This window comes from Acinetobacter sp. BWR-L5 (assembly GCF_039655985.1).
Lineage (GTDB): Bacteria > Pseudomonadota > Gammaproteobacteria > Pseudomonadales > Moraxellaceae > Acinetobacter > Acinetobacter johnsonii.
The window spans coordinates 230,686-346,028 of the sequence record NZ_JAGFEV010000003.1 but is presented as its reverse complement, the minus strand read 5'-3'; the positions used below and the strand labels follow the sequence as shown (position 1 = coordinate 346,028).

Genomic DNA, 115,343 nt, shown 5'->3' with positions numbered 1-115,343 from the left:
CCACTCATGAAATTATTGCGCATATGCAACTCATTCAAGAGGCAGATTTAGCTTATCCCATCATTTTATGTGCTCAAGGCCGATTAATGGATGGTATGCACAGAGTGGGAAAAGCAAAGATTTTAGGCAAAGAGTCCATTTCTGCGGTTCAATTTGATACAAATCCGCAACCTGACTTTATCAATGTGCATGAAGATGATCTGATCTATGATGATTAAATCATTCAATCATTTTTTAAATCAAAACTAAACAGATATATAAAGTGCCGATCACAAATTGAGTTTTGTATGATTCTTTATGTAAGATGGCGGATTGAATCGTCAATTTTTTTATTGTTCAATGTTTGAACTAAAACTTAAGTGAACTTAAAAGAAAATATCTATTCAAATTGTGGATATACGAAATCGTAATACCCTGTTTTTATACGTTTCACTATATCAAAAGGGTTCACAACCACCCCTATTTCGGCTTTACGGTTTTCCCCCTCTAACTCTCCAACATAAGTAAATTGATCATCATTGATGTGCCATACATACCAGTTTTGAGATATTTTTATTGTTTCCTCTCCTACTTTCGCACCATAATCTCTTGAATCTCTAAATAGAATTTTAGAAATATCTCCAAGCTCCGTACTCTTGCCAACTTTAGTCCACAGATCCATTTTTACTCCCCATCTCGTCACACAGTGGGCATAAAACTCGACCTCACCATGAACAATATCCGATATGTCAGAGTGAGGTCCACATGGATACTCAGTTTTAAATGCCCTAATCACATCACTATTCAGTTGTGTTTGATCATAAGCAATAAGTTGAAAATATTTCTTCGTGCCATGCTCTAAGTCTACAGAAAAAATATCGCCGATCTTTGTATAAACTCTTGCCATGCTTGAATACCCAAATTCTCAGTTTTTTAATTAAATGAAGATTCTTACTGAAGGCCGTGATATTCGTTCCCCCAATTTCATGTCTTCTATTTTTTCTCACATATCTTAGCCGACTACGAAATGAAGACTGTGCCGTGCTGATTTATAGGTCTTACAATCAATAACAGTAAAACAATTTTTATTATATAAATCTATATCTTATAAAAAATATCAAAAATTAGAATTTTTATAGAACTTCCACTGCGCATGTATCGCTTTTGAGCCAAATTCAAAGCCATGATGGCAACTCACACAAGCATGGCTTTATAAAACTTAGATAAATTCTTCCAACACTGAGTTTAAAAATACATGCCCTTGCTCGGTACATGCTAAACGCGTGACATCATCCACCATTAATTTTCGACTGCGTAGTGAGTCTAATGTTTCAGCCAAACTGTCCAAATTCAAACCTGTACGCTGCGCATAATACTCAGCTGCAACCCCATCATTTAAACGCAAAGCATTCATCATAAATTCAAATGGAAGTTCGTCGGCTTCAATCCGCTTAAACTGCACATGCTCCGCAGGGACTTTAGCCAAATAGTCTTTGGGTAAACGAGTTTTCTGGAACCGATAGACCCCATCTGGCTGGGTAACTTTGGCATGTGCACCTGCCCCTATCGCTAAATAGTCGCCAAACTGCCAATAATTCAAATTATGCGCAGAAGGCTGCTCTTTACGCCATGCCGAAACTTCATAATTGATAAAACCCTGCGCTTTTAAATAAGCTTCACCTTGGGCTTGAATCTCTTCAAGCACATCGTCCACAGGTAAGACAGGCTTGGTTCTAAAGAACACGGTATTCGGTTCAATCGTGAGTTGATACCATGAAATATGCGTTGCACCATTGTCTACGGCCAGCTTTAAATCCAGTAAAGCTTGTTCTAAAGTTTGCTCAGGTAAACCATGCATGAGGTCGACATTAATACGTTTAAAACCTGCATCACGCGCAAGGCCAATTGCAGAAATCGCATCGGCGTTACTGTGAATTCGTCCCAACTTGGTTAAATGTTCAGTATTAAAACTTTGAACCCCGATCGACAAGCGATTGATACCTGCTGCCAAATAATCGGCAAAAGGGTCATGTTCAACTGTTCCAGGATTGGCTTCTAAGGTAATTTCACAATCCGCCTCAAAAGGCAGTAATGCTTTTAACTGAGCAAATAACCATTGATACCCTTGTGCTGAAATTAATGACGGTGTTCCGCCGCCAATAAACACACTATGAATATGACGCCCTTGAGCAAACTCGAGTTGAGTTTTAAAGTCTTCCACCAAAGCATGTAAATATTCTTGCTCTAAATCTAAAGACAGTTTGCCATCTGGCACCGCATGCGAGTTAAAGTCACAATAGGGACACTTACGCACACACCACGGCATGTGAATATATAAAGACAACGGAATATTTGCAGGATGTAAATCAGTCAAGGAAGAGACTCTAAAGCACAGCGGTAATCTTGCATATTTTAACATGACTGCATCAAGACACTTATGAAATCTGTGTCTATTTGGATTAGACTGATAAAAAGACAAGAAGAATGAATGGTTTAAAATGATGAAAATATCGAGCCACTTGCTGTTTATGCTACCACTGGCCTTTGGTATTGGCATTGCTATGACTTTTCAAACGGCGCTGAATACACAGCTCAGAGAATATTTTTACTCTCCACTACAAGCCGCATTGTTATCCTTCTTCATTGGAACCTGCGTTTTAGCACTTTTGGTTGTAGTCCAGCCCGTCGACAAACCACAGTTACATGATTTTTCCAATATTCCTTGGTACTTATGGCTCGGTGGCTGCTTAGGGGTTTATGCCATCAGTATAAGCATCTATACTGCGCCTAAATTAGGCTTTCTCACGTTTTCAGGTTTGGTTATTTTTGGACAAATCCTGACCTCGATGATTTTTGACCACTATGGTCTACTTGGTACCGAAAAAACCCCTGTCAATTGGCAGCGTTTACTTGGTGGCGTCGTAATTTTTATTGGTGTGCTTCTCACTTTACAACGCTGAATTTATTTAGACCAAGCACATGATGAATATGAGTAATTTTTGTGTCGACTACAAATAAAATCACGTCCCATCGTTTCGAATTAAAAAAGTTACTGGTGTTAATGCTACCCATCCTGATCACGCAGTTTTCTCAAGCGGGTCTCGGGTTAATTGATACCATTATGGCGGGGCATTTATCCCCTACCGATTTAGCCTCGATTGCCGTCGGTGTTGGTTTATGGATACCAGTGATGTTGCTGTTCAGCGGCATCATGATTGCGACAACACCGTTGGTGGCAGAAGCCAATGGTGCACGCACCCCTGAAAAAATCGCCACCATTGCTCGTCAGTCCCTGTGGGTCGCCTTTATTTTGGGGAGCATTGCGGGTTTAATTTTACAAAGCATGCCACTCTTACTGCCACTCATGGGTGTACCTGCAAACTTACTACCTAAAGCCAGCCTATTTTTACATGCCATTGGCTTTGGCATGCCTGCGGTGACTATGTATGCGGCACTGCGTGGATATTCTGAGGCACTTGGTCATCCGCGCCCTGTCACTGTGATTAGCTTAGCAGCCTTGGTTCTTTTGGTTCCACTGAACTTTGTCTTTATGTATGGTTTCGGCCCGATTCCAGCACTCGGTTCGGCAGGCTGCGGATTTGCCACTGCTATTTTACAATGGATCATGTTTTTCACCTTGGCCACTTATATTTTTAAAGCCTCGGCATATCAAAAAACTCAAGTGTTTAGCACTTGGGAGAAGATGGATCGCTATTGGATCGAGCGTATTTTAAAACTTGGCCTACCCATTGGCTTAGCTATTTTCTTCGAAGTCAGTATTTTTAGTACCGCTGCGATTATTCTCAGTCCATTGGGTGAAACCATTGTGGCAGCGCATCAAATTGCAATGTCGGTCACCTCTCAGTTGTTTATGATTCCGATGTCCCTTGCCATCGCCTTGACTATTCGTGTCGGGACTTACTATGGTGAAAAAAACTGGATCGCGATGCGCAAGGTACAAAAGCTTGGACTGGCTACAGGCACGGTTTTGGCGCTGATGACCATGCTGCTGATTGCACTGTTTCGTCCTGAAATTGTGGCGATTTATACCTCGGATCACAAAGTATCAGAAGTTGCGATGTATTTACTATTATTTGCACTTGCCTATCAGCTGATGGATGCTTGGCAAATTAGTGCCGCAGGCTGCTTACGCGGCATGCAAGATACCAAAGGCCCGATGTGGATCACAATGGTTGCCTATTGGATCGTGGCTTTCCCAGTCAGTATCTATTTAGCGCGCTACACCAACATAGGTGCAGCAGGTGTTTGGATTGGACTGATTGTCGGTTTAAGCGTGGCGTGTGCCCTGCTCTTGCTCCGTCTTTATAACAACAATAAACGCCTCAGTCAGGACTATCCATAAGTTATGTATTGTGCTGAATAGGAAGGAGCCAGACTCTTCTCCTATTCCAGTTGTTCTACTGTTGTGCCAAAGCGTCTTTCAGACCTTGTGGCACTTCACTCTCATCCTCAACGTCTTTAACCACCACCTGCCCCACGATCACCTCACTGCCATTAAAGGTCATGGTGGGTGAACCATACAGGCTATAACCTTCATTGAGTGCTTTGGTGACACGCGCACAAAAATGCACATCGTCCTTGCCTGTAAAATAACGATAAACTTTCATTTATTTCTTACTCAAAATTTTTCGCACAGTGTAACGCGATTTTTAAATGCAGCGACATCTTGTGTGCAATGCACTCAACTGACCACTATTATTTAAATAGAAACATCAGCTTAACAATTTAAAGTAGGCAGTTTTGCATTTGTCGCCTATGATCAAATCTGAGATGTAATGAAAATTCCCCGAGGAATATCGCATGGCAAATACGACTCGTACGCCCGGTCGTCGCTTTATGAAACTTGCCAGCATGACAGCAAGTATCGCAACCAAAACTGTGACCAATTCAATTAAAAACTTCAATGCCGATGAAGATAAAAAAAATGCGGCGCGCAGTCAGCTTTTTCAGGACATTGGACTTCAAATTGCAGACACCTTAGGTGAAATGAAAGGTGCCGTGATGAAAGTCGGGCAAATTGCATCTCAATACAAAGACATTTTCCCGCCTGAAGTGGCACGTGCGATTAGTAAATTACAACGTCAAGCGCCTGCGATGCCTTTTCAAGAGATCAAAGCTCAAGTTGAAAATGAACTCGGCAAGCCGCTCAATCAAATTTTTACCGCCTTTGATGAACAACCCTTTGCCGCGGCCTCCATTGGCCAAGTGCATAAAGCCACTTTACCGAGTGGTGAGCAAGTTGTGGTTAAAGTTCAATATCCGGGTGTAGAAGAAGCCTGTGAAAGTGACTTAAAACAAGTACGCTTAGCGCTTCGCTTGATGGGTGTGCTCAAAATTGACCGTAAGCTGCAAGATCAACTCTTTAAAGAAATTCAGGACAGTTTAGACAACGAGCTAAACTATCAAATAGAAGCCCAAAACTTAGAGGTCGCAAGAACCTTTCATCAAGCTTTAGACTCTAAAATTATTATTCCTCAAGTCTACAAAGACTATTCAAGCCGTCATATTTTGACCTTAAGCTTGGAGCACGGCGAAAGTATTGAAACTGCCAGTACATGGTCACAAGAGACGCGCAATGAACTGGGGCGTCGTTTATTTCGTGCCATTGGCCGTGAGATTTTCTTCTTAAAGCGCTTCCACTGTGACCCCCATCCGGGCAACTTTGCTTTCCGAGAAGATGGTAGCGTGATCGTATATGACTACGGCGGTGTAAAAACCCTATCGACTGAAATCGTGATGCATTTTAAGCAGCTGATTCAAGCGGCGCGCGACAGTGATATCTTGGCCATGGAACAGCAACTGACTGCTTTGCACTCTATGTCTGAGCAAGGCAAGTTCCCTGCCGAACTGTATGAAGCATGGTTAGAGGTGCTCATGCGTCCACTGACCACTTTGTATGACTTTGCTGAGAACTCAGCGCATCATGATGGTATTGAACTGGTCAAACCATCGCTAAAATACTGGGATGTATTTAAACCCTCACCCGATACACTAATGGTCAATCGCACAGTCTCAGGACATTATTGGAACCTGATTCATCTCAAAGTACACGACAACCTCAATGATCTATTTGAAGAGTTGGTCCCGCCTTCTGCCTAAATAAGAACTGCGGGCACGATAAAATCGCTACAACTCTATAAATCCAGTTACATAAAGTCACTGGGTTTATTTTGACTTCTCAATTGTTATATTATAACATTTCAAAATAATGCATTTAAGGAGAAGTCTATGCGTGCCAATATTCATCCAGAGTATCGTGAAGTCCTGTTCCACGACACCAATGCCGACGCGTTTTTCGTGATCAGCAGTACCTTACAAAGTCATCAAACTCGTGAGTATGAAGGCAAGACTTATCCTTACGTCAGTTTAGATATCTCAAGTGCTTCACATCCGTTTTATACAGGTGAACAACGTCAAACCAGTAATGAAGGTCGTGTTGCAAGCTTCAATAAACGTTTCGCGCGTTTCAAACGCTCACAATAATTTCATTTTTCTTTAAGCTATACGCGTTATAGTAAAGATATCAAGAAGCCTAAGACCTCCTCCAGCTTAGGCTTCTTTTTTATGCGTTCTTTTCTGGTTCCTATTTTGACCAGCTTTTTTCTTAATGTTTAAGCACACTATCCAACAGATAAAATCCGATCCCAAGCACGATGACGCCCACCACTAAACTCGACAGCGCATAGCTCAAAGCCAGCACTGTTTGTCCCTGTCTAAATAACTGAAAAGTTTCGAGGCCAAAACTAGAAAATGTCGTAAAACCACCCAATATGCCCACCATCAAAAATAAACGTGCTTCTTGTTGTAGTACTGGAAACTTCTGGCTAAAAGCAAAGAAAATACCCGCAGCAAAACAACCGATGATGTTGATCCACCATGTCGGCCATGGAAAACTCATACTCGGTTTAAACAACCATAATCCTGCACCGTAGCGTAAACAGGCCCCTATTCCGCCCCCCATTGCCACCAAGATCCAATTCATTGACCTATCCTATTCTTTACAAAATGCGGTATGGATAAGTCCAAAGTTATCCACAGTTCATCAACTATAACGCTATTAAACCTGAATCAATCCTTGCACTTCAAGGTTTTTCAACATCGGTTGTTGATCCTTATATATCTTCTTGTCTCACTCTCAAAAGTGAACTTCAGCATTCAAACTCACACATGCTTTACATTGGATAATGAACTCAGGATCGCCAAATATCTTTACTTCACCCTAGTGCGCACTATGACCAATGCAACATAGATTCACAAAATCACTAACATAGGTTCTTCATGCAAAACAGAAGGTTTTCTCTCAGGCAAAAACTCCCAAACATGCAATTTTTGGGTATGATGTGGACATAAATTTAGTCGGAAATAGACGCATGGCACAAGTACTATTGGCTCAGCTTGCAGCGGGCGAAGCAAAATTTTCAGATGTATTGGCTTTTATTGAAGCAGCCTATACACATACACCAACTGCATTTAAAAATGGTTTGCAGCACAATGCGGCAACTGAAAACCAAGGTAGCGCAAAAGTGTTTTCGTTTGCACAACTTCAAGGTCTCGATCAAACGCAAACTTTAAGCCTATTTGCAGAACACTATGCTTCCGTTTTAGCGACACCTGATGCAACAGATCATCAAAATATTCGTCAGTTCATGTTGAATGGATGGGATGGTATTGAATTTGAGGGTACGGCATTAACTGCAAAATAAAGATAAAAAACCACGTTCAAGTTACTTGAACGTGGTTTTAAACAAATACAATATTAATTTTATTATCAGATATTTATAAACACTATTAACATTGATACACCTATAAGCATCCGCAGATTTGACAAGTAGGTTTCACGTGGGGCAAGACTTCATATGGCTATAATCGCCTAGAAAACATTAAAACAGCACGATGAAGTAACTCAGCGCTACTTCCACATTACCCCTTTACCCGTTCGATCCATTGGATTGAGCTGACCCGAAATACTTCACATGCTCCATCGCCCGTATCGGTCGGAGTTAAGGATGAGGTCCAGACCATATCTTTGTCTTTAATTTCAACCAACTCACCTTTTAAACGAACCAAATCACCACGTTTCACGTGTTTAATTTGTTTAGCAATTTCAGGGTTGGCTGGAATGATGTGCATATTTGACACCATTTGCATGGCTTGCTCGGCAGGCACAGGCAAACGATCAATTTTCCAGTTGAGATAACGGTCGTATTGATTCACGGTAATATGGCGTGCAATTTCAGGTTCAGCAAACAAGCCCCAACTCACGGCGTAGTCAATCGGGGAGAATTTCGCTTGTGCATCATCCGAATACATTTTAGAACCTAAAATTCGAAAATCACCTTTAAACGATTTCAATACCGAAATCGATTGATCTTTAGAGGTCGGCGCTAAACCTTTAGCAATGTTGTAATCCACAGTGGCACTTGCACTGATGGGCAACAGCAAACTGCTGAGTAAACCGAGCAGGATAAATTTAGATTTCATTGCAAACCTCATTCCCATCGACTTAGGAAAATATGAACCAATTTCATCTTAGTCCACTTTCCTGAAAAGAAGCTTATGAACTTAGTAACATTGTGAACGAATTATGCAGTCTACTTTTAGCCACAGCACTTTTCAGTTAGGCTAGAGCTGAAGAACAGAGCCCCAAAAACAATCATGCTTTATAAATACTATCAACAACACATCTTTCCACATGTCCTGAATCAGGTCATGCAAGTACCAAGCTTAATGGACAAGCGCCGCGAACTGCTTTTGCCGATTCAGGGAGAGGTATTGGAAATTGGTTTTGGTACAGGGCTGAACCTACCCTTTTATCAAAATGTCGATACTGTCTTTGCCCTTGAACCCAGTCCTGAAATTTATCATTTGGCTTTAGAGCGGGTACAAGCAGCAGCATTTGAAGTGCATCATGTACAAGCCCGTGCGGAAAAGCTGCCTTTTGCTGACCAGAGCCTTGAGCATGTGGTCAGTACATGGACACTGTGTAGTATTGCTGAGCTAGAACTGGCTTTGGCGGAAATATTACGCGTGCTCAAACCGGGTGGCACCTTACATGTGGTCGAACATGTATTAAATACAAATAACCTTTATATTCAGCGTCTACAACACTTACTCACACCTGTACAAAAACGTTTAGCCGATGGTTGCCATCTCAATCGAAACATTGAACAGGCCTTAAAAGCAGCAGGTTTTAATTTGATAGAACAACACTACTTTTATGCCGAAGGTATTCCGAAACTCGGACAACTGATGTTTTTTGCACGTGCTCAAAAGCTACATTCAAGCGATGGGTCATGATAGTCATGTAGAAGACATCTGCTCTATATCAAGCAAGATGCTTTCATGGGTAGACATTATCAAGCTTATTCAATCGTATCGAAGTCGATGCGGACCGTTTCAAAACGAACCCGCCCTGCTTGAATCGCTTGTGCAATGGCAACTTGTCCTTTGGTTAACCTCGCCCCACCGCTTTTAATATCAATGAGAACAATTTCAATATCTTCTGCTCTCCCCTCACCATCACGCAGGTCGGTATAACCATCAAAGACCACATAGTCGACAGGATCACCCAAAAACTTGGCATCGCTGGGTAAGTATTCAAACTGCGGCATAATCGGTGCCAGTTGCTCCGCCATTTTACCTTTGAGCACTGCACGACTGGTATTGACACTGCGCTTTTGTGCTTGAGCCAAAGCCTGCTGATGCTCTAGTTCTAATTCGGCAATGTAGCGCTCATATTCTGCTTTGATGCGTCCATTTCGGCTGTGACTTAAAATAAGGGTGGTCAACACCACACCAATTGCTGCACCGATCAACATTGCCATCCATATGGACATGGTTCTTTCCTAATTTTGTGCTACAGGTAGCAAGATTTAAACTTACAACTTTGGTTTGGTGTCATATGCGACACACAAAAGAATGATATGCTAGGGGTGAGCAGAATAAAATCATTTAAGGTCATGAAAACGATATTAATCGCCAACCAAAAAGGTGGCTGTGGCAAAACGATAACCGCAATCAATTTAGCTTCGGCACTCGCACAAAAAGGTTATAAAGTGGCTTTGGCCGATGCCGATAATCAAAAATCTGCTCGTCAATGGTTAAAACAGCGTCCAGAGCAAGTGGCGCATATTCAAAGTTTAGATTGGCGCCATGAGAAATCGATAGGTGAAGTGCCTAAAAACATTGAATATTTAATTATCGATGCGCCGGGTGCGCTGTCTGGTGAGCATGCCGAACAGCTGGTCAGTGAAGCGCATGCGATTGTGACGCCACTGCAACCCTCGTTTTTTGATATTGACAGTACCCGTCGTTTTTTAAAACATTTACAAGACATTAAACGCATTCGTAAAGGCAAAGTGCAAATTTTGCTTTTGGCCAATCGGGTCAAAGCCAACAGCGCCAGTGCCAAAGACATCCAAGATTTTTTTGCGAAAATTGAACAGCAACCTGTAGCATGGATTTCAGAACGTACCGCGTATGGCCAATTGGCAATGCACGGTTTAAGTGTATTTGATAAAACACAAAAGAATTACCTCTCCATTCAAAGCCAATGGCAACCGCTGCTCAACGCCATTGTCGATGACCCAAGTGCTTGGTTCTAAAATATTCTGCTATAGATAAAACGGGGCTATTCCCTATTTATAGTCGGTTATTCACGAGAACTTACCAAGGGTACGTTCTCGTGCGCATTTTTTTCAGTTAATATGACTTTGACCTTAGAGATATAGCAGTGAATACCGTGCAACGATACGCACCAGCCTTACAAAAAGTATTGTTATTTGGACTGATTTTTATTCTGTTCTATTTGAGCTTTCAAGTCCTGAAATACTTTATTGTACCTGTGCTTTGGGCTGCGATTATTGCCTACATCACTTGGCCTCTATATCACTCAGTGCAGAAACTCTGTGGACCGCGTCCAACCTTAAGCGCCACCATCATGATCAGTATGGTGGTTTTAGTTGTCGGCATCCCGCTGACCTTTGCCATCTTTATGCTGCAGCATGAGGGCCGTAATCTGTTTTATGAACTGCAAAGACAAGTGTTCTCAGGTCATTTAGATGTCCCTCAATTTATTCGGGACTTGCCCATTATTGGTAAAGAAGTCACCCGTACTTTAAAAGAAATCAACACCGATCCGAACAGTATTGTACAAAATGTCTCAGGCTGGTTTCAAAGCCATTTAAATTATGGTCGTTTGGTGCTGAGTGAAATCAGTAAAAATATTTTTAAACTCTGTTTTGCGGTGATGTCGTTATTCTTCTTCTATCGTGACGGACAAACCATTTTAAATCAGGTCAGTAAAGCGCTGGAGATGGTGATTGGCCCACGTATCCACCACTATTTAGATACTATTTCTGAAACCACGCGTGCTGTAGTCTATGGGGTTGGCCTGACTGCAATTGCGCAAGCACTCTTGGCAGGCCTGAGCTATTTTGTTGCTGGTGTCCCAAACCCAATGGTACTGACCATTGTGACCTTTATCTTTGCACTCATTCCTTTTGGCCCTCCTGTGGCATATAGCGCCGTGTCTTTATGGTTATTCTCTCAAGGGCAGACTATTGAAGCGATTGGTGTGATGGTATGGGGGGTTTGTGTGGTCAGCACAGCAGACAATGTGATTCGCCCATTGGTGATCTCAGGTGCAACGCAAATTCCGTTCTTACTGATCATGTTTGGTGTATTGGGTGGTTTAGCCAGCTTTGGTATGGTCGGCTTATTTGTCGGCCCCGTGATTCTAGCGGTACTGTTAGCCATTTGGCGCGAATGGCTACATGAACAAGTCAATGAACCCCTAATGATGCCAAAAGCGACATTGGCTTATGATCCACCCGAAGAGCCTTTAGATACGCCAAAAAAATAAGTTCAGTGAAATGACTTCAACGCATGCTTTCCTCGAAAGTATGCGTTTTTTTATGTCAGATACAAAAACGCTGTACGGACAACATTGAACAGAAGCCCTGGCTTTGTTTGAATGGTTCTGAATTTTAAGGAAAAAAGGATCCAACATGTTGTCTTCTGCTTTCAAACTAAGCGCACTTGTGACTTTAATCGGTTTAGGGACTGTGGCATGTACCACTACACCTACTGAAACCAACACGATGGTCAAAGACGTCGATGTACACGCTGTTTCAACTACAGGTGTGGGACAAAAAATTGGCACCATTCGTTTTATTGATAGCCCTGTTGGTTTAGCAATTCAAACCAATTTGACTCAACTTCCACCTGGCCCACACGGTTTTCATATCCATGAAAAAGGTTCGTGTGATGTGGCTGAAAAAGAAGGAAAACCTGTGGCTGCTTTAGCCGCTGGGGGACACTTTAACCCAGAAAAAGCGCCAAACCATGGCACACCACTGAATGGACATCTGGGTGATTTACCCATCTTGAATGTCGACTCAGCAGGTAATGCAAAAGTCAATTTACTCGCTCCTCGCTTAAGTTTAGCTGACGTTGAGGGCTTAGCGGTAATGGTGCATGCAGGTGGTGATAACTATTCAGACACCCCTAAACCACTTGGCGGTGGCGGTGACCGTATTGCGTGTGGCGTAATTAAATAAATCTATTATCCCATGCAGTGTGAATAAAGTAGTGTTTTGAACTCGCACATGTGGATAAGTTTCGACTTATACACACAATGCAGCGGAGCCATGCTCTGCTGCATTTTTATTGTCATAGGTGAATTTTTCATGCAATGGAGCACCGCATTAAATTGACAGTGCTCTAAAAAAAGTTCAGGCTAAAACCAAAATAAAACTAAGCCTAGACTATTACATCGTGAACAATCTTCGTCAGTGGTTTCAGTCCTTTCAGTCCAATGCAATTTTTATGTATTGCTTGCAAATCTTGATTGTGCTGAGTGGCACAACCTTAGGTTTATATTTTTTAGGACTGCAACAGCTCATCGTTCCGACCACATTAGGCGCAATTGCAACAGCCCTGACCGACTTCGATGACCGGCTCAGCATTCGTCTCAGAAATCTTGCCTATGTCTGTATCTTGTTCTTTAGTGTTAGTAGCATTTTAGATTTTTTACATCCTTATAAATTCTTTTTCATCTTATATTTATCACTGTCTAGTGCTTGTTTTATTTTACTGGGGGCACTAGGGCAACGCTATGCAGCAATGAGCTTTGGTACCATTTTACTTTCCCTATACAGTATGTTTGGCCTAGGTGAATATTCGGCTTGGTACTTTCAACCCAGTTGTTTTGTCTTGGGAGCATTGTGGTATGGCTGTACCGCTATTGTGTTTTATATTCTTAAACCCACCTTGGCCGTTCAGGACAACTTAGCCCGCTGTTTTAATCAAGTTGCCGATTTGCTCAACGCAAAAGCACGTCTATTCGACCCAGACAATCGAGACAATGTAGAAGTGCTTCTCTACGATCTATCCTTACAAAACAGTACCGTGGTGCAAAGTTTTAACCACACCAAAAGCTCACTACTGACGCGACTAAAAGCATCTCGCGCCAACCAAAATACAATTTATTGGCTCAACCTCTATTTTCTCGTTCAAGACATTCATGAACAAGCCAGCTCTAATTATTTGCACTATGAGCAGTTACATCAAAACTTTAGCCGAACTGACCTCATTTTTCGTATTCAAAAAAATATTCGGCTGCAAGCCCTTGCCTGTCAGGCTTTGGCACGGTGTATTTTGAACAATCAAACCTATGTATCCGATCCAACGACCACTCAGGCGTTGCTGAATTTACACAGTTCCATGCAGGACTGGGTTCGAGATCATCCACACAATATTGAAGTCAAAAACCTACAACTGATTTTAAATAATTTGGACAGTGTGCATGAACGTTTTCAGCACCTCAACGAACTACAATCGCGCCAAGAACAGCGTTATCAACAGCATATTGATAACCTCAACTTATATGATGATGATATCCATGATTGGCATGATCTGTGGCTCAAACTCAGTCAACATCTCACCCCCCAATCCGCACTGTTTCGACATGCGGTACGCATCGCCTTTGTCTTTGCTGTAGGTTATGGCATCTCGCTTCTGCCCTTTGCGCAACATGGCTATTGGATTTTGCTCACCAGTTTATTCGTTTGCCAAATGCGTTATTTCGCCACCAAAAGCCGCTTAAAAATGCGAACCTTGGGCACTATTTTGGGCGTTGTTTTAGGGGTTCCGCTGCTGTATTTTGTGCCGAGTATTGAAGGACAACTGCTACTAACCATTATTTTTGGCGTGTGTTTTTTCTATCTCAGTTCCAAGAAATATGCCATGGCGACCCTGATGGCAACACTCATGGTGCTGCTGATTTTTAATTTAAAAGGTGCAGGCTATGCCATTATTTTACCGCGAATTATAGACACCCTCATTGGTTGTGCCATTGCTTGGTTCGCAGTGAGTTTTATTTGGCCCGATTGGGACTTCCGCAATATTTCCAACACCATTAAAAAAGCATCCGATGCAACCCTCAACTATTTCAATGCCATCTGTGAGCAATATCAACACGGCAAAAATAATAGTCTGGCTTACCGCAGTGCGCGTCGTACTGCGCATAATGCCCAAACTGAACTGGCAAACATGATCTCCAGTCTTAGTACCGAGCCCAATCCAAACCCAGAACTGGTACATCATGCTTTTCGCTACTTGGTATATAGCCACAGTCAACTCAGTTATATTTCTGCTTTGGGAAGTCACCGAGAATTGGTGCAGGATACGCAGGTGCTGGAACTCATGCTGTGGTGTCAAAATACGCTGAATCATGTACTGCTCCATCAGCAGGCATTAGCTGAACTCGACATCCAGCAGAAACTGGCAGAGATTAAACGCCTAAATGCGCAAGAAACAATGAGTCAGAATTTACACTTGGTCCTCAAACAAATCAGTCTACTACTGGAAACCTTGCCTGAATTGCTGAAGTTAAAAACTGAACTGCTAGCCCGAGACATTAAATAAAACGGACGACACAACGTCGATCTTTAAAAGCTTCATGATGTACGGGTGTATTGTGGTTCATTTTTATCTGGTTCTTGCGTACACTCGAGCTTCATTCTCATAGATTTTTTGACCATGAACATTCAGACATTACGTGTTGTAGGATTTTTAGAAGGGATTTCTTTTTTACTGTTGTTATTCGTTGCGATGCCAATGAAATACATCTTTGATAACCCGATCCTAGTCAAATACGTGGGTATGGGCCATGGCGTATTATTTATCCTGTTTCTCATCGTGCTGTTTGTGGTCTGTGAAAAGCAAAAATGGTCTTTGAAGATGTTTATTCTAGGTTTGATTGCTTCGATCTTACCTTTTGGACCTTTTGTGTTTGATGCCAAAATTAAAAAATTAGAACCTGAGCAAGCTGAAGCCTAAGTTTAAAAAACTGGCTTTAAAAAGGATTTTTTAAAGCCTTAATAAAAAAGCGCCCATTCAAATGAATGCGCGCTTTTTTATGATGTGCACTTCGCTGAATTCAGCGAATAAAATTTTAGTAAACACCACGCTCAAGACGTTTTTGCATCACTTTTTTCACGGTCGCACGTGGAAAGCTAAACCAAAGTGCAATCAATATCAGGCAGACCAAACTATAAGCCCAAAGACCAAATTCCACATAAGCCATACGCACCAGTTCAATCACGAAGAAGAACGTAAACATCATCAGTACTGAAACGGCTGCTGCAACTGTCCCTTTGGACACTTCCGATGACATCAACGCAAAGCGATATAACACCGAAAAACTAATGCCTTCACCAAAGCTCACCAAAGTCATCCCCACAATCAGTAACGGCAAGAAATAGCTTTGGAAAATGGTGCCGAGCACCACCAACTGCGTACCGACGAACATCAAAGGCAAACCGAGTAACACGGTTTTACCCAGTGCCATTTTGTCGATGACTTTAATCAGTACTATGTTGCCCAGAATGAGCCCCCCCAAGACGGGGAACTGTGCCAAGCCGTATTGCATACTGCTCAAGCCAAGTTCTTCCACTAAAATCACAGGTGACAGTGCAATCCAAAGCATCAAAGGCATCGCGACCATAGGCAAACCAAAGGTGAGCGCCAAAAAGGTCTTATTTTTATAGACCGTTTTATAGTCATCCCAAATATAGCGCAGCGGCTTTTTCGGATGACGCTGTTGTGTCGCAGGCATTTTGGCTTTTAAACCAAACCAACTTAAAAAAGCCAAAAAGGCGATGCCAATAAAGCCCCAATGCCATGACACATGGTCAATCATAAACGCCCCGACAACAGGACCAAGTAACGGTGCCAGCAAAGAAATATTCGCCATGAGTGCCATGACTTTAATGGCATCACGCTCTTCAAAACTTTCCTGTACTGCGGCATAACCCACCGCAGAAATCATCGATAGCCCCACGCCTTGTAAAAAGCGGAGCGCCAAAAAAGACTCAATATTTTGAGTGAGTAAAATCGCGAGGCAGGTCAGCACGAAAAATGCCACACCTGCGAGCAACACTTTTTTACGACCTAAACGGTCTGAGAGTGGTCCAAGTAGCCACGCGACACAAGCACCGCCCAGTAAATAAAAGGACATAGAGGATGGTGCCCACGCACTGCTTACCCCAAAGTCTTGGGTAATCGCGAGCATAGCAGGCTGGACTAAATCGTTACCGATATAGACCGAAAATTCGAATAAAACCAATGCCAAAGGAAACATCAATGTGGCACGGCTTAACTTTAGAGTTTGTACGTTTTGCATTGTTATCTACATATAAAATGCGTACAAGCCTGAGCGAAGTCCGTTAGAGGGAGAGACGACTAAGCCCAATGGCAAGCACTGTAAAATTGAATAAAAAATGTAATGGGTGCGAGAAATGCACACTGGTTTTACGCTGTATTCACAAAGCGTTTTTAGAAAAGGTGTTATTAAAATAGACTGAGCGGTGACACCGACAAAGCTCTGTTAAGCTATTTTAGCAGTGTTGCATCTGTTTGTATTGTTACTTTTTTAAGTTTCATCTGTCGCATTTGGTTTTGTATTAGGCGCAATAAAATGCCCTTGTTTTAAGTCCTCATACGCCTGTAAAACTTCGGTGAAAGTGTTCATGACAAAATAGCCACGTCCATAAATGGGTTCATTTAAAGGCTGCCCACTGAGTAATAAAAAAGCGCTGTCTTGTATCGCTTGTATTTCAAGGTGCTCGCCATGATTGGACATGACTGCCATCTGCTGTGCTTCAACAGTTTCTCCGCTATTGAGCTGAAGACGCCCCCTACGGATATACAGCAGTGTCGTCTCACCTTCCAATGCAGGTAAAACTGTTTTCGTACCCGCTATAAGTTGAACATCCAACACGGTCATAGGGCTATGCGTTTGAGCGGGCCCTGTCTGGTTTTCATAAGCCCCTGCAATCACCCTAACTGTTCCTTGAGCTTGCGCCAACTCAACTTCTGGAATAGCTTCATGACTTAAGTGTTGGTAACGTGCAGGATTCATTTTATCTTTGGCAGGCAAATTGACCCACAGCTGGATCATTTCAAATGCCCCGCCCGTTTTGGAAAATGCCTCACTAAATACTTCTTCGTGCAGTACCCCAGCCCCTGCCGTCATCCACTGTACATCCCCTGCGCCGATCACACCGCCACTGCCTGTAGAGTCCTGATGGGTGAGTTCACCTTGATAAACAATGGTTACGGTTTCAAAGCCACGATGCGGATGTTCACTTACGCCCTTTTTTAAGCGAGTTGGCTGTAAATAACTCGGGCCGATATGATCCAGCAATAGAAAAGGTGAAACCGAATTTCCCAGTTCATAGTGTGAAAACACAGAGACGACTGGGGCGAAGTCGCCTACAGCCGTACGTGTACTTTCTGAGTGAATAAAGGCAAGGGTTTTCATGATTTAATAATCCACCAACCAAACTAAGTACCATAGAAGTGTTGTTTTAAACTGAAACTATACTCTGTAAGATATTGCTGTAACTTTTCTAAATCATTGGTCGACTGAACTGGCTGTGTATTGAGCACTTCAATTTTACATTCTAATAACTTTAAAATTTTAGTTTGCTCAACCTCTGGTAACTGTGCTTTTTCTTTTTGTTGTTTCTTAATTTCTAAATAGTCTTCAGCCCAATGCCGTAAGGGGTCATCTGCACTAATTTGATCAAACAACTCTGTAATCTGTAACTCAGGCATGATTTGTTGAGTTGCTAATTCAGCAGACATTAAACCTCGAATTGAGTAAAACACTTTCTTATAAGTAAAATTATCTGCTGTCTGCATCACTTGCATCCCACCTTTTGCAAGAGATAAATAGTGATAATACAATGCTTTATAATCTACTCGATTCAATAATCCATCTCTAAAATTTTCCCATTCTGGAAATGCATTAAAATAAACAATATGAGCGCGTACCCATTCCAAAACTGTTGGGTTACTTTTGGCAATTAAACCAAACATTTTGTTCAAATCGAATGAAACAAAATCGAAATCGCCGTCCATGATTTCAATAAGATCACGATGTTGGCGATAGTCATAATATTGCGCCTTAGACGGCAGATGCACACCTCTTACATCATAATCACTATCTGGACTTGCCATTCCCCATAGACGGCTACCGCTTTCAATATAAAATAATGGATGTTCATCTCTGTTTTCGAATAAGTTTTGAATTTCTTGTTGGATGTTCATTCTGTTCACATTTTTGGGGCAATCTAAAGCTTTTATATCACTAATTTCAGTAAAATCAGGTTTTTTATCAGAAACTATCTTGTCTTTTTTCATCCACAGCTCAACTAAAAAATAGAAAAGGTTTTTGCTTATACCGCCCCAAAAAGCAAAAAAGCGCATCAACCGATACGCTTTTTATGAGGCAGACTCGCCTACATTTCAACCATAAATCAAAGATTTATTATGCACACTTCGCTGTTTGGAAGTTTTTGGTATTTTTACCCCGCGCACATTGGTAAGAGGTTTTCGTCGCAGTTTTTTCCCAGTCGCCATCGACCAACTTAAAGTTATACACGGTACGCACCGACTTCACCGAATCATCTAACAACCCTGTTTCAGTCACTTTAACTTCTGCCGCAGTCGGTGACTCAACCGTATTAAAGTACTGACGGATTTCAACCGTAGCCAACTCATTACGCAAATCTGGACGCTCTTTAAGTACCTGAGCCAACGGCGTATCTGACGAACCGACTTTATTCACAAACTCTTTGGTCGTCGCACAACCTGACAATAATCCCACACATACGGCTGATGCTAAAATAATACGCAACATAAATCCCACCCAAAATTCATTATTTATCAGTCCATCATGCCTTTTTTAGGCCTATTACACTATTTAGTAAATGTAATTCAGTCCCTTCAGCCATAAAAAAGCGCATCACAATGGATGCGCTTTTAAAACTCGATTCGAACTTAAAGGTCGAATAATTTACCTGGGTTCATAATTCCGTTTGGATCGAAAACTTGCTTCAATGCCTTCATATATTCAATCTCTTCCGCCGAACGCGTGTAGTCAAGGTATGGCTTTTTGGTCATACCAACACCGTGCTCAGCAGAAATTGAACCGTCGTATTTTTTCACAGTTTCGAAGACATATTTATTCACTACCTGACATTTGGCAAAGAATTCGTCTTTGCTTAATTCAGCCGGTTTTAAAATATTTAAGTGTAAATTACCGTCACCAATATGACCGAACCAGCAGATTTCAAAGTCTGGGTAGTTGCTTGCCACAATCGCATCAATTTCTTTAATAAATGCAGGCACATGCGTAATCAAAACTGAAATGTCATTTTTGTATGGTGTAAATGGCGCAATCGACTCAGAAATGTCTTCACGTAAACGCCATAAACTTTCCACTTGATCGAGGCTTTGGCTCAACACGCCATCCAGTACCCAGCCTTGTTCCATGCAGTGCTCAAAAATTTCCATCGCCTTGTCCATAATTGGCTCAAATGGCGCTTCAAATTCTAACAATACATAGAATGGACATTCGGTTTCAAATGGACGTTGTACATGACCATGTGCCAACACTTTTTGCATTGCCAGTTCACCAAAGAACTCAAATGCAGTCAGGTCAATTTTTGCTTGGAAAGCATGCAGTACAGGCATCACAGCATCAAAGTCAGGCACACCCAACACCATTACTTGAAGGTCTTGCGGTTGGCGTTCCAGTTTGATTTCAGCTTCAGTCACTAAGCCCAGTGTCCCTTCACCACCAATGAATAAATGTTGCAGCGCATAACCAGTTGCGTTTTTGATCATGCCTTTGTTTAGACGCAGCACATCACCTTTACCCGTAACTACAGTTAAACCGAGTACCCAGTTACGCGTCATGCCATATTTAATGACTTTAATACCGCCTGCATTGGTGCCAATGTTTCCACCAATTTGACTCGAACCCGCAGAAGCAAAATCGACTGGGTAATACATGCCTTGCTCTTCAGCATAGTTTTGTAGCTGTTCAGTCACCACGCCTGCTTGGACGCGAACCATACGGTCTGCTGGGAAGAATTCCAAGATTTGGTTCATCTTGTCCATACTCACCACAATTTCACCGTTGGCAGCGACTGCACCGGCAGATAAGCCAGTACGACCACCTGATGGTGTAATCGCAACATTAAACTCATTTGCAAGTTTCACAACCGCTTGCACTTGTTCCGTGCTCGATGGAAAAACGATGACTGACGGGTTTGGATCAAAATGTTTGGTATGATCGCGTCCCCAATTTTCAAGGCTATCCGCATCGGTTTTAATGCGGTTTTCACCTACAATTGCTGTCAATTGGGTCAATAACTCTGGGGTTAAAGCGACTGGAGCATTCATCGTTTTCAGACCTTGCAAGAAGTAAACAAGTTGTTTGTGGCGCTAGGGTTCTCTACATGAAAAGCGCTTTATTTCAGTCTTTCCATGCCCTAAGGCTCAGGCAGTTCGTGAGGATTTAAGCAGCAGTGTGCAACTGGCTTATTTTCACGGAGTCATATTATAAGGCATTTTTTCTGTTTCCCGCAGAAAAAGCTGTTTTATTCAGGATACCTTTGAAATGATTAGTTTAATTAGACCAAAAAGACTTTTTTACGCACCATAGAGGTTAAAAATACCCAGCAGAGTCCGCATAAAGGAAATGTATATCGGGCGCGGTACGTGCTATTATATCGCCACTAAATTTGGCCTTTGTAGCGGAGCCGTAATGAGCCAACATCTTTCACTTCCTAAAGATAAAATTCGTTTCTTGTTGTTAGAAGGCGTTCACCAAAACGCAATCGACACACTAAATGCTGCCGGATACACCAACATCGATTATCGTAAAACTGCGCTTGAAGGTGAAGCGTTGAAAGAAGCGATTAAAGATGCACATTTCATTGGTATTCGTTCCCGTACACAACTCACTGAAGAAGTGTTTGAAGCAGCGAATAAATTAATCGCTGTTGGTTGTTTCTGTATTGGTACCAACCAAGTGAACTTAAATGCTGCGATGGTTCGTGGTATTCCAGTATTTAACGCACCATACTCAAATACACGTTCAGTGGCTGAACTTGTACTTGCTGAAGCTATTCTTCTTCTTCGCCGTGTACCTGAAAAATCGACAGATACACATGCAGGCGGTTGGAACAAGTCAGCGGTTGGTTCGTTCGAAACTCGTGGCAAAACTTTAGGGATTGTCGGTTACGGTTCAATCGGTTCACAACTTTCTGTCCTTGCTGAAAGCTTGGGTATGAAAGTGATCTACTTCGACACAGTAACAAAACTACCATTAGGTAATGCACGTCAAGTCGGTAGTTTAAACGAACTTTTAGCCAATGCTGATGTTGTTTCTTTGCATGTACCTGATGTTCCGTCTACACGTAACTTCATGACCAAAGAAAAATTTGCACAAATGAAAGAAGGTGCAATCTTCATCAATGCTGCACGTGGTACATGTGTCGTGATTGAAGACTTAGCAGATGCCTTGAAATCAGGTCATGTTGCTGGTGCTGCGGTTGACGTGTTCCCGAAAGAACCAAAAGCCAATGGTGAAGAATTCATTTCTCCACTACGTAACATTCCAAACGTGATCTTAACCCCTCACGTAGGTGGTTCGACCATGGAAGCGCAAGCAAACATTGGTTTAGAAGTGGCTGAGAAATTCGTTTCATATTCAGATAAAGGGATGACTTTATCTGCGGTGAACTTCCCAGAAATCGCGTTACCGTTGACTGAAGGCAAACACCGTTTACTTCACATCCACAAAAACGTGCCAGGCGTGTTGTCAAAAATCAACAATTTGTTTGCTGAACACGGCATCAACATTTCTGGTCAGTCTTTAATGACCAAAGGGGATGTGGGTTACTTGGTGATGGATGTAGATGCAACAGCATCTCAAGAAGCTTTAGATACTCTACAAGACGTTGAAGGCACAATCCGCGTTCGCGTATTGTTCTAATTCGACTCTTTTTAAAAACCACAGCTGCCAAGCTGTGGTTTTTTTATTTTTGAATACTTGTTAAAATTTTATGTGCGACCCAAGCACATTCTCCGCTACTTTTTGCAAGTATTCATTTCTCTATCTAGTATTCTAATAATGCCAAATCTAAAAAGTACTCCCCACCTCCAAGCGACCTTTTTATTGCTGATTGCAATGCTCAGCTTGCAAAGTAGTGGTTCACTGGCCAAAGTGCTGTTCGATCAATTTCCCATTTTAACTGTTTCCGCCATGCGCTTGCTGTTGGGATCAATCATTTTGGCCGTGCTGTTTAAAATTTGGCAGGTTGATTTTAAGCAAGTCAAATATAAAGCCATTCTCAGCTATGGTTTTGCCTTGGCAGGCATGAACCTATTGTTTTATTTATCCATTGCTCGCCTGCCACTCGGCATTGCAGTGTCGTTTGAGTTTATTGGCCCGCTCAGTGTTGCTCTGTTTTATGCCAAACAACGCTTTGACTTTGTTTGGGTCGGGCTGGCTATTTTAGGCTTAGTTTTACTGTTTCCTTTCGACCAAGCAGCTCAACCTTTAGACCCTCTTGGGATTGCATTTGCACTAGGTGCAGGTGCATGTTGGGCCTTGTATATTGTGGCGGGACAGCGCCCATCGGGTGTTTCGGGCAATCATACCGTGTGCTTAGGTATGTTTGTCGGCATGCTGATATTAATGCCACTCGCCCTGTTCAGTGGTTTACCCACAAATGTGTTTGAACCCTCAAACCTGATTTATTTCGTGGCTTTAGCAGTTTTGGCCAGCGCTTTGCCTTTTAGTTTGGAAATGATTGCGCTACGCAATTTAACCGCTCTAAGTTTTGGAACGCTCATGAGCCTTGAGCCTGCCATTGCAGCACTGTCTGGTTTTGTATTTCTAGGCGAGCAACTATTGTGGTCACAGTGGCTTGCGCTCAGCGTGATTATCATGGCGTCTATTGGTTGTACTTATACAGCCCAAAAAAACCGCCAAGCTGCAGTTTAAATCATGTGATCCAACGTTTGAATTTAGCTTTTAAATCCAAAGGCTGTATCAATTACTTTTAAATTCATGTCGTTGCATTTCAAAAAATCAGCTTATTCAGCATCCAACTTGGGTGCTGAATCGTTATACTAATCCACCTTCTTAAAATAACAGGTCGCCATGACCTGATGTGTGCATGATGCCTAATTCTCAACTGATGGCAGTGATGTTCATGGTCTTGTCCATGCTGTCCTATCAAATCAGTGCTTCTTTTGCCAAGCAGTTGATTGCCGTGCTGGACCCCCTCACCGTGGTGACCCTTAGACTGTGCTTTGCGGCAATTTTAATTGTGCTGATGTTCCGCTCATGGAGCATCATCAAACGCCTACCGCATTTAAAGTGGAAAGATTTACTCAGCTATACGGCAGCCTTATGCCTCATGAATATTTTATTCTACGCTTCGCTGGGTAAACTGCCGCAAGGTATTGCCGTCGGTTTAGAGTTTTTAGGCCCTTTAACTTTAGCGCTACTCTCGATCAAACAACGTCGTGATTATATTTGGGTCGGATTAGCGATTTTAGGCATTGCACTGATGGTGCCGTGGCATCAAGCCAATGCAACCAACTTCTCCTTCTTAGGAGCCGCATTTGCGGTTTCAGCGGGTGCGTGCTGGGCACTGTATATTTATTTTGGGCAAAAAGTCGTCCGTCAAAATATCGGCATGCATGCTCTCAGTATTGCTATTGTGATCTCAGCCTTGGTGCTTCTGCCCATTAGTGCCACGCATAACCCTACAGCGCTAATGCAAACGGAATACTGGCCGAAAGCTTTATTGATTGCGCTGCTCGCCACAACCATTCCCTATGCCCTAGACCTGATGGCTTTGAAACGTTTAAGTAAACTCAGCTATGGGACGCTTTCAAGTTTGTCGCCGGCTTTAGCAGCCTTGGCAGGTTGGTTATTACTGAAAGAACAAATTAGTATGTGGCAAACGTTGGCGCTAGTTTGCATTATGATTGCCTCTGTTGGTGTTACCTTTAGAGCCAAACCGCAAAGTGATGACGCGATTTAATCACAAAAGATGGCACTCGCCATCTTTTGTTTAAAATGAACTTAAACCAAACTGTCTTTTTCAATTTTTTTGTACTTTTTGTATTCCTGCTGATACTGCTTGGCGAGTGCAGTCTTTTGAGCATCGAGTAAAATTTTTCCTGCTTGCTGAAAAAAACCATGCTCCTCTTCTTGTAAGTGATGATGTACGGTTTCCGATAATTTTTTTGCAATTGCCAACCAGCCCGGATTTGAGAATTCCGTCTCGGTCAATTGTTCCAATAACTCATCCATTTTATGGTGTTCTGCCAAAGCATGGCGGGTAATGTTGAGGCCCGAATCAGTCATCATTAAAGGGATATAAAAATAACGGTCTTCTGCCACAGCATGAGCAAATAATTCATTTTTAAGGCGTTCAAATAGCTCACGGCGCTCAGGCGTATCCCCTGAAGTTTGGAGTAGTCGTTCAGCCAAATTTCGTTGTATAACGTGACTTTCTCTTAAGGCTTCAAATATATTCATTCTATGCTCCAGTTCCGTTCAACTTAAAACATCATTTTTTATTGAAAAGCTTATTGGCACAGCATTGAGTGCACTGTATTAATCTTAAATGCAATAAACGAGAAATGAGGTCACAGACTGCGCGTTTTTTGTAATGAAGTTTTAAAGGTATCGCACCATTACATCCAAAACATTTGATAGCTCAATCTTACAATTAGAATCGTCACCAAAATAAGAAATAAAATGCGGATAAAACCACTGCCATATTTCAGCGCCATTTTTACCCCACAAATAGACCCGATCATATTTGCAACGGCCATCGTGCCTCCCACAGCAAAAAGCACATGCCCCGAGGGAATGAAAAAGCTTAGCGCTGCAAGATTGGTCATCACATTGCCAATTTTAGCCAATGCCGCCGCATGCAAAAAATCAACGCGTAAATAGCGAATAAAATAGAAAATAAAGAAACTGCCCGTACCTGGGCCAAACAAACCATCATAAAAGCCAATGGCTAAACTTCCGATTCCCGCCAACAGCAAAATTTTAGGCGTCACACGCTGCGCCATATGCACTTGCCCAAATTGCTTCTTCATGAAGGTATATACCGCCATCACAATTAACATGACCAAGACAAAGGGTTGGAGGACTTCTTTTGGAATCATGGCGACACTGGCCGCGCCCCCAAATGAACTGATGGTGGCACACACTGCGACCACAGCCAAAAGTTTCCATTCAAAGCGCACTTTACGGGCAAAGGAAACGGCTGAAGTGGCTGTACCCACCACTGCCGCTAATTTGTTGGTGCCAAATAAAGTGGCAGGTGCCATCGACGGAAATGCATTCATCAAAGCGGGAATTTGGATCAGCCCACCACCACCGACGGCAGCGTCAATTGCACCTGCACAAAAGGCAAAAAAGATCAGACTGATAATAATGTCGATGTCCACGCCTTGTCCTTTTTACCGAGTGATATATTTCGATTATAGATTTAAAACCCGCTTTGGAACCAATCTTTTCTTATCAGTAATTTCAGCTAAGCCTAAGCATTTTTCCCCATCGAAAACCAAGACCTGTGCTTCGGCTGTATGCTCAATATTACTTTCCATACCGCGACTAAAGTATTCACTGCGTCCTTCTGGAACTTGTACTTTAGGAAAATGATCTACAGGTGCATATACAGGTAACAACAGTGCTTCGCGCTCTTGTTCAGACAAACTTTCCAAATACTCAATGGTATAACTTGGAATCAGATCAAAATGACCTGTTTTAATGCGGTGTAAATAAGTTAAATGACCATAAGTATCCAATGCCTTCGCAATATCTTCGCCTAAAACACGAATATATGTGCCTTTCGAGCAGGTAATATCAAGGGTGACACTGTCTGCTGTGAATGAAAGCAGCTCAATCGCAGAGATGGTAACTGGACGTGCTTCACGCTCAATCTCAATCCCTTTACGGGCTAACTCATATAAAGGACGACCATCTTTCTTCAAAGCGGAATACATTGGTGGCACTTGCTGAATATCACCCATAAACTGAACCAAAACGGCTTCAATCAACTCTTTGGTTAACTCAGGTACAGCCTGCTCTAACAACCGTTCGCCTTCTACATCACCTGTGGTGGTACTGTGCCCCAGCTGAATGGTGGTTTGATAGCGCTTCACCGAGTCCAACAAAAAGTGCGAAAACTTGGTCGCTTCGCCCAAACAAATCGGCAGCAGTCCTGATGCCAATGGATCAAGCGCTCCTGTATGCCCCGCCTTTTGCGCACGGTATAACCAACGCACTTTTTGCAATGCCGCATTTGAACTGATCCCCAATGGCTTATTCAATAAAAATACACCATTCACGGCACGGCGCTGAATTTTTGAAGCAGATGATTTCATAACATAGACACGTCTTAAAGCTGCCGCAATACTATCAACCGCTTGTCTAGTTTTACAACTTTTCTGTTGTTTATTTGCCCTTTTGTTTCAGAATAAATCGAGTTCAGTCATATGAACCAAATAAAAAATACAATAGGGATGTTAGGCATAGGATATGCAAAAAAAGAAATTATGGCTCATTTTCGCCGTGATCATCGTTGTCATTCTTGGTTTTCTCATTTGGCTCGCACCCAATGCAACTGTTGGCTCAAACCAAGGGCCGATTAGCTCTAGTGCTCAAAATACGACAGGCTTATTACCCGCAGCGTCAGACTTGCCACATGCTTCAGGGCTGCCTTTTGTCAGTAACAGCCAACAGGACACTGAAGTCAACTGCCAACTGGTGCTTGACCAAAGTAATCGCTTAGTTGTTAATGAACAAACACGTAACTGTTTTGAATATTTTATTACCCAATATGGTGAAAAAAATATTGACCAGATCAAGCAAGATTTTAAAGCCTATATCCAGCAAGGTTATCAAGAACCTGCGCTTAAGCAAATTTTAGATCTTTGGACTCGTTATTTAGGTTATCGTGTGCAATTGGGTAGTCTGAAGGAGCCAAGCCTAAATAAAGAAGATCCCGAGTACTATCGTAAAATTTTTACTTTGATGAAAAACCTACGCAGCCAATTCTTTTCCGACTATGAAATCGAAGGTCTATTTGGCGCTGAAAATACCTACCATGAATATACCTTAGACCGCATGAGCATCATGGCAGATCAGTCCCTGACCGAAGTACAAAAAGCGCAGAAACTGAAAGAACTGTTTGCTCAACTGCCTGAAGATTGGAAAGAAAACCTAGAACAACTCTCCAAACTCGAAGATCTGCGTAAACTGACCTCAGATATTAAAGCGCGCGGCGGCTCTGCCGAAGAAATTCGCCAAATGCGCCAGAATCTTGTCGGTGCCGAAGCGACCGTACGCCTAGAAAAACTCGACCAAGATCGAAACAATTGGAAATCTCGGGTCAATACTTACTTAGAACAACGCGACAGCATTCTCAACAGCAACATGAGTCAAGATGCGCAGCAGCAAGCTATTCAAAAACTACGTAATCAACAGTTTAATAATTCACAAGAACAACTTCGACTAGGAGCCTTTGAAACCACGCATGACACGGGAGGAAAACTTCCGTTCGCAGATTAAAGCTATACCGTGTTTGACTTTTTCAGGATGAAAAAAATGTTTATAACGAAAAGAATGATACAAACAATGTCACTCATAGGACTGATTACCAGCCTTGGACTCAGCGCAACTACAGCCACAGCTGGATTACAGACGGTGACTGCAAGTGTAAAAAGTAATTACGCTCAAACTAAATATCCATTGCTATTTACCCATGGCATGTTTGGGTTCAGCCGAGTGGGCGTTGCCGAACTTGGACTGGATTACTGGTATCAAATTTTACCCGACTTGGCTCGAAATGGTGCAACCACCTTTGCAGCACAAATTTCCCCACTTGAATCAACTGAAGTACGTGGTGAACAGTTACTACAACAAGTTGAAGAAGTCATCGCCCTGACTGGCAAGCCCAAAGTTAATTTGATTGGGCATAGCCATGGTGGACCAACCATTCGCTATGTAGAAGCAGTTAAACCGCAATATGTGGCCTCACTGACAGGCGTGGGAGCAACGTTTAGAGGTTCAAAAGTAGCTGATCAGCTTCTTGCCAATCAAGGCGGAACACAACTCCTCAGCCTAGCGGCAGATTATATTATTGGTCCTATGCTTGCCTATGGACAAAGCAACCCTGCATTAAAAAGCAATTTAACGGCATCGCTCACCTCAATTAGTGAGCAAGGTTCCCTTGTTTTTAATCAGAAATATCCAACATCAGCACTGGCTTCAGACTGTAACAAGAGCGGTGCAACATCCAGCAATGGCGTATATTACTATTCGTGGACAGGCACATCTCAAGTCACGAACATTCTCGATGTTGCAGATAGTGCGATCTCACTGTTAGGGCCTTTAGCCTATGGCCATTTAGACAATGATGGTTTGGTGGCACGCTGTAGTACACACTTCGGTAAAGTCATCCGTGATAACTATGACTGGAACCATTTAGATGAGGTCAACCAAGTTATGGGGCTACGTGGACTATTTAGCGCAGACCCTGTTGATGTCTATCGCCAACATGCCAATCGCTTAAAACTTCAAGGACTCTAGTTCTATTTTTCCCTTCGAATCTTTACCGTTTCGGAGGGATGCCTCCTAGAATTATCCAGTTACAAACTGTATTTAATTTAATCGGATTTCTCTACGCTCTTCCTCCCTCACCTTTATACTCATTTTTGACAACTTAAATTGTCGTCATAAAAAATAAAAAATGAGGATGATCAATGAAATATGGATTATTGATAGCTGGACTGCTGTCGACCTGCGCACTTGCTGCTACACAAACGCAAGCAGCCGCTTCACAAATTAAATCAAACTACGTTGCCTCTAATTATGCAAAGACCAAATACCCTTTGGTTTTTGCACATGGTATGGGGGGCTGGATTCGAGCAGGAACCGATGAACTCGGAGTGGATTATTGGTATCAAATCTTGCCAGATTTAGCCCGTAACGGTGCAAACGCATGGGCAACACGCGTTTCTCCATTCAACACATCTGAAGTGCGTGGTGAACAACTGCTGCAACAAGTTGATGAAATCTTAGCGATTACAGGAGCACCCAAAGTCAATTTGCTTGGTCATAGTCACGGCGGACATAGTATTGCCTATGTCTCAAATGTGATGCCCAATAAAATCGCGTCTGCAACAGCCATTTCTAGTCCTTTAAAAGGCTCTCCTGTAGCGGATCTGATTATTTCCGCGCAAGGTACGCCGCTAGAACAACCGCTGGTGGGCTTAATCAACTTTGGATCCAAAGCTATTGTTTGGGCACAACAGCAAGATCCGAACTCACTTCCACATGATGCACTCGGTGCGGGTAAAAGTTTAAGTCAAGCTGGGTCTAAAGCTTTTGCACAAAAATATCCATTGGGTATGCCAAAAACAAGCTGTGGTGAAGGTTTAGCGAAAGAAAATGGAGTTTATTTTTACTCTTTCTCTGGCAACTCAACATTAACCAATATTCTTGATCCAGACTCATTATTGGGTGCGACAGGCTTACTCATGCAAGCGCCCAATGATAATGATGGCTTAGTCTCACGTTGTAGTGCCAAGTATGGCAAGACCGTGCGCGATAACTATAATTGGAACCATTTAGATGTGATTAACCAGTTCTTTGGTCTACGTTCTATTTTTGCTCCAGACCCTGTGGATGTTTATCGTCAACACGCCAACCGCTTGAAGCTTCAAGGACTTTAAAATTTAGGCATAAAAAATGCGCCATTGGGCGCATTTTTTTACTCGTATAAAACTTAAAATTAAGCTTTAACTTTACGAGCTGGCAACTTTTCACGAATACGTGCAGCTTTACCAGACAATTCACGTAGGTAGTAAAGTTTAGCACGACGAACGTCACCACGACGTTTCACTTCGATTTTAGCAACGATTGGAGAGTGAGTTTGGAAAACACGCTCAACACCAACACCGCTAGAAATTTTACGTACTGTGAACGCAGAGTTCAAGCCACGGTTTTTCTTCGCGATTACAACACCTTCAAATGCCTGAAGACGCTCACGGTCACCCTCTTTTACTTTAACCTGAACGATAACTGTATCGCCTGGTGCAAAAGCTGGGATGTCTTGTTTAAGCTGTGCATTTTCAACAGCTTGTACTAAAGGATGCTTACCGCTCATGGGGTATCTCCAATATGTGCGGGTCAGAAGAGGTCTGATATCCGCTGGGTATAGAGGCTAAATCGCATAGACCCGATTATCTTTCTCTTTATGCTTGACCACTTCAATGCACAAAGAGCCTGTTAAAAGAATACTCTCAATTAAGTATTCAAATCTGTTAGCCATTTCTTTTGCTGCTTCGTCAACTCCACATTTTCCACCAACTCAGGTCGGCGTTGTTGTGTTCGTTGATAACGCTGCAAAAACCGCCATTTCTCAATATTGGCATGATGTCCCGACTTTAAGACTTCAGGGACATCCAAACCTTCAAAATGGTCTGGCTTGGTATATTGTGGGCAGTCCAAAAGACCATCCACAAATGAGTCTTGCACATGAGACTGTTCATCAGACATTGCACCCGGAAGTCTCCGAATAATACTGTCTAATAAAACCATCGCAGGAAGCTCACCACCCGATAAAACGTAATCCCCTATGGACCATTCCTGATCAACATATTTTTGGATCAAACGTTCATCGACCCCTTCATAACGACCACACAATACAATCAATCCATCATAGTCGACAAACTGTTGTACTGCAGGCTCATTTAAGGTTTTTCCTTGCGGTGACATATACACCACAGGAACATGAACTACACCTGCTTGCATGGCAAGCTCTTTGGCATGTTGAATTGCTTTTGCCAGAGGCTCAGCCATCATCACCATACCAGGACCACCGCCAAATGGACGTTCATCCACTCGTTTGTAGTTGCCCTCAGCATAATCACGAGGATTAATACAAGTTACTTGTACTAAATCACTTTTTGCTGCACGCCCGCTAATACCGTAGGCTGTAATCGCTTCAAACATTTCAGGAAAAAGCGTAATGACTGCAAAAAACATCGCAGACCCCCGTATTTCCAAAAATAATTAGTAATCTACGCCCCAATTAACGTAGATACGACCAGCTTCGAGATCAACGCGTTGCACCACATCTTTATGCCATGGAATCATACGCTCTTCAGCATCAACGCTGTCTGGTGTTGCGTGAACCACCATCACATCATTGGCACCTGTCTCAAACATTTCATGGATTTTTCCAAGATTTACTTCTTGTTCTTCATCATCCAAACCTAACACTGTTAAGCCTTTCAAATCTGACCAGTAAAACTCATCCATTCCTGCTTTAGGAAGTTGCGCTTTTGAAATCCAAACATTTGCGCCAACTAGGTTATCTGCTGCAGTGCGATCAATGACGCCTTTGAGCGAAACAACTAAGCCTTTGCCATGCGGTTTCCAACGTTTTACATCTATTGTTTGCCAACCTGCTTTGGTTTCAATGTACCAAGGCAGATAGTCAAAGATGTTGCTCATCGGTTCTGTATTGGAATAGATCCAGAGCCACCCATTTAATCCATATGCTGAACGTAACTGTCCAATCTGAATACGATCTTCGGGAACATTCTGTGTTGGTGTCACGGGCTACCTACTACTTAATTAGCAAAAATTATGCAGTAGCTGCAGCTTTCTTAGCTTGAGCAGCTAAAGAAGCAACACGTTCAGATGGTTGAGCACCTTGAGCAACCCAGTGTGCAAAACGATCAGCATCTAAACGAAGTTTTTCTGCTTTACCTTGAGCTGTTGGGTTGAAGAAACCAATACGTTCGATGAAACGACCGTCACGTGCATTACGGCTATCAGTTACAATAACTTGATAGAACGGACGTTTTTTAGCACCACCGCGTGCAAGACGAATAACTACCATGATACAACCTTATAGTTTTTACGGATTATCCCTGCCCCGACCACCGGAACATTTCAAACCCCTTTCATAGAGGGCAATATTTTACGTTATCTTTGCTGCGAAAGAAAGATTAAAATTTGTTTATCCACAGTTTTGAATTTGGATTTTATCTACCGTCCCAAGAGGATTGGTTTGTTAAGTCATCAGCATCACAATCACTACCTTTCTCCCAGAATTTAAATCCTTCTTGATTTAAACAAATTTCGCCGTTGCTTTCTTGAATTGTCGAGCTATTTGGTTCTGCTTTTAATAAATACCCTTGGTTGTCCCCATCAATCGTTAAATCTAAATTATATTCACCGCTGTGCGGATAGGTAGATGAAATACCAAGCCCTGCTAAAGTTGCTCCAGTATAACTATGATTTACAGATTTATAGCTCTGTAAACGTTGAGCAATATTCATCATTTGGGTTTGAACATCCACACGATTCGTCTTCACCCTATAAGATGTATAAGATGGATAAGCTATAGCAGCTAGAATTGCAATAATCGCAACAACAATCATGAGTTCAATTAGTGTGAAGCCAGTATAGTTACCAATTTTCATAATTATCCTCTCCACATCCTTCATAATCTTTAACCATGTCAGCCGTGCGTGTCATACAACGTATACCCATACTAGTAAGTAATAGATCATAATTCTTAGGCTGTTTTAATGTAGTACTTCCATCTTCAGCAACTCTCTCTACTTTTATTGCCCAATTTAAACCAATAATTGCAGCAGAATTTGCAGATAAACTATTTTTTTGTTCTAAATCAACAACTGTTAACTTATATTTAGCTTCACTTTCATCACCACCTACAGGTAAATAAAGTTCACCTGTTGAACCATCATAACTTGGGTAAAGATAAGTTGCGTCAAAACCCTTATAACTAAAATTCTTATTTTTGAAACGTTCTAATTCACTGGCTATTTTCAGAGCTTCTTGCTTTGCCATAGCTAAGTCTTTTTTCTGAATATATGCTTGATAACTGGGCACAGCAATCGCAGCAAAAACTGCGATTACCACTAAAACGATCATCAATTCAATTAAGGTAAAACCCGATCCTTTTTTCATAAGTTTTACCTACTGCGTCTCATACCAGCGCATTTGTTTTAATTTTGAACTATTGTCAAATAACTGGCACTCAGGTTTATTTTTATTTTCAGGTAACTTACATTTATCGATATCTCGATCAACAACTAAACCAAGAGTACCATCCTGATTTAAATAACCTTGCCCAACACCAGCACCTAAAATCCCTCCACCGAGTTTGACTCGATTTGGTACAGCTGTTGCGGCTATATAGAAACTACAACGCCCCGTAGGTAAGCAAAATTGATATAGATATGAATCACCTTTGACACCTGCACCACAATTGCCACCAATACCTACACCATCTCGATGATACACATTCGTATATAATATTGAATCTAAAGCATAGAGGCCATTCATTCCTTTATATTCACCATTATTATTTGAATAATAATATTTCCAACCCGCTTTAAAACCATTAGTATCACTGTGTTGTACACCAGTACCTAAATTCAATACCTCTAAGTTTAGATTTTCAGAGTCTAATGTCACATCAGCATCAAATAAAGTTGATTTTGCGACATCATTATCAAATGCAACAAAGAGACCATCTTTAGCACTAACAGTATTGGAACCTGCTAACCCTGCTAATGGCGAACTTCTATTTCCCGAGCTAAATGCAACTGCTGCAAAATATTTCCCACCTGCAAGGTGAATCGAAACACTCGGCATATCATAAAAGCGCGGTTTTAACTGTCCTTCAGGAGCTTCTTTAAATAAAGTCACGACACGTGGTGCAAAAACATCTGTATCTTTTGCATTATTTATATCTACACGGAAACCTTGGCCACCTAAATCGCCAAAATACAAATGATCCGCCAAACCATCACTGTCTCTATCTAAAATATTAATTTGAGATACAACGCTATAGTTTAAATCTGTATTTATAGTTTGCTGTATAGCACCTGTTTTAGCTTCTGAACTTGCCCACCACAGTAATTCTCCAGTCATTGCATCAAACATGTAAACACCATTACCAAAAGATGTTGTTGGATTCGCAGCAGGATCTTCATAAATTGGATCATAACCACCACCTACAAACATCACCAAGCGCTTCTCACCATTCCAATTAACATGCGTAATGGTTGGTTTAGACCAGCTTTGACCCATGCGTTGTAAAGCTTCCGAAGCACTCTCTGCTTTCGGGTTTATAACGAACATTAATTTTGGCTGTTGTGTAGCAGATGCAGGATTAGATTCATCTCGCTTCGCTTTTAAAACATAAGTTAAATCTAGTCCATAATAACTATAGCCACCCATTCTTAAACCGCCATAAACCCACTGCAATCCTTTGATGGTCTGATCGTTATCTTCATCATCTTTATTAATAAGTCGGCCCGAATCTTGTACAGTCAGGGTTCCATCCGTTTTAGAAACATATTTTGTATATGCAGTCCATGGTGCATCAACACCATAAAACAAATTGTTTTTCCCGCCTGTTGAGCTAGCCTCTGTTAAAAAAGCAACTTTTTGACTTTCCATAATTTCATTTGGAACAAAAGCAAACACCTCTTTGCCCGTGCTGTCTACAACATGTAAAATCCCTTGAGTTGAGCCAAACAGAAGATAATCTTTTCTTTTCTCCGTTTTAATTTGATTATTACTATCCACATACACTCGCCCTTCTTGTGTTAATTGAATTGGAGTTGAATGCATTACACTTCCTAACTGTCTTAGCTCTGGCTTCTCAGTTAAGCGGTCTCGTGACACATTTTCAGCAATCGGAACATTATATCCAAGCACATTCAACCAATAGTTCTTATCTGGATCATTTTTCAACAAACCAGAATCATCAATATTGTTAGTATTACTAAATAGTGAATCTAAACTTACCTCTACCAAATTATTTGTTTGAGAAACTACAGTATAAGGTGCAGCAGAACCTTCAATAGCTCTATTCGTAAATACCTTACGTTGAGTAAACTCCACACCATCAACCATACCTGTTCTTAATGGCAAACGACTAACGGCCCCATCTCCCCAAAGACCAGTCGCAGTTCTATCAATAGAACCATCAGTTTTAATTAATTTAATTGTATTATCTGCATTATAGAGCTGGCCATCAAAAATATTATATTTGTTTAAGTTACCTGCCCATAACTGAGTGCTTTCTTGAGGTTTCGGAATAAACGAAGAGTAATAAGCATATGGCAGTACTGTCGTTGGGTTTAAACTGTCCACCGGGATGGTCGGACTACCAGTGACAACAGGGTCAAACTCTGGTTTCACTTCATCTAAAAACTTAACAATACTTGTAATAATATCATCAGAAGATTGTGCTGAATAAAACCCGCCTTCACCAAATCCACCTACATTTGGTAAAGATGTATGCGAGCGAGCACCCCAATTACATGCATTTCGCGCATCAATCTTATTAGTCGGAATTTTAGAGCAGTTATAATATTCTCTAAGAATACCTTTCGTATCTATTAAAGAACGAATTACGCGATCAGCTTCAGGTTTATCTAAATCAGCTTGCTTATCGACATCAAAAACAGAACCAAAACCCACTACAGCAGTCTTAATTTCCATGCTCTTCGGATTACGAGTTTTACTTCTTAATGCTTTAGCAAACTCACCTACGAATGGCATACCGTGACCAGCCTGTGATCCGTTTGGCAAAGTTCCTGTTGAAGGAATACTAAAGCTTGATCCATTTGTATCTAAAGCCGCTTTCATCAAGGGTAATGGATTTGGTGAACTGTTAGGCTCACCATCCGTTAAGAAGTATATGCCTTGCCCATTACACTGACTATTTGTAGTTAATGGACTTTTATAGGTGTTAGACTGTTTAGAACTAGTTACAGATTTTACAAAGCCACTAGCTCCACTAGTTACAGTATTTAAGTTTATTGGCTCCACTAGACAAGTTCTATTGTCTCCCCAATTTAGATTACAGGTCCGCTCACTAAAACTACCTCTTCTCACATAAGGGGTATTAAAACGAGAACAATTTTCACCAGACCACGATGTACAGGTTCCATAATAATTTCCATATATATCACGTCCAGCATAAACATATGTTTCACGCTCTCCAACATAGTTTGCATTTGTAGTGGTGCCTAACATGTAAGCCCCAACTTCTGCATAAGCGTTAGCCGTTGGGGTACCATTAGAACCGCGTAAATCTGCAACAGCTGTTTTTATTAGGCTTTTCTGAGTCGTATCTAAAAGGGCTGCAGGAACCAAAACTTTACCAGAAGAACCATCAGCGCTAGTATAGACATTATCACTTCCACTTTGAGCTGAGAAGTTACCTATACCAATAGATACAAGCTTTGGATCAATTAAATTGCTATCTAATAAAGCAAAAATCGCATCTTTAAGACGAGTTAAGCGATCATAATAGACCTTACCACTAACTGTCACATCCTTAAAATAAAAGCATTCACTATTATTATTACAACCTTGGGCATTACCATTATTGAATCTTCGCGCAGTGTAATCATCAACGTTAGGTGTAGTGGCCATACCGCGATTACATTGTCCTCGGTCGGTACTACCATTAACATCTGCACAGGTGTACCAAGTATAATTACCATTTGATCGAGCACTTCGCTTAAAGTAATAACGTCTTTCATCCCCCCCACCCACCTCACAATAACGGCGGGTATATGCAGGTGATGTATTGGATATGATACTTTTTTCCACAATATTAGAAGCACCACTTGGAAGGTCACATGCACTACTTCCAACTTGCTCAATTGACATACTCCCCGAAGTATCCAACATGAGCGTAATCGTTGTTTTCCCATTTGTAGAATTTGAATAAATCTCTATGTCACTGGCATGTGTGACACTTTGACAAATCATCAGCGTCAAACTCATAGATACCATGCTAGCAAGTGCCGTATAGCTATACTTTTTCATTTTATTACTCCTCAACACCCTAGTACCTATGGAATCAGCTTAGGTTGTGCACCAACCTTGTAGTCCGCATGTTGAATATTGAAAGGAATATTCAACTCTTGAAAACATTCTTTGACCGCAGAAGCTCTGTGTTTAAAACACTCTTGAATTTCAGCGTCCGATGCATCAGCAAAGCTAGGTAACACAGAAACAACCGTTGCCGAAATATCATTTAACGCTGTTGATGTTTCATTCGCTCCAACACTCGCACCAAGAGGTAAATTTGCCAATGGTGGTGAATTACTTTGATTTGTTTTCTTTAAATATACTTGCGATAGAATGGCTGAACGTCCAGTAGCAAACTCGTTCGCTTTGCAAAACCCACCAACACCATTTTTCGTAATCCCACCTGATGAATCAATAACACTGGCATTATTCATAGAAAAAAATTGGCTTTGCGACGCTCTATAACAAAAAACCAATTCATCCGAAGAATTTTCACTCTTATCAAAATAATAATACATCCCATCACCTGCTAACTGACGCTTAACCTGAGCAGGATTTTCCAAGTTAAATAATGCAGAATTACTATTTTCTAATAACAAAGACTGAATTTGGCTATTTGTTGCTAGTTTTAAGCCCAAAATACCTGAACGAACCGCGAGTGTGCCAATTAAAGTAACGAGTACCAAAATCACAAGCACAATAATCAAAGCCGAACCTAATTGCTTTTTCATCACTCCGCCCCCAAAGTATTTCTCAAACCAACCACCTGAGTAATCGCCTGTCTAAGATATTTGCCATTATTTGTATTATCTTGCAATTCAACCTCTTGGCCTGCAATCATGTATTCCGTTCGTGTATTTAATGAAGCATCTGCGCCAATGGATTGAGCCGATGTAACCAATAGTCCTAACTCAATCCCAACTACATTCACATACAATTTTTCATCGACAACCGACGCTGGCATTAATGTGTTTCTATAATTATCTATTGTCGTATAACGTAAATTTCCATCAGGATTCTTAACCAACAATCGGACTTTAAATGCATCTACATTTTGGATAATCAGCTGACCATTTGCACCCAATCCCACAACACTATTAGAACTATCAACATAGAACCCTGAATCGCAATACAAACCGAAGCGATCCAAACTTCCCTCAATTTGCTGATTATCTGGCAATCTATCTAAATAGTAACGATAAACATAAGTTCTACCCGCAACCATCGCATTCCCTTCGCAATCAAACTGATCATCACCTCTGACGTCAGGCATGAATTGCATCGTGATTTGATCACTGGCCTCTGCTTGTGTTGCATCTTCGCTTATCCCTTGAGCTGTCAATCGGTTAGCTGTATTTGTTCTCACACCAGCAGGAAGGTTAGCATTTACAAAAACAATGCCAGAACCAACAAACTTATTATTCACTCTTTGGGCTGACGGAGTATTTAAATTGGCATGACGCAAATCTTGTGTAAGCATGGATAAACCAAAGTTAGCATTTTGCTGTATATCACCCATACTTGTTTGAAAACCCATCGACCTCTGGGCATTCAAAAAAACTGCTAAGCCAGCTGCAACAATCAACAAGCCTAAGACCAGTGCGACCATCAGTTCTAATAAAGTTAGACCTAGTTGAGAAGATTTATTCATAATTATAAACCTCCATAATTACACACTGGGCATTGGGTTCATAAGATGTTCCATTGGTACATGCTGTAGTTTCATCACTTGAAGCATCAGAAGAAGATGTGGTATCTGATGCATCATTAGCTTCCGTTTTACCCCAAGCAACATATATACACTTACGTCTAAAAGTATTATTAACGCCCTGACAGTCTAAAATATTAATTGTCATCCCTTGCTGCACAGCCCTTTCTTCAACTTGCGCATATTCAAAATGCGCCATATCTGCTGGACTACAATATCGTTCTTCATCACAAGCAGCAGGTGTTGTAGATGAAGGCTCATAAGATAGTAATCCTTCTCTATTCATACGCATACGTTCTGATAAATCTCTTGCCAAATTCATTGCTTGTACGTTTTGCCCTGCCTCCTCACTTGCTGAAATTGCCCGAACTTGTAATGCAATAAAACCAAGCACGGCTACACCTAGCAACAACAAAGCAATCATGACTTCAACTAAACCAACACCAGTTTGAGTTTTTTTTATCATTTTCATTCTTCTCATCCTGCACAACCAGTAGCAGTTTTGTTATAAATAACGGAGCCATTTTTATTAAAACGAATCACAGCGTGCAAAGAGTTATCTTTTACATGTTCCAAAATCACACAATCAGCATCTTCTATTAAATAACCAAAAAAGTTATATGTCATAGCATCTGGAATAGCTGTGGTTACCCAGTTTGTATTTTCAGAAGGTTGCCAATTTTTAAAACCTGAACCTGTGCTAGAGGTCAAAATAATTTGCCGATTCTGCTTACGAAAAATAGCCTCTGAGCGGGTTTCAATAGCAAGCTGAACAACTTCTTGAGCATCATTATTGAGCTGCATTCTTCTTATCTGCTGCATAAAAGAAGGAGCGGCCATCATCGCGATAATTGCCATAACAGCAATCGTCACCATCAGCTCAATTAAGGTGAACCCTTTATGTTTATTTTGCATACTCCCTCCCCAAGGCAACAAAACTTTACCCTATTTAAAATCATATTCTAATTCTTTACACAATCAGCACAATACAGGATAAAAGGCATAAAAAAACAGATGATTGCCAATTTACAATCATCTGTCAATTTTTCAATAAAATTAGAATGTTAACCAATCCACCTTTTAGGCTTGAGTTACCGCAATACGTAACTCTTTTGGCAAACTAAAGGTAATATTTTCTTCCGTTCCAGCAAGCTCTTGTGGTGGTGTTGCGCCCCAATCTTGTAATCGTTGAATTACTTGCTTAATTAAAATTTCAGGTGCAGATGCACCCGCTGTGACGCCAACCTTGGCGATATTTTCAAACCACGCTTGTTGAAGTTCATCTGCATTATCAACCAAATAAGCCGCTTTACCCATTCGCTCAGCCAATTCACGTAAACGATTCGAATTCGATGAGTTTGGTGAACCTACCACCAACACCACATCGCATTGGGTTGCTAAATCACGCACCGCATCTTGACGGTTTTGAGTCGCATAACAAATGTCATCTTTACGCGGCCCTTGAATCTCAGGAAATTTCGCCCGTAAAGCATCAATCACTTTTGCAGTATCATCAATTGATAAAGTGGTTTGAGTAACAAAAGCCACGCGCTCAGGATGATGCACTTGAAGCTCGGCCACGTCTTGCTCATCTTCAACCAAATAAATCGCACCACCATTTTTCAGGTCATATTGCCCCATGGTACCTTCAACTTCAGGGTGGCCTTCATGACCAATTAAGATCGCCTCAACCCCCTCACGGGCATATTTAGTAACTTCAATATGAACCTTGGTCACCAATGGACAGGTTGCATCAAAAACTTTTAAACCGCGACGCTCAGCTTCGATTTGTACCGCTTTAGAGACCCCATGCGCACTAAAAATTACAATATTGTCATCGGGTACTTCATCCAATTCATCGACAAAAATTGCACCTCGTTGACGTAAATCGTCCACGACAAATTTATTGTGCACCACTTCATGTCGTACATAAATGGGCGGATTAAAGCACTCAAGCGCACGATTTACGATGGCAATCGCACGGTCAACACCTGCACAAAAACCACGTGGATTGGCCAATACAATTTCCATATGTTCCTCGATACCACTTTTCAATCAGCGGAAACTAATAAAATAAATGCAAACAAAGTGACGCCTTGCTATTTCGTTTAAACCTTGTCTACTCTAAAATAGAGAAGATATTTTATCATATCAGGAAAAATATCATGTCGGGTCTCTTGTTTGTCGTTTCTGCAGCTTCAGGAACAGGCAAAACATCCCTCGTAAAAGCCCTCCTTGACCGTGTAACGAATCTTCACGTTTCTGTTTCTCATACTACACGTGGGCAACGTCCCGGCGAACTTGATGGTGTACATTACCATTTTACCGAAAAAGACTCATTTTTGGCCTTGGTTGAACAAGGTGGTTTTATTGAATACGCTGAAGTCTTTGGTAATTACTACGGTACAGCTCAAGCTACTGTAAAAGAACAACTGGCGAAAGGTCATGATGTCCTACTGGAAATTGACTGGCAAGGCGCACAGCAAGTGCGTAAGCTTTTTCCTGACTCTAAACAAATTTTCATTTTACCACCAAGCCAGTTTGATCTGCGTCAACGTCTGTCTAACCGTGGCACAGACTCGGTTGAAGTGATTGAGCGGCGTTTAGGCTGTGCGGTCGAAGACATGCAACAATATGTCAACTTCGACTATGTGATTATTAATGATGATTTTAATAAAGCATTACATGATCTTGAGTCTGTGATTATTGCCAATCGTTTAGTCATTACACAGCAAGCGAGCCGCCATCAGAAAATGATTTCTGAGCTGATCACTCCTGTTGAAAAGTGATTAAAACTTGAGTCTACAGACAAAGCACTTTATACTGCACAGTCTGTTTAATTTTAGCCTTTGTAACGAGAACTCTTATGGCACGCGTAACCGTTGAAGATTGTTTAGACCATGTAGACAACCGCTTTGAGCTTGTACTAGTGGCAAGCAAACGCGCGCGTCAATTGGCACGTCAAGGCATTGAACCTACTGTTGAGTGGGACAATGACAAACCGACTGTTGTTGCATTACGTGAAATCGCAATCGGTCATGTTTCTAAAGATATTTTGAAACAACGTGAGCAAGACTACCAAACTTCGAGTCTTGATCTTGCACTTTCTGCAAACAATTTGAATTTAGATGGTTTTTCTTTCCAATAAGAAAAATTTATCGCTTAAAAGCCTAGTTTTTAACTAGGCTTTTTTATTGGATAACTTTTATATTTATCCAATACACGTTATAACTAGAAGATAGGATTCATCGTGGTTTAGGTGTATCTTTTTTGCTTTTCTCTCAATGAATAAATTGACAACTCATGCAATATGCTTTTCATTAGAGAATCAGTAAAATTTTCTTGTAATTGCTACGTCTTAAAGGTGTTTTATGCCAGGCCCAATGGTCAGCCAAGCTAAACAACAGCTCAAAACTATTATCGATGCTTACTTAACTGAAAGCGACGTCGAGCGAGTGCTTGCGGCCTGTGATTATGCGGATATTGCCCATGATGGTATTACCCGTAAAAGTGGCGAACCCTATATTTTGCACCCGATTGCGGTAAGCTGTATTTTAGCGCATATGCGTCTAGATGCCGAAACCCTGATGGCGGCACTTTTACATGATGTGATTGAAGACACAGACTTTAGCAAAGAAGATATTGCAGAAAAATTTGGAAAAACCGTTTCCGAACTGGTCGATGGCGTCACCAAACTTAGCCAATCCAGTGATAAAGAATATAATAAAGCCGCTTCTTTCCGAAAAATTCTGCAAGCCACACTACAAGACCCACGTGTCATTATTATTAAACTGGCTGACCGCTATCACAACATGACCACCTTGGATGCACTACGCCCCGATAAACGTGCGCGTATTGCCCAAGAAACCTTTGATATTTTTGTCCCAATGGCACGTATTGTTGGCATGAATGAGATGGGCGATAACCTCGAACATCTGTGTTATCAAAACCTTGATCTCGACATGTATAACAATGTCCAAGAAGCCCTCCTGCAAACCAAACCCAAACGCTGTGAATATCAAAGCAAATGGGAAAACAATCTTACTGAGCTATTAAAAACCCATCAAATATCGGGGCGAATTAAAAAGAAAAATAATAATATCGAACTGTTACGTCACTTTGTAAAAAATGACATTGATCTACATGAACTCACGCATAGTCACGCCTTTGAAATTATTTTAAATAGCATTGCTGACTGTGACCGCTTAGCCGATGTGTTGCGAGAGAGTTTTCAAGTTTTACATTTTGCAGACCATATTCGTAAACCCCTTCCAGGTGGCAACCAATCGCTGCTACTGCGCTTAAAAGGTGAAAATACAACCTTATCAGTAACCATTCAAACCGAACTGATGCGCAAAGCGGCGCGTTTTGGTGTAGTACTAGGCGACAGTGCTCCGCAAGCTTGCCGCTCTGCGATTCAAGCCTCGATGCAGAACTTAAATGTCTTGATTGATGGTGCCTGTGCCAAAACCACTTTTAGCGAACTGCTCGATTATTTACACCAAGAGAAAATTTGGGTGTATACCCCACAAGGTCATCTACACGAGTTACCACAAGGTGCAACAGTCGTCGATTTTGCCTACTCTGCTAGCTTATTTTTAGGTAACCATGCGGTAGGTGCGAAAATCAATGGGGAAACTAAACCACTTTCTACGCCATTGCACAGTGGTCAGGTGATTGAAATTATAACCGATGTCTTGGCCACCCCAAACCCTGATTGGCTCAGCTTCGTCAATACGCAAAAAGCCCGTCGCGCCTTACAAAATATACTGCGCGAGCAAGACATTGAAGAACAACGCCTTGTTGGACAACAAGCTTTAAATCGCGCTTTAAAACTATTCAATGTATCCATTAAAGATTTAACCGAATCAGACTGGTTAGAGCTTTTACAATGGCGACATATCGAAAGTAAAGACCAACTCTTTGAGCAAATTGCCGTGGGTGATTTACTGCCGCAATTGGTTGCGAATCATTTGTTTGCGCATGACCAAAGTGCACAGGAATCTGACCGACTCATTCAAGGTACTGAAGGTGTCGATGTCAAATATGCACATTGCTGTAACCCTGTGTTGGGTGATCCAATTCAAGGACATTTATCACGCCGCGGTCTTATTGTGCATCGTGCGCGTTGTCATAATCTCCTGCATGAACAACATCTACACCCTGAAAACATCATGCCGTTGCAGTGGACCAATGAGAATGAAGAAGAAATTAGTTTCACTGCATATTTATTGATTAACATGGCCATGGATGACGAACAAATTTCCGACCTAATTTATCAATGTCGTAAAGAAAAAATTGGGGTCGAAATGGTACGTAATCAAGACGACAAGACTTATGTCAATGTTGTGGTACACAACCGTAAGCAAATTGCAAAAATCATTCGTGATCTACGTATGCATTTTGGCTTCCCTCGTATCAGTCGACTGGCTCAACCAGTGAGTATTGCGGAAACATCGATTGCGAGTTAATTGTTTAAATCCGCACATTTTAATGCCAATCTAGGCTATGATTGATGGTGAATATAATAGGAGAACACGATGTCCCGCCAAGTAATTCATACTGAAAATGCCCCTGCTGCGATCGGCACTTATTCGCAAGCAATCTTAGTTGGCAATACACTTTACCTTTCTGGTCAGATCGGTTTAGACCCATACAGTATGGAGTTGGTTGAAGGCATCGAAGCACAAATTCGCCGTGTTTTTGATAATTTAAAAGCTGTCTGCGAAGCTGCTGGTGGAACGCTGGCAGATATCGCGAAGTTGAATATTTTCTTAACCGATCTTTCAAACTTCCAGTTGGTCAACCAAATTATGGGTGAATATTTTGCACAACCTTACCCTGCACGCGCAGCACTCGGTGTGGCAAGCCTACCCAAAAATGCATTGGTTGAGATGGATGGCATTGTGATTATTAATCAATAAGTTATATTTTTAAGAAAAAGCCACCGATTGAGTGGCTTTTTTTTATCCAAAACTCCAATAAAGACAAATGAGATTTCAAATGATTTTTATTGACAAACGATAACAATTATCAATAATATCACTTATCTTATTTCTTTCATGTGGCTTGCTGAAATGTACGTGTGCTTATGCCGTGGTATTACAGATAAAGATATTAAAGACGCTGTTGAAAATGGTGCGGGTAGTTATCGCGAAGTTCGTGAGATGCTCGATCTCGGAACATGCTGTGGTCGCTGTGCACCAGAAGCACGCTCAATCATCAGTGCTGAAGTATCTGCCATTGCCTCACGCTTAGCTATTGCTGCCTAGGTATTTGATTCGTTTTTTAGAATAATCATAATTATAAATTTACTCTTTATGAGTAGCTCCTCCCCCGCTTATGACTCTAAGCGGGTTTTCTTTTTTTAAATGTCTAAAAATCAAGTTTCCACCTCGTATGCTTTTGATTGCGATTTTCATTTGCTGTTCTATAAATTACTCGCCAAAATCTACTTTGTTGTTTAAGATATTTCTCATAAGTTATTGATATTATTTTTAAGCCGCAGTTTGAATGGAGCTTTCTCATGAAAGGCAATCGTGATGTAATTAATCAGTTAAATCAGGTGCTTTATCATCATTTAACTGCCATTAACCAAAATTTCCTACACTCTCGCATGTTTAATGACTGGGGGATTGAACAACTCGGTTCAGCTGAATATAAAGAGTCAATCCGTCAAATGAAGCATGCTGACAAAATCATTGAGCGCATTCTTTTTTTAGAAGGTCTACCAAACCTACAACACTTGGGTAAACTCTACATCGGTCAACACACAGTGGAAGTTCTTAACTGTGATGTCCGTAAAGTCAAAGAGAATATTGAATCCATTCAAGCTGCTGTCAAGCTTGCCGAAGAGCAGTTGGACTACGTTACTCGAGATCTTGTTCAAGAAATTTTAGAAAAAGAAGAAGAGTGGTTAGACTGGACAACTACACAGCTCGATTTGGTTGAGACTGTCGGTGTAGAGAATTATATTCAGAGTCAAATTTAAGACTTTATTCGCGAATAAAAAACCTGCATACGCAGGTTTTTTAAATTGCAGTTTTAAATTTATTTCCAGGGGCGAAGATCGACGATCTTAACTACTTCACCTTTGTCTTTATTGATTAAAACTGTCATATCCACAGCATTGGCTTTTAGAGGAACAAAGCTAGTTGCTTGTGGATACTTAGATAAAATACGATCTACTTGTTGCACATCATTATACTGATTAAGTTCCCTCAAAGTTTTTGCTCTTTGTTGTAAATGTGATTTTGCCTGAACAAAATCGACATAACGCTCAGGTTTTTGTGCAAGTGAAACTCCCCCCATTACTTCAGTGAAGATATCATCCTGATGTTGCTGAGTATTCGTTATTGTTTTGATTGCAACAAATTGCGGTTTAGCCCATGATACTTGTTGAAACTGTTTTTTCGCCTGATCAATATTTTCTAAAAGAAGATCATTTTTTCGTATCAACTCAAAACGATCGGCATAAAAAACTAACCATGCAGGACGACCTTGTTCAATGCTATACAACCCATAACATAAAGCAGAAATTTGTAAGGCAATGATTACTCCAAGATCAAATTTAAGCGTTTTTTTACCTTCTTTATACACCAATAAGCCTAAAAGGGGCCCTAGAATTACGTCGATGGCTAGCATCATCAGAAAGATGTGTGTCACACCTACCGCTGTGGCAAGTGGTGATGGATACCAAACAAAAAAGACCAATCCCACCACAACTAAAGCGATAAAAAACGAAATCAATAAATGGCTGAAGAAAAATTTTAGACGTTTTGACATAATAAATGACTCAGACTTATATACAGATATTCATGTACAAACACCCATACTAATAATTTAATTGATATTACACATAGAAATTACAGATTTTTCTTCCGCAATTTACTGAAACTCCGCTTAGTTGGAGGTAAATTACTACTCCACTAAAATATTACTATTTTTCCCATCTCAATATTTTACAAAGTTTCTTAAAAAATTTGACACATGATTTTTTAGAAGAACGCTTCCCCTAAAGTTCATTCACAACTTTTATTTTTCCTCATATTCAGAAACAAAATTAAAGATATTTATTCATTTAACATCTCATTCACTTTAGTTTTAATTAAAAAAAAGACTGGTTTCCCAGTCTTTTCTCATACTAACCTAACAATAGATTAGTAAGTACCTTGGCAAGAACCTGGTAAATATTTAATTGGCATAGGATTAGTTCCAGCAGGGCCACATTTCCAACCTTCGATAGTTTTTCCACCATCAGTTGAACCCACTAGCTCTGCCCCTGCAACCATTGGAGTTAATGTAATTGAATCAAGACTAGTAGTTGTATCTCCACCTAAATTAGCTGAATTACCTTTAACTGTTACTACGCCATCTTTATCAGCACTCCCACTTGTAACCATTTTTGTAGCTGTAATTGTACAGCTCGATGCCAAAACATCTTCCACATCTGCAACAGGTGAATTTTGGACCATATCCGTAATGGTGCTACGGCATGAAGATGCAGCTAAAATTACTTCAGATACACGCGCCTTAACTGTATAGTTTTGATAAGCAGGCAATGCTACTGCAGCCAAAATACCGATAATTGCAACAACGATCATTAATTCGATAAGGGTGAAACCCTTTTGAACTGATTTCATAACATTCTCCACAAATGTTTTGTTAATTTTTTATAAGCTTTTTAAGCTACTTTGTAATTAGCATGTATTATGCCAACATTTATTATATTTATTTTCAAATAAAAAACAGCACTTTATTTCACTATTTAAAAATTTATTTTTGAGTATTGTATTTTTATGTAAAAAACTGACAAATATTGTCAGTTTCCCTCTTTCTAGTTCAACATAATTGGCGAATTGATCAATTCATCAGCTTTATCTTCTATTTTATTGGCATAGAATTGATCCAAAATAGTCCCAATTTGTGTAACACCCTCGACTAAAGCCTGCCGATACTGTCGCTGTGACATTTTTTCAATCATACTCTGGCAAACATCATCCCAAACCTGCTGTGTCGTGGCGTGTTGTATCCCACGATCAATCACAATCTCGACTTTGCGTTCACACAAGTTTAAGTACAGTAAAATACCGCTATTCCACTCGGTATCCCACACCCCCAGCTCAGCAAAAAGCTGTTTCGCACGTCCACGAGTATCCAAATAATAGGCTTCTCGTGCAGGCATATGCCCTTCGATTACTACCTGAATTTCCCCAATATGCCCATGTTCAGCAACAGCTACCGCTTGTGCAATCGCATATTGATCTTGCTGATTAAAGAAACGTTTACTCGCGGGCATATGCAATAAATGCCTTAACCAACGTTTAAAACTCGGTTGTACGACTTCATCTAGCTTTGGTTTAGTGACGATTTCCGTCGTTTCAGTTGTTGTTACCATGACCCTGATGCTCCTCCACCGCCGAAGCCTCCGCCCCCGCCACTATATCCACCTCCACCAAAACCGCCGCCACCACGACCTCCGCGCCCACCTCCACCGCCAGAAGAGAGAAAAAGCTGAAAAATCGTTTGGGCTAAGGCCGTGATGAGTAAAAAGAAAATCCCGCCACCAATCAGTAAGCTGGTGATTAAGCCTGCTCCATTCACCAAGCCTGCAACGGTTCCTGCAACTGCAGCCGTCGAAGCACTTAAACGCTTGCCCACCACAAATGAGCCAATTGCCCCTGCAATTAAGATAAATAAAGCAGTACTAAACGTTTTACTTTTGGCTTCCTGCTCTCGAATAGCTTGCTCTTGGCGTTCTTGTAGTTGTTGCGCCGCTTGAGCTGCAACTTCAGGATCAAGATTTAAAATCCGTTCAACTTCAGAAAGTCCCGCATTGATCCCTTGAGCATACTGAGCTTGCTTAAAATACGGTGTGATTTGTTGGTTAATAATGCGATTCGCAATAATGTCAGGAATGACTCCTTCCAAACCATAACCCGTAAGAATCTGCATACGTCGGTCATTAACGGCAATTGCAATCAGCAAACCGTTGTCCTGCTTTGCTGAACCAAGTTTCCATTGATCTGCAATACGCATGGCAAAACCAAAAATATCCTCTTGACCTGTGGTGGGTACAATCACTACGCCTATTTGGGCTTTTCCTGTGTCATGCAAGGCACGGATTTTTTGGTCAATGGCTTGCTTATCTTCAGTACTTAAAATATGTGCTTGATCGATCACGGGTTCATTTAAGGTCGGCAACGCCCGTATCGATTCACCTTCTGCCATATCATTGGCAACGGGCGGTTGTGACACGACATCAGCATTCGTAGAACTTACATTATTGGAACTCGCCGCATGCTGACCTTGAATCATTTTTCCAGCAACGACTGTTTCCGCAGCATCATCTGTTGCTGTAGCAACCTCTGCCCATGTTAACGAACTTAGACACAGCAGTCCTGATAAAATGAATGCAAGCACCCATTTATACGAAAACCGTAGTAAGAACTGCTGCTGTCCTATCATTCATTCACCCTATGGTTACGATTACTTTAAGTCACAGCTAGTTAAATGACACCGTTGGCGCCTTTTGCGCACTTTGCTCTGCACTAAAGTTCGGTTTAGTGTCCATCCCAATCACCTTGGCAGTCATGACTTGTGGGAACTGGCGTGAATAGGAGTTAAAGTCTTGCACCGTAGTAATATAGCGATTACGCGCCACAGCAATACGGTTTTCGGTACCTTCGAGCTGAACCTGCAAATCACGGAATTGCTCATTGGCTTTTAAATCTGGATAGTTTTCTGAGACCGCAATTAAACGCGACAATGCACCCGTCATTTGTGCCTGCGCTTCTTGATATTTTTGGAATAATGCAGGGTCTTCTAATACTTCTTTATCGACTTTTAAACCTGCCACATTGGCACGAGCCTGCGTAACTTCGGTTAGAACTTGCTCTTCATGTTTGGCATACCCCTTCACCACATTCACCAAATTCGGCACCAAATCTGCGCGGCGTTGATATTGGTTTTGTACTTCCGACCACGCAGCTGTAACCGCCTCATCTTTAACCTGTAAGGTATTATAACCACAGCCCGATAGCGTTAACGTGCTCGCAAGGGTAACAACGACAGCAGTTTTTTTCATAAAATTCATTCAGCTATCCTCTTTCTTTTGTATTTATTGCAATAACCTGATTGTAAACACATTTGATTATCCTTTTGTTGCTTTTAGTTAAAGTAGCTAAAAATGAAAAAACCGAGTGAACTTCACTCGGTTTTGATTATTTATTTTTATACTTAAACTAAATAGCCGCGTGCAACTCCTGCTGAAAACCTTCGAGTTGATAGTCTTCTGCCAAACGGGTTTTCCAGTATTTCAACAACTGGGTGTAATCAATATCTGAGGGATGAAAGTTGGTTTTGTAGTAAGACAGATATTCAGGCAGCAATTGCACAAACATCTTCGCCAGCAAATACAATCCAAAGAGATTCCCGCCCAATTTAGGTATACTATTTTTGTGGTCTTGTAAAAATAATCGACTGGCCGAGTAAAAAGTTAAACTGGCGAAACCTGTCGTTACACTGCGCATAATTAAACGGCGAATCTTGTCATCACCATACACATCTTGATAAACATCAAAGGCAACCGCACGATGCTCAATTTCTTCAATGGCATGCCACACCCAGAGTTTAACCGCATCATCATCCAAGGTACTCAATACCTCAGGATGCCTTAAAATATAGCCGCCTAGCAGTGCCGTAAAATGCTCAAAAGCGCAGGTGATTGCGAGCTGAATTTTAGGATGCAGATTTTTCACATAATCATCTTTACGCGCCAACCATGCCTGAAAACGGTCGAGATTATAATCATCACGGCGCCATGCAGCATTAAATGCCGTGTGTGCTTGAGAATGCATCGCCTCTTGACCAATAAATGCCGCAATCTGCGCTTGAAGATTGTCATCCTTCACTTGGTCACGTACATTGCGCACACTATGCACAAAGAACTGCTCACCGATGGGAAAAGTCGAAGACAATGCCGTCAGTAAATGCGACATGACCGGTGAATTGGCAAAATAATGCCGGCGAATGGCTTTGGGGTTAAATTGCAAACGTCGAATCGTAATACCCTGAGCTTTTGGACGATGTTGATATAGTTTTTCTGTCGTCACTTGAGTCATGTCCATTTCCTAACATTTAACCGAGCGATCTTCAGTATCTGAATTTAGAGGCCATTCACATATGGCAAAAATGCTTAGTGCATTTGCAAATTCGTCCATTTTTATCAGACTCTCCACCAGATCTTTTTCGATTTATCCCGATCCACCTCTTTCATATCATCTCAGGCAAATAGTGATCATAAAAAAACCCGCCGAAGCGGGTTTTTTTGTTGAACGATTTAGATTAAATGTCTAAATAATCCAAAATACCTTCAGCCGCTTGACGGCCTTCCCAAATCGCTGTGACAACAAGGTCTGAACCACGAACCATATCACCACCCGCAAAGATTTTCGGATTTGAGGTTTGGAATTTATAGGTTTGCTGTTCAGCTGCAACCACACGACCTGAACCATCAAGGTTAATATTCACATTTGTAAACCAATCCGCAGGGCTGGTACGGAAACCAAATGCCAATAACACTGCATCTGCAGGTAAAATTTCTTCTGAACCCGGAATTGGTTCTGGGCTGCGACGACCACGGCTATCAGGCTCACCAAGTTGAGTTGTAACCACTTTCACACCCGTGACTTTGCCATTTTCACCGACGATTTCAATCGGTTGACGGTTAAACAAGAAGTTGACACCTTCTTCTTTGGCATTTTGCACTTCACGACGTGAACCTGGCATATTTTCTTCGTCACGACGGTATGCACAGCTCACCACTTCCGCACCCTGACGAATAGAGGTACGGTTACAGTCCATTGCTGTGTCACCACCGCCAAGAACAATCACCTTTTTACCTTCAACACTAATGTACTCGCTTGGGTCTTTTTCCCAACCTTGAGTACGGTTGACATTGGCAATCAAGAAATCCAATGCATCATAGACACCATTAAGGTCTTCACCTGCAAAGCCGCCTTTCATATAGGTATAAGTACCCATACCCATGAACACCGCATCGTATTCTGCAAGCAGTTGATCGATGGTGACATCTGTCCCAATTTCAGTATTTAAACGAAATTCCACACCCATACCCGTAAAGATTTCACGGCGACGCTTCATCACATCTTTTTCCATTTTAAATTCTGGAATACCAAAGGTCAGTAGACCACCGATTTCAGGGCGTTTGTCGAATACAACAGGTTTAACCCCGCTACGCACCAAAATATCAGCACAGCCTAGACCCGCAGGGCCTGCACCAATGATCGCGACTTTTTTATCTGTCCACTTTACTGAAGACATATCTGGACGCCAGCCCAGTGCAAAGGCGGTGTCATTGATGTATTTTTCAGCGTTACCAATCGTCACTGCACCAAAACCATCGTTTAAGGTACAAGCCCCTTCACATAAACGGTCTTGCGGACAAACACGACCACATACTTCAGGTAGCGTGTTGGTTTGGTGGCACAATTCTGCTGCTTGGAAAATACGACCTTCAGCGATCAATTTTAACCAGTTTGGAATGTAGTTATGTACTGGACATTTCCATTCACAATATGGGTTACCACACCCTAAACAACGGTGGGTCTGATTTGCTGCCACTTCCGCTGTAAAAGGTTTATAAATTTCCACAAACTCTGCTTTGCGGACCTGAATCTCTTTTTTCTCTGGATCTTGGCGTGCTACATCCAGAAATTGAAAGTCATTGTTTAGGCGCTCTGCCATGTCTCTCTCCGTGGGTAGGTGCAGCCCGTTTATCTATCGTCTGCACCTGCCTATGTATCAGCAGTAGTGGAATTATTGTGGATCAGCTTGAGTGGTTTTCAACAAAGTCTGTAAATTGGCAGCTTTCGGTTTCACCAACCAGAATTTACGACTGTAGAAATCAAACTCGTTACGGATCTTGTACGCCCAAGCACTACCAGTCTCAGCAATGTGTTCATCTAAGATACGGCTTAAGAACTCTTTATGTTCTTCCATCGATTCAGTCGAAATACGATTCAGCTCAATCAGCTCGTGGTTGTAATGATCAACGAAGTCATTATCAAGGTCAAGAACGTAAGCAAAACCACCTGTCATACCTGCACCGAAGTTATGTCCCACTTTACCAAGTACAGTCACGATACCACCTGTCATATATTCACAACAGTGATCGCCTGCACCTTCAATTACAGCGAAAGCACCCGAGTTACGTACTGCAAAACGCTCACCTGCTGTACCTGCCGCGAACAATTTACCGCCCGTTGCACCGTATAAGCAAGTGTTACCAATGATTGCCGTTTCTTGAGTTTGGAAAGGCGAACCTTTTGGCGGGAAGATCGACACACGACCACCTGCCATACCTTTGCCCACGTAGTCGTTCGCATCACCTTCTAATCGAATGTGCAAACCACCTGCGTTCCAAACACCGAGGGATTGACCCGCAGTACCCACCAAGTTCATCTTCACTGGGTGCGCTTCCATACTGAGGTTGCCATAACGACGCGCAATCTCACCTGAAATACGTGCACCAATTGAACGGTCACAGTTACCAATGGTGAAGTGATATTCACCTGTGGTCCCAGCTTCAATTGCTGGTAGCATTTCAGCAACCATTTTCTCAGCAAGCAAGCCTTTATCAAACGGTGCGTTACCTTCAACTTCACAGTACTGCGCCTTACCTTGCGCAGAAGGATGTGACTCCAGTAATGCGCTCAAATCAAGGTGCGCATGTTTCTCCGTTTCACCTGGAAGCATTTCAAGCAAATCCGTACGACCAATCAAGTCTTTAAGGCTTGAAACACCCAACGCTGCCAGCCACTCACGTGTTTCTTCAGCAATGAAGGTGAAGAAGTTGATGAGCATTTGTGGCTCGCCAATATAATGTTCTTGGCGTAAATGATCTTGTTGAGTTGCAACACCCGTTGCACAGTTATTCAAGTGACAAATACGCAGGTATTTACAACCTAAAGCAATCATTGGTGTAGAACCAAAGCCAAAGCTTTCTGCACCTAAAATGGCTGCTTTCACCACATCTAGACCAGTTTTCAAACCACCGTCGGTTTGAACACGAACTTTACCGCGCAGGTCATTGACACGAAGTGCTTGATGCGCTTCAGAAAGACCCAACTCCCAAGGCGAACCTGCATGGTGAATTGAAGACAATGGAGAGGCTGCTGTACCACCGTCATAACCTGAAATGGTAATGAAGTCAGCATAGGCTTTTGCCACACCTGCTGCAATGGTGCCTACACCCGGCTCAGACACCAGTTTCACTGAAACCATCGCTTGAGGATTGACTTGTTTTAAGTCAAAGATCAATTGTGATAAATCTTCAATCGAGTAAATGTCATGGTGCGGTGGCGGAGAAATTAAGGTCACTCCCGGCACCGAATAACGTAAACGTGCAATTAAGCCATTCACTTTACCCCCTGGTAATTGACCACCCTCACCCGGTTTAGCCCCTTGCGCCACTTTAATCTGCAAGACTTCAGCAGAGGTTAAATACGCAGGCGTTACACCAAAACGACCTGATGCAATCTGTTTGATTTTCGAGTTACGAATCGTGCCATAACGCGCTGGATCTTCACCACCCTCACCCGAGTTTGAACGGCCACCAATGGTATTCATCGCAATCGCAATCGCCTCATGCGCTTCAGGAGACAATGCACCTAAAGACATGCCTGCAGAGTCAAAGCGCGGTAAAATCGCTTCTACAGACTCCACTTGATCTAGAGCAATCGAGTTATCTGTTTTTAACTTTAATAGGTCGCGAATTGTTGCCACTGGACGGTTATTCACCAGCTCAGCATATTCTTTAAAGTCTGCATATTGACCAGAACGCACTGATTTATGCAAAGCATTGATCACGTCTGGGTTGAATGCATGGTATTCCTTGTCGAAAACAAATTTCAGCAAACCACCTTGATCGATTGGTTTACGTGTTTTCCATGCAGTTTCAGCCAATTTCTTTTGGTCATTTTCAAGGTCAACAAAGGTTGCACCTTTGATACGGCTTGGTACACCCGTGAAGCATTTTGAAACCACTTCTTCAGACAGACCCACCGCTTCAAACAACTGACCACCACGGTAAGATGCCACCGTTGAAATACCCATTTTTGAAAGAACTTTTAACAAGCCTTTTTCAATGCCTTTACGGAAATTCACTTGCGCTTGGATTGGGTCACCCAATAGCTCACCTTTGGCAACCAAGTCATTGATCACGTCATAAGCAAGATAAGGATAAATTGCTGTCGCACCAAAGCCTAGAATAACTGCAAATTGATGCGGATCACGCGCCAGTGCTGTTTCAACAATAATGTTGGCATCCGTACGTAAACCAACATTAATTAAATAGTGATGTACAGCACCTGTTGCCATCAATGCATTTGCAGGCAAGAAACCTTGACGAATTTTCTTATCAGACAACACTAATAAGGTTTTGCCATCACGAATCGCTTGAGCTGCTTCTTCACAGATACGCGCAATTGCAGCTTCTAGACCTTCATCTTCCGCATAATTTAAATCGATATCTGCAATTTCATAACCCTTACGACCCAGCGTACGGATTTGATGCATTTTCGAATTTGACAACACTGGGCTTGAAATGATCAAACGATCCGCATGCTCAGGGCTCTGTTCAAAAACGTTTTGCTCACGACCTAAACACGTTTCCAATGACATCACAATCGACTCACGTAATGGGTCGATTGGTGGGTTGGTGACCTGAGCAAACTGTTGACGGAAGTAATCCGACACATGACGTACTTGGCGAGACAAAACCGCCATTGGCGTATCATCACCCATTGAACCCACTGCTTCCTGACCGCTTTCAGCGATTGGACGAAGCAATTGATCACGCTCTTCAAAGGTCACCATAAACATTTTTTGTGATGCTTTCAGGTCATCGCCTTTTAAGCCTTGATCACATAAATACTCTTCAAGCTCTGGACTACCTTGAACACGAACTGAGTTTTCACGTAACCATTCACGATAAGGACGCATTTTTTTCAAATGCGTGCTGACATCTTTAGTGTCGAGCATTTTACCTGTGAAAGTATCGATCACTAGAATTTGACCTGGACCGACACGACCTTTAGAAATCACGTCTTCAGGCTCGTAGCCCCATACACCAATTTCAGACGCCAGTGTGATGTAACCATTTTTGGTAATCACCCAACGTGCTGGACGTAAACCATTACGATCCAACATACAAATTGCATGACGACCATCTTGAATCACTAGACCAGCAGGACCATCCCACGCTTCCATATGCTTCGAGTTAAACTCATAGAATGCACGCAAATCGGCATCTAACGTCTCCACGTTCTGCCATGCTGGCGGAACCAACATACGCAATGCACGGAACAAGTCCATACCGCCGCCCACAAGAATTTCAAGCATGTTGTCCAAGCTTGAAGAATCCGAGCCAGTACGGTTCACGATTGGGTTAAGTTCAGTTAAACCAGGCAATAATGGGTTTTCAAACTTTGGCGTACGCGCCATCGCCCAGTTACGGTTCGCTGTAATGGTATTAATTTCGCCATTGTGCGCAAGATAACGGAATGGCTGCGCCAAAGGCCAACGCGGCAAAGTATTTGTCGAGAAACGTTGGTGGAACACCACAATATGTGACTCAAGACGTGGGTCTGCCAAGTCTGTATAGAAGTCAGCAATCGCTTCAGGCATCATCAAGCCTTTATAGCTAATCACTGTTGAACATAATGTAGTTACATAAAATGATGAGTCATTGCTGAGCTGCTGTTCTGCACGGCGGCGTGCCAAGAAAAGTTTACGGTTAAACTCAACTTCAGATACACCCATTGGGCAGTTCACAATAATTTGTTCAAACGCAGGAAGTGACTGCATCGCAATCGAACCCAAAGCATCGTTATTGGTCGGGACCACACGCCACGCCAATACTCGGCAACCTTCAGATTCAATTTCTTTGCTTAGAATTTGTTTTGCATGTGCTGCAATCTCTGGATCGAGGCTTAAGAACACCGTACCGACAGCAAAAACTTCACTGAGCGTAATATCGCTGAGTTTTTTCGCTTCTTCACGGAAAAACTGTTTTGGCATTGCTAAGAGTAAACCGCAACCATCCCCTGTCTTACCATCTGCAGCAATACCACCGCGGTGGGTCATACAGCTCAGACTGTGCATAGCAGTCTTGACAAGATCATGGCTTGCATCACCCTGCATATGGGCGATTAAACCAAAACCACAGTTATCTTTAAACTCATCCGGTTGGTATAAACCTTGAGCGGGAGCTACAGTATTAGGCGATGGCATGTGCATAGCGTACCCTTCTTTCTACAGGCCCTGTCGGGCGTCTAACAATCTAATTACTTCTTGCCGATTCGTTCAATTGACTCATATTCAGATTCTGATTGAAGTACAGCATTTTTTCTTCACACCCAAGATAGACTGATTTTCGTCTTTATGCATGTCTTAATTGAAAAAATGTATGCAGCAGTCACGCACTTATTTAAGGCACTTGGCCGCTACTATTTCGCTCATAAATCGAATCTTTTTTGCGCCAAAACAGTGACATCAACTCAATTCATGCACCATTAAAGCAAGTTTTGTGCCAATTATTTATTTTGTGTGTTAAGCGCTTTAGTTTTATTAGGTTTGTGTTTTTTAAGTAAAAATAAAGTTCGAGGACAATTCATTTATTGCACTATATTTGTGCGTATATGAAATTTACATTTTTTGATGCGCCATAATGAACCAATTTTAATTAAATGGGTCGGTCACTTCAGGTTCATTTGTTTTATTTTGTGGCGCATTCTCTACGGTTGTTTGTGACTTTTGCACATCAACCACATTTCCATCCGCATCACGACGAGTAACCGTCGTCGATGTTGTCGATTGTTTATTTTGTGCAACTGCTGCACGTGCCGCTTGTTGACGCGCAGCAAGAGTGGCTTCATCAATCACGGGCACAGCGGCTGGTTTCAACTGCACAGCATAGAGCTTATTGCTAAGTCCAAGTTCATCAGAACCGAGATCATTGACATATTCAGTATAGCTTTCAATTTTTCCAACTTTGGGTTGCACCGACTTCGGCAACGTCAGTTTTAAATCCGCCAATGCCTTTTGCGCCTCATTGACATTTTTATACACACCATAGATCAGCACATATTGCTCAATTTGGTTTTCACCCGTCAGTCTTAAGTAGTTAAAAGCTTGACGATCAGATTGCCTTTGCAAAAAGCGCTTAATAATCGCTTCTTCTGAGACTCTAAACAGTTCAACTGTACTGTTCTTTTTATTTTCCTGAATAAATTTGGTCCCACGAAATTCAGCTTCATGCTGTGCGATTGCTACAACACGTGTCGTCATATCCAAAGGTTTTACTTCATCGAGGAATGAGCCTAAATGTGCGGTTGTTGCGACTTTTTCTGGCTGAATTTGTAACTCAACTTCAGATTCAGCCTTTTTTTCAATTTCAACGACAGTCTCTTGATCTGTAATGGCCCAAAAGACTAAGGCGCCAAACAAGCATACCCCTCCGAATGCAAGCCAAATATAATTTTGCTTTGTCTGCCACTGGGTTCTAAGGGTTGTTGCCATAATAAAGTTATGCCTGCTCTTGGTTGGCTAAAATCGCCTGTTTCATCAATTCTACATCAAATGTTTTGGTAATGATGGCCTGCCCTACCGCTTGCATCAAAACCAAACGAAGCTGCCCGTTCAAGACTTTCTTATCATGAGCCATATACGCCAAAAAGTCATCAAGGGGAATCTGCGGACATACTATCGGTAAATTCGCACGTTGAATGATATTTTTTGTACGCGCCAAATCTTCTGCATTGATCCATCCCATACGCTGCGATAAATCTGCTGCCATCACCATACCTGTTGCCACAGCTTCACCATGGAGCCATTCACCATAGCCTAGATAAGATTCAATCGCATGTCCAAAGGTATGCCCAAGATTCAATAAAGCACGCTCACCTTGTTCTTTTTCATCATTAGCAACAATACGCGCTTTATGGGCACAAGAACGATACACAGCTTCAGCCAGTGCAGCTTCATCCCCCTGCACCAAAGCATCCATATGTTGTTCCAACCAAGTGAGAAAGTCAGCATCACCCAAAAGTGCGTACTTAATCACTTCTGCCAAACCTGCGGATAACTCACGTGATGGCAGCGTTTTAAGTTGAGACATATCCGCCAAGACCACTTGCGGTTGTTGAAATGCCCCGATCATGTTTTTACCCAGCGGATGGTTAATCCCTGTTTTACCACCAACACTCGAATCCACCTGTGAAAGAAGTGTGGTTGGCACCTGAATAAAATAGACCCCACGCTGGAAGCATGCTGAAGCAAAGCCCGCCATATCCCCAATCACGCCACCGCCTAAAGCTAAAACTGTACAATCACGGTTGAAACCTGACACTAACAATGCATCAAAAATCAGGTTGAGGTGCTCAATATTCTTATATTTTTCACCATCGGGCAAAATACACGTTGCAACTGTTTTTCCCAACGCTTCAATTGCTGCCACGTAACGCGCTAAATACAAAGGAGCGACCGTTTCATTACTCACAATCATCACTTGGCGCCCATGAATATACGGCTCAAGTAAAGCTTTTGGATCTAAATCACTACCAATAAAGATCGGGTAACGGCGTTCGCCAAGTTCAACATATAAGGTTTGCATGGATCAAATCACTTCAAAACTGAATCAAAACTACTTTACAAGAATCAAGTTTAAGATACGCTGCGCAAGATCACGTGCAGCCCCTTGATTGGTCTCGATAATATAATGGGCAACTTCACGATATAAAGGATCTCGAACGCTGAGCAAGTCAGTTAACTTTTGTTCAGGATTCTCCACTTGAAGCAGTGGGCGATTTTTATCACGATAGGTTCGCTGTAGCTGAATTTCGACAGGAGTATAAAGATAAACAACGATACCCCGTTGTTTTAGGAATGCGCGATTTGGAGCCTGAGTCACCGCCCCACCACCTGTGGCCAAGACCAAGTTAGGTCGAGAGGTTAACTCATCAATTACAACCGTTTCACGACTACGAAACCCAAGCTCACCCTCTTTTTCAAAGATCCATGGAATCGTTGCCCCTGTTTTACGCTCAATCTCATGATCACTATCAAGAAACTCGCGCCCTAACAGTTCAGCTAAATGTCGTCCTACCGTTGTTTTTCCAGCCCCCATAGGCCCTACCAAATAAATATTTGGTAGGGTCTCAAACTCTTTGCTTGGCAAGGAGTCACCTTTTAGATTTGTTCAAATTGAAAATATATTAATGATTTCTTGAAACACTGTCATTAACAATTCGTGGTGTCACAAAAATCAATAACTCCGTTTGTATCGTCGTTTTGACATTATTCTTAAATAAGTTACCCACCACAGGCAAATCACCCAAGAATGGCACTTTTTGATAGTCATTACGTTTCGTATCATCAAAAATACCACCTAGTACGACGGTCTCACCATCATCTACCAGTACATTGGTTTGTAGTTCACTGGTGTCAATCGCAATACCATCATTAGTAATGTCACCAATCGAGTCTTTTTCAACCATGAGCGCCATTTGAACTTTACCATCTGGAGTAATACTTGGCGTCACTTCTAACTTTAAGTTAGCCGCGCGAAACTCAGTTTTTAAACCTTCCGTCGCACTCCATGTTTGATAAGGAATCTCTGTACCACGCAAGATATAGGCTTTCTGTTTATCGCCAGTAAGTACTTTCGGTGCTGATAACACTTCACCATGACCATCCGCTTGAAGTGCGCTTAACTCAAGGTTTAACATATAGTCTGAAATTTTCAACAAACCAAAGTTAAACGTACCAGCAGTGTTTGTTGCTAAATCCACACCCAAATCAAAACTTGGCTGGAAATCTCCACCCCACACTGGGCTATTGCCCAGCTTCTTCGCACTCCACTTAATCCCCAATTCACGAGAAAAGTCTGTTGATGCTGTGACAATACGGGCTTCGACCATCACCTGTTTCACTGCGACATCCAACAAGTCAATCATGCGACGAATCTTGTCAATATTTTGCTGCGTATCATTAATAATGAGCGTATTGGTACGCGAATCAGAAACTGCACTACCACGAGCACTTAATAAGCTTTCTAAAGCCAATGACTCTGAACCCGCTGTACGATTCGACTCACTCCCTTTACTGTCACGAGAGTCTTCTAACAATTTCAACACATCCGCCGATTTTGCATAACTCAATTGAATGTAATCAGTTTGAATCGGAGCAAGTTTAATGCTTTGTGCGATGGCTTTGGCTTCATCTTCCTCAGATTTGATCAGTTCAGCTACAGGAGCAATCCAAATCACATTACCATTTCGTCGCTTATCCAAGTTCTTGGTTTTCATAATAATATCAAGTGCTTGATCCCACGGAACATCTTTAAGGCGCAAGGTAATATTGCCTTGTACTGTGTCCGAAGCCACCATGTTAATGCCTGTAAAATCAGCTAAGAGCTGTAATACACGTCGCACTTCAATATCTTGAAAATCTAAAGAAATCTTTTTGCCCGTATAAGCACTTGGTGCTTTAGGTTTCATTGGATTTTTATCTTCAGGACGCTTTAAACTAATGGTGAGCTTATCTTCTGCCTGATAAGCCATATATTCAAAACTGCCATTCGATTGAATTGTGATCAGGCCATTACTACCATCGTTTTGTGCATCGATGGTCGATACAGGCGTGGCGAAATCATTCACATTGAGACGGCGTGATAAGTGGGCAGGAATTTTATTCCCCAAAACGCGCACCACAATTTTACTGCCTTGTTGTTTCACATCGACAGGGGTATTGCTACCTTTTAAATCAATGACAACTTGGCCTTCACCGTCTGAACCACGCTGGAAGCCAATATTTGAAATACCTTGCTCTGAACGCGTCGCAGCAACAGGTGTTGCTAGCGCCGGGTTCGCTGAGTTAATTTTCAGAATAAAGGTATTACCTTCAACACGTGTAGTAAATGCACCCGCATCAGCCAAATTTACAGTTAAACGTGAACGCTGCGCATCTGAAGTTACATCTACCGTACTTGCTTCAGCCGTTGCTACCGCAATACTGCCTTGTTTTAGGCTCTGCTGTGCTTTATCAAAATCCAAAACCAAACGTGATGGCTGTTCCAACTGATAGGCTTGCGGCTGTGGTGGCAAACCGTTGAACATGACACGAATTTCTGTTCCCTGTCCCGGAATTTGCATCGGCACAATATTCGTAATACTGACTTGCGCACTTGCAGCCTGCATCACCGCCATTGCAATTGCACCCATTGAAAACTGACGGAACATATGGTTCATCGTATTGCCATCCCCAAATATAAAATCTTTAGCACTATTTTTCATTTTTATTCCTTTTCCTTTTTTAAGGCGCCGGCCCAATTAATACTAGGCTTCTCGGGCGCTCGACATAGCCCTCACGCCCATCCGGAATAATTTCAATCAAATCAATTTGTGTGGCGGTGATATTAATCACACGACCATGATTCATCCCCAAATAACTACCACGCTGCACGCGTTCAATTTCACCATCAGGTGTTTGAATCAACGCCAAAATTTGTCCATTTTGCCCGCGCATACTGCCTTTCATGTTCAGCGATTCAATCGCATAACTTTCCAAAGGTTGTAATTGGCGAGATAAGTTTGGATAAACACGCTTTCCAGCCATAATTTTCAGTTCAGCTGCTAATGAGCTTGGCATAAACGGACTCTTTAATTGGTGCGCAGCATAATTAAAAGTCGGTACAGGTGGGAAATCTGGCGCTGGCTCGATCGGCAATGGTGGCTGATTGCGAATTTCAGCCATTTGCATATTGACCGCATCAATGCGTGAATCACAACCAACAAGGAATAGTCCTACGCAGAGACTAAGCATGAGATTTTGATATTTCATTACTTGGCACCTCCCGCATTGGCTTTCTTATCTTTTTTTGTATCTTTTACATCAACATCCGTTGTAGCCGTCGCCCCGACATAACGGTAGGTTTTCGCTTTTACACTGTATGAAATTTGCGGAATATCCGTCTTTTTATCATTGTTACTTGATGCTGAGATATCGAAGTCATGCAAGGTCACAATACGCGGTAAAGCTGCAATTCCACTGACAAATGAACCAAAAGAATGATAATCACCCGTCGCTTCAATGGAAATCGGCTGTTCGATAAAGAACTCTTGGCGAATTTCTGGCTCTAAACGAATATTTTTAAACTTTAATCCAGAATTTACGCCGCTCACATTGATATCTTCAACCAAACCAGGAATTTCAGTTTCTTTCGGCAACTGTTCTAACTGCTGATTGAAATTAGCTTCCATTTCTTGCAATTGCGCTTGATATTGCTGCAAGTTACGTAATTTTGAATCTTTTTCACGAAACTCATTCAGTAAATTTTGTTCTTGTGCATGTGCATTTGAAATCGCATCAAGCTTCGGCTTAATCACAACAAAATAACCCAATGCCCCAATCACTAAAATGATAAAGATCCAACAAGTCAATTTGACTGAAAAGGGCCAACTGCCGTAATTGTTTGGATCTAAGGTATTAAACTGTTGAAAAAACTTATCAACCGTCATTTTTTTCTTGGTTACAGCATGGTTTTCTGATGTTAATTCTTCAAATTCATCGCGACTCATTGTGCTGCCCCCGCTGTTGAATTATTAACTGTGCTTGCGGCTTCAGGTGCGGTCGCATCAGGCGCTACTGGCTGTGCAATCTCATCTAAATCTGCGGTGACCACAAAGGTGCCATAGGCTTCTTCAACACGTGGCACGATGGAACTTGGTGCTTTATCTTTTTTCTCTTCAGCAACCAAGAATGAATTCATAAAGGCATTGCGATACCACGCAGATGCTTCGAGATTTCGTAAGAATTCCGCAACTGTATTCGGGCTTTCCGCTTTCCCTTCAATGGTAAATTTATCACCCGTACGCACAAACTTAGTAATGTACATATTACTTGGTGTAACACGTACCATTTCATCGACCAAACGAACAGCCACAGGACGTTGACCTTGCAAACCTTGGATCAACTTCATCCGTTCAACAATCGCATTGCGCTGCTCTTGCAGACCTTCCAACGACTTTAATTGAACATCTAAGTTTTGATTGGTACTCACCACCAACTGATTGGCTTGTTCTTGATCTTCAAGTTTTTGACTGTAAAAGAACCAAGCCAAAGCAACAGCTAAAACCCCAACTAATGCAGCCCCAACACAATAGGCAATAAATTCTTTTTTTCGTTTCTCTCTTAACGCATCACGCCAAGGGAGTAGGTTTATTTTTGCCATTAATCAAAACTCCTCAATGCCAATCCACATGCCACCATGAGTGATGAAGCATCATTTTCAATTTTTTTAATGTCGATTTGTGGAGAAAAGCCCATTTGTAAAAATGGGTTGGCAATGGTGACCCGATAACCTAATTTTTGTTGTAATAACTTCGCCAGTCCTGGAATATTGGCATTCCCCCCCGCCAATAAAATATGGTCGATCTCATTAAATTGAGAGGACGAAAAAAAGAACTGCAAAGAACGTGCTGCTTGCTGCACCACAGCTTCAAGAAAAGGTTCAAGTACTTCAATATCATAGTCATCAGGCAAAGTACGGCTTTTTTTAGCACGTCCAGCTTCCTCAAAGGACAAACCATAACGGTTTTGAATTTCTTGAGTCAGTTGTTTACCACCGAACACCTGTTCACGCGTATAAATGACTTTATTATTCTGCATGACAGATAAGGTCGTCATGGTATGACCGATGTCCAGAATCCCAACGGTGTTTACACCCATTGGAAGCGTATCTGAAAAGACTTTGAATGCATTTTCAATGGCGAAACTTTCAACATCGGCAATCTTAGGCGTTAAACCACCTAATTCCAATGCTTCGGAACGCGCCTCTACATTTTCAATGCGGGTTGCAACGAGGAGTACATTGACACGATTTGGATTGGCTAAACGGTCTGGAAGGACTTCAAAGTCCAAACTCGCTTCATCTAATGGGAATGGAATATATTGCTCAGCATCATCACGAATCTGAATTTCACGTTCGTCATCGTTCATATCGGCATCCATTTCAATGATTTTAGTAATCACCATGGACGTCGGAACTGCCAGTGCTACGTCTGTCGATTGAACATTGGCCAAATTTACCGCACGCTCAAGGGCATCACCAACCGCTTCTGGATTCAATATATTTTTTTCGACCACACTTCCTTCTGGTAATGGGACTAGTGCATAGCTCTCCACCCAATACCGATTGTTTTTAACAGAAAGTTCCAATACCTTAACAGAAGTCGAACTAATATCTACTCCTATTAACCCCTTACTTGGCTTACGATATAACCTGAGCACAGTATCATTCCTATTATTTTTTTATCCCCAAAAAAAGTAACCCACTAATTAGTCCGCGTCTATAATTTTATACGGATACAATAACTCATCTAACATTCCGTATGTGTACAGGATATACTGACCGCTAATTAGTTTGCCATTAGCTCTTATTAAAACTTACTTGTTATGAAAAAGCTATCTTGTTCGGGCCGTGTTCATCCATTTTTTTTGATCATTATTATAATGTTGGTCTCAATTCCAATGGGTTTTTATGGCATGTATCTCTATATTGCCCCATCTTTGCCGCAAATGACAACTCTAAAAAAGGCGCCATTACTAAAACCTTTACAAGTTTATAGTGCGGATAACCAACTCATTTCGGAATACGGTGGCAAGCTATCTGTACCCGTAGATTACGATCAAATCCCACAAAGTTTTATTCATGCCTTTTTAGCGGCGGAAGATTCTTCTTTTTTTGAGCATAGTGGTATCAGTTTTAAAGGTTTAGGACGTGCAGTCAGTGAAAGTATTACTGGGTCAAACGTCCAAACGGGTGGCTCGACCATCACCATGCAAGTGGCAAAAAACTATTATCTCAGTCCCGAGCGTACATTAAAACGTAAATTGACTGAGGTTTTTCTGGCACGAAAAATTGAACAAAATTTGACGAAAGAGGAAATCTTAACCCTCTATGTCAACAAGATTTTCTTGGGTAAAAATGCCTACGGTATCGCAGCGGCAGCTAAAATTTACTACAACAAAAGCTTAGACGAGCTCAGCATCGCACAAATGGCGATGATTGCAGGTCTGCCTAAAGCGCCGTCTAAATATAATCCAGTAGTTAACCCCGAACGTGCTTTAGAACGTCGTAACTGGATTTTGGGTCGTATGCTCCAGCTAGGCTACATTAACCAAAGCCAATATGAAAAAGGCATTGCCGAACCAATTAACCTCGATATGCCTGACCGCGGGGTAAGCAACCGATTTCCCTACATCGGTGAAATGGTCCGTAGTGAACTGATTGAAAAGTTCGGCGAGCACGCGATTGACTCTGGTTATAAGGTCTACACCACCATCAACAGTGAACGCCAAGCCTATGCCGAACAAGCGGTACAAGATGGTTTAGAAGCCTATGACCGTCGTCATGGTTGGCGTGGTGCGGAAGCCCATGACAAACCCTTAAGTAGCTTTAGTGCTTTTGCCAACACCTTTCCTGCCGAAGTTACACGTGTGAATCAAAATAGCTTTGATGCCTTAATGCAAGATGGCTCAACGGTAACCGTGCCATGGTCAGGTATGTCTTGGACACGCCCTTATCGCAATGCAAATGCGGTAGGCGGTGCACCATCAAGAGCATCTCAAATTGTTAAAGTGAAAGACATTGTACGTCTGCGCCCCAATGACACCAAAACCTCATGGGCTTTGGTGCAACTGCCTAAAGTTCAGGGTCAGCTGATTGCACTTAACCCAAACAATGGCGCTGTAGAAGCATTGGTTGGTGGTTATAATTTTTATCAATCTAAATTTAATAGAACCACACAAGGCTGGCGCCAACCAGGTTCGATTATTAAACCCTTTGTTTATGCACTCGCTTTAGAGCGCGGTATGACACCGTATAGCATGGTCAATGACAGTCCGATCACGATAGGGAAATGGTCACCACGTAATGCCGATGGTCGCTATTTAGGTATGATTCCCCTGCGTCGTGCACTCTATTTATCGCGTAACACCGTGTCAGTTCGACTCCTGCAAACCGTGGGCATTGAACGGACACGCCAATTGTTCATGGACTTTGGCTTAACTGATGAACAGATTCCGCGTAACTACACCATTGCACTCGGAACACCTCAGGTTTTACCGATTCAAATGGCCACAGGTTACTCTGCCTTTGCCAATGGCGGTTATCGTATTCAACCACACTTCATCAATCGGATTGAAGATGCCTATGGCAAGGTCATTTATCAGAACAACCCTGAATATGCATGTATCAGTTGTATCTCTCAACAAGAATCAAATCCTCAGTCTGCCGACACCATCACGCCTGATGATGAAGTAATTGAAGTCACCAACCAAGAGCTGAACCCTGCTGAAAAGTCGGCAAATCCTGTTGAGATCAACAGTGACTATCGCCAAGCGCAACGTATTTTAAAATCCAGTTCTGCTTATGATATGGCGAATATTTTAAAAGACGTGATTCAACATGGTACAGGCCGTGCTGCGCTACGTATTGGACGAGATGACTTGGGCGGAAAAACAGGAACCACCAATGATGCAAAAGATGCTTGGTTTGCAGGCTTTAATGGCAAATTGGTGACCGTAGCGTGGGTCGGTTTCGACCAACCAACGACTTTAGGACGCCGCGAATACGGCGGTGTGGCTGCGCTCCCGATATGGACAGACTTCATGGCCAAAGCCTTACAAGGTACACCTTCTTCTTGGGTTCAACTCGATGCCAAAGCCAAAGCGCCAATTCAACGCCATCAGAAAGAAACACCTCAGAGTAACTTAGGCCCAACCCCACCTTTGGCGCAGCCGTTGTATCGCCCTGCACCGGTGGTGGTTCCACGTGCTCCTGAGCGTGACTTTGATGATTTGCCGGGTGAAGAGGAAACGCTGGTTCCAAAGAACAGCGCCCCACCCACCATGCATGCACCCAAAGAACAACCAAAACCTAAAACAGATGCGCTCGATCATTTGATTGATCAAGTCCAATAATAAAAGCCCGCATCTGCGGGCTTTTTTATACTTATGCTTTTTTCTGAAATAGTAAAATTTGATACTGGGCGTGTAGTTCAAAAGCTGTTTGAGCCTCTAAAGCTTCACGGCGCTCTTGTTTTGCTTTATAGGCATAAGGGGTCATGGCAATCAGGTTTTTTAAGTCCTGCTGATTAAGCTTAAATTCAGCATCGACAACATCATCACTCACCAAGTCAAATGCATCACTCAACTGCTCTACAAATTTGCTCGGTTCATGCGGCTTCACCTCTTCGAACAAAGCCTCACGCATTGCATATAAATGCTGAGGTGCCGGCGTCACCACCAACAAATATCCTTGCGGCTTGAGCACCCTTAAAATCTCTTGTTTTGGAATCGGGCTAAACAAACTACTACATAGATCAATCGATTGATCCAACACGGGTAAAGTTGCTCCTGTACCCACCACCCACGTGATATTTTTATTGATTTTCGCAGCCACTTGCACTGCATTTTTTGCAATATCTACACCGACACATTGCAGCACTTCAGCCTGCATCGCATCGGTGTAATAGCCTTCACCACAGCCGATATCGAGTAAATTTTCAATACGTAATTCACTTACCTTATTTACCACTGCTTGCTGTAAAGGTGCGTAATGACCTGCACTTAAGAAGGCACGGCGGGCTTGTATCGACTCAGGCGTATCCCCTGGATTTTTGCTGTGCTTATGTTGCACCACATGCAGATTGACGTAGCCTTGTTTCGCCACATCATAACTATGTGAATTCGCACAGCGCCATGTTCTTTCGTTTAAAGTTAAAGCCTCACGACACACAGGACACATGAGCAGATTCATTATTTTCTCCAAGACATTACCTCAGGCATAAAAAAAGCCGGCAAATGCCGACTCTTTTCATACTTTTGCTTAGCGCAATTTTAAGGTCATTAGCCCTAAAACTACCAGCATAATTGTAATAATCCAAAAACGAATCACCACTTGGGTTTCACGCCAGCCTTTTTTCTCATAATGATGATGTAATGGCGCCATCAAGAACACGCGTTTATTGCGCATTCTGAGGGAACCAATTTGCAAGAAGACTGAAATCGCTTCGACCAAAAACACACCAGCCATAATGGCAAAGACAATTTCCTGACGAACCATGACCGCAATTGTACCGAGCATTGCACCCAATGATAATGCACCCACATCGCCCATAAAGACCTGTGCAGGGTGTGCATTAAACCAAAGGAAGGCTAGACCCGCGCCAATCATGGCTGCACAAATCACCACCAACTCAGAGGCAAATCGTACATAAGGAATATGTAAATAATTGGCAAAACGGACATCACCTGCCAAATATGCAAATACGCCTAAACCCGCAGCAACCAATACCACAGGCATAATTGCCAAACCGTCCAAACCATCGGTCAGGTTCACGGCATTTGATGCACCATTAATCACCAAATAGGTGAAAATGATAAAACCAATACCCAACGGAATCACCGACAAAGGAATACTTAAATCTTTAAAAAATGGAATTAGCAGATCTAGCATATTTGCGGTATGTACAGGATTAGTCTGTTGCTGCGCAATTACATATAGTGCAATACCAGCACCCAGTGACGCAAGCGACGTCCAAAAGAACTTTTTACGGGCAGGTAAGCCTGCATTGTCTTTATAGCGAATCTTGATCCAGTCATCGGCCCAACCCACTGCACCAAAAATCACCATCACTGCCAAGACAATCCATACATAAGGGTTGGATAAATCTGCCCACAACAGTGTGGAGATACCAATTGAGAGTAAGATCAACACCCCGCCCATGGTTGGTGTACCCATTTTTTTGGCATGATTTTCAGGAGCATATGAACTCACGGCTTGACCATATTTGAGTGCTTGCAACTTGCGAATCATCACAGGACCGAGCACTAGACCAATGGTCAGTGCGGTTAAAACACTGAGCAAAGAACGCAATGTTAAATAACGAACCACCTGAAACGAACTATGGTAGCCCGCCAGTTGTTCAAATAACCATAACAACATTTAGAGTTTCTCCATCAAATCAGCCATCAACGTTTCCATATGGGTATAACGAGAACCTTTAAACAGGAAACTCATAGACTGGGGTTGATGTGTTTCAATTAAACTGAGTAAGAACGGCAAAGCCTGCTCTTGATTCAAAAAAGCCTGCATTTTTTTGCCATATTGGGTGCTGCGTGCACCTTCTTGTGCCGCAGGTGCAAATTCACCGACAGCCACTACGAAGTTTAGCCCTTTCACTGAGACTAAATCACGCCCCAGCATATAGTGCTGCTGTGCAGCAGAGCTACCTAGCTCACCGATATCACCCATCACCATCACCCGAACCCCCTCTTGCTGTGCAAGCACTTCAGCAGCGGCACGCATAGAAGTTGGGTTGGCATTATAGGTATCATCAATCAACAAATGACGGCCTTGTTGAATAAAGTTCAAACGTCCTTTTGCACCGACCGCTTGCTCAAGGCCAAGCACGATATCATCCAAGCTAATACCAATCGCTAAAGCAAAAGCTGCCGCAGCGGTTGCATTTTGAACATTATGCTCCCCAGCAAATGGTAAATTCACCTGACTCACGCCTTGCGGGGTATTCAACTTAAACGTTGCCGATTGTGCCTGTAACTCAATCTCAGTGGCAAAGATTTCACCACCCGCACCAAAGCTGAGCACCTGTTCAGTTTGCACTGCTTGGCGAATGCTATCGGCAAAATCATCGGCTGCAGGAACAATAGATGTTCCATTTGGGGCAATATGCGCATAAATCTCAGACTTGGCACGGCAGATACCATCGCGTCCACCAAACTCACCCAAGTGTGCTGTACCAATATTGATAATGCCTGCAACCAAGGGCTGGACCAAATTCGAGGTATAATCAATTTCACCTTGATGGCTTGCACCCAATTCCATCACTGCATATTGATGCTCAGGACGTAATTCCAATAACATGACTGGCACACCCAAGTCATTATTCAGATTGCCACGGGTCACCAACGTTGGTGCTATACGTGACAAAATACTGCCTAACATTTCTTTGGTGGTGGTTTTACCACTACTACCCGTCAGCGCAATCACTTTTAACTGTGGATTTTGTGCACGACGATAAGCCCCCAGCTGTCCCAATGCCAAACGTGTATCAGGCACCACCAACTGACAAATCTCCGCATCTATAGGCTGGCTCACAATGGCCACTTGGCAGCCTTGTTCAGCAACTTGCGTAATAAAAGCATGCGCATCAAAACGTTCGCCTTTGAGTGCCAAGAAAGCATCTCCTGCTTCTGCATCACGCGAATCCGTCAAAATACGCTTAATTTCAGTATTTGGTGCTTGATCATTTAGCCAATAACCTTGGGTGGCTTCGAGTAACTGTGCGGCGGTCCATGACACTAAAGGCACTGTGCTGGTTGTTGAGGTATGCATATGACTTCCTTAGTGTGCAGGATAAGCAGAATCAGTAGTGTGGTGCTGTGCATCAATCGCGGATTGCACTTCGACGACATCGTCAAACCAATGTCGAACACCCTCTATTTCTTGATAGTTTTCATGACCTTTGCCTGCAATCACGACAATATCACCCGCTTGGGCCTGTTGAACGGCAAATTTAATCGCTTCACGACGATCATGGATTTCATGAACCACACGAGTTGAGAAATCAACACCCGCTTTCATATCGGCAAAAATTTGCTCAGGATTTTCTGTACGTGGGTTATCTGAAGTCAACAACACCACATCTGCTCCGTTTAATGCTGCTTGGGTCATGAGTGGGCGTTTGCCACGGTCGCGGTCTCCACCACAACCAAATACTGCCCAGAGTTGCTGTTCTACATGGCGCTTCAACGTGCTTAAGACTTGCACCAGAGCATCAGGCGTATGCGCATAATCAACCACAAATAAACGCGCATCATCACGAATCACTTGCATACGGCCTGGTGCACCTTTGAGCTGTGCTGTCGTAGTAACCACATCGGCTAAATCAAAACCCGCTTGTTCAACCATAATCAAACTTGCGACCAAATTTTCAATATTAAAATGACCCAATAATGGGTTCTGTACCTGATATTCGGCCTGTGCCGTACACAGGCTGAAGTTTGCACCCGTCAGGCTATATTGAATATTCTTCACCTGATAGTCTGCAGGCTGCGTGGTTGAATAGGTTAAAATTTTCGGTTGGGCTGGATTATTTTGTGCCGCTTGAATCATGACTCCAGCATGCTCATCATCTAGATTAATCACTGCAACTTTCAATGATTGAAATTGAAACAAGCGAGATTTAGCTTCGGCATAGGCCTCAAGCGTGCCATGGTAGTCCAAATGGTCACGACTTAAGTTGCTATATGCAGCAATTTCAATTTCACTACCCGCTAAACGGCCTTGTTCCAAACCATGTGAAGAGGCTTCAATCGATGCAAATTCAGCCCCTTGTTTGGCATAGCTATGTAGTGCATTTTGTAAGTGTAGCGCATCTAAAGTGGTATGCGACGATGCTTCTAAATTGGGTAAAATGCCATTACCTGTCGTGCCCATCACAGCACAAGACTGACCTTGCAACATCAACAGTTCAGCAACCAAACGAGAAATGGTGGTTTTACCATTGGTTCCCGTCACCGCTAAAATACGAGCAGGCTGTACTTGGCTAGTGGCCAACAAAAATTGCTTTTGCCAGCCCCCCATCAAGTGGCGTACATTCGGCACCACAATACTGTTTTCAAGCCCAAGCTCAGTTTCACTCACCACCGCTAAAGCCCCTTTATCCAAGGCTATTTGTGCAAACTGCTCTGTTTTCTCAGGTTGTGAAAGTGATGTCAGCGCAATAAAAATTTGCCCTGCCTGTACTTTACGACTATCAAGAACAAAACCTTGAAATGGCTGTGCCATCCATTCAGCGCTTAAGTTAGCGGTGTAGAGTTGTTGAAATGTAATGGACATTCATCACCTATCTCTTGATTACAGGAGCATCTAAAGGTTTATCTAAAGGCACGTTCATTAAACGTAAGGATTCTTGCATAACACGGGCAAATACAGGCGCAGACACCGTACCACCATAGTAGGTCCCTTGCGGGTTTTCGACCACGACCACCATCGCTAAACGCGGGTCGCTAACCGGTGCTACACCAGCAAAAAGTGCACGATATTCATTGGTTGAGTAGCCTTTACGGTCAGCACGCAACTTATGTGCGGTTCCTGTTTTACCCCCCACACGATAACCCGGAATAGTCGCACGAGTCGCGGTACCACCCGGTAAGGTTGCCGTTTCCATCATCAACAAAACTTGATCCGCAATTTTTGGATCAATCATTTGTTCACCACGGGGCGGTGCATCCAACTTATACAAACTCAAAGGCATTTTCACACCTTTGTTGGCTAACATGGCATAAGCATCGACCATTTGCAGCACAGTCGCATTTAAGCCATAGCCATATGCCATGGTCGCGACTTCCGATACATTCCATTTACTTGGCGGAAGAATTAAACCACCACTTTCACCTGGGAATTTAACCGCAGAACGCTGACCAAAACCGAGACGTTTATAAAAAGTCGGTAAGGTTGCATAAGGGAGAGACAAGGCAATTTTAGCCACACCCACGTTAGAGGATTTTTGAATAATCCCGCCCAAAGTCAGTGGGCCATAGTTATGCGTATCTCGAATGGTATGGTTACCGACCCGCATTGACCCCGGAGTGGTGTTGACTACAGTATTCGGCATGTATTTGCCGCTTTCCAAAGCCATTGAAATAGTCAAAGGCTTCATGGTTGAACCCGGCTCGAAAGAGTCGACCGCACCACGGTTACGCATGGCATCTTTATTCGACAAACTGTTTTTATCGTTCGGGTTATACGACGGCCATGACGCCATCGCTAAAATTTCACCCGTTTTCACATCGACCGCAATCGCTGTTGCAGAACGAGCATTATTGGCTACACCCGCAGCGGTCAGTTCACGGTACATAATGTACTGAAGGCGCGAGTCAATACTGAGCGTAATATTTTCACCCGGCTCAACTTCTTTAACCACCTCAGCATCTTTAAAACGATTGCCCTTTTTATCTCGAACAATTTGCTGCTCACCATCAATACCCGACAGGCGTTGATTCAGCTGCATTTCTAAACCTTCAATGCCCGAACCTTCACTGTTGGTCAAACCAATAATTTGCGCATTCGGTTGTGGTTGCGGATAGTAACGCTTATAGTTCTTTTCGGTATAAACACCTTGGAACTCACGTTTCGCAATCAGTTCAGCTTGCTGAGGTGGCACTTCTTTTTTCAAGACCAAGTAGCGCGAACGCGGACGTTCATTGAGTTTCCGCTTCAGTTCCGCACGATCCATGCCCACGGCATCAGCCAGTTCATCCAGATTTAGGTTTTTGTCTGGTAATTGACGCTTCAATTTACGATTGTGTGGATCTTTGGCTAATTCAGCGGTAATTTCATCAAACAGTTTTTTATTATCAAAATAATCACGCGGGTCAATCACCACTTTCATAATCGGCGTACTGATCGCCAAAGGCACACCGTGACGATCATAAATCACACCACGCATGGCTTTAATTTTTTCTGTTCTTAAAATATTGGCATTGGCTTTATTTTGCAAAAACTCAGTATTAATAACCTGTACGTAAAAAGCACGTCCAACCAAAGCAATAAAGCAGGCTAAAACCACAGCCCACATGAGATAAAAGCGCCACATTTCAACCTGTAGAGCCGATTTTTCAGTCACCGCTTGCTGTTTTTTACGAGTGGGTTTACGCTTTTCTACCATGTTACAGCGGCCTTATTTTTTGTCTTCTGAAGTCGTGGGTAAAGAAATCACTACGGTTTGCGCCGCAGGTGGTGAATACATCCGCAGTTGTGTCACCGCGCGCGTTCCAATTTGTGCAGTTGCGCCAAAAGTTTGCTGTTCAATCAGCAAACGGCCCCACTCTGCATTTAAGTCATCACGCTCGCGCATAAAAGAGCTCATTTCGCGGTAGTCATGGCGGTATTCAAACACTTGGAACACCACCATCATGGCACTGATAAACACCAGCACCAATAAAATGCCATAGGCAATCAACTTCTTAAATTTTAACTTTGTTGGAATTTTTTCAACGACTTCAGTTTTCATTATTCGCCTTTAGGTGCTAAGCGCTCTGCAACTCTAAGCCATGCACTACGTGAACGTGGATTGGCTTTAACCTCGGCATCACTTGCTTTCACACGTGATACTTTCTTTAAACGACGTGTATCTGGTCGTTGTTGTGGCATACCCCAACCCATGTCTTCCTCAAGTGTCGACTCTTTTTGAATAAATTGTTTAATTAATCGATCTTCTAGCGAATGGAAGCTAATCACAGCCAAGCGACCATTCGGTTTTAATACGTCTACCGCTTGCGGTAGGAAAACTTCAATATCTTCTAATTCTTTATTAATGGCAATACGAATTGCTTGGAAAGTTCGTGTTGCGGCATGTTTATTTTTTTCCCATTTCGGGTGCGCTACTTTCACAATTTCAGCCAACTGCGCTGTGGTTTCAATCAACCCAGCCGCTTTAATGGCTTTGGCAATACGACGGCTATAACGCTCTTCACCATATTGGAAAATAATATTGGCTAACGCCTCTTCTTCAATATTGACCAACCACTGCGCTGCGGTTGGACCTTTTGAATTGTCCATACGCATATCCAGTGGTCCATCTTTCATAAAACTAAAGCCACGCTCCGCCTGATCAAGCTGCGGTGAAGACACCCCCAAATCGGCCATGACCCCATCGACCAAGCCAATGCCGCGTACTTCTAACTCATGCTTAAGGTCAGCAAAGCTGGCATGGATAATTTTAAAACGTGGATCTTCTTGTTCTAAAATCGCGGCTGTTTCCAGTGCTTGCGGGTCTTTATCAAAACCATAGACACGTGCATTTTCATCCAGCTTAGACAACAGCAAGCGTGCATGTCCGCCACGACCAAACGTCCCATCAATGAAAATCCCTGTATTGCGATCTGCTACCAAAGCATCAACAGTTTCGTGAAGTAATACAGAAATATGCGACATAAAGACTCAATATGATCGGAAGGAAAAATGTAACTGCACATTATTACCTTGTTTTAACAAAGCTCCAAACGACTTTTTGTAGGGAAATATTACTTTTCATAGACAAAACCGTTTTTAAACGGCATTCATTATCAAAAAAGCCTCCCAAGGGAGGCTTTTTAAGCAGCAGCTGAAATAATTAACTGGATTATTTACGGCTATTATAGATTTGGTCGAAGGTCGCCCCATTCACAAAGTGGGTTTTTTGAGCATTAGCCCAACCACCAAACACTTCATCAATGGTGAAGGTTTTTAACGGTGGAAATTGCGCTTTATATTTTTCTAGAATTGCAGCATTACGCGGACGATAGAAGTGTTTCGCCGCCATTTCCTGACCCAGTGGTGAATATAAATAGTTGATATAACCCTGTGCTAACCACTTGTTGCCATTTTTCGCCACGGTCTTATCCACGATTGCCACTGAAGGCTCAGTTAAAATCGAGATCGATGGATAAACAATATCGAATTGATTTTTACCTAAAGTTTTTTGTGTCACTAAGGCTTCATTTTCCCAAGTCAACAACACATCACCAATGCGACGTTCTGCAAAGGTGGTCATAGACGCCCGTGCCGCAGAGTCCATGACTTTCACGTTATGGTACATTTTACCCACGAACTCTTTGGCTTTGGCCTCATTACCACCAGGTTGTTTCAGTGCATACCCCCAAGCAGACAGATACACCCAACGTGGTAGACCGCCTGTTTTAGGATTAGGCGTAATAATTTGTACACCCGGTTTGGTTAAATCAGACCAGTCCTTAATTTTTTTCGGGTTGCCTTTGCGTACCATGAACACAATGGTCGACGTATAAGGTGCAGAGTTATTTGGGAACTCTTTTTGCCAACCCGGCTGGATTTGACCCGATTTGACAATTTCTTCAATGTCATTGGCTAGGGCCAAGGTCACCACATCCCCTTTTAGACCATCAACGACCGAACGGGCTTGTTTACCTGAACCCCCGTGTGACTGTTTAAAATCGACCGTTTGTCCTGTACGACTTTGCCAATAAGCACCAAAGGATTTATTGAACTCATCGTAAAATTCACGTGTTGCGTCATAGGAGACATTGAGCATAGTACGATCAGCCGCTTGAGCTGATGTCATACTGAATGTCAGACCTGTTGCCACTACGGCAGCAGCCCAGAGAGATTTCAAATGCATTTTCATGGCGTATTAAATTAAATATCAAGAATTATGCTAAATATATGAAACAAAATCATAAATCGCAATTCACTTTTGTTTTTTAAATACTCGTTACTTTAGAATCACTGAGACTTAATGAATTGTTTTTATTTAAAATAATAGCAAACACTTTACTTATTCTTATTATATACATTTTTATGCTTAAAATATAATAAAAGTGGATATGCGTATATCCACTTTTATGTTCGAACGTGATCTCATTAAACCACAGCACGTTTATTTTTCAGCATAAATTTGATCAAAAATCGCACCATTTACAAAGTGAGTTTTCTGCGCTTTGGCCCACCCTCCAAAGACATCATTAATATTAAAGGTTTTTTGCTTTGGAAATTGCGTAAGGTATTTGTTCGCCACTTGTTTATTTCGTGGACGAAAGAAATGCTTCGCCGCCAACTCCTGCCCTTTTGGCGAATACAGATAATTTAAATAGCCCTTGGCCAAATTTCGATTGCCGTTTTTGTCGACGGTTTTGTCCACAATCGCAACCGATGGCTCCGCTAAAATCGAAATAGACGGATAAACAATATCGTATTTGTCTTTACCGAGGCCTTGGGTTGCCAGTAAGGCTTCATTTTCCCAAGACAACAACACATCTCCTATGCTTCGTTCAGCAAACGTGGTCAATGAACCTCGCGCACCTGAATCAAGGACTTTGACATTTTGATAAAGTTTTTTCACCAATTCTTTGGCTTTCGCATCATTACCTCCCGGTTGTTTTAATGCATAACCCCAAGCCGATAAATAGATCCAACGCGGCGCACCGCCTGTTTTTGGATTTGGGGTAATGATCTCAACCCCCGGTTTGGTTAAATCATTCCAGTCTTTAATTTGTTTCGGATTACCCTTACGCACTAAAAAAACAATGGTTGACGTATAAGGTGCAGAATTATTTGGAAATTCTTTTTGCCAATTTTTATCAATTTGTCCAGTATTCACAATTTCATCAATATCATTGGCCAAGGCCAAGGTCACCACATCTGCTTGTAGACCCGTTGCAACGGCACGTGCTTGCTTGCCCGATCCACCATGAGACTGTTTAAAGTTGACCTCCTGACCAGTTTTGCTTTTCCAATACTGTCCAAAGGCTTGGTTATATTCTTGATAAAACTCACGGGTTGGGTCATAAGACACATTTAAAAAATCTTTTGCTGCATAAGCACTGGCTGCAAAGCCCCCAAGTAATACTAAAATAGATGTCGCTAATATTTTTTTCATTGCTTTATACTCGAACTGAATTTGCTCACTATATAAACAACAAAAAACCAACACAATCATCTAGTTATAATTAATTATGGCTTTTATATCTGATAAAAAGATATCTCTAAAAGGACTATTTTGTGCACTTTTAGGGATAAGCCCATATCCGCCCTCCACAGATCAAGCTCAAAATCTCCATGCTATCTCCACAGTTATTTGGTACAAAAAGCCAAATGATTTATATTTGATGTTTAAATGTCAATTTAGCCCAAATTTGTTTATAATTTTGTAAATTGTGTGACACGGTTCTACTTTTTTATTTGTAAAATCGGTTAAATTGAAACTAGATTACCAATGACTTTAATAAAAATCTGTTCCAATACCATGTTGAGAGGGGGAAAAGGACATGAAAGCAACATTTTTACATACCGTTACGTTGAGTATCGGCTTGGCTTGTTTTAGCCAACTGGGACATAGTGCAGCCATTCAAAGCAATGACAAAGCGACGATGCCCACTGAAAAAACATCGTTGATCGAAAAAGCGCTCAGCCAACAAAAAGGCAGTGACCGAACCACGATGACGGATAATGATTTAAAAATCATGACCTCAATCAAAGTTGCACCGACACAAAATTTCTTTGCTACACAAAACCAGCGCTTTAGCCGTTTTGTGCAATCATTGTTCCTCTAAACTAAAAATAAGCAACAGCGTCATAACCTCTCTCAAGTTATGACATTTGCACATAAAAGCCTGATCACTGAATGTTGAATTAAGCATTAAGTGGTCGGGCTTTTTCGTTATAATAGACCTCAATTTACATTCTGAATCATAATTGGCTATGACTGTTCGTACTCGTATTGCACCCTCTCCAACTGGCTTCCCGCATGTGGGCACAGCGTATATTGCGTTATTTAACTTATGCTATGCCAAGCAACATGGTGGTGAATTTATTCTGCGGATTGAAGATACCGACCAACTTCGTTCGACTCCTGAATCGGAAAAAATGATTTTAGATTCATTGCGTTGGTTAGGACTGAATTGGTCTGAAGGTCCAGACATTGGTGGGCCACATGCACCGTATCGCCAGTCTGAACGTATGCATATTTATAAGCAATATGCACTGGATTTGGTTGAAAAAGGTCATGCGTTCTACTGCTTTGCTACGAGCGAAGAGTTAGATCAAATGCGTGCAGAACAACAGGCCCGTGGTGAAACACCAAAGTATGATGGTCGTGGTTTAAAATTATCTGCTGAAGAAGTCCAAAGTCGCCTTGCTGTAGGTGAGCCACACGTGATTCGTATGAAAGTGCCCGAAGAAGGTATTTGTACAGTCAATGACTTACTGCGCGGGGAAGTGGAAATTCCTTGGGTACAAGTGGACATGCAAGTCTTGCTTAAAACAGATGGTTTACCGACCTATCACCTTGCCAATGTTGTCGATGACCATTTGATGCAAATCACCCACGTTTTCCGTGGCGAAGAATGGTTGCCTTCTGCACCTAAACATCAGTTGCTGTATCAATACTTTGGTTGGGAAATGCCTGTACTAGGTCATATGCCATTACTACGTAACCCAGACAAATCAAAACTGTCGAAACGTAAGAACCCAACCTCTATTAACTACTACAAAAATATTGGTGTCTTGCCTGAAGCCTTGTTGAATTACTTAGGCCGTATGGGCTGGTCGATGCCAGATGAACGCGAAAAATTCACATTGGCCGAGATGATTGAACACTTTGATATTCAACGTGTATCCCTCGGTGGTCCAATTTTTGATGTGGAAAAACTGAATTGGCTCAATGGTCAATGGATCAAAGGCTTAAGCCCTGCTGAACTGTTAGATACTTTATTGGTATGGAAAGCAGATCGTAAGATGCTCGAAGACATCGCTGCAGCGATTCAACCTCGTATCAACTTACTTTCAGAAGCGGTGAACTGGTCTGCACACTACTTTAACCAGTTCCCAAGCTTGACCAAAGAACAGTTTGAAAGCAAGAAACTGAGCGAAGAACAAGTTCGTCAAAGTCTGCAATTTGCGATTTGGCGTTTGGAAAGCATGTTCACATGGAACAATGACACCGTAAGTCAAACCTTGATGGACTTAGCCAGCCAAATGGAAATTAAGCTCCGTGACTTTATGCCAGCGTTCTTTATTGCCATTGCAGGTTCAACCGCTTCGACTCCAGTGATGCAAACCATGGTCACCATTGGCCCTGACTTAACCTTCGCGCGCTTACGCCATGCTCTTGAAATTGTAGGTGGTCCAAGCAAAAAAGAAGCAAAAGTTTGGGAAAAACTCAATGAAAGTCTAAAATTGCCGAAAAATGACGCAGTTGATGAAGCTTAATTGATTTTTTAGTTGACGCATGGGCGTTATATCCCTAATATAGCGCTCACACAGAGAGACGGTGTTAACCACTCAACGTGATGCCTCAATAAGTCCCTATCGTCTAGAGGCCTAGGACATCGCCCTTTCACGGCGGTAACCGGGGTTCGAATCCCCGTAGGGACGCCATATTTAAGATGGCAACATCTGGTAAAAAACCCAAGCATTATGACTTGGGTTTTTTATTGCCTCAAATTTATCAGCACTTCATTACCACGCTTTTTTGGCTTTCTGCTCTAATCCGATTAGAATACAGCATAGATTCGAATTTTGGAGTTGTAATGCAATATCGTTGTCCTCAATGTCAAAGCCCAAAAATTATGCCTGTTGCTCAAGCAGGAGCTCCAGCAACACGCCCTGTCGTGCCTAAAAGTCTGGTTTTTTTGGTTCCAGCCATTTTTGTATTATTACTTTTGGTGCTCATTAGCATCGCAATGTGGCTGTTCGGGGATGGCGCTGGCTCAACATTACAAATTGCAACGGTTGTGGTTTTCATCGTGTGTGTAATTGCAGGCTTCCTATTTTACCGCGACCTTCCTGATTTTAAGATTTCAATGCAAGGCTTCATGCAGTCTCAGAAAAAATGGAAATGCCGTGAATGTGACCATGAGTGGGAAATCTAAGCCTTAACTTAGAACCCGCATCCAAAAAGGGAGTCTATGCACTCCCTTTTTATCTACCCAAATAATAAATAATAATTATTATCACCTGTTAGTTTTTCTCGATATAATCAAAAACCTCATCTTACGAAATATTTTTAGGCCTAGTCTCTATGAAAAACGCTCTACTCTGCACACTTTTATTCTGTTCAGTGGCTCAAGCACATGAACCCTATGTCGCTCCACTGGCGTATCACACTGAAAATACCCAAGTCCCTGTATTGAGCGCCTATGCAGAACAAGCCTTTCATCCTGAATATGCCCTAAAAGATATTTCATTCAGCGTTTTCCAACCAAACCAAACACAGACGACGATTCAAGCACAGAAGCACTTAGAATCTGCAACTGCATTTGATCTTAAGCTACCAGAAAAAGGCACCTATACCATTTTTGCCAAGACCTCATATCCAATTGAATATGTACAACATAATCGTCAATGGAAAATCTTTGTTGATGTCGCAGCAGATAAAGTCCCTACTCTAAGCGAGCGTGACTATGTCATACCAAGTGACTTTAAAGGAAAAGTACCAAGCAAGGTCTCTACGGTTCGCGAATGGAGCATTCAAAGCTATGTGAGCAAAGACAGCACCACACCTGTCGCTGTAACGCCAGCCCCAATTCAAGTCAAATTCAAAACCCATCCAAACCAAATCACGGTGCAACAGCCTGTACAACTGCAAATTACTCAAGCAGGCAAAGCCCTTGCACACGCAGAACTCATGGTTCGCGCTCAAGGTGAGCTTGAGCAACAAGCGAAAAGCACACCTGTCGATGCACAAGGCAATGCCACACTCACGTTTGCACAAGCTGGGCAATACCTGATTGAAGTGAGCGAAAAAGTCGATGCCAAAGCAAAACCTAAAAATCAGTATTACACCATTATCAGCTTACAAGTGAATGCCCCTAAAATGCCTTAAGCTGCAATTGCTAAGCATAAAAAAACCAGCCCGAAGGCTGGTTTTCTTATGCGGGAAAATTAACCGCCAATTTTCTTGTATTTGGTACGTTTTTGAACCGCAGCATCACCTAAACGCGCTAAACGATAAGCTTCATACTCAGCATAGTTACCTTCGTAGAATTCAGGCTGTTCGTTCTCAAACGACAAGATGTGCGTTGCAATACGGTCAAGGAACCAACGGTCGTGCGACACCACCATTACCGTACCTGGGAATACAAGAATTGCATCCTCAAGTGCACGTAAGGTTTCGATATCCAAGTCGTTCGATGGCTCATCCAGTAAGATGACGTTTGCGCCCATTTGCAGAATTTTCGCCAGTTGTAAACGGTTACGCTCACCACCTGACAGCTCCCCTACACGCTTCTGCTGGTCTTGACCTTTAAAGTTAAAGCGACCGATATAAGCACGTGATGCAATTTCATAATCGCCAATTCTTAAGATATCCAAACCGCCAGAAACTTCTTCCCAAACGGTTTTATTGTTATCTAAGGTGTCACGAATCTGACCCACATACGCTACTTTAACCGACTCACCCAAAGTCACCGTACCTGTATCTGGCTGTTGTTCACCAGTCATCATACGGAACAGTGTGGTTTTACCCGCACCGTTTGGACCCACGATACCCACAATTGCTGTAGGCGGTACGGTAAAGCTTAGGTTTTCGTACAGTACGCGACCATCAAATGATTTGCTGATGCCTTCCACTTCTACGACTTTATTCCCTAGACGTGGGCCAGGTGGAATATAGATTTCAGAAGTTTCGTTACGCTGTTGGAATTCGCGTGAGTTAAGCTCTTCAAAACGCTCCATACGCGCTTTGTTTTTCTTTTGCTGACCTTTGGCATTTGAACGAACCCATTCAAGTTCTTTCTTCAATGCTTTAGCAAAAGATTCTTCTTGCTTGTTCTCTTGTTCTAGACGCGCATTCTTTTGCTCTAACCAAGAAGAATAGTTGCCTTGATATGGAATACCCATACCGCGGTCAAGCTCAAGAATCCATTCCGCTACGTTATCCAAGAAATAACGGTCGTGCGTAATCGCCACAATCGTGCCAGCAAAGTCTTTCAAGAAACGCTCTAACCAAGACACAGATTCTGCATCCAAGTGGTTCGTCGGTTCGTCTAGAAGCAACATGTCTGGCTTAGATAAAAGCAAACGACACAATGCAACACGACGACGCTCACCACCGGAAAGTAGTGTGACATCTGCATCCCAAGCTGGTAGGTTCAAGGCAGCTGCAGCTTGATCCATTTGGTTGCTCAGGTTATGCGCATCCCATGAATGGATAATCGCTTCAAGTTTTTCTTGCTCTTTTGCCAATGCATCAAAGTCTGCATCTTCTGCTGCATATTCAGCAAATACTTCGTCCAAACGCGCCAAAGCATCCAATGGTTCACGTAAACCATCTTCTACGTTTCCACGCACATCTTTATTTGGATCGAGTGGCGGCTCTTGTTCTAGGTAACCGATTTTGATACCCGGTTGCGCACGTGCTTCACCAGAGAAATCTTTGTCTACGCCCGCCATAATACGAAGCAAGGTCGATTTACCTGCACCGTTTAAACCAAGTACACCAATTTTTGCACCCGGGAAAAATGACAAAGAGATGTCTTTTAAGATTTCGCGCTTAGGCGGAACCATCTTAGACACTCGGTTCATCGTATAAATATATTGGGCCACGTAGGACTCCTCAATAGAAAAACCAAAAAATCGCAAGAAGCGAAAAATATTTGCGGGCATTATACGATGAATACGTTGAAAAAATAAGGCATGAAACCGATCTTCAATGCAATGTTACAACTTTCAGTGCGGTTGTTTTTTAAACACCCTCTTTATCTCACTTTTCCGCAGACAAGTAGCTGATCGCAGCTCATCTTTATGAATTTTTTAGATAAATATTCATTATTTTCACACTTTCACTCATATTCATTGATGGTAGACTGTGCAATATTTAACTCACGCAGATGAAGTCCCATGACCTATAAAGATGAAACTTTGGCTATCCATGCTGGTTATAGCCCCGAAGCCACCACCAAAGCAGTGGCCGTACCGATTTATCAAACCACGTCTTATGCCTTTGATAATACGCAACATGGTGCGGATCTATTTGACCTAAAAGTTCAAGGCAATATTTATACCCGAATTATGAACCCGACCACTGCGGTGCTAGAACAACGTTTGGCTGCACTCGAAGGCGGTATTGGCGCGTTGGCCTTAGCCTCTGGCATGGCAGCCATTACTTATGCGATTCAGACGATTACCGAAGCAGGTGATAACATTGCTTCCGTCTCGACCTTGTACGGTGGCACTTATAACCTATTTGCCCACACTCTACCGAAGCAAGGCATTGAAGTCCGTTTCTTTGATTATCAAGATCCAGAAGCCCTACGTGGTTTAATTGATGAAAAAACCAAATTGGTCTTTGTTGAATCGATTGGCAACCCACTCGGCAATATCATTGACCTAGAAGCGATTGCCAAAATCGCACATGAGTATGGCGTGCCTGTGGTGGTCGATAATACCGTCGCAACCCCTGCGCTGCTGAAACCCTTTGAATATGGGGCAGACATTGTGGTGCATTCATTAACCAAATATATTGGCGGGCATGGTAACTCGATTGGTGGAGCGATTGTCGATAGTGGTAAATTTCCTTGGGGCCAATATCCTGAGCGCTTTAAAGTGCTAAATACGCCAGACCCAAGCTATCACGGCGTGAACTATGTCGAAGCTTTAGGCGAAGCAGCTTATATTGCACGCGCCCGCGTGGTGCCATTACGCAATACCGGAGCTGCGATTAGCCCTTTAAGCGTGTTCTTGATTCTACAAGGCTTAGAAACACTCAATCTGCGTATGGAACGTCATACTGAAAATGCGCAGAAAGTCGCAGAATATTTACAAGCCCATCCCAAAGTGAAATGGGTCAACTATGCTGGCCTGAAAGTTCACCCTCAGCATGGCTTAGCGCAAAAATATGTTAAAGGAAAACCTTCGGCGATTTTATCTTTTGGGGTACAAGATGGCCGTGAAGGTGGCACCCGCTTTATTGATGCTTTGCAACTCTTCACTCGCTTGGTCAATATTGGCGATGCCAAAAGTTTGGCCTGCCACCCTGCCACCACCACACATCGCCAACTGAATGAAGCGGAATTAAAGTCTGCTGGAGTAAGTCTTGACATGGTGCGTTTATCTGTAGGCATTGAACATATTGATGATTTGATTGCAGATTTAGAGCAGGCCTTGGCTCAAGTCTAAAATACAGACCACTAAACTTAAAACCTCAATCACATGATTGAGGTTTTTTATACGCTTGTCTTTTATATTTATAGCCCTTTCACTTCGCTTGAATTCGTGGTAAAAACAAGTCATTAGAACCAATAAAATAGAGTTTTTGCTCTAAAATTATTTATTATTTCAATAACTTATGCCGTGATATTTTTAAGCAGTTTAGGTATTATACCGTGAAGGAAAGCCGCTACATTTCTCCGAAAATGCAGCCTAAATAATCGAATACAAAAACAGCCATAACCCTCAAATATTTGACTTAGATCAGGAATGATAACGTGAATTCAAGAATAGATAGACTTTTTAAAGAACGCGTAAATGGAAAAACCGTCTTAATTACAGGCGCTTCAAGTGGTATTGGTTTAACCGTTGCACACAAACTGGCTGACGCAGGAGCACACGTCCTTTTAGTTTCGCGCACCAAAGAAACATTAGAAGAAGTTAAAGCAGAAATCGAAGCCAAAGGGGGTTCAGCCTCTGTTTTTCCATGTGACCTAAATGATTTAGACTCGATTGATGAAGTTTCTAAGCAGATTTTAGCTTCAGTCGATCATATTGATATTTTAATTAATAACGCAGGTCGTTCGATCCGCCGTGCTGTACATGAGTCAGCGGAACGCTTCCACGACTTTGAACGCACCATGCAGCTTAACTACTTTGGTGCGGTACGTTTAGTCATGAACATCCTGCCACAAATGATGATTCGTCGTGATGGGCATATTATTAACATTAGCTCGATTGGCGTATTGGCAAATGCCACTCGTTTCTCAGCCTATGTGGCGTCTAAAGCGGCACTAGATGCATTCAGTCGCTGTCTTTCTGCCGAAGTGCATTCACATAAAATTGCGATTACTTCGGTTTATATGCCTTTGGTACGCACCCCGATGATTGCGCCAACAAAAATTTATAAATACGTTCCTACCCTTTCGCCTGAACAGGCAGCAGATCTGGTTGCTTATGCGATTGTGAAGCGTCCGAAGAAAGTCGCAACCAACTTAGGTCGTTTGGCATCGATCACTTATTCAATTGCACCAGATATCAACAATAAGCTGATGTCGATTGGTTATAACTTATTCCCAAGTTCCACTGCGTCAGTAGGTGAACCGCAAAAACTCAACTGGGTACAAAAAGCGTATGCACGCTTGTTCCCAGGTGAACATTGGTAAGTTTTCTTACAATTTACCCAACCTTTGATTAAAGGTTGGGTAGCTAAATTTTTCGCAACTCTTTTATAGTTCTTAATATTCGCTTAAGAAAAAAAGTCCACCATAAGAGCAACAATAAAAGGGGAAAAGAAATGCAGGCACTTTATTTATTCAAGCTTTTTTGCTTCATCTTTGCTGCAATCACTGCTTTTAATCTGTATACAGAACTCACCCTCTCTCATATTTCAATCTGGCAAGTGCTGATTCATGGTGGTTTGCTGATGATCTTACTCGAATTTGGCTTTAAGAGCCAACGCGCATCTCAACAGCCTACCCCACTGACGAGTGAAATATACTCGCTAGAAACAAAAAATAAGCCAACCTCACAATCATCAAGCATGTATTGTAATATTTTTTCAAAAATAGGTTTAGTCTCCATTTTTTCCAGCCTAATTGCACAAAGCCTAATCAGTTAAGACTCATACTTTTTTTGTGGACAAAAGATAAAGACGACGTGACCCTTCTACTTTTTGTGTTATAAACAGCCGTCTTTTTTTATTTTGTGAATTTATGCGCGCTTTTACTTTCGTACTGCAATATGTGTGTATCGCTTTTGCGATTTATCTCTGCTACCGAGTAGGCAGGAGCCTGTATTTACAAGATTATGTGATGATGGATATCGTGGCCAATGTCGGGACGATTCTAATCTGTATCGATCTTGCTGTTTTCCTGTGGCATAGCCGCAGCACCCAAGCCATAAGCCTCAAAGATTATGCCACTCGACTAGAACAACCCGCTCCAACTTTTGTCAAAGTTTGCCGAAAGCTTGGGCACTTTGGCATTATGCTGATTATCACCAGTTGGATCGTGCCCATCATCAACGGATAAAAGTAACCATAAAAAAACCTCCCACTTGGGAGGTTTTTTTTATTCAAATCTTAAAGATTATTTCGAACCTTTAATCCCTGCTTGAAGTAACAATGCACCTAAACCACCAATTTTATTTTCTTGAGGTTTAGCCGTTTGCGGCTTCTTGTTTGTTTGAGCACGCTCGCCTTGCAAACGTGCTTGTTGTGGACGTTTACCTTGTGGTTTACGTTCACTACGCTCTGTATTTTCACGACGTGGTTGACGCGGAGCTTTAGGCGCTTCAGCACCTTCAGGGCGCATCGACAAATTCACACGATTACGCTCAGCATCTACAGTGAGTACACGTACTTGCACAATTTGCCCCGGCTTTACCACTTTATGCGGATCTGCAACGAATTCATTGGCCAATTCTGAAATATGGACTAAACCATCTTGGTGTACACCCACATCCACAAAAGCACCGAAGTTCGTCACATTGGTCACGACGCCTTCAAGCTGCATGCCTTCAGTCAGTTGCGCAACTTCCGTAATGTCTTCACGGAATTTTGCTGTACGGAACTCTGGACGCGGATCACGACCTGGTTTTTCCAGTTCAGACAGTACATCTTGAATAGTTGGTAAACCAAATTTCTCATCTGCAAATTCTTCAGCATTCACTTGGCGAATGATTTCAGAGTTACCAATGATATCTTTCACTGTCGTCGCTTTCGCTTCAACAATTTTACCCACCAGCGCATAAGACTCTGGGTGAACAGCAGAAGCATCCAGTGGCTCTGAACCATCTTGAATACGTAAGAAACCTGCCGCTTGTTCAAAAGTACGCTCGCCTAACCGCGGTACTTTTTTCAAATCTTGGCGGTTGTCGAAACGGCCATTTTCTTTACGAAAATCGACAATTTGCTGTGCAATCGACTTATTCAAACCTGCGATATAACCCAAGATAGCAGATGATGCAGTATTAACATCCACACCCACTGAGTTCACACAGTCTTCAACAACTGCTTCAAGGGTTTTCGCTAAACCAGTTTGGTTCACATCATGTTGGTACTGACCTACACCAATCGATTTTGGATCGATTTTCACCAGTTCAGCCAATGGGTCTTGTAAACGACGTGCAATCGACACTGCACCACGAATCGACACATCTAACTCTGGTAACTCCGCAGAAGCCAATTCAGATGCTGAATAAACCGATGCACCCGCTTCTGATACAGAAACACGTGTCAGTTTTAAATCACTGTTTGCAGCCATCATTTCAGCCACAACGCTTTCTGTTTCACGGCTTGCTGTACCATTGCCAATGGCAATCAGGTCAACATTAAACTCGCGGCATAAACGGGCAAGTTCTGCAATTGAACCCGCTTTATCATCTTTGGGTGCAAATGGATAAATCGTGCTATGTGTAAGTACATCACCCGATGCATTCACCACAGCCAATTTCACCCCTGTACGGATTCCAGGGTCTACACCCAACGTTGTACGTGCACCCGCAGGCGCAGACAACAACAAATGACGTAAGTTTTCAGCGAAAACATCCATTGCTTCAGATTCAGCTGCAAGACGTTTTTCGGTGAGCAACGAATGTTCGATGCTTGGACGAACCTTGCCTAACCAGAACAATTTAGCCGTTTGTTTTAAGTAATCTTGACGTGCTTGCGGCTGTGCAGTGTCAAGGCTGTATTCTGTTTCAATACGCGCCAATGGTGCATCATCTTCACCATCAACTTTTAAACCTAAAACGTTTTCTTGACGACCACGTAACATAGCCAATAAACGATGTGACGGGACTTTATTTAAATTTTCAGAAAAGTCGAAGTAATCGCGGAATTTTTTGCCAACTTCTTTTTTTTCATCACTTGCCACTAAACTTTTTAAAGTGGCCGTTTTTGCAAACGTGGCCTTAAGTTCAGTGGTCAGTGCAATGTTCTGCGCCCAATCATCAATTAGAATATGTTGAATCGCATCCAACTGACTTTCTAGATCTGGGTAATCTTCATGGCTAAAGCCTGCCAATGCTTCAGCTGGATCAACCGCTTCTGCAAAGATTTTCTCTGCAATCGGACCTAAGCCTGCTTCTTTGGCTTTAAATGATTTACTGGTCCGTTTTGGACGGTACGGTGCGTAAATTTCTTCTAAGGCATTTTTAGTTTCAGCAGCATTTACACGTGCCAATAAATCATCAGACAATTTGTCTTGTTCTTTTAATGATTCGATTACCTTGTCGCGACGTTCAAATAAGTCACGTAAATAAGCCAAACGTGTATCGAGCTGACGTAACTGCGCATCATCTAAGCCTTGCGTGACTTCTTTACGGTAACGCGCAATAAATGGAACGCTAGCACCTTCATCAATCAACTTGATGGCAGCCTCGATTTGATTTGGACGTACGGCAATTTCTTTTGCCAACTGCTGAACTAAGTCAGTCATCGTATGTGATCCCACAAGGATATGTACTAAAAGCCATGATTATAAAGACCAAGACTATAAAATCCACAACTGTTTTTATTAATTTAATGGCTTAAATGTGACATATTTCAGGCAAATTTCATAAATCCATCTCATTTTCAGTGTTAAATCTTATTTTTAGGTATTCTTTGCCATTTTTTTCTATGGGCTAAGATGTATACATTTGGTATCTATGTCTTGATTTTACCTGCAATATTTGTTGCTTTAGAGCATAGTAAAGACATACAAATGAGTCGTATACTCAAGACTATCCCGACTTTTGTTTACGATGACAATAAAGAATAAAGGAGCACTTCAATGAGTTTAGTTGTACCTGCTGAAAAAACAGATGCTGTACATAGCGACGCAGATCGCGTTGAACGCATTTTAGTGGTAGATGACGATGTGCGTTTACGTACGCTACTCCAACGCTTTTTAGAAGATAAAGGCTTTGTGGTGAAAACAGCGCATGACGCAACCCAAATGGATCGTCTCTTACAACGCGAACTGTTTTCACTGATTGTGCTCGACTTCATGCTCCCTGTTGAAGATGGTTTAAGCATCTGTCGTCGTCTACGTCAATCCAATATAGATACGCCTATTATTATGCTCACCGCACGTGGCAGTGACTCAGACCGTATTGCAGGTCTAGAAGCGGGTGCAGATGACTATTTACCGAAACCATTTAATCCAAATGAGTTGTTAGCACGTATTCGCGCCGTACTGCGCCGCCAAGTCCGTGAAGTTCCAGGCGCACCAAGCCAACAAATGGAAGTGGTCAGCTTTGGGCCATGGTCACTTGATTTATCTACACGTACCCTAACGCGTGAAGGTCAAGTCGTGACCCTAACTACAGGTGAGTTTGCGGTACTGAAAGCCTTGGTACAACATCCACGTGAGCCTTTGACTCGCGACAAATTGATGAACCTTGCGCGTGGCCGTGAATGGGGTGCAATGGAACGTTCGATTGATGTCCAAGTATCGCGCCTTCGTCGTCTTGTAGAAGAAAACCCTGCGCGTGCGCGTTATATCCAAACGGTTTGGGGTGTGGGTTATGTATTTGTTCCAGATGGCGCGGAATAATTCAAAACTAAAAAATACGGCTTCGGTCTTTTTAAGCTGAGTAGCAATAATCAGCACGACGGAGTCCTAAAATTAAGCTCAACTTTATCGATTAACCTGCGGTTCGCCTTACTTTTGTTTCGACAAAAGTAAGCAAAACCATTGTCATCTGCAAAACTCGGCATATTTCTGCATTTCAACATCATGCTCGCAGAAACTTTATAACACCCAGACCTCCTGCCTCGAACAATTGCAGATGACTTTTCGCGTATCGCATACCTGTCACCATTGAACTATGTCTCTTACATAGAAACAGGAAATCACGTGAAACTCGAACCCATCGACCCTCAAAAATTTACAGATTACGAAGCGTATTCAGAACGGAAACGCACGCGTTGGGAACGCTTTTTAGATAAAATCAAGCCGCGTTCTGCTGCCATGCGCACCACCGTACTGGTACTCTTCATTGTATTTTTCAGTTTATTTATGTCTTTGTGGTTCTTTTGGCGAACTCTATATCTTCCAGAAATCCAGCAACATGCTCGCTATCTTGCTGTTGAAATAGAAATTCTCAACAACCCCGATTTACGGATTTATCATCAAAATACTGAAGTCGATGTCGATGACTGGTTAAGAAGCCGCGTCGGGATTGAATACGTCACCGATCCCAAAGAATATCCTAATGTCAAAGATAAGGTGATTGCCGAGTTCTTTACCAACCAAATTGAAGCTAAGCTGGCCAAAGAATTAAAAGTCGAACATGCCACGGTGTATTTCCAGTTTAAGCCCAGTCCGCGTATTTGGATTCAAACTCCTGAAATGAACGGCAACTGGGTCCGAGAACCACTGAAAACTTATGCCAACTACAGCCCTGAGCTAATTTTCGGCTGGCTACTTGGCGTCCCCTTGATTGCAGCAGCCATTATTTTAACCTTGGTTCGACAGCTCAATCGCCCACTGCGTCGTCTGCAAAATGCTGCCAACAGTTATAGTAAAACAGGCACAGCGCCTTATTTAGAGACCAATCACGGCCCTCAAGAAATTCGCGAGGTCAACCAAGCGTTTAATCACATGATTTACACCCTTGATCAGACTGAACGTGACCGCCGGATTATGCTGGCAGGGATTTCACATGACTTACGCACCCCACTGACCCGTATTCGACTCAGTGCAGAAATGATGCCCGATGATGATTTTTTAAAAGAAGGGCTGATTTATGACGTTGAAGATATGGACGCGATCTTAAATCAGTTCATTTCCTATATGCGTGACGGCTCGGATGAGGAAATCCAAGACACCGATTTAAATATGCTGTTACAAGAATTGGTGGTGCAATTCAAACCGCTGGATATTCGTTTTGAACCTGCTGAATTACCGATTATTCAGGCACGTAGTCTGTCTCTTAAACGCCTGATTGGTAACTTGATTAATAATTCAAAACGCTACGGTGCTGAGCCGATTGAACTTTCCGCAACAGTGGAAAATGAACATATTTTAATTAGCGTAGCAGACCATGGAGAAGGTATTCCTGACGATCAAATTGAAGAACTTATGCAGCCTTTTGTTCGTGGCAATGAAGCCAGAACAGTCCAAGGCAGTGGTTTAGGTCTCGCCATTGTGAAACGCATTGTTGACATTCACCAAGGTCAACTCAGCATTCATAATCGGGAACAAGGCGGACTTGAAGCAATTATTTCGCTGCCTCTTCATCACAATCAAGATGTTGAAATTTCCAGCAGCAACCCACTCGAAAAATTAAAGCAAACCTTGGTTGAGCATTTCTAAACTTTGTACAATAGTTGATCAAACGATTTTGTTCAACTATTCAACAATTTAATTTTACCAAATATATTTCAAACACTTATAAACCATCAGAATCCCTTATACCCACATTTTTTCAAAAAATTAGACCTTAGCCTAACAGGTATGCACAATGTCGTTCTTGATCGGTACAATCGGTGCCAGATCCAGAATATTAACGAGAGTAAACCATGTCTTTAGATCGTATCCGTTTAGCTTCACTTCACGATAAAGTCATCAGTGCAGAAGAAGCGTCTGCTTTTATTGAAGATGGCATGACTGTAGGTATGAGTGGCTTCACTCGTGCTGGCGAAGCGAAAGCTGTACCTTTGGCATTGGTTAAACGTGCACACACAAATCCTTTAAAAATCACATTAATTACTGGTGCTTCTTTAGGTAATGACCTAGACAAGCAATTGACTGAAGCGGGTGTATTGGCACGTCGTTTACCGTTCCAAGTGGACAACACTTTACGTAAAGCTATCAACAATGGCGAAGTGATGTTCATTGACCAACACTTATCTGAAACTGTTGAGCAAATGCGTAACCTTCAGTTGAAAAAGCCAGATGTAGCGATCATTGAAGCAGTTGCGATTACTGAAGATGGCGGCATCATTCCAACAACGTCGGTAGGTAACTCTGCAAGTTTTGCAATTTTCGCAGAAAAAGTGATTGTTGAAATCAACACCAACTTAAGCCCTGCATTTGAAGGCTTACACGATATTTACATCCCAACTTACCGTCCGACACGTCAACCGATTCCATTGACTCAAGTGGATGAGCGTATTGGTACGCACGCGATCAATATCGATCCTGCAAAAATCGTCGGTATCGTCATCAACAACGACTTGCACGACTCTCCATCAACGGTAACTGCGCCAGATGATGAAACTCAAGGCATTGCAGACCACTTAATCGCATTCTTTGAAAAAGAAGTAGCTGAAGAGCGTCTACCGAAAAACTTAGGCCCATTACAAGCAGGGATTGGCTCAATTGCCAATGCTGTACTCACAGGCCTTAAAGATTCGAACTTCGAAGACCTCGTGATGTACTCAGAAGTGTTGCAAGACTGTACTTTCGAATTGATCGATGCAGGTAAAATGAAGTTTGCTTCAGGTTCATCAATTACCCTTTCTGCAAAATACGGCGAGAAAGTATTTAATAACCTTGAAGCGTACAAAGATAAATTGGTTTTACGTCCGCAAGAAATTTCGAACCACCCTGAATTGGTTCGTCGTTTAGGTATTATCGGCATCAATACTGCGCTTGAATTTGATATTTACGGTAACGTAAACTCAACTCACGTTTGCGGTACGAAAATGATGAATGGTATCGGTGGTTCAGGTGACTTCGCACGTAATGCACACTTGGCGATCTTCGTAACCAAATCAATTGCGAAAGGTGGCGACATCTCTTCAATCGTACCGTTTGCGTCGCACATCGACCATGCTGAACACGATGTTGACATTCTTGTGACTGAACAAGGTTTGGCTGACCTGCGTGGTTTAGCACCGCGTGAACGTGCTCGTGCGATTATCGACAACTGTGCACACCCACTGTATCGTGATGCATTAAACGACTACTTCGATCGTTCATGTGCAAAAGGTGGTCATACACCTCACCTTCTACGTGAAGCGTTGTCTTGGCATTCTAACTTTGAAGAAACAGGCCACATGCTTCCTGTTCAAGCAGAAGCAAAATCTGCTTAATTTAAAGTTTAAAAAAAGCGCCCTCTTGGGCGTTTTTTTTATGTCTGATGAAAAGTGCAATAAAACACTTATCAAAATAAAAAAACTCAATTAATCTAAAGGCATCCAAAAAATAAAAATGCCAAGCTCATGTTCATTATTCGCCCCTATCTCGAAACAGATTTAGAAGACGTCATTGCACTTTGGGAGGTGTGCGACCTCACTCGCCCTTGGAACAACCCTGAAATTGATATTTTTAGAAAAACTGCGCAAAAAGATGGTTTATTTTTACTGGCCGTTAAAGATGAACAACTCATCGCCACATTGATGGGTGGTTATGATGGCCATCGCGGCTGGATTAATTATTTGGCAGTACATCCGCACTTTCAACGCAATGGGGTCGCAACCGCACTTATACAGCAGCTTGAGAAGCGCCTGATTGCGTTAGGCTGTCCCAAACTACAACTGCTTGTACGTAAAGAAAACATCGACGTGCAAAGCTTCTATGAGCAACTGGGTTATGAGGAAATCGAAGTCGTGTGCTTCGGTAAACGTCTGATTGCCGATTAAGCTTAGACACTCAATGCGCCGATACAGGTAGACGGCCCAATCTTAAAAAAATTGGAAATTTAAGCGCAAAGACTTGGTTCGCATAATCATCAACGGCAAAGAATGCTTTGAACTCATATAAGGGGTCATCTGAATTTTTCGCTCGATAATGTTTCAGTGCAGACCATGTATTTAAATAATCCAACAATTGAGCAGCAGACCATTGAAACGACATCGACAATTCAGGCGTCGCTATTTCCTCAAAGGGAAAAGGAATGGTTTGATAGGCCTCGTCGATATAACGACGTTCGGCATCCCAATAGCCTTTCAAAGTCTTAAAATAAAGTCGCTCAATACAACCCTGTAACTCAGGTTGCTGCAGCTGAATTAAACCATAGCCAATGACCGCCAAAATGCCTTCAGGTCGTAAAGTCCGCCGCACTTCTGCATAAAAGCTATCAAAGTTAAACCAATGAATGGCTTGAGCCACCGTGATTAAATCAAAACTCTGCTCGGCAAAACTGGTGTGCTCTGCAGACTGAACTTGATAACTAACATTTTCAAAATAAGGTGCATGTTGTAACTGATGCACACTGATATCTGTCGCCACCACGGCATCAAAATGCGGCGCCAACAATTGAGTTAATTGCCCCGATCCTGCACCACAGTCCCACGCAAATTGAGGAGTTACTACATGCTTGAGTATTTCTTGAATCAAACTCGCTGGATAACTCGGACGTGCGAGTTGATAAAGCTGACTTCCCGATGAAAAGCGGTCTTTCATAAGCCATTCTCAGTCTTATTTTTGACTCAAAATTAGCACATTCTCCAAGAGCCAAAGCATGATGTTGTCCAACATCTTATACAATCCTACTTTTCATGAGACAAAAAAAAGCCCCAAACATTGTTTGAGACTTTTTTGAATATGGTGGCGAGACCCAGGATCGAACTGGGGACACACGGATTTTCAATCCGTTGCTCTACCTACTGAGCTATCACGCCGATGCCGTGTATTAAGCCGTATCTCGGATGAATAGTCAATAAAAATCATCACTTTTTTATTTGATCGAATAAATTTCAGGCAAAAAAAATCCCTGATGGGATCAGGGATTGAAATCTTTAAATAAGATTTTGAATATGGTGGCGAGACCCAGGATCGAACTGGGGACACACGGATTTTCAATCCGTTGCTCTACCTACTGAGCTATCACGCCGATGTCGCGTATTAAACAGTTTAAGCGAAGCAGCGTCAAGTCCGTTTTCAAAAAAATCAGTTGAGTGTTTACTTTTACAGCAAACCCAGCACCCTTCGTACATTTTTTGAGTCATTCTTTGCACTTAAAGCACGTCACCATCACTATTCATGAAAAAAGCAGCCCAAAGACTGCTTTAAAAAAGCTTAAATTTTACCAATGTGCTCTAAGCAACGATGAATCGCACCACAGCCCGGCTCGAACACTTTCACACCTTTGGCTTCTTCCATACGACAGACTTCTTCAACCAGCCGCTCCGCAACCCCTCGTCCACGGTTAGCAGGATGTACTACGATGTATTCTAAGGTTTTATTTTCACCCTGCCCACTACACCAAATGGCGCCAATGACTTTAGTATTAAATTCTGCGGTGTAAAGTAAGGTATACTGAGCTAGATTTTGCTCAAGTTGTTCTACGGCATCATGCCCATCGCCAAATTCAGGACTGGTGTCGTACAGTCGCTCTAGCTGGCTGCGCAACTCTTCTTTTTCCAGTGAAGTATAAGCGTGTACGGTAATAGGCATTGATAAACCCTCCTGAGCAATCTAATATGCGGTGACTTCGTTACGGCGAAACATTTTACATCAATTATTTGACGTCTTTGAGGAACGTGTCTATGACAGAACGTATCAGTGAAGTGGTAAGAAATACCAACGAAACCAAAATTCGAGTTCGTGTAAACCTCGATGGTACGGGTCAAGGCACGCTCAACACAGGTATTCCCTTTTTAGATCATATGGTTGATCAAATCAAGCGACATGGCTTATTTGATATTGATATTGAATGTGATGGCGACTTGGAAATTGATGATCACCACACGGTTGAAGACTGTGGTATCACGCTTGGACAGGCTTTTGCTAAAGCTTTAGGTGACAAAAAAGGTTTACGTCGTTATGGTCATTTTTATGCACCGTTAGATGAATCTTTAAGCCGTGCTGTGGTGGACTTATCGGGCCGTCCGGGTTTGTTTATGGATATTCCATTTACCCGTGCCATGATTGGTCGTTTTGATGTGGATCTTTTCTCTGAGTTTTTCCAAGGCTTTGTGAACCATGCGCTCATGACAGTACACATTGATAACCTGAAAGGGAAAAATAGCCACCACCAAATTGAAAGTGTGTTCAAAGCATTTGCGCGTGCACTTCGTATGGCCTGTGAAATTGACCCACGTGCAACCAACACCATTGCTTCAACCAAAGGTAGTTTGTAATGACCCGTATTGCCCTTCTTGACTATGGTATGGGTAACCTACACTCAGCAGCAAAAGCGCTTGAGCATGTTGGTGCAACAGTCGATGTAACCAATGACCCCAAATTAGTGGCTCAAGCTGATAAAATTGTATTCCCTGGCGTAGGTGCTATGCGTGACTGTATGCAAGGCATGCATGAAGCAGGGATTGATGAAGTCGTTCGTCATGCGGCATTTAATAAGCCCGTATTAGCGATTTGTGTGGGTATGCAAGCGCTCATGCAACGCTCTGAAGAAAATGGCGGAGTGGATGCTCTCGGTATTTTTGAAGGCAGTGTGAAACGCTTTCCTGATGTAGACGGCTTGAAAGTACCCCATATGGGTTGGAACCAAGTTCATCAAGCCGATCCGAGTCATCCAATGTGGAAAGACATTGAGCAAGATGCACGTTTTTACTTCGTGCACAGCTTTTATGTTGAACCGAAGAACTCTGGCATTGTGGCGGCGACCTGTGACTACGGTTTAGAGTTCTGCACAGCCATTCATCAAGAAAATTTGTTTGCGACCCAGTTCCACCCTGAAAAAAGTCATACCGCAGGTTTACAACTGCTGAAAAACTTTGTGGAATGGAAAATTTAATTTATTCCAGCCTCTGTTTGATTGAAAAAGCTCAACTTCGGTTGAGCTTTTCTCTTATTATCAACCAATAACAGTTTAGAAATGTATGACAAATGCTCCAATTCCAATGCTTTCCTCGCTCTTACCCAACAGCACCAAAACTTTTAGAGATTACTGAAGTCTTTAAACAGCACATTACTGGTATAAGTTCACAAACACATCAACTTTCCAGCAATGAAGTTCTTCTTACTATTGCAAATGGACTTGAAAAAATTGGATTCAAAGTTGAAAAAAGTAAATCTGCCGAAGATAAAATCCCCGTTCCAGTCCTATTCGGTTATAACAACCAAGCTTCTAAAAGTTTCTTAGCCGATGCCATTCACTTCGAGCAAAAAATCGTTATTGAAGTTGAAGCTGGACGTGCAGTCGTCAATAACCAGTTTTTAAAAGATATATTCCAAGCCAGTATGATGGTTAATATCGACTATCTAGTTTTAGCTGTACGAAATACTTACCGCCAATCAGATGATTTTCAAAAGGTCTATCAATTTTTAGATACGCTTTACACCTCACAGCGTATTATTCTTCCATTAAAAGGAATTCTAGTGATCGGGTACTAATTCAATGTTCTAATCTAATATTAATAGAAAGTTTTTGTTTTACAGTACACTACTACACACCAAATAATTACAATACCTTTTCATTGTCACCAAATTTGATTATGATTTGCCTGCTTTTTAGACATTTTTATTTATAAAAAACTTAATTTACAACGATAAGGTAAGTCACTATGACTCAATATGCACAAGAATCTGCGCTGAATGCCGCAGGTCGTTTCGGACGTTTTTCATACCTAGCATGGAACTGTCTACTTGCCATTGTAGCGTCAATTATTCTTGGTATTTTCATCGCCATCTTTCCTAATACATTTGTGAACTTGGAAACAGGTAACTTCGGTGGCGGCATGATTTTTATCGTCCTGATCTATGTTGCGCTCATGTACTTCACTTTTGTATTTACTATTCGTCGCCTACATGACCGCAACCATACGGGATGGTTATCACTGTTGATGCTGGTGCCTCTTGCCAACGTGATCTTAATGCTTTACCTGATTTTCGCACCAGGCGATGATCGTAGCAACAGCTATGGCTCACCACGCCCAACCGCAGGCTGGGAAGCCGTTTTGGCATGGATTTACATCGTGATTTTCGTTTTAGCAATTATCGGCGGTATTGCGGCTGGTTTTATGTCCTAAAATCACCTGTGCAAAACAGCCTGCCTAGGTCGGCTGTTTTGCTAAATCAACCTAAAAGCTTTAGGCTTAAGCAACAATGGCATAGTCAAAGCATGATGGATTCTTCTTTTCAACACATCCTTCCCAGTAAAGTCGAAATTCAACAATTTCCTCGTTTTCAAAATTTGCCAAAACAAGCAATTCATGTCATTCAAAACTTAGAACAGTGTGAAGCAATCCGCGCTGAACTAGAACAGGTTTCCATCTTCGGTTTTGACAGCGAGTCCAAACCGACCTTTCAAGTGGGAGAAGTCTCCACGGGTCCGCATTTAATTCAACTGGCCAGCATCGAGCATGCTTATTTGTTTCAAATGAGTCCACCCATTTGGAGCTTCCTTGCACCATTTTTGGCGAATCCAGACCAGCTCAAAGTGGGTTTTGGTCTAAAAAATGATGCCCATCTGTTCCGTAAAAAGGGTTTTGAACTCAAGGGTGTGGTTGAGCTGTCAAAATGCTTTGCAAGCTTTGGTTTGACCAACCCTGTCGGCATTAAAAATGCCATCGCCCTGCTGTTTCAACTCAACTTCCCCAAAAGCAAAAAAGTCAGCACTTCAAATTGGGCAAGGAAAATGCTCACGCCTGAACAAGTTGACTATGCCGCTGCCGATGCCTATGCGGCGCTGTTGGTTTTTGAAGAATTGCGGCGTTTAGAGCGACTCCCAAAAGATATTTCCAAAGAATTAGAAAAAACAACAAAACCTTGTCGTCATGAAAAGCTGTAACAGATGCTTAGAAAATTGCCAATACTTTGCTAAGATGACGGACATTGATTTTATTTAAGATTTGGCTAGGAGCGAAAGCATGCTGATCATCCCTGCAATTGACCTGAAAGATGGCAAATGTGTTCGTTTAAAACAAGGTCGTATGGAAGACGATACGGTTTTTTCTGATGATCCTGTTGCAACTGCACAGCACTGGGTAAATGAAGGCGCGCGTCGCTTACATTTGGTCGATTTAAATGGTGCTTTCGCTGGTACGCCAATTCATAAACCTGTGGTTGAAGCCATTGCTCGCGCGCAACCTGAACTGCCAATTCAAATTGGCGGTGGTATTCGCTCACTAGAAACTATCGAACACTACTTAGAAGCAGGTGTGTCTTTTGTCATTATTGGCACCAAGGCAGTTCAAGCCCCTGAGTTTGTTGAAGAAGCTTGTAAGAAATTTGCAGGTCATATCATTGTCGGCATCGATGCCATGAATGGCATGGTGGCCACCGATGGTTGGGCCAATGTGACCGATGTGAAAGCAACCGATTTGGCCAAACGTTTTGCCGATGCGGGCGTATCGAGCATTGTCTATACCGACATTGCGCGTGACGGGATGATGCAAGGGGTCAATGTTGAGCAAACTGTTCAACTGGCACAATACTCTGGCCTACCTGTGATTGCATCAGGTGGTGTGACCAACCTTGATGACGTACGTAACCTCAAAGGTCAACCTGGTATTTTGGGTGCAATTACCGGTCGTGCGATTTACGAAGGCAGTTTAAACCTACGTGAAGCACAATTGCTGTTAGATGAACAATCACTCTAATTGTTGAATTTAAAAAAGAGGTCTTTTGACCTCTTTTTTATGCGCTAAATATCAGTTTTTAAGATCTGCTTCTTAATAAATTGCATTACGAATAAACTTTAACGGTACAGTTCCACGGTTGATATATTGGTATTCGATGGCACTCGAAAACACAATCGACTCACCTACACCTAAGACTTTCATGTCACCCGCCAAATCCAAAGTTAACTCCCCCTCCATCACATAGAGCATCTCACGCCAACCGACTGGGTCGGGTTCTGCACTATAGTGCTCATTTGGGGCAAGTACCCATGTCCACAGTTCAACTTTTTGTGTTGCTGCCGCCGAGGCCATTAATTTTGCTTCACTGTGTGCTTGTGTACCCTGCCAAGCCAAAATATTGACCACCGCTTGCCCTTGCTGTTCAGGCGCAGCAATAATCTGTACAAAATCGACCTCAAGCACATCGGCAATCAAGCTGAGTTTCGCCAAACTAATATTGTCCTGCCCTGATTCAACTCCAGCCACCATACGACGGCTTAAACCAGCCAAATCCGCCAGTTGTTGCTGGCTCAAGCCTTTTAAACTTCGATAATGACGCACATTTTGACTGACGTGTTGTAGTACCGCAGGAGACTTCATAGAGATAAATCAAAAAAACATTGAGCAATATATTGCACATAAAAACAAAGCATGACAAGCTATGTGCAATATATTGCACACCAATTCTTTTATGTTGAATACTCAGCTCGGCTCTAAAGCACCTGTCATTGCACTGATTTTAATTACCTTTATTTGGGGCGGTACCTTCTTGGCCGTGAAATACGCCTTAAATTACAGCGCCCCCATGTTCTTTGTGGGCTGTCGTTTCGCCTGCGCCGCGACAATTATTGGCTTATTTTCCTATCAACATTTAAAACACATTACCCGACAGGACTTGTGGGCAGGTGCACTCATTGGCTGTATGGTCACTATTGGCTATGGCACACAAACGGTCGGACTACAAACAGTCAGTAGCAGTGAGTCTGCCTTTTTAACTGCACTGTATGTACCCCTAGTACCCGTACTATTATGGTTAATCTTTCGTAAAGTGCCCCATTTTATGATTTGGATTGGTGCGCTCTGTGCGTTCATGGGCTTAGTCTTACTTACAGGCAATAGCCTGAATTCAATTTCACTGAACTTTGGCCAGACCTTAACCCTACTCGGTGCAATTGCTATAGCGATGGAAATTATCCTAATTGGTTATTTTGCCCCAACAGTCGACATTGGTCGAGTGACGGTCATTCAACTGGCAGTTGCCTCTGTGCTCGCCTTTGCAGCCATGCCATTGGCAGGTGAACACCGCATTCCAGACTTTTCATGGCCTTTACTGAGTATTGCACTCGGCTTGGGGCTTGCCAGTGCCGTGATTCAATATGTAATGAATTGGGCACAGCGCTCAGTCAATCCATCTCAAGCAGCGATTATTTACGCAGGAGAGCCTGTATGGGCAGCACTGTTTGGGCGTCTTGCAGGAGAACGCTTAGCACCACTGGCTTTGTTGGGCGGGCTTTTGGTGGTGTTTGGCATTATGATCAGTGAATGGAAACCGAAACTGCTGAAGTCGAAAAAGAACCTCGAACAACTTTAGCCGATCTCCGAAACGAAAAAACTGCTGAATCGAGTGATCAATGGTCACCAATTCAGCAGTATGGTCAGGTGGTTAGAATGACACCATCTTGCCCGGATTAATCATTGCTCCAATTCCATACATGCTTTTGGCTATTGGAATGACCAACGGCGCCAGTGCACGACCAAAAGGAATGTTCTGATGTTGAATACGGGTCAACATATTAAAGTCATCACTTTCACCGCAGAAATCATCGGCAATGGCTTTACCAATACGCACCGTTTGCGCAACACCATGTCCACTCCAACCCTGAACAGCATAGATTGGGTATTGGCTGCCAAATTTGCGACTATCCGCGGCACCATTAACGGTTAAATCTGTCGTGCCACTCCACACAAAATCAAGCTGGACTTGCTCTAACTGAGGAAATACGTGTTGAATACGCCCTAGCAAATAGTCATGCGTTTGTTCAGGACTCCAACACGAACCCGTGCCTTCACCGCCAAATAACAATCGATTTTTAGAAACCCCGCGGTAGTAGTCAATTTGAAACTGGGTATCGTATACAGGCAGATCCGTCGGCAGCAGTTCTTTCAAATCCAATGCTAAAGGCGCAGTGGTACACACATAAGTATAAAAAGGAATGGTGGTTTGATTGCGTTCTTCTAAGAGTTTAAATGAGGCATGATGTACGCCCATCACCACACTTTTACGTGCTTTAATCACGCCTTGGGCTGTGGTCACATAAATACCATCTGTACGCTCCTGAATTGACTGTACTTCCGTCTGTTCATAAATCGTGCCGCCGTTTTGACAAAAGCCATAAGCCAAACCACGCGTCAGGGCTAAAGGATGAATATGTCCCCCAAGTTGATCCAACTGACCGCCAAAATAGTTGTCGGATTGCACATGCTCACGTAATTCGTCTTGGGTCAACATTGAGGTATTTTTTTCATCTAAATACTGACGTGCTTTCATCCCTTCATGCAGTGCATCTAAATGTCCTGGGTGTACTGCGGCCGTTAGATGTCCACGTTTACGTTGCACATCTAAGCCATATTTTTCAGTAATGTCATCTATCAAAGTCATGGCTTCCGTTGAGGTAAAGTGCCATAACTTTTTAGCCTCTTCAAAGCTGAAGTGCTCAATCATGGTTTCGGCTTCCCAACGTGCCAACCCCGGGGTGAGTTGCCCACCATTACGCCCTGAGGCAGCACTGCCCACTCGGTTTTTTTCAACCAAGACCGTATCGACACCCTGCTCCGACAAATGCAGTGCAGCCGATGCTCCCAGTAAGCCACCGCCTATAACGACCACGTCACATTCGATATCTGCATTTAAAGGCTCAAACTCATGCCATACATGCATTGAACTTTCGTAGTAATTGGCTGGATGACTAAACGCACCACACTGCGGGTTCAACCAATTCCACTCTTTACCACTTTGTGCCGCAGAACAGGCTTTGTATTCAACGTCATCTAAAAATGTCGGTTTATTCATATTCATTTCATTCACACTCAATATCTATCTCATTTTCATGCAGGTTTTAATATGCATTTCCAATCACAATGTTTTGTCTTTTCAATTTCTTATAAATAAATAGACCAATGCCTATCGCCAACCAAGAGCAACCAAAAATCAATGCATTTCGTTCTAAATTGACCCAGAGGCAAAGCATCACCAATACAGATAACAAGGGAAGAATCAAATTGAGGCATTTGTTTTTAATGCCTTGGGTTTGTTTTTCCAACAGATAGAACTTCACAAAAACCGAGAAATTCACCGCAGTAAAGGCAATCAAAGCACCGAAGCTAATCATGCTGACCACAGTCGCAAGATCTAGAAAAATGGCCGATAGCGAAATCAGGCCAATACTTAAGACGGCATAAAGTGGCGTACCTAATTTTGCATGGAGCTGCCCAAAGGTTGCTTTGGGGAAAATGCCATCCTTCGCCATAATATGAATTAAGCGTGAAGCGCTGGCATGAGTGGCTAAACCTGAAGCGAAGGTATTCATGATTTGGGCACATAAAAATACGGCTTGGAAAAGTGCTCCCCCCACATAGAGGACAATTTCAGGTAAGGCTTCGTCAGGGTTGTTAAAACGCACATTGCTTGGAAAATACAGCTGGATAAACCATGAGGCACTAATAAAAATCCCGCCCCCGAGCAACGTGGTAAGCAGCACGGCACGTGGAATATTCTTTTGGGGATCTTTGGTTTCATGGGACATGGTCGTGACCGCATCAAAACCCAAAAATGAAAAACATAAAATCGATGCACCCGCAATCAAAGGCAAAACAGAACTGTCTCCATTAAACAGCGGGGCTAAAGTCAGTACATGATCATAGCCTTGTTCAGAACCCACGCCTTGAATGACTAGATAGATAAATAAAACCATCAGCAGTAAGGGTAAAAGTACAAACAACAGACTTAAATTCGCCAAAATGTTGATTCGGAAACAGTTAATCAGCGTAACCAAACCCGTGAATAGAACTACCCATAGCCAATACGGCACACTCGGAATCACAGCTTCTAAGTAAATACTTGCCAGTAAGGCATTCACCAAAGGCAACAAAATATAATCTAGCAGTGAACACCAGCCGACAAAAAAGCCGGCTTTGGCTCCACACGACTGTGCCGTGTAGTTATAGGCAGAACCTGAGTCACCACTGATTCGGCTAAAACGTGCATAACTAAATGCGGTCAGTAACATTGCAACCAACGCCAAAATATAAGCCAATGGCACACGCCCATCGGTGATCCCAGACACAATCCCAAAGGTATCAAACACGACCATCGGGGTCATATAGGCCACACCAATAATGACCACTTGCCATAGTGACATTTTCTTTAAAGAAAAATCTGCATTTTTCACCGAAATCACCATTTTTCATTTTTTAATCTAGTGATTTTGGTTTTTGCAACAACTATGCCATATAATAACAGCTTCGCTATTTTAAAAATATTGAATTAAATGCCAAAGTACGATTTAGAAACTCGAAAAGCAGCGATTCAACGCTATAAACTCACGGATTATAAGGTTGCCGTTTGCAAGGAATTTAACATCTCTCGTGTGACCTTAGACGCATGGATTAAGCTCGAAGAGGAAACAGGTAGCTTGTCTCCAAAAGCAGCGAAAAATCGTGGAGCACCTAGCCATATTAAAGACTGGAATGAATTTCAAGTATTTGTTAAAAATACAAAATTTCAGAATATTAGCGATTTAGTTCCACTTTTTGAACAACACTTTGGCTATTCTGTTTCTTATGCAGTTTTGGTTCGCGCCATCCATGTTTTGGGGCTAAAACGTCGTCGCGGAAGATTCTACGCTTAGTCAAAAAAGGCTATTTTTTAATAATATTCTCTACGCATTTATTCATATAAATAAATGTACATTAATGTAATGTTAATTTATTAAAAATGTAAATTATAATTATTAAAAAAGTAATTACTTATCAATAAAAATGTAAGTTATAAATATTAAAAAAGTAAAGTTATTAATATAAAAAAGTAAAGTTTGAAACTCAATTTAGTAAGGTACTTTTTAAAAGCCTGCGCAAAAATAGAGACACTGCTGCATCAGCTTGGTTCATCTCGGTGCATAAATCTCATCCCAAAAGATACAGACCTAAAAAAAGGGCACACCGCCCTTTTTTAAATCCCATCACTTGTTATTGATACATCGGTTGATTGTCATTTAAACGAATAATGCCTTTAATGGCACGATATACAATCCACACCCATGACAACCCAATCACAGACACGCAGAATGTTGAAGCACCGAGTGCGACACCTGCGAAAGCGGTGGCATTTTCACCCGTAAAGAATAAGAAAATAAATGGCACAAAGGCAATCACGTTCCAAATCAAATACCACCAAAAGGTGCGAATCTGCCAAGTAAAATGGCTCTCAAAAATGGAACCACGCACAGAGCCACGCTTCACATAATTAATCACTAAAGCAATAATGGCTAAAATGCCTGCGGAAAAAATCGCAACGATATACAAAATATAAAGAATAAAAGTCAGACTACGATTCGGATCTTGATCGACTGAATAATTCATATTGTCCCTCATGAAGTGGGCTTGAACTTTAAATAGGCAAACTATTGAAAGGAGAAATAAGCCATAAAATTAAAAGAATATTGAATAGAATTGTACAAAAGTAAATCTTTCTAAAGGGTTGTTTTTGTGTTTTATGTCGTAGCTTTTGCTGCGCTAACCATGCTGCAGGCCATCCCCCTAAAAATGAAAGGAGATGTAATGTATTTTCAGGTACACGGCGCTGCCCATTTTGTGCAGCCTCTTTATCTTGTGCATAGAACCAATAACTGGCGGCATTCATCACACTAATCAACAGCAGCACCAATCCACTCAAACGCCCCAGGAGTACCAATAGCGCCAAAAACACGATGTATGCTACCGACGCAATTTGCATTGGACTCCAACGTTGACCCGGTTCGGTCTTTTTCGGGAAGACTTTTTGGGTAGGGCTCTTTTGGGTTTGTGATGCTTTTAAATAACTGACTTGCTGTGCACGATAACGCCCTTGCGCATCCACAAGCACGTTGTATTCCAATGCACAGCCTAAAATAGGACGAGGACCTTGCCGTGCAAAGTCCTTGATATGTAAAAACACGCGATCTTTGCTGTCATCGTTGGGCTGAATAAAGCCATAGCCTTTTTCATCAAACCATTCAACGAGTCGTCCTTGGTCACGCATTTTTCTTTCCTATTTAAGCAGTTACAAATTTTAGGCGGTCAATCACCATATTACGCATTTCGGCAGGATTTTTCTGCAAAATGTCATCCCCCGTACGGCCTTGTTCTGCATTTTTTTGTGCCACTTGTAGACGCATCATCCAAAAACGCGCAGCGGCCATTGCCAGATACAGCTCTAGACAAGATTTTTCATCGGCAGTCAAAGGACGAATGCTTTCATAGGCGTTTAAGAATGCGATGGCCTTGTCTTCATTTAAATGCACACTTGGATATTCGGTACAGAAGTCATTTAGCGTAATCGCAATATCAAACAAGAACTCATCTTTATTCAGTTCATAAAAGTCTAAAATGCCTTTGAGCTGATTGCCCTCAAACAAAGTGTTGTCACGGAATAAATCCGAGTGGATAAAGCCCTTTGGACGATTCGGATAAACCGCCGATAATGCATCATATACCCCCAACAACTTACTCAGCAGCGCTTGATCCGCCTCACTTAATGTCGGTTTCATTTGTAACGCTACAGCAAGCCAGTAGTCATGGTCACGGTATTCTGCACGCTCCAATGGAAAATCTTGCAGTGCGACATGCATTTGCGCTTGCGCAACCGCAATCGCCTCGGCTTGCTCAAGGGTCGCAGGCATGGGATGTTTGCCCATCATCCGTGGGGCAATTTGCGCAGGTTTATCTTTTAAACTATGAATGGCTTTGCCTGAGTGACTTAAAGGTACAGGAACCGCTAAACCAGCCTGACCTAAATGCTCAAGTACAGGAACCAACTCGCCTGCGCCCTGTTCATCCATTTCTTCAAATACAGTCAATACATACTGCACAGCATTTTCACACACAATAAAATAGTTCGTATTTTGAATACCGCCTTGAATTGGGATCAGATCGATTACCTCAAGTCCATAAGGTGCTGCAAACGCCTGAACTTCCTGTAAAGTCAAAGTGGTATAAACCGACATATAAAACCTGCAAAAAAACTTACATAAGTTTGATAGAATACCCGCTCCGACTATTAAGGTGTAGCATCTAAGTCGCGAAGTTTCATAATCGGCTGTTATTTTTGGAAAAAATTATGCTAGCTAAACGTATTATTCCTTGCCTCGACGTAGACAACGGTCGTGTAGTGAAAGGTGTTCAATTCCTTGATATTCGTGATGCAGGTGACCCAGTAGAAGTAGCACGTCGATATAACGAACAAGGTGCTGATGAAATTACCTTCTTAGACATTACCGCAACTTCGAATGGTCGCGACACGACTTATCGTACTGTTGAACGTATGGCTGAAACGGTTTTTGTTCCCTTAACGGTCGGTGGTGGCGTTCGCAAAGTTGAAGACATTCGTCTCTTACTCAATGCTGGCGCGGACAAAGTCAGCATTAACTCAGCAGCGGTGTTTAACCCAGAATTTGTACAAGAAGCATCGCAACGCTTTGGTGCACAGTGTATTGTGGTTGCCATTGATGCAAAAAAAACGGGCGAGAACAAATGGGAAATTTTTACCCATGGCGGCCGTAAACCAACCGGTATTGATGCGATTGAATGGTCCGTGAAAATGGCCGACTTTGGTGCAGGTGAACTGCTGATTACTTCGATGGATGCCGATGGCACCAAAGCAGGTTATGACCTTGAGCTGATGCGTCAAATCAATGACCGCGTGACCATTCCAACCATTGCTTCGGGCGGTGTCGGTAACTTACAACACTTGGCCGATGGTATTTTAAAAGGTGGCGCAGACGCTGTACTGGCTGCATCGATTTTCCACTTTGGACAACACACCATTCCTGAAGCGAAAAAATACCTTGCAGAGCAAGGCATCGAAATGCGTCTATAAACAGACCATCACCGTAAAACCTATGAAAAGAGTGCTTTCGAGTACTCTTTTTATCATTTTAAAGATGAGAAAAAATGTATCACTTAGAACTAATCTTATTTATTTGTGGTCTATTGATCTGTTTTGTTTTCATTCTTTTGATGAAGAAATATGTTGACCGCCCTTTCGGTATGCTGGCTGTATTGCTACTCCTCGGTTTATGCCTGTGTAGCTATATCAGCTTCTGCAAATATCAGTTTAAACAGTATTATGAAAAAGCGCTGATTGCACCTGATCAAATTCGGGCTTGTGGTATTTTTACACAATGGTCAGAGGTCACCCATTACCGACGGCACAATATCAGCACTGAAAAAGTGTTTTACTTTCAGAGTGATCAAGAAGCTTTTTTATTTAGCAATAGTCCGCGTGCCAGACAAAGCTTCCCTGATCTCAAAACCTTAAACATCAACGAGCATGTTTGCTTTCAGTTTTCCCCGGACTATACCGATGAAATGGATCGCTATATTTTAACCGACTTTAAAAAGCAGACGAATTAAAAGGCTCAGTTACGCTGTACTCAGGCACAGCCAGTGCCTCTATTATGCAGTAGATGTTAAAGCTTAGAATGCTCGCTGGATCTTGACCGCAATTATGCTCTCAATTTTTGAGATAAAAAAAGGGAGTCTTGCGACTCCCTATAAACCTAGAATAACTACAACATTGACTTGTTAAACTGGAAAATGAAAAATGACGTACTAGTGCTCATGAGATGATTTCACCTCATCAACAGCTTTACTATAGAATGTTCAAATGACGAAATATTGACAATATATACCAATATTATTGACAAATCACGACAAAATACCCTATTCCGTTATCCTGCAACCGTTTCAGTCGTCTGCGCTGAGTTCAGTGGAATCGCTTCAGGTGCCTTAACCCATTTTGCAGGGAAGACCTGATTGACCCACTGGGTGAGCTTATTCGACACCGCTTGGGGTAAAGCAATACCTAGCGGATTTTGCTCTTGCAAATCCAGCGAGGAAATGACCCGCGTTCCTAAAATATAATCAAACCACGGCTTGGTCACACACCAGTTGGCATCCTGATTGGAGTTCATATGATGATCATAATGCCAAGGAATCTTACGCATTGCCCAGTCTGGCTCTAAGTGCGCACGGCGGTGGATATAATAATAATTTCCTGCACTGTACAACACAGACAAAGTCATGCCTTTGGAAACAGGATAAAATAAGGTCCCAAACACACCCGCCACGACAGCAAGTGACACGATTTCATTTTTAGTGCGCCAATTGCTCCAACCTTCAACATAACCATGATCGTGAAACGTGGTTTTCCGTACTTCTCGGTGATGCTCCCAATGCGATTTCATGCTGTCAGGCACGGGGCTATAGCGTGGCTTTCCAGCACGGTGTGTTCCATGCAAAATATATTTATGTGCAACCCACTCAAACGCATTGGCAACCACCAGTCCTGCGACAAAACCCTTCCACATGGCAAATTCCTCCTATATTCAGATTGAATATAATGTGGAAACTATGCTAAATATTGACCCTAGTATTCAAATTCATTGACAAATTACGACAAGAACAATAGAGCCAATAAATGCAACATTTCAAAGATTACACAGGTTCTGTCTACGGTGGACTGGGACATTTACTCTATGCCTATTGCCAAGCCGTGGGCTACCCAATTTCTGAACAGCTTGGAAAAGCACAGAACTTAGAACGTTTTGATTATGCCCTGTGGTTAGAGTTACTGAATGATCTTGACAGCCACCTGCACATCCCTGCGCTCGGACTTGAGATTGCAAAGTATGTACAGCCCAAGCATTTAGGCATTTTGGGTTATATTGCGCTGTCCTGCGAAAATTTAGGCGAGGCGCTCACCCGTTATCATGACTTTCACCGTCTCATTTATGATGGCAGCTCTCTATATGTTGCAGTTGAAGGTGAAAATCTATGCTTTGGTTGGGTGGAGATGCCAATTGAACTGACCACACAACTCAGCAATGAAGTGGCAATGGCGCTGATCATTCAGTTTATGAAGCACTTTGTCGCCCATGATGACATCCAGCTCAGCGAGGTTCATTTTACTCACTCTGCACCGAAAAACACGGCCCTGTATGAGCAGTACTTTAATTGTAAAGTTCGCTTCTCTCAAAGCCGGCCGATGATGATGATTCCCCTCAGCGAATTATCCATGCCCTTTCAGCAAGGTGATCAAACTCTGCAAAAACTGCTCTTACAACAAGCCGAAGCCTTACTGGAAAAACTTCCCAACTCTACTCACATCGACCAGCGCTTACAGCATGCGATTTTAACGGGCCTACAAAAAAACCAATATCAAATTGAACATATTGCTCGGCAACTGAATTTTTCAGTCCGACAGCTACAACGTTACTTACAACAACAAGGCACGACCTACCAACAGCGGATGCAAGAAGTCCGACGTATCTTGGCGGAGCAATACTTAAAAGATCCACACCTCAGCTTACAGGAAATTGCACTGTTGCTGAGTTACTCTGAACAAAGTGCTTTTCAACGTGCCTTTAAACACTGGACCCAAGTCACACCTCAGCAGTGGCGTATTCAGCATTTTCACTAAAATCTGATCTGTTTGATCCACGTCATCAGGATGTCATGCTTTTTTTGTTAAATTGATTGAAAAACGAGCATTTTCTCGTTAAATATAAAGTTCTACGCGAATAAAACATCAATAACTACAAAAGGCGCATTATGAATAAATATCTTGCTGAATTCATCGGAACGTTTTGGTTGGTCTTCGGAGGCTGTGGCAGTGCCATTTTTGCAGCAGCTTTTCCTGAGTTGGGCATCGGCTTTCTTGGCGTTGCGCTTGCCTTTGGTTTAACCGTTTTAACGGGTGCCTTTGCACTTGGACATATCTCTGGCGGTCACTTTAACCCTGCGGTCAGTGTCGGCTTATGGGTCGGTGGACGCTTTGATACCAAAGATCTGATCCCTTATGTGGTCTCCCAAGTGGTCGGAGCAGTTTTAGCCGCTTGGGTGTTATACCTGATTGTCCAAGGACAAGCGGGTTTTGCTGGTACAGGAGGCTTTGCGACCAATGGTTATGCCGAACTGTCACCAGGAAAATACTCCTTAATCTCCGCTTTAATGATTGAAATTGTACTGACCGCAATGTTCTTGATCGTAATTATGGGTGCCACAGATAAACGTGCGCCTGCTGGTTTCGCACCGATTGCGATTGGTTTAGCCCTAACCTTGATTCACCTGATCAGTATTCCTGTGACCAACACCTCGGTTAACCCTGCACGAAGTACAGGTGTTGCAATATTTGCTGAAACAGCCGCGTTAAGTCAACTCTGGTTGTTCTGGGTTGCTCCGATTGTCGGTGCCATTATCGGCGCTATTATTTATAAAATTTTAGAAAAAGAGGATTAATTTTTTCTCTATCCATTAAATAAAAAAGCCCACAATCTGTGGGCTTTTCTTATTGTTCCACATGGAACATAGATAGGCGTATGTTATAAAAATGGATTGTCAATTTCACCCGACTGCGGATGTTCAATTTTCTCAGGAAGCTGAGCTTCACTTTCAAGCTGTTGCACAATGGCATTCAGATACGCCTGCAATGCTTTGGCCGCAGCTAAACCGGCTTGGTCTTTGGTGAGTTGTAAATTGCCATAAATACTGACGCAGTCCGTGTCATTTTCAAGGGTCAAATCATGAATGGCATGGGACTCGTTACCTTGTACAAAAGGTTTAAACATTTTATTTTTACTCTTCTTTATTCTTCAAACAGCGGGTGATGTAGTCGAATGCTATACATCCAACTGCCTAGAACTTTAACGTAACAGCTGCAAAATATATTGCAATAAGGCGTCGACCAATTGTTTCACAATCGCATCTTGATCCGCCGCATCAATACCCGTGCCCTTTGTGACTGTGCTACCACTAGTCGACTGAGTAGAGCCCGATTTAAAGTTTTTTTGTAAGGCTTTGAGCTGCTCGGATGAAACCTCTTCTGCACACTGACTTTCCGCATCCCAATGTGAGTATTGAATTGCACTATTGGCTTTTACCGCCGTTGCTGTCAACGGTAGTTTATAGGTATTACGTTTTTGCTCTTCTGTCAGTTGCGGAAATAAATTCACACCCAACTGCTCTTCCAAATAGCAGACACTGACAATTCTTACTTGCTGTGAATTATCATTCGGTGCGTAATAAGCGCCGATTGCACCCGTTTTTGGCATATAGACAGCTTTGTAAACCGCACTCGGAACAATCACTCCCTGACCAATGGTCTTGAGCTTTTTGCCCTGAAATACAGGCCCAGTTACCACAAAAACATCCAGCTTTTGCTTGGTCACAAGCGCCCGTGTGGCTTCTTCCAATTCACGCCACACTTGCTGATTATTTTTAGGGGCCTGTGGCACCATATTGGCCAAAGAAAAACTGTCGAATTGTGCGGCTTTGTTGGGCATATCAGCATTCGGTGCCATATGTCCACGGTCATAGCCTGAACCACGGTAGTCCGACAATGTCGCTCGATGTTCGGTTGCAACATTATTTTCTTCATGAAAACTATCTTCACGTGGAATTTTTTGGCTCAGGCGCTGCGGCGTCAGGGCCTCTGCAACCCAGAGAGGTGTTTTCGAAACGCCCGAATACATCACATTAAAACCGTTAAAGCACAGTGCATAGCTGTGTTTACTTAAACTTTCTTTGAGTAAATAAGGTGGAATTTCCCGATAAAATTGTTCTAAACAGGCTGAATTTGAGCTTGGGCTTAAAGACACGTATTGCTGAATTTTTTCTTGACCAAAGGCAATCGCAAAACTTCCCGTTGCCACCAATCCTAAAATCACTTTCAGGCCATTTTGATTAAACATGTTAAAGACTGACTTACCTGAACTACTTTTCTTCTTCGCCATCACAACTACAATAAACATCGGTTTTTCACGAGCTTAACAATCAGCGTATACGAAGTATATCGCTCGAGTTCTATTCGCATAACAATTAAACAAAACGCCATATTTAGATGATTTTGCATGTAACAAAATGTCTTTTTTGTAGAGTTTTTCTACGGCAACGTGATGCGATTGCGTATCTTTGATTGCTGTCGCTTCAAAAAATATGCCAAGGTAAAAATGAATCGAACGAAATAATACATGCAATTTACGGAGTTCTTATGCATTCTAAGATTTTAGCTTCTCTTGGTTTAATCGGCACAGTGATAAGTGCTTCTGCCTTCGCCGAGCCCCCTATCCAACCGGGTGACACCTTAGAAAGTCTCTCTCAAGCCAAAGTCACGACTACTGTTAATGGTCAACCGGGTTCTATTCAAGAACTCGTAAGCTCAGGGCAAATTAAATTACTTGATCCAAATGCAGCACCTGTCAGCCCAACGGGCCAAGGTGCACCCAATGACCAAGCAGTGATGCCAACATCACCACAGAGTGAAGCCCCTGTTCAACAGGCCGCACCTGATACCACAGCGCAACAACAAGTCGCTGCGACTCCAACAGAGCAACATCCGCTGGCACCAAATGCAGAACTCTCAGCACAACAAGCTGAAGCGGCGTTAAATGATGCTGTCACACCCACGACAAATACAGACATGAATGCTGCCCCAGCTGCTGCACCGCAATTAGATTCATCAGCAGAGGCACCTGTCAATGCGGTTGAGCCTGATTCACTGCCATCACCAAATGCTCCTGCTCAAGCACTTCCTGATGCTTCAGCAGAACAGCCTGTCCAAGCGATGCCTGAAGCACCTGTAAATGATCCAATGAACTAAGACTTCAGCTGATTTATCCTCCAAAAAAAACCAGCATATATGCTGGTTTTTTTTATTGAGGTTTTAAATCTCGATCTGACTACCGAGCTCAACCACACGGTTAGGTGGAATCTGATAGAAGTCACTCACAGGACTGGTATT

The 115,343-nt window shown here is 42.3% G+C and carries 114 protein-coding genes and 3 tRNA genes (2 of these 117 only partly in view); 50 read left to right on the top strand and 67 right to left on the bottom strand.

Features of this window, described 5'->3' with window-relative positions; all coding sequences use genetic code 11:
• On the top strand, window positions 1-218 hold the 3' portion of the coding sequence (locus tag JZ787_RS07380; RefSeq protein WP_148825419.1) for a hypothetical protein. It extends 160 nt beyond the left edge of the window; the window shows 218 of its 378 coding nt (coding positions 161-378); its start codon lies off the left edge, out of view; its stop codon occupies window positions 216-218.
• Window positions 219-379: 161 nt separating this feature from the next.
• On the opposite strand, the gene JZ787_RS07375 is transcribed toward JZ787_RS07380, so the two are convergent.
• A complete protein-coding gene (locus tag JZ787_RS07375) occupies window positions 380-886 on the bottom strand; it encodes a hypothetical protein (protein ID WP_346312027.1) in 507 nt (168 codons plus the stop codon).
• Between the two features lie 312 nt (window positions 887-1,198).
• Window positions 1,199-2,353 carry a radical SAM family heme chaperone HemW gene (gene hemW / locus JZ787_RS07370; protein ID WP_346312026.1) on the bottom strand — a complete coding sequence of 385 codons (1,155 nt, stop codon included), beginning with the start codon at window positions 2,351-2,353 and terminating at the stop codon, window positions 1,199-1,201.
• A 124-nt stretch (window positions 2,354-2,477) separates the two neighbouring features.
• Between hemW and JZ787_RS07365 the strand changes: the two genes are divergently transcribed.
• Window positions 2,478-2,939 (top strand): DMT family transporter, encoded by a 462-nt coding sequence (locus tag JZ787_RS07365; protein WP_168158634.1) that lies wholly within the window; start codon window positions 2,478-2,480, stop codon window positions 2,937-2,939.
• A gap of 41 nt (window positions 2,940-2,980) precedes the next feature.
• Window positions 2,981-4,342, top strand: coding sequence for an MATE family efflux transporter (locus JZ787_RS07360; RefSeq protein ID WP_346312025.1), 1,362 nt, complete (start codon window positions 2,981-2,983; stop codon window positions 4,340-4,342).
• A 55-nt stretch (window positions 4,343-4,397) separates the two neighbouring features.
• Here the strand turns inward: JZ787_RS07360 and JZ787_RS07355 are convergent, their stop codons facing one another.
• The gene (locus JZ787_RS07355) at window positions 4,398-4,607 is read right to left on the bottom strand and encodes a DUF1737 domain-containing protein (protein ID WP_004691402.1); all 210 of its coding nucleotides are present in this window, start codon (window positions 4,605-4,607) and stop codon (window positions 4,398-4,400) included.
• 193 nt (window positions 4,608-4,800) lie between these two features.
• On the opposite strand from JZ787_RS07355, the gene JZ787_RS07350 reads away from it, so the two are divergent.
• Window positions 4,801-6,099, top strand: a complete 1,299-nt coding sequence (locus JZ787_RS07350; protein ID WP_168158635.1) for an AarF/ABC1/UbiB kinase family protein — start codon at window positions 4,801-4,803, stop codon at window positions 6,097-6,099.
• A gap of 129 nt (window positions 6,100-6,228) precedes the next feature.
• Complete coding sequence (locus JZ787_RS07345) at window positions 6,229-6,483, top strand: type B 50S ribosomal protein L31 (protein WP_094148671.1); 255 nt, start codon at window positions 6,229-6,231, stop codon at window positions 6,481-6,483.
• 121 nt (window positions 6,484-6,604) lie between these two features.
• On the opposite strand, the gene crcB is transcribed toward JZ787_RS07345, so the two are convergent.
• Window positions 6,605-6,982, bottom strand: coding sequence for a fluoride efflux transporter CrcB (crcB, locus tag JZ787_RS07340; protein WP_004691408.1), 378 nt, complete (start codon window positions 6,980-6,982; stop codon window positions 6,605-6,607).
• A gap of 388 nt (window positions 6,983-7,370) precedes the next feature.
• On the opposite strand from crcB, the gene JZ787_RS07335 reads away from it, so the two are divergent.
• Window positions 7,371-7,703 (top strand): HopJ type III effector protein, encoded by a 333-nt coding sequence (locus JZ787_RS07335; protein WP_094148672.1) that lies wholly within the window; start codon window positions 7,371-7,373, stop codon window positions 7,701-7,703.
• Window positions 7,704-7,920: 217 nt separating this feature from the next.
• Here the strand turns inward: JZ787_RS07335 and JZ787_RS07330 are convergent, their stop codons facing one another.
• Window positions 7,921-8,481 carry a hypothetical protein gene (locus tag JZ787_RS07330; RefSeq protein ID WP_205667552.1) on the bottom strand — a complete coding sequence of 187 codons (561 nt, stop codon included), beginning with the start codon at window positions 8,479-8,481 and terminating at the stop codon, window positions 7,921-7,923.
• Between the two features lie 174 nt (window positions 8,482-8,655).
• On the opposite strand from JZ787_RS07330, the gene JZ787_RS07325 reads away from it, so the two are divergent.
• On the top strand, window positions 8,656-9,297 hold the full coding sequence (locus JZ787_RS07325) for a class I SAM-dependent methyltransferase (protein WP_234951074.1): 642 nt from the start codon (window positions 8,656-8,658) through the stop codon (window positions 9,295-9,297).
• Between the two features lie 65 nt (window positions 9,298-9,362).
• Here JZ787_RS07325 and JZ787_RS07320 read toward each other — a convergent pair whose 3' ends face one another.
• Window positions 9,363-9,836 carry a Holliday junction resolvase-like protein gene (locus tag JZ787_RS07320; RefSeq protein WP_004691414.1) on the bottom strand — a complete coding sequence of 158 codons (474 nt, stop codon included), beginning with the start codon at window positions 9,834-9,836 and terminating at the stop codon, window positions 9,363-9,365.
• A gap of 123 nt (window positions 9,837-9,959) precedes the next feature.
• On the opposite strand from JZ787_RS07320, the gene JZ787_RS07315 reads away from it, so the two are divergent.
• From JZ787_RS07315 to JZ787_RS07295, 5 genes are all read left to right on the top strand, one after another.
• The gene (locus JZ787_RS07315; protein ID WP_148825413.1) at window positions 9,960-10,604 is read left to right on the top strand and encodes a ParA family protein; all 645 of its coding nucleotides are present in this window, start codon (window positions 9,960-9,962) and stop codon (window positions 10,602-10,604) included.
• A 137-nt stretch (window positions 10,605-10,741) separates the two neighbouring features.
• On the top strand, window positions 10,742-11,863 hold the full coding sequence (locus JZ787_RS07310) for an AI-2E family transporter (RefSeq protein ID WP_168158788.1): 1,122 nt from the start codon (window positions 10,742-10,744) through the stop codon (window positions 11,861-11,863).
• Window positions 11,864-12,008: 145 nt separating this feature from the next.
• A complete protein-coding gene (gene sodC, locus JZ787_RS07305) occupies window positions 12,009-12,560 on the top strand; it encodes a superoxide dismutase family protein (protein WP_148825412.1) in 552 nt (183 codons plus the stop codon).
• A gap of 217 nt (window positions 12,561-12,777) precedes the next feature.
• Window positions 12,778-14,928, top strand: coding sequence for a YccS family putative transporter (gene yccS / locus JZ787_RS07300; protein ID WP_346312024.1), 2,151 nt, complete (start codon window positions 12,778-12,780; stop codon window positions 14,926-14,928).
• A gap of 114 nt (window positions 14,929-15,042) precedes the next feature.
• A complete protein-coding gene (locus JZ787_RS07295) occupies window positions 15,043-15,342 on the top strand; it encodes a DUF3817 domain-containing protein (RefSeq protein WP_004977999.1) in 300 nt (99 codons plus the stop codon).
• A gap of 115 nt (window positions 15,343-15,457) precedes the next feature.
• On the opposite strand, the gene JZ787_RS07290 is transcribed toward JZ787_RS07295, so the two are convergent.
• The 5 genes from JZ787_RS07290 to JZ787_RS07270 form a co-directional block, all read right to left on the bottom strand.
• Window positions 15,458-16,687: an MFS transporter gene (locus tag JZ787_RS07290; protein ID WP_346312023.1), complete on the bottom strand. Its 1,230-nt coding sequence runs from the start codon at window positions 16,685-16,687 to the stop codon at window positions 15,458-15,460.
• A gap of 249 nt (window positions 16,688-16,936) precedes the next feature.
• Window positions 16,937-17,827, bottom strand: coding sequence for a pirin family protein (locus tag JZ787_RS07285; protein WP_346312022.1), 891 nt, complete (start codon window positions 17,825-17,827; stop codon window positions 16,937-16,939).
• Window positions 17,828-17,850: 23 nt separating this feature from the next.
• Window positions 17,851-18,618: a nucleotidyltransferase domain-containing protein gene (locus tag JZ787_RS07280; protein ID WP_346312070.1), complete on the bottom strand. Its 768-nt coding sequence runs from the start codon at window positions 18,616-18,618 to the stop codon at window positions 17,851-17,853.
• Window positions 18,619-18,838: 220 nt separating this feature from the next.
• Window positions 18,839-19,210, bottom strand: coding sequence for a hypothetical protein (locus tag JZ787_RS07275; protein ID WP_346312021.1), 372 nt, complete (start codon window positions 19,208-19,210; stop codon window positions 18,839-18,841).
• 140 nt (window positions 19,211-19,350) lie between these two features.
• The gene (locus JZ787_RS07270) at window positions 19,351-20,760 is read right to left on the bottom strand and encodes an FAD-binding oxidoreductase (protein WP_168158642.1); all 1,410 of its coding nucleotides are present in this window, start codon (window positions 20,758-20,760) and stop codon (window positions 19,351-19,353) included.
• A 364-nt stretch (window positions 20,761-21,124) separates the two neighbouring features.
• Here JZ787_RS07270 and serA point away from each other — a divergent pair, with 364 nt between their 5' ends.
• From serA to JZ787_RS07255, 3 genes are all read left to right on the top strand, one after another.
• Complete coding sequence (gene serA, locus JZ787_RS07265) at window positions 21,125-22,357, top strand: phosphoglycerate dehydrogenase (protein ID WP_004691438.1); 1,233 nt, start codon at window positions 21,125-21,127, stop codon at window positions 22,355-22,357.
• 138 nt (window positions 22,358-22,495) lie between these two features.
• The gene (locus JZ787_RS07260) at window positions 22,496-23,371 is read left to right on the top strand and encodes an EamA family transporter (RefSeq protein ID WP_078425491.1); all 876 of its coding nucleotides are present in this window, start codon (window positions 22,496-22,498) and stop codon (window positions 23,369-23,371) included.
• A 178-nt stretch (window positions 23,372-23,549) separates the two neighbouring features.
• Window positions 23,550-24,422 (top strand): EamA family transporter, encoded by an 873-nt coding sequence (locus JZ787_RS07255; RefSeq protein ID WP_346312069.1) that lies wholly within the window; start codon window positions 23,550-23,552, stop codon window positions 24,420-24,422.
• 41 nt (window positions 24,423-24,463) lie between these two features.
• On the opposite strand, the gene JZ787_RS07250 is transcribed toward JZ787_RS07255, so the two are convergent.
• The 3 genes from JZ787_RS07250 to truB all read right to left on the bottom strand — a co-directional run bounded on the left by JZ787_RS07250 (window position 24,464) and on the right by truB (window position 26,787).
• Window positions 24,464-24,922, bottom strand: a complete 459-nt coding sequence (locus JZ787_RS07250) for a hemerythrin domain-containing protein (RefSeq protein ID WP_004978028.1) — start codon at window positions 24,920-24,922, stop codon at window positions 24,464-24,466.
• A gap of 158 nt (window positions 24,923-25,080) precedes the next feature.
• Entirely contained in the window at window positions 25,081-25,848 is a 768-nt protein-coding gene (locus JZ787_RS07245) for a TSUP family transporter (protein ID WP_168158645.1), read from the bottom strand.
• Between the two features lie 33 nt (window positions 25,849-25,881).
• Window positions 25,882-26,787, bottom strand: a complete 906-nt coding sequence (gene truB, locus JZ787_RS07240) for a tRNA pseudouridine(55) synthase TruB (RefSeq protein ID WP_346312020.1) — start codon at window positions 26,785-26,787, stop codon at window positions 25,882-25,884.
• A gap of 154 nt (window positions 26,788-26,941) precedes the next feature.
• Here truB and JZ787_RS07235 point away from each other — a divergent pair, with 154 nt between their 5' ends.
• The 3 genes from JZ787_RS07235 to JZ787_RS07225 all read left to right on the top strand — a co-directional run bounded on the left by JZ787_RS07235 (window position 26,942) and on the right by JZ787_RS07225 (window position 30,138).
• Window positions 26,942-27,973, top strand: a complete 1,032-nt coding sequence (locus JZ787_RS07235; RefSeq protein ID WP_346312019.1) for a lipase secretion chaperone — start codon at window positions 26,942-26,944, stop codon at window positions 27,971-27,973.
• A gap of 54 nt (window positions 27,974-28,027) precedes the next feature.
• On the top strand, window positions 28,028-28,993 hold the full coding sequence (locus tag JZ787_RS07230) for a triacylglycerol lipase (RefSeq protein ID WP_346312018.1): 966 nt from the start codon (window positions 28,028-28,030) through the stop codon (window positions 28,991-28,993).
• A 173-nt stretch (window positions 28,994-29,166) separates the two neighbouring features.
• A complete protein-coding gene (locus JZ787_RS07225; RefSeq protein ID WP_058870393.1) occupies window positions 29,167-30,138 on the top strand; it encodes a triacylglycerol lipase in 972 nt (323 codons plus the stop codon).
• Between the two features lie 59 nt (window positions 30,139-30,197).
• On the opposite strand, the gene rplS is transcribed toward JZ787_RS07225, so the two are convergent.
• From rplS to ispH, 12 genes are all read right to left on the bottom strand, one after another.
• Window positions 30,198-30,572 (bottom strand): 50S ribosomal protein L19, encoded by a 375-nt coding sequence (rplS, locus tag JZ787_RS07220; protein WP_004691454.1) that lies wholly within the window; start codon window positions 30,570-30,572, stop codon window positions 30,198-30,200.
• A gap of 140 nt (window positions 30,573-30,712) precedes the next feature.
• Window positions 30,713-31,453: a tRNA (guanosine(37)-N1)-methyltransferase TrmD gene (gene trmD, locus JZ787_RS07215; RefSeq protein WP_178895943.1), complete on the bottom strand. Its 741-nt coding sequence runs from the start codon at window positions 31,451-31,453 to the stop codon at window positions 30,713-30,715.
• Window positions 31,454-31,480: 27 nt separating this feature from the next.
• The gene (rimM, locus tag JZ787_RS07210) at window positions 31,481-32,029 is read right to left on the bottom strand and encodes a ribosome maturation factor RimM (protein ID WP_004978035.1); all 549 of its coding nucleotides are present in this window, start codon (window positions 32,027-32,029) and stop codon (window positions 31,481-31,483) included.
• Between the two features lie 28 nt (window positions 32,030-32,057).
• Window positions 32,058-32,315: a 30S ribosomal protein S16 gene (gene rpsP / locus JZ787_RS07205; protein WP_004718284.1), complete on the bottom strand. Its 258-nt coding sequence runs from the start codon at window positions 32,313-32,315 to the stop codon at window positions 32,058-32,060.
• Between the two features lie 145 nt (window positions 32,316-32,460).
• Window positions 32,461-32,901 (bottom strand): type IV pilin protein, encoded by a 441-nt coding sequence (locus JZ787_RS07200; protein ID WP_159152636.1) that lies wholly within the window; start codon window positions 32,899-32,901, stop codon window positions 32,461-32,463.
• Window positions 32,888-33,412, bottom strand: a complete 525-nt coding sequence (locus JZ787_RS07195) for a prepilin-type N-terminal cleavage/methylation domain-containing protein (protein WP_159152637.1) — start codon at window positions 33,410-33,412, stop codon at window positions 32,888-32,890. The genes JZ787_RS07200 and JZ787_RS07195 overlap by 14 nt, the downstream gene beginning before the upstream one ends.
• A gap of 9 nt (window positions 33,413-33,421) precedes the next feature.
• Window positions 33,422-37,300 (bottom strand): pilus assembly protein PilC, encoded by a 3,879-nt coding sequence (locus JZ787_RS07190; RefSeq protein ID WP_346312017.1) that lies wholly within the window; start codon window positions 37,298-37,300, stop codon window positions 33,422-33,424.
• 26 nt (window positions 37,301-37,326) lie between these two features.
• Window positions 37,327-38,016, bottom strand: a complete 690-nt coding sequence (locus JZ787_RS07185) for a pilus assembly protein PilX (RefSeq protein ID WP_339399744.1) — start codon at window positions 38,014-38,016, stop codon at window positions 37,327-37,329.
• Window positions 38,016-38,936, bottom strand: a complete 921-nt coding sequence (locus JZ787_RS07180) for a PilW family protein (protein ID WP_339399745.1) — start codon at window positions 38,934-38,936, stop codon at window positions 38,016-38,018. Before JZ787_RS07180 ends, JZ787_RS07185 begins: the two co-directional genes overlap by 1 nt.
• Window positions 38,929-39,456, bottom strand: coding sequence for a type IV pilus modification protein PilV (pilV, locus tag JZ787_RS07175; protein WP_279664268.1), 528 nt, complete (start codon window positions 39,454-39,456; stop codon window positions 38,929-38,931). Before pilV ends, JZ787_RS07180 begins: the two co-directional genes overlap by 8 nt.
• 14 nt (window positions 39,457-39,470) lie before the next feature.
• The gene (locus JZ787_RS07170) at window positions 39,471-39,908 is read right to left on the bottom strand and encodes a prepilin-type N-terminal cleavage/methylation domain-containing protein (RefSeq protein ID WP_234964920.1); all 438 of its coding nucleotides are present in this window, start codon (window positions 39,906-39,908) and stop codon (window positions 39,471-39,473) included.
• A gap of 165 nt (window positions 39,909-40,073) precedes the next feature.
• The gene (gene ispH, locus JZ787_RS07165) at window positions 40,074-41,024 is read right to left on the bottom strand and encodes a 4-hydroxy-3-methylbut-2-enyl diphosphate reductase (RefSeq protein WP_004978047.1); all 951 of its coding nucleotides are present in this window, start codon (window positions 41,022-41,024) and stop codon (window positions 40,074-40,076) included.
• A gap of 134 nt (window positions 41,025-41,158) precedes the next feature.
• Here ispH and gmk point away from each other — a divergent pair, with 134 nt between their 5' ends.
• The 6 genes from gmk (at window position 41,159) to bfr (ending at window position 45,984) form a co-directional block, all read left to right on the top strand.
• The gene (gene gmk / locus JZ787_RS07160; RefSeq protein ID WP_005401338.1) at window positions 41,159-41,782 is read left to right on the top strand and encodes a guanylate kinase; all 624 of its coding nucleotides are present in this window, start codon (window positions 41,159-41,161) and stop codon (window positions 41,780-41,782) included.
• Between the two features lie 77 nt (window positions 41,783-41,859).
• Window positions 41,860-42,141, top strand: a complete 282-nt coding sequence (gene rpoZ / locus JZ787_RS07155) for a DNA-directed RNA polymerase subunit omega (RefSeq protein WP_004978050.1) — start codon at window positions 41,860-41,862, stop codon at window positions 42,139-42,141.
• A gap of 223 nt (window positions 42,142-42,364) precedes the next feature.
• Window positions 42,365-44,464: an HD domain-containing protein gene (locus JZ787_RS07150; RefSeq protein ID WP_004978051.1), complete on the top strand. Its 2,100-nt coding sequence runs from the start codon at window positions 42,365-42,367 to the stop codon at window positions 44,462-44,464.
• A gap of 69 nt (window positions 44,465-44,533) precedes the next feature.
• Complete coding sequence (locus JZ787_RS07145) at window positions 44,534-44,917, top strand: RidA family protein (RefSeq protein WP_004691470.1); 384 nt, start codon at window positions 44,534-44,536, stop codon at window positions 44,915-44,917.
• 153 nt (window positions 44,918-45,070) lie between these two features.
• Window positions 45,071-45,265, top strand: a complete 195-nt coding sequence (locus JZ787_RS07140; RefSeq protein WP_346312016.1) for a bacterioferritin-associated ferredoxin — start codon at window positions 45,071-45,073, stop codon at window positions 45,263-45,265.
• Between the two features lie 254 nt (window positions 45,266-45,519).
• Complete coding sequence (gene bfr / locus JZ787_RS07135) at window positions 45,520-45,984, top strand: bacterioferritin (protein ID WP_004691472.1); 465 nt, start codon at window positions 45,520-45,522, stop codon at window positions 45,982-45,984.
• A 59-nt stretch (window positions 45,985-46,043) separates the two neighbouring features.
• Here bfr and tfpZ read toward each other — a convergent pair whose 3' ends face one another.
• From tfpZ to JZ787_RS07055, 16 genes are all read right to left on the bottom strand, one after another.
• On the bottom strand, window positions 46,044-46,778 hold the full coding sequence (gene tfpZ / locus JZ787_RS07130) for a TfpX/TfpZ family type IV pilin accessory protein (RefSeq protein WP_346312015.1): 735 nt from the start codon (window positions 46,776-46,778) through the stop codon (window positions 46,044-46,046).
• Window positions 46,779-47,152: 374 nt separating this feature from the next.
• Window positions 47,153-47,635 carry a pilin gene (locus JZ787_RS07125; RefSeq protein WP_346312014.1) on the bottom strand — a complete coding sequence of 161 codons (483 nt, stop codon included), beginning with the start codon at window positions 47,633-47,635 and terminating at the stop codon, window positions 47,153-47,155.
• 194 nt (window positions 47,636-47,829) lie between these two features.
• On the bottom strand, window positions 47,830-48,390 hold the full coding sequence (locus JZ787_RS07120; protein ID WP_346312013.1) for a TPM domain-containing protein: 561 nt from the start codon (window positions 48,388-48,390) through the stop codon (window positions 47,830-47,832).
• On the bottom strand, window positions 48,384-49,460 hold the full coding sequence (locus tag JZ787_RS07115; protein ID WP_346312012.1) for a TPM domain-containing protein: 1,077 nt from the start codon (window positions 49,458-49,460) through the stop codon (window positions 48,384-48,386). Before JZ787_RS07115 ends, JZ787_RS07120 begins: the two co-directional genes overlap by 7 nt.
• Window positions 49,461-49,497: 37 nt before the next feature.
• Window positions 49,498-50,088, bottom strand: a complete 591-nt coding sequence (locus JZ787_RS07110) for a LemA family protein (protein WP_004978062.1) — start codon at window positions 50,086-50,088, stop codon at window positions 49,498-49,500.
• A 148-nt stretch (window positions 50,089-50,236) separates the two neighbouring features.
• Window positions 50,237-51,115 carry a metal-dependent hydrolase gene (locus tag JZ787_RS07105; protein ID WP_168158661.1) on the bottom strand — a complete coding sequence of 293 codons (879 nt, stop codon included), beginning with the start codon at window positions 51,113-51,115 and terminating at the stop codon, window positions 50,237-50,239.
• A 223-nt stretch (window positions 51,116-51,338) separates the two neighbouring features.
• Entirely contained in the window at window positions 51,339-52,760 is a 1,422-nt protein-coding gene (locus JZ787_RS07100; protein ID WP_151835964.1) for an FAD-dependent oxidoreductase, read from the bottom strand.
• A gap of 72 nt (window positions 52,761-52,832) precedes the next feature.
• Window positions 52,833-57,308 (bottom strand): glutamate synthase large subunit, encoded by a 4,476-nt coding sequence (gltB, locus tag JZ787_RS07095; RefSeq protein WP_346312011.1) that lies wholly within the window; start codon window positions 57,306-57,308, stop codon window positions 52,833-52,835.
• Window positions 57,309-57,755: 447 nt separating this feature from the next.
• Window positions 57,756-58,595 (bottom strand): hypothetical protein, encoded by an 840-nt coding sequence (locus tag JZ787_RS07090; protein WP_346312010.1) that lies wholly within the window; start codon window positions 58,593-58,595, stop codon window positions 57,756-57,758.
• 7 nt (window positions 58,596-58,602) lie between these two features.
• On the bottom strand, window positions 58,603-59,688 hold the full coding sequence (gene aroB / locus JZ787_RS07085; RefSeq protein WP_346312009.1) for a 3-dehydroquinate synthase: 1,086 nt from the start codon (window positions 59,686-59,688) through the stop codon (window positions 58,603-58,605).
• A gap of 30 nt (window positions 59,689-59,718) precedes the next feature.
• On the bottom strand, window positions 59,719-60,252 hold the full coding sequence (gene aroK / locus JZ787_RS07080; protein WP_062032260.1) for a shikimate kinase AroK: 534 nt from the start codon (window positions 60,250-60,252) through the stop codon (window positions 59,719-59,721).
• Between the two features lie 37 nt (window positions 60,253-60,289).
• Complete coding sequence (locus JZ787_RS07075) at window positions 60,290-62,368, bottom strand: type IV pilus secretin PilQ family protein (protein WP_346312008.1); 2,079 nt, start codon at window positions 62,366-62,368, stop codon at window positions 60,290-60,292.
• Between the two features lie 19 nt (window positions 62,369-62,387).
• Window positions 62,388-62,915, bottom strand: a complete 528-nt coding sequence (locus tag JZ787_RS07070) for a pilus assembly protein PilP (protein ID WP_094148569.1) — start codon at window positions 62,913-62,915, stop codon at window positions 62,388-62,390.
• Window positions 62,915-63,652, bottom strand: a complete 738-nt coding sequence (locus JZ787_RS07065; protein ID WP_168158667.1) for a type 4a pilus biogenesis protein PilO — start codon at window positions 63,650-63,652, stop codon at window positions 62,915-62,917. The genes JZ787_RS07070 and JZ787_RS07065 overlap by 1 nt, the downstream gene beginning before the upstream one ends.
• On the bottom strand, window positions 63,649-64,305 hold the full coding sequence (locus JZ787_RS07060) for a PilN domain-containing protein (RefSeq protein WP_184117975.1): 657 nt from the start codon (window positions 64,303-64,305) through the stop codon (window positions 63,649-63,651). The genes JZ787_RS07065 and JZ787_RS07060 overlap by 4 nt, the downstream gene beginning before the upstream one ends.
• The gene (locus JZ787_RS07055) at window positions 64,305-65,363 is read right to left on the bottom strand and encodes a pilus assembly protein PilM (RefSeq protein ID WP_058870420.1); all 1,059 of its coding nucleotides are present in this window, start codon (window positions 65,361-65,363) and stop codon (window positions 64,305-64,307) included. The genes JZ787_RS07060 and JZ787_RS07055 overlap by 1 nt, the downstream gene beginning before the upstream one ends.
• Window positions 65,364-65,528: 165 nt before the next feature.
• Between JZ787_RS07055 and ponA the strand changes: the two genes are divergently transcribed.
• Window positions 65,529-68,057: a penicillin-binding protein PBP1a gene (gene ponA / locus JZ787_RS07050; RefSeq protein ID WP_346312007.1), complete on the top strand. Its 2,529-nt coding sequence runs from the start codon at window positions 65,529-65,531 to the stop codon at window positions 68,055-68,057.
• Between the two features lie 31 nt (window positions 68,058-68,088).
• Here ponA and JZ787_RS07045 read toward each other — a convergent pair whose 3' ends face one another.
• The 9 genes from JZ787_RS07045 to JZ787_RS07005 all read right to left on the bottom strand — a co-directional run bounded on the left by JZ787_RS07045 (window position 68,089) and on the right by JZ787_RS07005 (window position 78,556).
• Complete coding sequence (locus JZ787_RS07045) at window positions 68,089-68,895, bottom strand: putative RNA methyltransferase (protein ID WP_346312006.1); 807 nt, start codon at window positions 68,893-68,895, stop codon at window positions 68,089-68,091.
• A 69-nt stretch (window positions 68,896-68,964) separates the two neighbouring features.
• Window positions 68,965-70,083, bottom strand: a complete 1,119-nt coding sequence (gene mraY, locus JZ787_RS07040; protein WP_058951625.1) for a phospho-N-acetylmuramoyl-pentapeptide-transferase — start codon at window positions 70,081-70,083, stop codon at window positions 68,965-68,967.
• Window positions 70,084-71,493, bottom strand: coding sequence for a UDP-N-acetylmuramoyl-tripeptide--D-alanyl-D-alanine ligase (murF, locus tag JZ787_RS07035; RefSeq protein ID WP_168158672.1), 1,410 nt, complete (start codon window positions 71,491-71,493; stop codon window positions 70,084-70,086).
• A 9-nt stretch (window positions 71,494-71,502) separates the two neighbouring features.
• Entirely contained in the window at window positions 71,503-72,999 is a 1,497-nt protein-coding gene (locus tag JZ787_RS07030) for a UDP-N-acetylmuramoyl-L-alanyl-D-glutamate--2,6-diaminopimelate ligase (RefSeq protein ID WP_346312005.1), read from the bottom strand.
• A gap of 7 nt (window positions 73,000-73,006) precedes the next feature.
• Window positions 73,007-74,830, bottom strand: coding sequence for a penicillin-binding protein PBP3 (gene ftsI, locus JZ787_RS07025; protein WP_010327652.1), 1,824 nt, complete (start codon window positions 74,828-74,830; stop codon window positions 73,007-73,009).
• Between the two features lie 12 nt (window positions 74,831-74,842).
• Window positions 74,843-75,175: a cell division protein FtsL gene (gene ftsL / locus JZ787_RS07020; protein WP_346312004.1), complete on the bottom strand. Its 333-nt coding sequence runs from the start codon at window positions 75,173-75,175 to the stop codon at window positions 74,843-74,845.
• Window positions 75,175-76,098, bottom strand: a complete 924-nt coding sequence (gene rsmH, locus JZ787_RS07015; RefSeq protein WP_346312003.1) for a 16S rRNA (cytosine(1402)-N(4))-methyltransferase RsmH — start codon at window positions 76,096-76,098, stop codon at window positions 75,175-75,177. The genes ftsL and rsmH overlap by 1 nt, the downstream gene beginning before the upstream one ends.
• A gap of 187 nt (window positions 76,099-76,285) precedes the next feature.
• Complete coding sequence (locus tag JZ787_RS07010) at window positions 76,286-77,305, bottom strand: sulfate ABC transporter substrate-binding protein (protein ID WP_317111667.1); 1,020 nt, start codon at window positions 77,303-77,305, stop codon at window positions 76,286-76,288.
• Between the two features lie 252 nt (window positions 77,306-77,557).
• Window positions 77,558-78,556 carry a sulfate ABC transporter substrate-binding protein gene (locus JZ787_RS07005; RefSeq protein ID WP_168158675.1) on the bottom strand — a complete coding sequence of 333 codons (999 nt, stop codon included), beginning with the start codon at window positions 78,554-78,556 and terminating at the stop codon, window positions 77,558-77,560.
• A gap of 388 nt (window positions 78,557-78,944) precedes the next feature.
• Between JZ787_RS07005 and JZ787_RS07000 the strand changes: the two genes are divergently transcribed.
• From JZ787_RS07000 to JZ787_RS06980, 5 genes are all read left to right on the top strand, one after another.
• A complete protein-coding gene (locus tag JZ787_RS07000) occupies window positions 78,945-79,229 on the top strand; it encodes a hypothetical protein (RefSeq protein ID WP_004978106.1) in 285 nt (94 codons plus the stop codon).
• 148 nt (window positions 79,230-79,377) lie between these two features.
• Entirely contained in the window at window positions 79,378-80,886 is a 1,509-nt protein-coding gene (gene gltX / locus JZ787_RS06995) for a glutamate--tRNA ligase (RefSeq protein ID WP_317111671.1), read from the top strand.
• A gap of 92 nt (window positions 80,887-80,978) precedes the next feature.
• A tRNA-Glu gene (locus JZ787_RS06990) sits at window positions 80,979-81,054 on the top strand.
• 152 nt (window positions 81,055-81,206) lie between these two features.
• Entirely contained in the window at window positions 81,207-81,548 is a 342-nt protein-coding gene (locus JZ787_RS06985) for a membrane protein (RefSeq protein ID WP_010327661.1), read from the top strand.
• A gap of 149 nt (window positions 81,549-81,697) precedes the next feature.
• Window positions 81,698-82,501 carry a DUF4198 domain-containing protein gene (locus tag JZ787_RS06980; protein WP_218288592.1) on the top strand — a complete coding sequence of 268 codons (804 nt, stop codon included), beginning with the start codon at window positions 81,698-81,700 and terminating at the stop codon, window positions 82,499-82,501.
• A 59-nt stretch (window positions 82,502-82,560) separates the two neighbouring features.
• Here the strand turns inward: JZ787_RS06980 and ettA are convergent, their stop codons facing one another.
• Entirely contained in the window at window positions 82,561-84,222 is a 1,662-nt protein-coding gene (ettA, locus tag JZ787_RS06975; RefSeq protein WP_004691537.1) for an energy-dependent translational throttle protein EttA, read from the bottom strand.
• A 294-nt stretch (window positions 84,223-84,516) separates the two neighbouring features.
• Between ettA and JZ787_RS06970 the strand changes: the two genes are divergently transcribed.
• The 3 genes from JZ787_RS06970 (at window position 84,517) to JZ787_RS06960 (ending at window position 87,857) form a co-directional block, all read left to right on the top strand.
• Window positions 84,517-85,794: an aminotransferase class I/II-fold pyridoxal phosphate-dependent enzyme gene (locus tag JZ787_RS06970; RefSeq protein ID WP_218288593.1), complete on the top strand. Its 1,278-nt coding sequence runs from the start codon at window positions 84,517-84,519 to the stop codon at window positions 85,792-85,794.
• A 308-nt stretch (window positions 85,795-86,102) separates the two neighbouring features.
• A complete protein-coding gene (locus tag JZ787_RS06965) occupies window positions 86,103-86,990 on the top strand; it encodes an SDR family NAD(P)-dependent oxidoreductase (RefSeq protein WP_159152664.1) in 888 nt (295 codons plus the stop codon).
• A gap of 549 nt (window positions 86,991-87,539) precedes the next feature.
• Window positions 87,540-87,857, top strand: coding sequence for a hypothetical protein (locus JZ787_RS06960; RefSeq protein ID WP_346312002.1), 318 nt, complete (start codon window positions 87,540-87,542; stop codon window positions 87,855-87,857).
• Between the two features lie 57 nt (window positions 87,858-87,914).
• Here the strand turns inward: JZ787_RS06960 and JZ787_RS06955 are convergent, their stop codons facing one another.
• Complete coding sequence (locus JZ787_RS06955; RefSeq protein WP_346312001.1) at window positions 87,915-90,266, bottom strand: Tex family protein; 2,352 nt, start codon at window positions 90,264-90,266, stop codon at window positions 87,915-87,917.
• A gap of 336 nt (window positions 90,267-90,602) precedes the next feature.
• On the opposite strand from JZ787_RS06955, the gene ompR reads away from it, so the two are divergent.
• From ompR to JZ787_RS06935, 4 genes are all read left to right on the top strand, one after another.
• Entirely contained in the window at window positions 90,603-91,367 is a 765-nt protein-coding gene (gene ompR, locus JZ787_RS06950; RefSeq protein ID WP_004691545.1) for a two-component system response regulator OmpR, read from the top strand.
• 303 nt (window positions 91,368-91,670) lie between these two features.
• Complete coding sequence (locus JZ787_RS06945) at window positions 91,671-93,131, top strand: ATP-binding protein (protein ID WP_058870437.1); 1,461 nt, start codon at window positions 91,671-91,673, stop codon at window positions 93,129-93,131.
• A gap of 206 nt (window positions 93,132-93,337) precedes the next feature.
• Entirely contained in the window at window positions 93,338-94,855 is a 1,518-nt protein-coding gene (locus tag JZ787_RS06940) for an acetyl-CoA hydrolase/transferase family protein (protein WP_004978127.1), read from the top strand.
• 129 nt (window positions 94,856-94,984) lie between these two features.
• Window positions 94,985-95,404 (top strand): GNAT family acetyltransferase, encoded by a 420-nt coding sequence (locus JZ787_RS06935; protein ID WP_004691549.1) that lies wholly within the window; start codon window positions 94,985-94,987, stop codon window positions 95,402-95,404.
• Between the two features lie 10 nt (window positions 95,405-95,414).
• On the opposite strand, the gene JZ787_RS06930 is transcribed toward JZ787_RS06935, so the two are convergent.
• From JZ787_RS06930 to JZ787_RS06915, 4 genes are all read right to left on the bottom strand, one after another.
• Window positions 95,415-96,167 (bottom strand): class I SAM-dependent methyltransferase, encoded by a 753-nt coding sequence (locus JZ787_RS06930; protein ID WP_168158684.1) that lies wholly within the window; start codon window positions 96,165-96,167, stop codon window positions 95,415-95,417.
• 142 nt (window positions 96,168-96,309) lie between these two features.
• Window positions 96,310-96,385, bottom strand: a tRNA-Phe gene (locus JZ787_RS06925).
• Between the two features lie 136 nt (window positions 96,386-96,521).
• Window positions 96,522-96,597: transfer RNA gene (locus tag JZ787_RS06920), tRNA-Phe, on the bottom strand.
• 185 nt (window positions 96,598-96,782) lie between these two features.
• On the bottom strand, window positions 96,783-97,160 hold the full coding sequence (locus JZ787_RS06915) for a GNAT family N-acetyltransferase (RefSeq protein WP_004691552.1): 378 nt from the start codon (window positions 97,158-97,160) through the stop codon (window positions 96,783-96,785).
• Between the two features lie 92 nt (window positions 97,161-97,252).
• On the opposite strand from JZ787_RS06915, the gene hisB reads away from it, so the two are divergent.
• From hisB to hisA, 6 genes are all read left to right on the top strand, one after another.
• Window positions 97,253-97,846, top strand: coding sequence for an imidazoleglycerol-phosphate dehydratase HisB (hisB, locus tag JZ787_RS06910; protein WP_058951612.1), 594 nt, complete (start codon window positions 97,253-97,255; stop codon window positions 97,844-97,846).
• On the top strand, window positions 97,846-98,463 hold the full coding sequence (gene hisH / locus JZ787_RS06905; protein WP_004691555.1) for an imidazole glycerol phosphate synthase subunit HisH: 618 nt from the start codon (window positions 97,846-97,848) through the stop codon (window positions 98,461-98,463). The genes hisB and hisH overlap by 1 nt, the downstream gene beginning before the upstream one ends.
• 92 nt (window positions 98,464-98,555) lie before the next feature.
• On the top strand, window positions 98,556-99,062 hold the full coding sequence (locus tag JZ787_RS06900; protein ID WP_346312000.1) for a hypothetical protein: 507 nt from the start codon (window positions 98,556-98,558) through the stop codon (window positions 99,060-99,062).
• Window positions 99,063-99,232: 170 nt separating this feature from the next.
• Window positions 99,233-99,697, top strand: a complete 465-nt coding sequence (locus JZ787_RS06895) for a DUF805 domain-containing protein (protein WP_078389530.1) — start codon at window positions 99,233-99,235, stop codon at window positions 99,695-99,697.
• Window positions 99,698-99,789: 92 nt separating this feature from the next.
• A complete protein-coding gene (locus JZ787_RS06890; protein ID WP_346311999.1) occupies window positions 99,790-100,458 on the top strand; it encodes a 3'-5' exonuclease in 669 nt (222 codons plus the stop codon).
• 79 nt (window positions 100,459-100,537) lie between these two features.
• Entirely contained in the window at window positions 100,538-101,269 is a 732-nt protein-coding gene (hisA, locus tag JZ787_RS06885) for a 1-(5-phosphoribosyl)-5-[(5-phosphoribosylamino)methylideneamino]imidazole-4-carboxamide isomerase (RefSeq protein WP_159128584.1), read from the top strand.
• 72 nt (window positions 101,270-101,341) lie between these two features.
• Here the strand turns inward: hisA and JZ787_RS06880 are convergent, their stop codons facing one another.
• Window positions 101,342-101,890, bottom strand: a complete 549-nt coding sequence (locus tag JZ787_RS06880; protein WP_184117962.1) for an XRE family transcriptional regulator — start codon at window positions 101,888-101,890, stop codon at window positions 101,342-101,344.
• 91 nt (window positions 101,891-101,981) lie between these two features.
• On the opposite strand from JZ787_RS06880, the gene JZ787_RS06875 reads away from it, so the two are divergent.
• Window positions 101,982-102,881, top strand: coding sequence for a DMT family transporter (locus JZ787_RS06875; protein ID WP_218288597.1), 900 nt, complete (start codon window positions 101,982-101,984; stop codon window positions 102,879-102,881).
• A gap of 72 nt (window positions 102,882-102,953) precedes the next feature.
• On the opposite strand, the gene JZ787_RS06870 is transcribed toward JZ787_RS06875, so the two are convergent.
• On the bottom strand, window positions 102,954-104,366 hold the full coding sequence (locus JZ787_RS06870) for an FAD-dependent oxidoreductase (protein WP_346311998.1): 1,413 nt from the start codon (window positions 104,364-104,366) through the stop codon (window positions 102,954-102,956).
• Window positions 104,367-104,406: 40 nt separating this feature from the next.
• Window positions 104,407-105,738 carry an APC family permease gene (locus JZ787_RS06865; RefSeq protein ID WP_171065371.1) on the bottom strand — a complete coding sequence of 444 codons (1,332 nt, stop codon included), beginning with the start codon at window positions 105,736-105,738 and terminating at the stop codon, window positions 104,407-104,409.
• A 99-nt stretch (window positions 105,739-105,837) separates the two neighbouring features.
• Here JZ787_RS06865 and JZ787_RS06860 point away from each other — a divergent pair, with 99 nt between their 5' ends.
• Window positions 105,838-106,197, top strand: a complete 360-nt coding sequence (locus JZ787_RS06860; protein WP_234964948.1) for a helix-turn-helix domain-containing protein — start codon at window positions 105,838-105,840, stop codon at window positions 106,195-106,197.
• Between the two features lie 337 nt (window positions 106,198-106,534).
• On the opposite strand, the gene JZ787_RS06855 is transcribed toward JZ787_RS06860, so the two are convergent.
• Genes JZ787_RS06855 through JZ787_RS06845 form a run of 3 tightly spaced genes read right to left on the bottom strand, consistent with a single transcriptional unit; the run spans window position 106,535 to window position 108,549 of the window.
• Window positions 106,535-106,927, bottom strand: a complete 393-nt coding sequence (locus JZ787_RS06855) for a hypothetical protein (protein ID WP_004691561.1) — start codon at window positions 106,925-106,927, stop codon at window positions 106,535-106,537.
• 28 nt (window positions 106,928-106,955) lie between these two features.
• A complete protein-coding gene (locus JZ787_RS06850; RefSeq protein ID WP_346311997.1) occupies window positions 106,956-107,585 on the bottom strand; it encodes a DUF1294 domain-containing protein in 630 nt (209 codons plus the stop codon).
• Between the two features lie 13 nt (window positions 107,586-107,598).
• Window positions 107,599-108,549: a homoserine kinase gene (locus JZ787_RS06845; protein ID WP_346311996.1), complete on the bottom strand. Its 951-nt coding sequence runs from the start codon at window positions 108,547-108,549 to the stop codon at window positions 107,599-107,601.
• A gap of 110 nt (window positions 108,550-108,659) precedes the next feature.
• Between JZ787_RS06845 and hisF the strand changes: the two genes are divergently transcribed.
• Window positions 108,660-109,421 (top strand): imidazole glycerol phosphate synthase subunit HisF, encoded by a 762-nt coding sequence (gene hisF, locus JZ787_RS06840; RefSeq protein WP_207778907.1) that lies wholly within the window; start codon window positions 108,660-108,662, stop codon window positions 109,419-109,421.
• 74 nt (window positions 109,422-109,495) lie between these two features.
• The gene (locus tag JZ787_RS06835) at window positions 109,496-109,957 is read left to right on the top strand and encodes a hypothetical protein (protein WP_346311995.1); all 462 of its coding nucleotides are present in this window, start codon (window positions 109,496-109,498) and stop codon (window positions 109,955-109,957) included.
• A gap of 317 nt (window positions 109,958-110,274) precedes the next feature.
• Here JZ787_RS06835 and JZ787_RS06830 read toward each other — a convergent pair whose 3' ends face one another.
• Window positions 110,275-110,913: a hypothetical protein gene (locus tag JZ787_RS06830; protein ID WP_346311994.1), complete on the bottom strand. Its 639-nt coding sequence runs from the start codon at window positions 110,911-110,913 to the stop codon at window positions 110,275-110,277.
• Between the two features lie 110 nt (window positions 110,914-111,023).
• On the opposite strand from JZ787_RS06830, the gene JZ787_RS06825 reads away from it, so the two are divergent.
• Both JZ787_RS06825 and aqpZ read left to right on the top strand, forming a co-directional pair.
• Entirely contained in the window at window positions 111,024-112,025 is a 1,002-nt protein-coding gene (locus JZ787_RS06825) for an AraC family transcriptional regulator (protein WP_168158695.1), read from the top strand.
• Window positions 112,026-112,156: 131 nt separating this feature from the next.
• Entirely contained in the window at window positions 112,157-112,843 is a 687-nt protein-coding gene (gene aqpZ / locus JZ787_RS06820) for an aquaporin Z (RefSeq protein WP_087011827.1), read from the top strand.
• Between the two features lie 83 nt (window positions 112,844-112,926).
• Here aqpZ and JZ787_RS06815 read toward each other — a convergent pair whose 3' ends face one another.
• Together JZ787_RS06815 and JZ787_RS06810 are read right to left on the bottom strand one after the other, a co-directional pair.
• Window positions 112,927-113,172: a hypothetical protein gene (locus tag JZ787_RS06815; RefSeq protein WP_005006328.1), complete on the bottom strand. Its 246-nt coding sequence runs from the start codon at window positions 113,170-113,172 to the stop codon at window positions 112,927-112,929.
• Between the two features lie 75 nt (window positions 113,173-113,247).
• Window positions 113,248-114,336: a DNA/RNA non-specific endonuclease gene (locus JZ787_RS06810; protein ID WP_346312068.1), complete on the bottom strand. Its 1,089-nt coding sequence runs from the start codon at window positions 114,334-114,336 to the stop codon at window positions 113,248-113,250.
• A 257-nt stretch (window positions 114,337-114,593) separates the two neighbouring features.
• On the opposite strand from JZ787_RS06810, the gene JZ787_RS06805 reads away from it, so the two are divergent.
• On the top strand, window positions 114,594-115,202 hold the full coding sequence (locus JZ787_RS06805; RefSeq protein WP_346311993.1) for a hypothetical protein: 609 nt from the start codon (window positions 114,594-114,596) through the stop codon (window positions 115,200-115,202).
• 63 nt (window positions 115,203-115,265) lie between these two features.
• Here JZ787_RS06805 and JZ787_RS06800 read toward each other — a convergent pair whose 3' ends face one another.
• Window positions 115,266-115,343 carry the final stretch of a potassium transporter Kup gene (locus JZ787_RS06800; protein WP_339422047.1) on the bottom strand. It continues 1,800 nt past the right edge of the window, so 78 of the gene's 1,878 nt are visible here — the last part of the coding sequence; its start codon lies off the right edge, out of view; the stop codon is at window positions 115,266-115,268.

Excerpts from the sequence above, each read along its gene's own strand:
- JZ787_RS06850 (WP_346311997.1), bottom strand. The coding sequence starts at position 107,585 with ATGCGTGACCAAGGACGACTCGTTGAATGGTTTGATGAAAAAGGCTAT.
- JZ787_RS07190 (WP_346312017.1), bottom strand. The coding sequence starts at position 37,300 with ATGAAAAAGTATAGCTATACGGCACTTGCTAGCATGGTATCTATGAGT.
- JZ787_RS07280 (WP_346312070.1), bottom strand. The coding sequence starts at position 18,618 with ATGAACATCCAACAAGAAATTCAAAACTTATTCGAAAACAGAGATGAA.
- JZ787_RS07075 (WP_346312008.1), bottom strand. The coding sequence starts at position 62,368 with ATGAAAAATAGTGCTAAAGATTTTATATTTGGGGATGGCAATACGATG.
- hisH (WP_004691555.1), top strand. The coding sequence starts at position 97,846 with ATGACCCGTATTGCCCTTCTTGACTATGGTATGGGTAACCTACACTCA.
- JZ787_RS06810 (WP_346312068.1), bottom strand. The coding sequence starts at position 114,336 with ATGGCGAAGAAGAAAAGTAGTTCAGGTAAGTCAGTCTTTAACATGTTT.
- JZ787_RS06830 (WP_346311994.1), bottom strand. The coding sequence starts at position 110,913 with ATGTGGAAGGGTTTTGTCGCAGGACTGGTGGTTGCCAATGCGTTTGAG.
- murF (WP_168158672.1), bottom strand. The coding sequence starts at position 71,493 with ATGCATACCTCAACAACCAGCACAGTGCCTTTAGTGTCATGGACCGCC.
- JZ787_RS06980 (WP_218288592.1), top strand. The coding sequence starts at position 81,698 with ATGAAAAACGCTCTACTCTGCACACTTTTATTCTGTTCAGTGGCTCAA.
- rpoZ (WP_004978050.1), top strand. The coding sequence starts at position 41,860 with ATGGCACGCGTAACCGTTGAAGATTGTTTAGACCATGTAGACAACCGC.
- tfpZ (WP_346312015.1), bottom strand. The coding sequence starts at position 46,778 with ATGTCAAAACGTCTAAAATTTTTCTTCAGCCATTTATTGATTTCGTTT.
- JZ787_RS06815 (WP_005006328.1), bottom strand. The coding sequence starts at position 113,172 with ATGTTTAAACCTTTTGTACAAGGTAACGAGTCCCATGCCATTCATGAT.
- JZ787_RS07030 (WP_346312005.1), bottom strand. The coding sequence starts at position 72,999 with ATGTCCATTACATTTCAACAACTCTACACCGCTAACTTAAGCGCTGAA.
- JZ787_RS07375 (WP_346312027.1), bottom strand. The coding sequence starts at position 886 with ATGGCAAGAGTTTATACAAAGATCGGCGATATTTTTTCTGTAGACTTA.
- JZ787_RS07150 (WP_004978051.1), top strand. The coding sequence starts at position 42,365 with ATGCCAGGCCCAATGGTCAGCCAAGCTAAACAACAGCTCAAAACTATT.
- gltB (WP_346312011.1), bottom strand. The coding sequence starts at position 57,308 with ATGCCATCGCCTAATACTGTAGCTCCCGCTCAAGGTTTATACCAACCG.
- JZ787_RS06890 (WP_346311999.1), top strand. The coding sequence starts at position 99,790 with ATGATGGATTCTTCTTTTCAACACATCCTTCCCAGTAAAGTCGAAATT.
- serA (WP_004691438.1), top strand. The coding sequence starts at position 21,125 with ATGAGCCAACATCTTTCACTTCCTAAAGATAAAATTCGTTTCTTGTTG.
- JZ787_RS06970 (WP_218288593.1), top strand. The coding sequence starts at position 84,517 with ATGACCTATAAAGATGAAACTTTGGCTATCCATGCTGGTTATAGCCCC.
- JZ787_RS07290 (WP_346312023.1), bottom strand. The coding sequence starts at position 16,687 with ATGCAAAACGTACAAACTCTAAAGTTAAGCCGTGCCACATTGATGTTT.
- bfr (WP_004691472.1), top strand. The coding sequence starts at position 45,520 with ATGAAAGGCAATCGTGATGTAATTAATCAGTTAAATCAGGTGCTTTAT.
- hisB (WP_058951612.1), top strand. The coding sequence starts at position 97,253 with ATGACAGAACGTATCAGTGAAGTGGTAAGAAATACCAACGAAACCAAA.
- truB (WP_346312020.1), bottom strand. The coding sequence starts at position 26,787 with ATGAAATCATCTGCTTCAAAAATTCAGCGCCGTGCCGTGAATGGTGTA.
- JZ787_RS07140 (WP_346312016.1), top strand. The coding sequence starts at position 45,071 with ATGTACGTGTGCTTATGCCGTGGTATTACAGATAAAGATATTAAAGAC.
- JZ787_RS06955 (WP_346312001.1), bottom strand. The coding sequence starts at position 90,266 with ATGACTGACTTAGTTCAGCAGTTGGCAAAAGAAATTGCCGTACGTCCA.
- JZ787_RS07270 (WP_168158642.1), bottom strand. The coding sequence starts at position 20,760 with ATGAATGCTCCAGTCGCTTTAACCCCAGAGTTATTGACCCAATTGACA.
- JZ787_RS07125 (WP_346312014.1), bottom strand. The coding sequence starts at position 47,635 with ATGAAATCAGTTCAAAAGGGTTTCACCCTTATCGAATTAATGATCGTT.
- JZ787_RS06960 (WP_346312002.1), top strand. The coding sequence starts at position 87,540 with ATGCGCGCTTTTACTTTCGTACTGCAATATGTGTGTATCGCTTTTGCG.
- JZ787_RS06900 (WP_346312000.1), top strand. The coding sequence starts at position 98,556 with ATGCTCCAATTCCAATGCTTTCCTCGCTCTTACCCAACAGCACCAAAA.
- JZ787_RS07060 (WP_184117975.1), bottom strand. The coding sequence starts at position 64,305 with ATGGCAAAAATAAACCTACTCCCTTGGCGTGATGCGTTAAGAGAGAAA.
- JZ787_RS07285 (WP_346312022.1), bottom strand. The coding sequence starts at position 17,827 with ATGAAAACCCTTGCCTTTATTCACTCAGAAAGTACACGTACGGCTGTA.
- ftsI (WP_010327652.1), bottom strand. The coding sequence starts at position 74,830 with ATGGTAGAAAAGCGTAAACCCACTCGTAAAAAACAGCAAGCGGTGACT.
- JZ787_RS07225 (WP_058870393.1), top strand. The coding sequence starts at position 29,167 with ATGAAATATGGATTATTGATAGCTGGACTGCTGTCGACCTGCGCACTT.
- JZ787_RS07200 (WP_159152636.1), bottom strand. The coding sequence starts at position 32,901 with ATGAAAATTGGTAACTATACTGGCTTCACACTAATTGAACTCATGATT.
- JZ787_RS06985 (WP_010327661.1), top strand. The coding sequence starts at position 81,207 with ATGCAATATCGTTGTCCTCAATGTCAAAGCCCAAAAATTATGCCTGTT.
- JZ787_RS07275 (WP_346312021.1), bottom strand. The coding sequence starts at position 19,210 with ATGTTGCGTATTATTTTAGCATCAGCCGTATGTGTGGGATTATTGTCA.
- JZ787_RS07255 (WP_346312069.1), top strand. The coding sequence starts at position 23,550 with ATGCCTAATTCTCAACTGATGGCAGTGATGTTCATGGTCTTGTCCATG.
- rplS (WP_004691454.1), bottom strand. The coding sequence starts at position 30,572 with ATGAGCGGTAAGCATCCTTTAGTACAAGCTGTTGAAAATGCACAGCTT.
- JZ787_RS07330 (WP_205667552.1), bottom strand. The coding sequence starts at position 8,481 with ATGAAATCTAAATTTATCCTGCTCGGTTTACTCAGCAGTTTGCTGTTG.
- JZ787_RS07235 (WP_346312019.1), top strand. The coding sequence starts at position 26,942 with ATGCAAAAAAAGAAATTATGGCTCATTTTCGCCGTGATCATCGTTGTC.
- JZ787_RS06875 (WP_218288597.1), top strand. The coding sequence starts at position 101,982 with ATGTTGAATACTCAGCTCGGCTCTAAAGCACCTGTCATTGCACTGATT.
- mraY (WP_058951625.1), bottom strand. The coding sequence starts at position 70,083 with ATGTTGTTATGGTTATTTGAACAACTGGCGGGCTACCATAGTTCGTTT.
- JZ787_RS07120 (WP_346312013.1), bottom strand. The coding sequence starts at position 48,390 with ATGGTAACAACAACTGAAACGACGGAAATCGTCACTAAACCAAAGCTA.
- JZ787_RS06935 (WP_004691549.1), top strand. The coding sequence starts at position 94,985 with ATGTTCATTATTCGCCCCTATCTCGAAACAGATTTAGAAGACGTCATT.
- JZ787_RS06845 (WP_346311996.1), bottom strand. The coding sequence starts at position 108,549 with ATGTCGGTTTATACCACTTTGACTTTACAGGAAGTTCAGGCGTTTGCA.
- JZ787_RS06805 (WP_346311993.1), top strand. The coding sequence starts at position 114,594 with ATGCATTCTAAGATTTTAGCTTCTCTTGGTTTAATCGGCACAGTGATA.
- JZ787_RS07000 (WP_004978106.1), top strand. The coding sequence starts at position 78,945 with ATGAAAGCAACATTTTTACATACCGTTACGTTGAGTATCGGCTTGGCT.
- JZ787_RS07315 (WP_148825413.1), top strand. The coding sequence starts at position 9,960 with ATGAAAACGATATTAATCGCCAACCAAAAAGGTGGCTGTGGCAAAACG.
- JZ787_RS07320 (WP_004691414.1), bottom strand. The coding sequence starts at position 9,836 with ATGTCCATATGGATGGCAATGTTGATCGGTGCAGCAATTGGTGTGGTG.
- JZ787_RS07250 (WP_004978028.1), bottom strand. The coding sequence starts at position 24,922 with ATGAATATATTTGAAGCCTTAAGAGAAAGTCACGTTATACAACGAAAT.
- JZ787_RS07365 (WP_168158634.1), top strand. The coding sequence starts at position 2,478 with ATGATGAAAATATCGAGCCACTTGCTGTTTATGCTACCACTGGCCTTT.
- JZ787_RS07145 (WP_004691470.1), top strand. The coding sequence starts at position 44,534 with ATGTCCCGCCAAGTAATTCATACTGAAAATGCCCCTGCTGCGATCGGC.
- ompR (WP_004691545.1), top strand. The coding sequence starts at position 90,603 with ATGAGTTTAGTTGTACCTGCTGAAAAAACAGATGCTGTACATAGCGAC.
- ftsL (WP_346312004.1), bottom strand. The coding sequence starts at position 75,175 with ATGAAAACTGAAGTCGTTGAAAAAATTCCAACAAAGTTAAAATTTAAG.
- ponA (WP_346312007.1), top strand. The coding sequence starts at position 65,529 with ATGAAAAAGCTATCTTGTTCGGGCCGTGTTCATCCATTTTTTTTGATC.
- JZ787_RS06940 (WP_004978127.1), top strand. The coding sequence starts at position 93,338 with ATGTCTTTAGATCGTATCCGTTTAGCTTCACTTCACGATAAAGTCATC.
- JZ787_RS07090 (WP_346312010.1), bottom strand. The coding sequence starts at position 58,595 with ATGGCAACAACCCTTAGAACCCAGTGGCAGACAAAGCAAAATTATATT.
- JZ787_RS07335 (WP_094148672.1), top strand. The coding sequence starts at position 7,371 with ATGGCACAAGTACTATTGGCTCAGCTTGCAGCGGGCGAAGCAAAATTT.
- JZ787_RS07070 (WP_094148569.1), bottom strand. The coding sequence starts at position 62,915 with ATGAAATATCAAAATCTCATGCTTAGTCTCTGCGTAGGACTATTCCTT.
- JZ787_RS07185 (WP_339399744.1), bottom strand. The coding sequence starts at position 38,016 with ATGAAAAAGCAATTAGGTTCGGCTTTGATTATTGTGCTTGTGATTTTG.
- aqpZ (WP_087011827.1), top strand. The coding sequence starts at position 112,157 with ATGAATAAATATCTTGCTGAATTCATCGGAACGTTTTGGTTGGTCTTC.
- rpsP (WP_004718284.1), bottom strand. The coding sequence starts at position 32,315 with ATGGTAGTTATTCGTCTTGCACGCGGTGGTGCTAAAAAACGTCCGTTC.
- JZ787_RS06930 (WP_168158684.1), bottom strand. The coding sequence starts at position 96,167 with ATGAAAGACCGCTTTTCATCGGGAAGTCAGCTTTATCAACTCGCACGT.
- JZ787_RS07230 (WP_346312018.1), top strand. The coding sequence starts at position 28,028 with ATGATACAAACAATGTCACTCATAGGACTGATTACCAGCCTTGGACTC.
- JZ787_RS07355 (WP_004691402.1), bottom strand. The coding sequence starts at position 4,607 with ATGAAAGTTTATCGTTATTTTACAGGCAAGGACGATGTGCATTTTTGT.
- JZ787_RS07295 (WP_004977999.1), top strand. The coding sequence starts at position 15,043 with ATGAACATTCAGACATTACGTGTTGTAGGATTTTTAGAAGGGATTTCT.
- JZ787_RS07010 (WP_317111667.1), bottom strand. The coding sequence starts at position 77,305 with ATGAAAATGCATTTGAAATCTCTCTGGGCTGCTGCCGTAGTGGCAACA.
- ispH (WP_004978047.1), bottom strand. The coding sequence starts at position 41,024 with ATGGAAATTGTATTGGCCAATCCACGTGGTTTTTGTGCAGGTGTTGAC.
- JZ787_RS06870 (WP_346311998.1), bottom strand. The coding sequence starts at position 104,366 with ATGAATATGAATAAACCGACATTTTTAGATGACGTTGAATACAAAGCC.
- JZ787_RS06855 (WP_004691561.1), bottom strand. The coding sequence starts at position 106,927 with ATGAATTATTCAGTCGATCAAGATCCGAATCGTAGTCTGACTTTTATT.
- JZ787_RS07170 (WP_234964920.1), bottom strand. The coding sequence starts at position 39,908 with ATGCAAAATAAACATAAAGGGTTCACCTTAATTGAGCTGATGGTGACG.
- gltX (WP_317111671.1), top strand. The coding sequence starts at position 79,378 with ATGACTGTTCGTACTCGTATTGCACCCTCTCCAACTGGCTTCCCGCAT.
- JZ787_RS07005 (WP_168158675.1), bottom strand. The coding sequence starts at position 78,556 with ATGAAAAAAATATTAGCGACATCTATTTTAGTATTACTTGGGGGCTTT.
- hisA (WP_159128584.1), top strand. The coding sequence starts at position 100,538 with ATGCTGATCATCCCTGCAATTGACCTGAAAGATGGCAAATGTGTTCGT.
- JZ787_RS06860 (WP_234964948.1), top strand. The coding sequence starts at position 105,838 with ATGCCAAAGTACGATTTAGAAACTCGAAAAGCAGCGATTCAACGCTAT.
- JZ787_RS07345 (WP_094148671.1), top strand. The coding sequence starts at position 6,229 with ATGCGTGCCAATATTCATCCAGAGTATCGTGAAGTCCTGTTCCACGAC.
- JZ787_RS07350 (WP_168158635.1), top strand. The coding sequence starts at position 4,801 with ATGGCAAATACGACTCGTACGCCCGGTCGTCGCTTTATGAAACTTGCC.
- JZ787_RS06825 (WP_168158695.1), top strand. The coding sequence starts at position 111,024 with ATGCAACATTTCAAAGATTACACAGGTTCTGTCTACGGTGGACTGGGA.
- JZ787_RS07115 (WP_346312012.1), bottom strand. The coding sequence starts at position 49,460 with ATGATAGGACAGCAGCAGTTCTTACTACGGTTTTCGTATAAATGGGTG.
- JZ787_RS07325 (WP_234951074.1), top strand. The coding sequence starts at position 8,656 with ATGCTTTATAAATACTATCAACAACACATCTTTCCACATGTCCTGAAT.
- JZ787_RS07100 (WP_151835964.1), bottom strand. The coding sequence starts at position 52,760 with ATGGCAGAGCGCCTAAACAATGACTTTCAATTTCTGGATGTAGCACGC.
- JZ787_RS06895 (WP_078389530.1), top strand. The coding sequence starts at position 99,233 with ATGACTCAATATGCACAAGAATCTGCGCTGAATGCCGCAGGTCGTTTC.
- JZ787_RS07110 (WP_004978062.1), bottom strand. The coding sequence starts at position 50,088 with ATGAATTTTATGAAAAAAACTGCTGTCGTTGTTACCCTTGCGAGCACG.
- aroB (WP_346312009.1), bottom strand. The coding sequence starts at position 59,688 with ATGCAAACCTTATATGTTGAACTTGGCGAACGCCGTTACCCGATCTTT.
- rsmH (WP_346312003.1), bottom strand. The coding sequence starts at position 76,098 with ATGTCGCATATTTCTGTATTACTTCACGAAACTGTTGATGCTTTGGTA.
- JZ787_RS06835 (WP_346311995.1), top strand. The coding sequence starts at position 109,496 with ATGTATCACTTAGAACTAATCTTATTTATTTGTGGTCTATTGATCTGT.
- trmD (WP_178895943.1), bottom strand. The coding sequence starts at position 31,453 with ATGTTTTTTGCAGTCATTACGCTTTTTCCTGAAATGTTTGAAGCGATT.
- crcB (WP_004691408.1), bottom strand. The coding sequence starts at position 6,982 with ATGAATTGGATCTTGGTGGCAATGGGGGGCGGAATAGGGGCCTGTTTA.
- JZ787_RS07105 (WP_168158661.1), bottom strand. The coding sequence starts at position 51,115 with ATGACTCAAGTGACGACAGAAAAACTATATCAACATCGTCCAAAAGCT.
- gmk (WP_005401338.1), top strand. The coding sequence starts at position 41,159 with ATGTCGGGTCTCTTGTTTGTCGTTTCTGCAGCTTCAGGAACAGGCAAA.
- JZ787_RS07260 (WP_078425491.1), top strand. The coding sequence starts at position 22,496 with ATGCCAAATCTAAAAAGTACTCCCCACCTCCAAGCGACCTTTTTATTG.
- JZ787_RS06915 (WP_004691552.1), bottom strand. The coding sequence starts at position 97,160 with ATGCCTATTACCGTACACGCTTATACTTCACTGGAAAAAGAAGAGTTG.
- JZ787_RS07045 (WP_346312006.1), bottom strand. The coding sequence starts at position 68,895 with ATGAATCTGCTCATGTGTCCTGTGTGTCGTGAGGCTTTAACTTTAAAC.
- JZ787_RS06880 (WP_184117962.1), bottom strand. The coding sequence starts at position 101,890 with ATGAAGTCTCCTGCGGTACTACAACACGTCAGTCAAAATGTGCGTCAT.
- JZ787_RS07195 (WP_159152637.1), bottom strand. The coding sequence starts at position 33,412 with ATGAAAAAAGGATCGGGTTTTACCTTAATTGAATTGATGATCGTTTTA.
- sodC (WP_148825412.1), top strand. The coding sequence starts at position 12,009 with ATGTTGTCTTCTGCTTTCAAACTAAGCGCACTTGTGACTTTAATCGGT.
- JZ787_RS07065 (WP_168158667.1), bottom strand. The coding sequence starts at position 63,652 with ATGAGTCGCGATGAATTTGAAGAATTAACATCAGAAAACCATGCTGTA.
- JZ787_RS07180 (WP_339399745.1), bottom strand. The coding sequence starts at position 38,936 with ATGAATAAATCTTCTCAACTAGGTCTAACTTTATTAGAACTGATGGTC.